This window comes from Novosphingobium sp. BL-S-33, from assembly GCF_056857025.1.
This window is the reverse complement of sequence record NZ_CM166475.1, coordinates 1655001-1770343: the sequence shown is the minus strand read 5'-3', so window position 1 is coordinate 1770343 and position 115343 is coordinate 1655001. Positions and strand designations below refer to the sequence as shown.

General features: G+C 65.2%; 89 protein-coding genes (2 of these 89 cut by a window edge). 29 read left to right on the top strand and 60 right to left on the bottom strand.

All coding sequences use genetic code 11. The annotated features are described in order from the left end of the window. Together AC1VVM_RS24325 and AC1VVM_RS24320 are read left to right on the top strand one after the other, a co-directional pair. Positions 1-752: the end of a hypothetical protein gene (locus tag AC1VVM_RS24325; RefSeq protein WP_482956789.1), read on the top strand. Its footprint begins 784 nt before the window's first position; only the last 752 of its 1536 coding nucleotides appear in the window; its start codon lies off the left edge, out of view; its stop codon occupies positions 750-752. 250 nt (positions 753-1002) lie between these two features. Then, the gene (locus AC1VVM_RS24320; RefSeq protein WP_132391555.1) at positions 1003-1653 is read left to right on the top strand and encodes a response regulator; all 651 of its coding nucleotides are present in this window, start codon (positions 1003-1005) and stop codon (positions 1651-1653) included. Here AC1VVM_RS24320 and AC1VVM_RS24315 read toward each other — a convergent pair. Next, a complete protein-coding gene (locus tag AC1VVM_RS24315; protein WP_482956788.1) occupies positions 1595-2800 on the bottom strand; it encodes a sensor histidine kinase in 1206 nt (401 codons plus the stop codon). The two genes, AC1VVM_RS24320 and AC1VVM_RS24315, sit on opposite strands and share 59 nt — an antisense overlap. A gap of 183 nt (positions 2801-2983) precedes the next feature. Beyond that, positions 2984-4051: a DUF2252 family protein gene (locus AC1VVM_RS24310; protein WP_482956787.1), complete on the bottom strand. Its 1068-nt coding sequence runs from the start codon at positions 4049-4051 to the stop codon at positions 2984-2986. A gap of 214 nt (positions 4052-4265) precedes the next feature. Here AC1VVM_RS24310 and AC1VVM_RS24305 point away from each other — a divergent pair, with 214 nt between their 5' ends. After that, positions 4266-5789 (top strand): DHA2 family efflux MFS transporter permease subunit, encoded by a 1524-nt coding sequence (locus AC1VVM_RS24305; RefSeq protein WP_482906247.1) that lies wholly within the window; start codon positions 4266-4268, stop codon positions 5787-5789. 17 nt (positions 5790-5806) lie between these two features. On the opposite strand, the gene AC1VVM_RS24300 is transcribed toward AC1VVM_RS24305, so the two are convergent. The 3 genes from AC1VVM_RS24300 to AC1VVM_RS24290 form a co-directional block, all read right to left on the bottom strand. Continuing rightward, on the bottom strand, positions 5807-7069 hold the full coding sequence (locus AC1VVM_RS24300) for an RNA polymerase sigma factor (RefSeq protein ID WP_482956786.1): 1263 nt from the start codon (positions 7067-7069) through the stop codon (positions 5807-5809). A 10-nt stretch (positions 7070-7079) separates the two neighbouring features. Further along, positions 7080-7478, bottom strand: coding sequence for a YciI family protein (locus AC1VVM_RS24295; RefSeq protein WP_482906245.1), 399 nt, complete (start codon positions 7476-7478; stop codon positions 7080-7082). A 107-nt stretch (positions 7479-7585) separates the two neighbouring features. Next, the gene (locus tag AC1VVM_RS24290) at positions 7586-7996 is read right to left on the bottom strand and encodes a low affinity iron permease family protein (RefSeq protein ID WP_482906244.1); all 411 of its coding nucleotides are present in this window, start codon (positions 7994-7996) and stop codon (positions 7586-7588) included. A 162-nt stretch (positions 7997-8158) separates the two neighbouring features. On the opposite strand from AC1VVM_RS24290, the gene AC1VVM_RS24285 reads away from it, so the two are divergent. Beyond that, on the top strand, positions 8159-8803 hold the full coding sequence (locus tag AC1VVM_RS24285; RefSeq protein ID WP_482906243.1) for a hypothetical protein: 645 nt from the start codon (positions 8159-8161) through the stop codon (positions 8801-8803). Positions 8804-8903: 100 nt separating this feature from the next. Then, positions 8904-10922, top strand: coding sequence for an SPFH domain-containing protein (locus AC1VVM_RS24280; RefSeq protein WP_482956785.1), 2019 nt, complete (start codon positions 8904-8906; stop codon positions 10920-10922). A 53-nt stretch (positions 10923-10975) separates the two neighbouring features. Here the strand turns inward: AC1VVM_RS24280 and AC1VVM_RS24275 are convergent, their stop codons facing one another. From AC1VVM_RS24275 to cpaB, 15 genes are all read right to left on the bottom strand, one after another. Continuing rightward, entirely contained in the window at positions 10976-12058 is a 1083-nt protein-coding gene (locus tag AC1VVM_RS24275) for a tyrosine-type recombinase/integrase (protein WP_482956784.1), read from the bottom strand. A gap of 89 nt (positions 12059-12147) precedes the next feature. Continuing rightward, the gene (locus AC1VVM_RS24270) at positions 12148-13299 is read right to left on the bottom strand and encodes an MlaA family lipoprotein (RefSeq protein ID WP_482956783.1); all 1152 of its coding nucleotides are present in this window, start codon (positions 13297-13299) and stop codon (positions 12148-12150) included. Between the two features lie 175 nt (positions 13300-13474). Continuing rightward, positions 13475-14827: a hypothetical protein gene (locus AC1VVM_RS24265; RefSeq protein WP_482956782.1), complete on the bottom strand. Its 1353-nt coding sequence runs from the start codon at positions 14825-14827 to the stop codon at positions 13475-13477. A 107-nt stretch (positions 14828-14934) separates the two neighbouring features. After that, positions 14935-15942: a response regulator gene (locus tag AC1VVM_RS24260; protein WP_482906238.1), complete on the bottom strand. Its 1008-nt coding sequence runs from the start codon at positions 15940-15942 to the stop codon at positions 14935-14937. 27 nt (positions 15943-15969) lie between these two features. After that, the gene (locus AC1VVM_RS24255; protein WP_132391577.1) at positions 15970-16431 is read right to left on the bottom strand and encodes a hypothetical protein; all 462 of its coding nucleotides are present in this window, start codon (positions 16429-16431) and stop codon (positions 15970-15972) included. A 1-nt stretch (position 16432) separates the two neighbouring features. Further along, positions 16433-16870, bottom strand: a complete 438-nt coding sequence (locus AC1VVM_RS24250) for a TadE/TadG family type IV pilus assembly protein (RefSeq protein WP_482957371.1) — start codon at positions 16868-16870, stop codon at positions 16433-16435. Between the two features lie 16 nt (positions 16871-16886). Next, complete coding sequence (locus AC1VVM_RS24245) at positions 16887-17057, bottom strand: Flp family type IVb pilin (protein ID WP_482956781.1); 171 nt, start codon at positions 17055-17057, stop codon at positions 16887-16889. 74 nt (positions 17058-17131) lie between these two features. After that, on the bottom strand, positions 17132-19006 hold the full coding sequence (locus tag AC1VVM_RS24240; protein WP_482956780.1) for a pilus assembly protein TadG-related protein: 1875 nt from the start codon (positions 19004-19006) through the stop codon (positions 17132-17134). Continuing rightward, the gene (locus AC1VVM_RS24235) at positions 18999-19730 is read right to left on the bottom strand and encodes a tetratricopeptide repeat protein (protein WP_482956779.1); all 732 of its coding nucleotides are present in this window, start codon (positions 19728-19730) and stop codon (positions 18999-19001) included. The genes AC1VVM_RS24240 and AC1VVM_RS24235 overlap by 8 nt, the downstream gene beginning before the upstream one ends. After that, positions 19727-20620, bottom strand: a complete 894-nt coding sequence (locus tag AC1VVM_RS24230; protein WP_482956778.1) for a type II secretion system F family protein — start codon at positions 20618-20620, stop codon at positions 19727-19729. The genes AC1VVM_RS24235 and AC1VVM_RS24230 overlap by 4 nt, the downstream gene beginning before the upstream one ends. After that, positions 20620-21522 (bottom strand): type II secretion system F family protein, encoded by a 903-nt coding sequence (locus tag AC1VVM_RS24225; RefSeq protein ID WP_482956777.1) that lies wholly within the window; start codon positions 21520-21522, stop codon positions 20620-20622. The genes AC1VVM_RS24230 and AC1VVM_RS24225 overlap by 1 nt, the downstream gene beginning before the upstream one ends. Beyond that, entirely contained in the window at positions 21516-22889 is a 1374-nt protein-coding gene (locus AC1VVM_RS24220) for a TadA family conjugal transfer-associated ATPase (protein WP_482956776.1), read from the bottom strand. Before AC1VVM_RS24220 ends, AC1VVM_RS24225 begins: the two co-directional genes overlap by 7 nt. Next, a complete protein-coding gene (locus AC1VVM_RS24215; RefSeq protein ID WP_482906229.1) occupies positions 22886-24052 on the bottom strand; it encodes a CpaE/TadZ family protein in 1167 nt (388 codons plus the stop codon). Before AC1VVM_RS24215 ends, AC1VVM_RS24220 begins: the two co-directional genes overlap by 4 nt. A gap of 1 nt (position 24053) precedes the next feature. Further along, entirely contained in the window at positions 24054-25280 is a 1227-nt protein-coding gene (locus tag AC1VVM_RS24210; protein ID WP_482956775.1) for a type II and III secretion system protein family protein, read from the bottom strand. Beyond that, positions 25277-26209, bottom strand: a complete 933-nt coding sequence (cpaB, locus tag AC1VVM_RS24205; protein ID WP_482956774.1) for a Flp pilus assembly protein CpaB — start codon at positions 26207-26209, stop codon at positions 25277-25279. The genes AC1VVM_RS24210 and cpaB overlap by 4 nt, the downstream gene beginning before the upstream one ends. 600 nt (positions 26210-26809) lie before the next feature. Here cpaB and AC1VVM_RS24200 point away from each other — a divergent pair. After that, positions 26810-28120 (top strand): sensor histidine kinase, encoded by a 1311-nt coding sequence (locus AC1VVM_RS24200; RefSeq protein WP_482906226.1) that lies wholly within the window; start codon positions 26810-26812, stop codon positions 28118-28120. On the opposite strand, the gene AC1VVM_RS24195 is transcribed toward AC1VVM_RS24200, so the two are convergent. From AC1VVM_RS24195 to AC1VVM_RS24175, 5 genes are all read right to left on the bottom strand, one after another. Next, positions 28100-29167 (bottom strand): sensor histidine kinase, encoded by a 1068-nt coding sequence (locus AC1VVM_RS24195; protein WP_482956773.1) that lies wholly within the window; start codon positions 29165-29167, stop codon positions 28100-28102. The genes AC1VVM_RS24200 and AC1VVM_RS24195 overlap by 21 nt on opposite strands. Further along, the gene (locus AC1VVM_RS24190) at positions 29160-29609 is read right to left on the bottom strand and encodes a response regulator (RefSeq protein WP_482956772.1); all 450 of its coding nucleotides are present in this window, start codon (positions 29607-29609) and stop codon (positions 29160-29162) included. Before AC1VVM_RS24190 ends, AC1VVM_RS24195 begins: the two co-directional genes overlap by 8 nt. 139 nt (positions 29610-29748) lie before the next feature. After that, positions 29749-29955, bottom strand: a complete 207-nt coding sequence (locus AC1VVM_RS24185; protein WP_132391603.1) for a hypothetical protein — start codon at positions 29953-29955, stop codon at positions 29749-29751. Positions 29956-29999: 44 nt separating this feature from the next. Beyond that, positions 30000-31313 (bottom strand): EAL domain-containing protein, encoded by a 1314-nt coding sequence (locus AC1VVM_RS24180; protein ID WP_482956771.1) that lies wholly within the window; start codon positions 31311-31313, stop codon positions 30000-30002. A 70-nt stretch (positions 31314-31383) separates the two neighbouring features. Further along, complete coding sequence (locus tag AC1VVM_RS24175) at positions 31384-32688, bottom strand: hypothetical protein (RefSeq protein WP_482956770.1); 1305 nt, start codon at positions 32686-32688, stop codon at positions 31384-31386. 17 nt (positions 32689-32705) lie between these two features. Between AC1VVM_RS24175 and AC1VVM_RS24170 the strand changes: the two genes are divergently transcribed. Further along, positions 32706-32957, top strand: a complete 252-nt coding sequence (locus AC1VVM_RS24170; protein ID WP_482956769.1) for a hypothetical protein — start codon at positions 32706-32708, stop codon at positions 32955-32957. Positions 32958-33562: 605 nt separating this feature from the next. Here AC1VVM_RS24170 and AC1VVM_RS24165 read toward each other — a convergent pair. Then, the gene (locus AC1VVM_RS24165; protein WP_482956768.1) at positions 33563-35086 is read right to left on the bottom strand and encodes a hypothetical protein; all 1524 of its coding nucleotides are present in this window, start codon (positions 35084-35086) and stop codon (positions 33563-33565) included. Positions 35087-35103: 17 nt separating this feature from the next. Between AC1VVM_RS24165 and AC1VVM_RS24160 the strand changes: the two genes are divergently transcribed. Next, positions 35104-35553 carry a hypothetical protein gene (locus AC1VVM_RS24160; RefSeq protein ID WP_482956767.1) on the top strand — a complete coding sequence of 150 codons (450 nt, stop codon included), beginning with the start codon at positions 35104-35106 and terminating at the stop codon, positions 35551-35553. A gap of 784 nt (positions 35554-36337) precedes the next feature. Here the strand turns inward: AC1VVM_RS24160 and AC1VVM_RS24155 are convergent. From AC1VVM_RS24155 to AC1VVM_RS24135, 5 genes are all read right to left on the bottom strand, one after another. Beyond that, positions 36338-37363 (bottom strand): ParB/RepB/Spo0J family partition protein, encoded by a 1026-nt coding sequence (locus AC1VVM_RS24155; protein WP_482906220.1) that lies wholly within the window; start codon positions 37361-37363, stop codon positions 36338-36340. Positions 37364-37470: 107 nt separating this feature from the next. Beyond that, on the bottom strand, positions 37471-38631 hold the full coding sequence (locus AC1VVM_RS24150; RefSeq protein WP_482906219.1) for an autotransporter outer membrane beta-barrel domain-containing protein: 1161 nt from the start codon (positions 38629-38631) through the stop codon (positions 37471-37473). A gap of 388 nt (positions 38632-39019) precedes the next feature. Further along, the gene (locus AC1VVM_RS24145) at positions 39020-39559 is read right to left on the bottom strand and encodes a prepilin peptidase (RefSeq protein ID WP_482956766.1); all 540 of its coding nucleotides are present in this window, start codon (positions 39557-39559) and stop codon (positions 39020-39022) included. 12 nt (positions 39560-39571) lie between these two features. Further along, positions 39572-40132, bottom strand: coding sequence for a 2OG-Fe(II) oxygenase (locus tag AC1VVM_RS24140; RefSeq protein WP_482906217.1), 561 nt, complete (start codon positions 40130-40132; stop codon positions 39572-39574). An 80-nt stretch (positions 40133-40212) separates the two neighbouring features. Further along, entirely contained in the window at positions 40213-41919 is a 1707-nt protein-coding gene (locus AC1VVM_RS24135) for a ShlB/FhaC/HecB family hemolysin secretion/activation protein (RefSeq protein WP_482956765.1), read from the bottom strand. Positions 41920-42626: 707 nt separating this feature from the next. Between AC1VVM_RS24135 and AC1VVM_RS24130 the strand changes: the two genes are divergently transcribed. The 4 genes from AC1VVM_RS24130 (at position 42627) to AC1VVM_RS24115 (ending at position 50691) form a co-directional block, all read left to right on the top strand. Further along, a complete protein-coding gene (locus AC1VVM_RS24130) occupies positions 42627-45494 on the top strand; it encodes a TonB-dependent receptor domain-containing protein (RefSeq protein ID WP_482956764.1) in 2868 nt (955 codons plus the stop codon). A gap of 10 nt (positions 45495-45504) precedes the next feature. Further along, complete coding sequence (locus AC1VVM_RS24125; RefSeq protein ID WP_482956763.1) at positions 45505-46902, top strand: alpha/beta hydrolase family protein; 1398 nt, start codon at positions 45505-45507, stop codon at positions 46900-46902. A gap of 47 nt (positions 46903-46949) precedes the next feature. Then, entirely contained in the window at positions 46950-49196 is a 2247-nt protein-coding gene (locus AC1VVM_RS24120) for a carboxylesterase family protein (protein ID WP_482956762.1), read from the top strand. 172 nt (positions 49197-49368) lie between these two features. Continuing rightward, a complete protein-coding gene (locus tag AC1VVM_RS24115; RefSeq protein ID WP_482956761.1) occupies positions 49369-50691 on the top strand; it encodes a DUF1214 domain-containing protein in 1323 nt (440 codons plus the stop codon). 35 nt (positions 50692-50726) lie between these two features. Here the strand turns inward: AC1VVM_RS24115 and AC1VVM_RS24110 are convergent, their stop codons facing one another. After that, positions 50727-52064 (bottom strand): twin-arginine translocation signal domain-containing protein, encoded by a 1338-nt coding sequence (locus AC1VVM_RS24110; protein ID WP_482956760.1) that lies wholly within the window; start codon positions 52062-52064, stop codon positions 50727-50729. Between the two features lie 150 nt (positions 52065-52214). Here AC1VVM_RS24110 and AC1VVM_RS24105 point away from each other — a divergent pair, with 150 nt between their 5' ends. Both AC1VVM_RS24105 and AC1VVM_RS24100 read left to right on the top strand, forming a co-directional pair. Next, a complete protein-coding gene (locus AC1VVM_RS24105; RefSeq protein WP_482956759.1) occupies positions 52215-53270 on the top strand; it encodes a serine hydrolase domain-containing protein in 1056 nt (351 codons plus the stop codon). 180 nt (positions 53271-53450) lie between these two features. Continuing rightward, positions 53451-54635, top strand: a complete 1185-nt coding sequence (locus AC1VVM_RS24100) for a hypothetical protein (RefSeq protein WP_482956758.1) — start codon at positions 53451-53453, stop codon at positions 54633-54635. 1419 nt (positions 54636-56054) lie between these two features. On the opposite strand, the gene AC1VVM_RS24095 is transcribed toward AC1VVM_RS24100, so the two are convergent. From AC1VVM_RS24095 to AC1VVM_RS24060, 8 genes are all read right to left on the bottom strand, one after another. Beyond that, positions 56055-57335 carry a replication initiator protein A gene (locus tag AC1VVM_RS24095; protein ID WP_482906208.1) on the bottom strand — a complete coding sequence of 427 codons (1281 nt, stop codon included), beginning with the start codon at positions 57333-57335 and terminating at the stop codon, positions 56055-56057. A 583-nt stretch (positions 57336-57918) separates the two neighbouring features. Beyond that, entirely contained in the window at positions 57919-58983 is a 1065-nt protein-coding gene (locus AC1VVM_RS24090; RefSeq protein ID WP_482906207.1) for a ParB/RepB/Spo0J family partition protein, read from the bottom strand. A 125-nt stretch (positions 58984-59108) separates the two neighbouring features. Beyond that, positions 59109-60251, bottom strand: a complete 1143-nt coding sequence (locus AC1VVM_RS24085) for an AAA family ATPase (RefSeq protein WP_243652783.1) — start codon at positions 60249-60251, stop codon at positions 59109-59111. Positions 60252-60893: 642 nt separating this feature from the next. Further along, positions 60894-61595: a GntR family transcriptional regulator gene (locus tag AC1VVM_RS24080; RefSeq protein ID WP_482956757.1), complete on the bottom strand. Its 702-nt coding sequence runs from the start codon at positions 61593-61595 to the stop codon at positions 60894-60896. Continuing rightward, the gene (locus tag AC1VVM_RS24075; protein WP_482956756.1) at positions 61595-62785 is read right to left on the bottom strand and encodes an alpha-hydroxy acid oxidase; all 1191 of its coding nucleotides are present in this window, start codon (positions 62783-62785) and stop codon (positions 61595-61597) included. The genes AC1VVM_RS24080 and AC1VVM_RS24075 overlap by 1 nt, the downstream gene beginning before the upstream one ends. Then, positions 62785-64095 carry an NtaA/DmoA family FMN-dependent monooxygenase gene (locus AC1VVM_RS24070; RefSeq protein ID WP_243652777.1) on the bottom strand — a complete coding sequence of 437 codons (1311 nt, stop codon included), beginning with the start codon at positions 64093-64095 and terminating at the stop codon, positions 62785-62787. Before AC1VVM_RS24070 ends, AC1VVM_RS24075 begins: the two co-directional genes overlap by 1 nt. 170 nt (positions 64096-64265) lie before the next feature. Beyond that, positions 64266-64991 carry a 4-carboxy-4-hydroxy-2-oxoadipate aldolase/oxaloacetate decarboxylase gene (locus AC1VVM_RS24065; protein ID WP_482906204.1) on the bottom strand — a complete coding sequence of 242 codons (726 nt, stop codon included), beginning with the start codon at positions 64989-64991 and terminating at the stop codon, positions 64266-64268. Beyond that, positions 64988-65944: a hydroxyacid dehydrogenase gene (locus tag AC1VVM_RS24060; protein ID WP_482956755.1), complete on the bottom strand. Its 957-nt coding sequence runs from the start codon at positions 65942-65944 to the stop codon at positions 64988-64990. Before AC1VVM_RS24060 ends, AC1VVM_RS24065 begins: the two co-directional genes overlap by 4 nt. A gap of 162 nt (positions 65945-66106) precedes the next feature. On the opposite strand from AC1VVM_RS24060, the gene AC1VVM_RS24055 reads away from it, so the two are divergent. Beyond that, positions 66107-67030 (top strand): SMP-30/gluconolactonase/LRE family protein, encoded by a 924-nt coding sequence (locus tag AC1VVM_RS24055; RefSeq protein ID WP_482906202.1) that lies wholly within the window; start codon positions 66107-66109, stop codon positions 67028-67030. Between the two features lie 4 nt (positions 67031-67034). Here AC1VVM_RS24055 and AC1VVM_RS24050 read toward each other — a convergent pair whose 3' ends face one another. Continuing rightward, the gene (locus AC1VVM_RS24050) at positions 67035-68033 is read right to left on the bottom strand and encodes a GSU2403 family nucleotidyltransferase fold protein (protein WP_482956754.1); all 999 of its coding nucleotides are present in this window, start codon (positions 68031-68033) and stop codon (positions 67035-67037) included. Between the two features lie 158 nt (positions 68034-68191). Here AC1VVM_RS24050 and AC1VVM_RS24045 point away from each other — a divergent pair, with 158 nt between their 5' ends. The 6 genes from AC1VVM_RS24045 to AC1VVM_RS24020 all read left to right on the top strand — a co-directional run bounded on the left by AC1VVM_RS24045 (position 68192) and on the right by AC1VVM_RS24020 (position 74147). Next, positions 68192-69580: a hypothetical protein gene (locus AC1VVM_RS24045; RefSeq protein ID WP_482906200.1), complete on the top strand. Its 1389-nt coding sequence runs from the start codon at positions 68192-68194 to the stop codon at positions 69578-69580. An 11-nt stretch (positions 69581-69591) separates the two neighbouring features. Then, positions 69592-71070 carry an acyl-CoA reductase gene (locus tag AC1VVM_RS24040; protein ID WP_482956753.1) on the top strand — a complete coding sequence of 493 codons (1479 nt, stop codon included), beginning with the start codon at positions 69592-69594 and terminating at the stop codon, positions 71068-71070. 11 nt (positions 71071-71081) lie between these two features. Continuing rightward, positions 71082-72008, top strand: a complete 927-nt coding sequence (locus tag AC1VVM_RS24035) for a LysR family transcriptional regulator (RefSeq protein ID WP_482906198.1) — start codon at positions 71082-71084, stop codon at positions 72006-72008. A gap of 13 nt (positions 72009-72021) precedes the next feature. Then, positions 72022-72768: an SDR family NAD(P)-dependent oxidoreductase gene (locus AC1VVM_RS24030; RefSeq protein ID WP_482956752.1), complete on the top strand. Its 747-nt coding sequence runs from the start codon at positions 72022-72024 to the stop codon at positions 72766-72768. 49 nt (positions 72769-72817) lie between these two features. Then, positions 72818-73450 (top strand): TetR/AcrR family transcriptional regulator, encoded by a 633-nt coding sequence (locus tag AC1VVM_RS24025; protein WP_482906196.1) that lies wholly within the window; start codon positions 72818-72820, stop codon positions 73448-73450. A gap of 160 nt (positions 73451-73610) precedes the next feature. After that, on the top strand, positions 73611-74147 hold the full coding sequence (locus AC1VVM_RS24020) for a hypothetical protein (protein WP_482956751.1): 537 nt from the start codon (positions 73611-73613) through the stop codon (positions 74145-74147). Positions 74148-74166: 19 nt separating this feature from the next. On the opposite strand, the gene AC1VVM_RS24015 is transcribed toward AC1VVM_RS24020, so the two are convergent. Both AC1VVM_RS24015 and AC1VVM_RS24010 read right to left on the bottom strand, forming a co-directional pair. Next, complete coding sequence (locus tag AC1VVM_RS24015) at positions 74167-75879, bottom strand: M61 family metallopeptidase (protein ID WP_482956750.1); 1713 nt, start codon at positions 75877-75879, stop codon at positions 74167-74169. Positions 75880-76002: 123 nt separating this feature from the next. Next, positions 76003-76482 carry an Lrp/AsnC family transcriptional regulator gene (locus AC1VVM_RS24010; protein WP_482956749.1) on the bottom strand — a complete coding sequence of 160 codons (480 nt, stop codon included), beginning with the start codon at positions 76480-76482 and terminating at the stop codon, positions 76003-76005. Positions 76483-76620: 138 nt separating this feature from the next. Between AC1VVM_RS24010 and AC1VVM_RS24005 the strand changes: the two genes are divergently transcribed. Both AC1VVM_RS24005 and AC1VVM_RS24000 read left to right on the top strand, forming a co-directional pair. Beyond that, on the top strand, positions 76621-77586 hold the full coding sequence (locus AC1VVM_RS24005) for an ornithine cyclodeaminase family protein (protein WP_482956748.1): 966 nt from the start codon (positions 76621-76623) through the stop codon (positions 77584-77586). After that, complete coding sequence (locus tag AC1VVM_RS24000; protein WP_482956747.1) at positions 77586-79670, top strand: amidohydrolase family protein; 2085 nt, start codon at positions 77586-77588, stop codon at positions 79668-79670. Before AC1VVM_RS24005 ends, AC1VVM_RS24000 begins: the two co-directional genes overlap by 1 nt. A gap of 21 nt (positions 79671-79691) precedes the next feature. Here the strand turns inward: AC1VVM_RS24000 and AC1VVM_RS23995 are convergent, their stop codons facing one another. The 5 genes from AC1VVM_RS23995 to AC1VVM_RS23975 all read right to left on the bottom strand — a co-directional run bounded on the left by AC1VVM_RS23995 (position 79692) and on the right by AC1VVM_RS23975 (position 88455). Continuing rightward, positions 79692-80996: an APC family permease gene (locus tag AC1VVM_RS23995; RefSeq protein WP_482906191.1), complete on the bottom strand. Its 1305-nt coding sequence runs from the start codon at positions 80994-80996 to the stop codon at positions 79692-79694. Further along, on the bottom strand, positions 80993-82495 hold the full coding sequence (locus tag AC1VVM_RS23990) for a S10 family serine carboxypeptidase-like protein (protein ID WP_482956746.1): 1503 nt from the start codon (positions 82493-82495) through the stop codon (positions 80993-80995). Before AC1VVM_RS23990 ends, AC1VVM_RS23995 begins: the two co-directional genes overlap by 4 nt. 53 nt (positions 82496-82548) lie before the next feature. Continuing rightward, positions 82549-83715 (bottom strand): pyridoxal phosphate-dependent aminotransferase, encoded by a 1167-nt coding sequence (locus AC1VVM_RS23985; RefSeq protein WP_482956745.1) that lies wholly within the window; start codon positions 83713-83715, stop codon positions 82549-82551. A gap of 82 nt (positions 83716-83797) precedes the next feature. Then, a complete protein-coding gene (locus AC1VVM_RS23980; RefSeq protein WP_482956744.1) occupies positions 83798-86821 on the bottom strand; it encodes a TonB-dependent receptor domain-containing protein in 3024 nt (1007 codons plus the stop codon). 143 nt (positions 86822-86964) lie between these two features. After that, positions 86965-88455, bottom strand: a complete 1491-nt coding sequence (locus AC1VVM_RS23975) for a S10 family serine carboxypeptidase-like protein (protein ID WP_482956743.1) — start codon at positions 88453-88455, stop codon at positions 86965-86967. Positions 88456-88630: 175 nt separating this feature from the next. Between AC1VVM_RS23975 and AC1VVM_RS23970 the strand changes: the two genes are divergently transcribed. Together AC1VVM_RS23970 and AC1VVM_RS23965 are read left to right on the top strand one after the other, a co-directional pair. After that, a complete protein-coding gene (locus AC1VVM_RS23970) occupies positions 88631-89905 on the top strand; it encodes an aminotransferase class V-fold PLP-dependent enzyme (protein WP_482956742.1) in 1275 nt (424 codons plus the stop codon). Between the two features lie 17 nt (positions 89906-89922). Beyond that, positions 89923-91443: a S10 family serine carboxypeptidase-like protein gene (locus AC1VVM_RS23965; RefSeq protein ID WP_482956741.1), complete on the top strand. Its 1521-nt coding sequence runs from the start codon at positions 89923-89925 to the stop codon at positions 91441-91443. A 61-nt stretch (positions 91444-91504) separates the two neighbouring features. Here the strand turns inward: AC1VVM_RS23965 and AC1VVM_RS23960 are convergent, their stop codons facing one another. From AC1VVM_RS23960 to AC1VVM_RS23950, 3 genes are read right to left on the bottom strand one after another with little or no spacing between them, the layout of a single operon-like run. Further along, the gene (locus AC1VVM_RS23960) at positions 91505-92434 is read right to left on the bottom strand and encodes an ornithine cyclodeaminase family protein (protein WP_482956740.1); all 930 of its coding nucleotides are present in this window, start codon (positions 92432-92434) and stop codon (positions 91505-91507) included. A gap of 2 nt (positions 92435-92436) precedes the next feature. Then, positions 92437-93576, bottom strand: a complete 1140-nt coding sequence (locus AC1VVM_RS23955; protein ID WP_482957370.1) for a dipeptidase — start codon at positions 93574-93576, stop codon at positions 92437-92439. After that, on the bottom strand, positions 93566-94936 hold the full coding sequence (locus tag AC1VVM_RS23950) for an amidohydrolase family protein (RefSeq protein ID WP_482956739.1): 1371 nt from the start codon (positions 94934-94936) through the stop codon (positions 93566-93568). Before AC1VVM_RS23950 ends, AC1VVM_RS23955 begins: the two co-directional genes overlap by 11 nt. A 163-nt stretch (positions 94937-95099) precedes the next feature. Between AC1VVM_RS23950 and AC1VVM_RS23945 the strand changes: the two genes are divergently transcribed. After that, on the top strand, positions 95100-96635 hold the full coding sequence (locus AC1VVM_RS23945; protein WP_482956738.1) for a bifunctional aminoglycoside phosphotransferase/ATP-binding protein: 1536 nt from the start codon (positions 95100-95102) through the stop codon (positions 96633-96635). 119 nt (positions 96636-96754) lie between these two features. Continuing rightward, complete coding sequence (locus AC1VVM_RS23940; protein ID WP_482906181.1) at positions 96755-97537, top strand: IclR family transcriptional regulator; 783 nt, start codon at positions 96755-96757, stop codon at positions 97535-97537. A 186-nt stretch (positions 97538-97723) separates the two neighbouring features. Here the strand turns inward: AC1VVM_RS23940 and AC1VVM_RS23935 are convergent, their stop codons facing one another. The 8 genes from AC1VVM_RS23935 to AC1VVM_RS23900 all read right to left on the bottom strand — a co-directional run bounded on the left by AC1VVM_RS23935 (position 97724) and on the right by AC1VVM_RS23900 (position 110388). Next, on the bottom strand, positions 97724-99283 hold the full coding sequence (locus AC1VVM_RS23935; protein WP_482956737.1) for an MFS transporter: 1560 nt from the start codon (positions 99281-99283) through the stop codon (positions 97724-97726). Between the two features lie 70 nt (positions 99284-99353). Beyond that, the gene (locus AC1VVM_RS23930) at positions 99354-101813 is read right to left on the bottom strand and encodes a glycosyl hydrolase 115 family protein (protein ID WP_482956736.1); all 2460 of its coding nucleotides are present in this window, start codon (positions 101811-101813) and stop codon (positions 99354-99356) included. 2 nt (positions 101814-101815) lie between these two features. Beyond that, positions 101816-102931, bottom strand: a complete 1116-nt coding sequence (bglB, locus tag AC1VVM_RS23925; RefSeq protein ID WP_482906178.1) for a beta-galactosidase BglB — start codon at positions 102929-102931, stop codon at positions 101816-101818. A 44-nt stretch (positions 102932-102975) separates the two neighbouring features. Further along, on the bottom strand, positions 102976-104199 hold the full coding sequence (locus tag AC1VVM_RS23920) for a glycosyl hydrolase 53 family protein (protein ID WP_482956735.1): 1224 nt from the start codon (positions 104197-104199) through the stop codon (positions 102976-102978). Then, the gene (locus tag AC1VVM_RS23915; protein WP_482956734.1) at positions 104196-107210 is read right to left on the bottom strand and encodes a glycoside hydrolase family 35 protein; all 3015 of its coding nucleotides are present in this window, start codon (positions 107208-107210) and stop codon (positions 104196-104198) included. The genes AC1VVM_RS23920 and AC1VVM_RS23915 overlap by 4 nt, the downstream gene beginning before the upstream one ends. A gap of 5 nt (positions 107211-107215) precedes the next feature. Then, a complete protein-coding gene (locus tag AC1VVM_RS23910) occupies positions 107216-107509 on the bottom strand; it encodes an L-rhamnose mutarotase (protein ID WP_482906734.1) in 294 nt (97 codons plus the stop codon). A gap of 109 nt (positions 107510-107618) precedes the next feature. After that, complete coding sequence (locus AC1VVM_RS23905; RefSeq protein ID WP_482956733.1) at positions 107619-109157, bottom strand: rhamnogalacturonidase; 1539 nt, start codon at positions 109155-109157, stop codon at positions 107619-107621. A 4-nt stretch (positions 109158-109161) separates the two neighbouring features. Beyond that, positions 109162-110388 carry a rhamnogalacturonan acetylesterase gene (locus tag AC1VVM_RS23900; protein WP_482956732.1) on the bottom strand — a complete coding sequence of 409 codons (1227 nt, stop codon included), beginning with the start codon at positions 110386-110388 and terminating at the stop codon, positions 109162-109164. Positions 110389-110653: 265 nt separating this feature from the next. Here AC1VVM_RS23900 and AC1VVM_RS23895 point away from each other — a divergent pair, with 265 nt between their 5' ends. Next, positions 110654-113608 carry a TonB-dependent receptor gene (locus tag AC1VVM_RS23895; RefSeq protein ID WP_482956731.1) on the top strand — a complete coding sequence of 985 codons (2955 nt, stop codon included), beginning with the start codon at positions 110654-110656 and terminating at the stop codon, positions 113606-113608. Between the two features lie 73 nt (positions 113609-113681). On the opposite strand, the gene AC1VVM_RS23890 is transcribed toward AC1VVM_RS23895, so the two are convergent. Beyond that, on the bottom strand, positions 113682-114674 hold the full coding sequence (locus AC1VVM_RS23890; RefSeq protein WP_482956730.1) for a glycoside hydrolase family 43 protein: 993 nt from the start codon (positions 114672-114674) through the stop codon (positions 113682-113684). A 409-nt stretch (positions 114675-115083) separates the two neighbouring features. Between AC1VVM_RS23890 and AC1VVM_RS23885 the strand changes: the two genes are divergently transcribed. After that, on the top strand, positions 115084-115343 hold the 5' portion of the coding sequence (locus tag AC1VVM_RS23885) for an alpha-N-arabinofuranosidase (protein ID WP_482956729.1). 1168 nt of this gene lie beyond the right edge of the window; only the first 260 of its 1428 coding nucleotides appear in the window; the start codon lies at positions 115084-115086; its stop codon lies off the right edge, out of view.

Here is a 115343-nt window from a genome sequence, read left to right as displayed (position 1 = left end):
AGGAAAGCCCGAATACGCTCGATGCCGTTTCCTATCACTTCTATGGCGACGTCTCGCAGCGCTGCGCCAAAATGCGTCCCAAAACGGCGGACAAGGACGCGGCGCTGACGCCGGCTTGGCTCGATCGCACGCTGCGCGATTGGCGCTATTATTCCGGCCTGCGGGACAAATACGAGCCGGACGATCCGATGTGGCTGACCGAAACGTCGCAGGCGGCCTGCGGCGGCAGCCCTTGGGCGGCGACGTTCACCGACACGTTTCGCTACATAAACCAGTTGGGCCTGCTGGCGCAGAAGGGCGTTCAGGTGGTCATGCACAACACGCTGGCAGCATCCGACTATGCCCTGATCGATCAGGACACCCTTGCGCCCCGGCCGAACTATTGGGCGGCCGTATTGTGGCGCCGCACGATGGACACGACGGTGCTGCAAAGCCCTGCATCCCCCTTCCCCGACTTGCGGATCTATGCGCATTGCCTGCGCGGGCATGCCGGAGGTGTCGGGCTGGCCGCCATGAACCTAGGCGATGCGCCCCTTTCCCTGACGACCGGCACGAACGCGACAGCTTGGATAATGCAGGCAAAATCGCTCGACGACCGCGCGGTGACGATCAACGGAAAGACGCCGGAACTCGGCGGAAACAACCAGCTTTCGGGGCTTGAGGGCAAGCCGGTGTCCGGATCGCTGATGATCCCGGCAAAATCCATCGCCTTCGTTGCGCTGCCCCGCGAGGGCAATCTCGTTTGCCGGTAAAGTGCGGCGCGTTCTGCGAGACTTCGCTCTCTAGCGACACCTGCGGCGCGGCAATCGATTGCTAATTCGGAAAATAATCGCTTTGCGAACGCCGGCGACCGGGGCATCACCACGCGGATGGTGCCTCCTCTCTTCGATGCGATTGCGCGAACCGCTAGGGTAATCCCCGATTGAACGCGTGAATTGTGCGGCGATGATGGTCGCCCGAACTCATCGAACCTGAGAACGGACCAGGAGCAAAGGAGTTCGCATGCGGCCGCCCACAAGCAGAATCCTGATCGCCGACGACCACCAGGCCATGCGCAAGGGCGTGCGGACATTGCTTGAATCTCATTCCTCTTTCGAAGTCGTGGCCGAAGCGGCCGACGGGCGCGAGGCTCTGGGCCTTGCCCTCGAGACTCAGCCCGACATCGCCATTCTCGACTACTCGCTACCGCTGATGAACGGACTCGAGCTTACACGGTCAATCAAGCACGCCCTGCCACGCACTGAGATTCTGATCTACACGATGCACGACCGGGAAAGCCTGCTAATCGACGTACTGCGCGCCGGAGCCCGGGGATACGTGCTAAAATCGGACAGCGGCACCCATCTGGTGGCGGCGGTCAAGGCCCTGTCAAAGCGGAAGCCCTATTTCTCGGGCGCCATTTCGGAAACGCTGCTCGAACATTTCATCGAAAGCGATCACACCTCCGAAAAGAATACCACCCTCACCGCGCGAGAGCGGGAAATCGTCCAGCTGATCGCGGAGGGCAAGCTCAACAAGCAGATCGCTCACATCCTCGAAATCAGCGTGAAGACGGTGGAGACCCACCGCGCCGCGGCAATGCACAAGCTGAAGATCAGGACGACGGCGGAACTCGTGCTTTACGCGGTTCGGAACAATATCGTCGAGCCGTAACGATCTCGGCTCCGGCCCCGCGCCCGGGTGCCACATCCTCGGCCCGTCGCTGCGGAAAACGCGCGCTGATCTTCGTGCCCTTCAACCCCCGCTCCACGCAGAACACGCCGCCCAGCCCCTCGACGCGTTCGCGCATGCCGACAAGGCCGACGCCAACCGCCTCGCGCATGCAGCCTTCCAGAATATCGGTAGAGATACCGATGCCGTCGTCCTCCATCTCAAGCACAAGGTACCCGCCGATATGACGGAGCCGCACGTCAACCGTGCTGGCAAAAGCATGCCTGCCGACATTGACCAGCGCTTCCTGCGCCACCCGGTACAAGGCGATCTCAAGATCGGCCGATGGCCTGATGTAACCGGCAAGGTTGCGGAAGCGCACGCGGAGCCCGGTACGGCGCGCAAAACCCTTCAGGAACGATGCCAGTGCCTCGACGATGCCGCCTGCTTCCAGTTCGGGCGGGTGGAGGACGTAGCTGAGCGTCCGCATCTGGTGCTGTGCGGTACTCAGGGCGGATTCGATATCGGCGCAGGCATCTTCCATGGCATCAACCGTGCGAGCCTTGCGCACGGCTTCCAGCATGACTTGCGCCAGCGCCAGATATTGCGCGGTACCATCATGCAGATCGCGGGCGATCCGTCTGCGTTCCTCGTCCTGCGCCCGCAGGAACTGGGCCTGATACGCCCTGCGGCCGCACCGCTCGGACACCGTGCTGCGCTCCGGCTGCAGCACGACCAGCATCTGGCCCGCGCGCCCGGACATGCGGGTTGCCTGAACCGTCAAGATATCGGGATCGGACGCCAGCAGGCGATAGCAGCGACGCGCCGTCAGCACCGTGCCGCGCAGCACGGCGTTCAGCTGAACGCTAATTTCCCGGCGGCTCTCGTCGTCGATGGGCAGGCGACCCAGCGCATTCTCGAACGGGGCGCCGATGACCGACCGGCATTGCTCCAGGCCTGCCGGCGATCGGATCGTGTGCGACAGATTGGCGTTCAGCACCGTGCCGTCATGGGCGACCGTGAACACGTCCATAGGCAGGGCAAGCACGAATTCCTGGACCAGACCCACCATGTCCAGGTCATCTTTCGAATTTCTGGCAAGATGCAGATCTATGACAACGGCATCAAGATCCGTTTTCGCGTTCGTCATGCCAAAACCCTCAGATCTCATCCCGGCCGGATAGCCGCATCAATTACCAAAATCCCCTAGATAACTCTACAACCATTATTCACTTGACAATATTTTATATGAACAGGATTCGACATATTGCGTAATTAATCTCAATTTATCATAAATTACTACTGACTGCTTGAAATTAACCAACCTCACCGGTCATCCGCCGCTCGATGCAAAATCATTCTGATCTTTCGCCACCACCTTCGCCATGGTCCGGGCATCGGGCTCCAGCCAATCGCCGGATCTGGTCATCACTTCGGCCCGCACAGCAGCCGCACGCGCGATGTCACCGGCATGGCAGTTGGCGATTTCCTGCCCCATCATGCGCATCATCCGCGGCCGCAGAAGCAGCCGCCCCTTGTCTTCCGCCTCGATTTTCCGGCTGTTCGGGGAAAGCCGGCGGACGAGGATATCTCCATGGATCTGAAGACAGGGATCGGGCGAACGAAATGCGCCTTGCGCGATCTCCATTACGCCCGGCGCTTCTGTGCCGCCGTGGAAAAGCGTCCACGCGGAGGGGAGCATCCCCTTGGCTTCCCGCAGCACCGGCCCTCCGCGCCAGTTGGCAAGACTGGCCACGAAACGCGGCTTGCCAAGGCTGCCCGTGCCCGCCTGCCGTGCGAAGCAGACCGGATCCCCGCCGTCGGAGGGAAGCGATGCCTTGAGAGCCGACAGATAACTTGCGGGAATGACGCTGGCCGGTTGATCGAAATCCTCCCAGAATTCCTTACGCTCTTCATCGCCCAGCACGAGGTCGGTTCGCAGCCACCCCCGGTCGCGGTCCAGAATGATCGGCGAAGGCGCGGCAATACCCTCGCGGTACCCTTCCCAAATGGCCGCGCAAATCCCCGCGATGTCGGCATCCTCGCCGGCCGCCAGCACCGCGCTTGTCGCGAGGCGGACAAGATCGAGCGACCAGGGCATCACGCAGGCATCGTCGAAATCGTTGGCGCCCCAGACAAGGCGCCCTTCGGCATCGCGCCAAGTACCGAAGTTTTCGAGATGGGTGTCGCCGATCGCCAGCACCTGGCTCGCATCGCGCCAATGCGGGAGCATATCGAGGACGATTTCCGACCACCGCCAGTACGTGGCCCGCAGGAACGGAAACACGCCCTTGCGCATCTTGTTATGCTTGCGTTCCAGATCCTTCTCGACAAATAGCGCCCCCAACCGGGTGCGCTGCCACTGCTCGAACGCATGTGCGGAAGCTTCGATACCGGTCACGCAGCTCTCCCTGCCCTTTGTCCATCGCAGCCGTAGTTACGCCTGAAAGCGTTCGAGTGCACTTTCGCATTTTTTCGAAGAACCTTGCCCGGAGGAATTCAGCGATAACGCGCGCAAATTGAAACGCTCGCGCACAAATTGATGGATGCATGGATGACCGACCCGGCTATGGTCCGGACATCATGCAGATTCGATATTCCGAAGCCGCAACCCGATGCTGAGGCCCCGCAGGCGCGGCATCGCTTCCGTCAATGCCGAAGTACGCGACGGCATCGTGCCCGCCGCAGGCTCGATCGCCATGACGCCCGACATGGGCGCCCCGGCCGCCAGCAGGAACTACCGGCTGGTCGCGCTGATCATCGCTTCGGCCCTGTTTATGGAATTCGTCGACGCGACCGTGCTGGCCACCGCGCTGCCGACGATGGCGCGCGACTTCGGCGTACGCGCGCAGGACATGAGCGTGGCGCTCACGTCCTACCTGCTGGCGCTCGCCATCTTCATTCCCGCCTCGGGCACGCTGGCGGACCGGTTCGGCTCACGCACCGTGTTCCGCACCGCGATCGTGCTGTTCACGCTGGGCAGCCTTGCCTGCGGCCAGTCACCGACGCTGGAAATGATCGTCGTCTCGCGCTTCGTGCAAGGGATCGGCGGCGCCATGATGATCCCGGTCGGGCGCCTTGTACTGCTGCGCTCGGTCGCCAAGCAGGACATGGTGAGCGCCATGTCGTGGCTGCTGGTGCCGGCGCTGATCGGCCCGATCATCGGTCCGCCGCTGGGCGGCTTCATCGTCACCTATCTAGACTGGCGATGGATTTTCTACATCAACCTGCCGATGGGCGTTCTGGGCCTCTGGCTGACCGGGCGCTTCATCGCCAATGTCCGCGAAGAGCGGCCCAATCGCTTTGACGTGCTGGGCTTCGTGCTGAGCGGCATTGCGCTCGGCTGCCTGCTGTTCGGCTTCGAAATGGCCAGCCGACCGGGCCGCGAATGGATCTCGGCCGGCCTCGTCGCCATCGGCATCGTCGCGGGCCTCAGCTACATTACCCACGCCAAGCGGCGCGAGGGCGCCATCCTCGACCTCACGCTGCTGAAGGACGACACGTTCCGCCTTTCCGTGATTGCCGGTTCGCTGACGCGCATCACGCAAGGCGCGCAGCCCTTCTTGCTGCCCTTGATGATGCAGGTGGGCTTCGGCTTCACGGCTGCGCGCAGCGGCACCATCACCGTGGCGACCGCCATCGGCTCGCTGGCGATGAAAAGCTTCGCGCCCCGGATTCTGCGCCGCTTCGGCTTTCGCAGAGCGTTGATCGCAAACGGCTTCGTGGCAACGGCAGGCTATGCCGTCTGCGGCCTGTTCCGGCCGGACTGGCCGACCTGGGCGATGTTCGGCGTGCTGATGCTGGCCGGGTTCTTCATGTCGTTCCAGTTCACCGCCTACAACACGATCGCCTACGACGGCATCGACAAGCGCCAGATGAGCAGCGCCACGGCCTTTTACTCCACCTTCCAGCAGCTTATGCTCTCGCTCGGCATCTGCATCGCGGCGGTGGCCTTGCACCTTGCCACGCTGGCCCATGGGCATGAGACGCCGACCATCAGCGACTTCTCCTCGGCATTCTGGGTCGTGACCGCCATCTCGTTGTCGGCAACGATCTGGAACCTGCGATTTGCCCCGCACGCCGGTACCGAAATCAGCGGACACTCCGGACAAGCTATTCCGGCGCGTCAGGCAAAGTGATCCGCATTCCGCTTGCTTCAGGACATGCAGGACCGGGCGCGTGACAGCAGGAACGACTTCTCCACCGCGTTGCGCGTAAGCCCGGCGGCGGTTTCGAAGGCGACGCGCGCCTCGCCGAGGCGCCCGGCGCGGAACAGGAAATCGCCTTTCGCGGCCGGCAACGGCGCGTAGTCGCGCAGTACGGCGGCGTCCGCGATCTCGTCTATCAGCCTGAGCCCGGCCTCCGGTCCGAAGGCCATGCTGTGCGCCACTGCACGGTTCAGGTCGACGACCGGCGACGGCACGACGGCGCGCAGCCGGTCGTAGAGCGCCGCGATGCGCGGCCAGTCGGTATCTTCCGCCTTGAGGGCGCGGGCGTGACAGGCGGCAATCGCGGCTTGCAGAGCATAGGCGCCGCCGCTGCCACCCAGTGCCTCCGCCCGTTCCAGCGCAGCCAGCCCGTGCCGGATCAAGAGCCGGTCCCAGCGCGCGCGGTTCTGCGCGGTCAGGGGCACGAAGGCGCCATCCGGCGCCACCCGCGCCGCAAAGCGCGAGGCCTGAATCTCCATCAGCGCCAGCAGGCTTAGCACTTCCGGCTCCTCCGGCATCAGCCCCGCCAATATCCGGCCGAGCCGCTGCGCCTCGGCGCAAAGCGAGGTCCGGATCAGATCCTCGCCTCGGGTTGCCGCATAGCCTTCGTTGAAGATCAGATAGATGACCTCCAATACCGAGGCGAGGCGCACGGCGCGTTCGGCGCCGCGCGGGACTTCGAAAGCCAGCCCGGCCTTGGCGATGGCGCGTTTAGCGCGGACGACGCGCTGGGCGATGGTGGCCTCGGCGGACAGGAAGGCGCGGGCAATTTCCTCGGTCGTCAGCCCGCCGATCAGCCGCAAGGTGAGCGCCGCGCGCGCCTCGGCCGAAAGAACCGGGTGGCAGGCAGTGAAGATCAGGCTGAGCAGGTCGTCGCCGATATCGTTGTCGATGGCAGCGGCGATCCGTTCGGCAGCCGCCCCTTCATCATCGTCGCGTTCGCGGGCAAGTTCGGCATGCTTGCGCTCGCGCATCAGGTCGCGCCGCATCCTGTCCAGCGCACGGCGCTTGGCAGTCGTCATGAGCCACGCGCCCGGCTTTTCGGGAACGCCGGATTTCGGCCAGTCAGCCAGCGCGGCGAGCAGCGCTTCCTGCGCCAGCTCCTCGGCGCTGTCGACATCGCGAACCATGCGGGCCAGACCGGCAATGAGTCCGGCCCGCTCGATCCGAAACACCGCTTCGATCGCCCGGCGCGATTCCTCGCCCACCATTTGCGCTTATTCAGCCATCGGACTGCGGCTCCCCCGCGCTGTCGAAGATTTCAGCGAAGTCCTCCAGGCAGTAGACGGGGCGGATTTCCAGATCGCTCGGCCCCGGCATGGGATTGGGGCAGCGCTTGGCCCAGGCGATAGCCTCGTCCATGTCCTTGACTTCCCAGATCCAGAAGCCGGCGACCAGTTCGCGTGTTTCGGCAAAGGGACCGTCGATGACCGTGCGGGAGGGGCCATCGAACGCGATCCGCTTGCCCGCCGACGATGGCTTGAGCCCGTCGGCAACCACCAAGACACCGGCGTTGACCAGTTCCTCATTGAACTTGCCCATCGCCTCGAACATCTCTTTCGCGGGCAGTGTGCCGCGTTCGCTGTCCTCGGTCGCCTTCACGAATACCATTACACGCATGATCTCACTCCTTCGTGACCGGAGGCTTTTATCAGCCTCTCGATCTCTCGACGAACGGGACGACCGGAAATCGACACGAGACCGAAAATTTTTCCGGTCCGCGCATTTCAAAACCGGTCGAGCAGGCGGCCCACACTGGCCTTGGCAGCGTGATGCGGATCCTCGCACTGGCCGGTTTCCTCTTCGAGCCGGGTGCGCAGGCGGTCGATCTCCTCGGCGCTGCGGTGCTCTATGCCGATGAAGCCGTTGCGGGCATTTTCCAGCGCGCGCAGCAATTCGTCGAGCTTGGCCTGAAAGGCGGCGGCGTCGCGGTTCTGGCTATTCTGGATTAGGAACACCATCAGGAATGTCACGATCGTCGTCCCGGTGTTGATGACGAGTTGCCAGGTGTCGGACCACTTGAAGATCGGTCCCGAGATCGCCCAGACCACCACGACCAGAAGCGCGACGATGAAGGTCTGTGCCTTGCCGGCCGCCCCGGCCACGAAGTTGGCGAATGCGGTGAAACTCTTGTGCATGGGCGTCACTCTCCGGTTCGCGGCGCTGTCCCCCGCCTTGGCTGGGACGGACACGCCTCGTGCAGCCTAAAACGGTCCGATCGGCCCGGCGTTCCGCCGCAGTCGCCTGTGGCGCCCGCCGCGCCGGTATGGCACAATAGGCGCGTGCCGAACGATGCCGTTTTGAAAGAGAAAGAGCACACTGCTCCCGTCCTCCCATGGCAACTGGTGGGCGGGGCATTCCTCCACTTTGTCCTGCCGTTCTATCTTCTGGCGATGCTCGTCGCGGTGGTGCGCGATGCGCCGGGCGATGCCGAGGGCGTCCTGCATCTCGCCCTGCATCTCAGCCCGGCGCTGCTGAGCGGATATGCGGTGCTGGCCGTGGCCGCCACGACTGCCGCTGCGCTCATCGATCCCCTGCTACGTGCGCGGCAAAGGCGCCGTCAGGCGCGCGATCCCCGGGCAGCAGCAAAGCGGTCGGAGCGCCTGCTGCGCCATGCCATCGACCAGGCCCGCACATTGCCCGGTCCGCGCGCCGAGGCAGCGCTGGCGCGGCTGACATCGGCGCGCTGGAATCACGATGACCCGGCCTACCAGGCCCTCGCCCGCGATGTCGCGGAAGCAGTCGAGACCTCCGTCCGGGCGCTGGGCTCCGCCGCGCCGGAAAAGCGCGCGGTTCTGGCCGACATGGCCGCAGCCACGATCGAGCGCATAGTCGCCGCCGAGGCGGAACTTGCCGAGGCCGGGGCACAGGAAGACGAGAAGCAGGCCCGCATCATCGCGGGCTATGTAGAGGCGCGGTACGGCCCCTCACATTTTCAGGGTTAATTTATTGTATTTCACTGGCGAGCCGCTTGGAACAGGCGTAAATATCGCTCCGAGCGCAATTGGTGCGCTCGTTTCTTAGGTCCCAAGGACACCTCCCCAGATGACAAACATGTTTGTGCTCGGCGCTTCGGCGGTCGTGGCTCTCGTCGTCGTCTTTCTATTTACGCTGTCGCGCTGCGTTCGGTACGTTGGCAACAACCGTGTGGCCATCGTCGAGAAGCTATGGAGCCGCAACGGCTCGATCTCCGGCGGCCTGATCGCGCTGAACCGCGAGGCGGGTTACCAGCCCGACGTACTGCGCGGCGGCTATCACTTCTTCGTGCCGTTCCAGTATCGCGTCCACAGCCAGCCGCTGGTGACGATCCCGCAGGGCCAGATCGGCTACGTCTTCGCGCGTGACGGCGCTCCGCTGGGCCCCACCCAGACGCTGGCCAGCAATGCCTCCACGGCCGATTTCTTGGACGTGCGAGCCTTCCTGTCGAACGGCGGCCAGAAGGGCCCGCAGCGCACGATCCTGCGCGAGGGTACTTATGCCATCAACCTCTCGCAGTTCGTGATCATCACGCGCGACCAGATCTACGGACTGATCCTCGAGCGCAACGATGCCGACCTCTTTGCGCAGATGCAGGGCGAGATCGCCCGGCGCGACGGCTTCGACGCCGTGGTCATCAGGGACTCGTCCGACCAGATCGGCATCGTCACCGTGCATGACGGTCCGGCGCTCACTGCCGACCAGATCATCGCGCCCGAAGTCGGCACCGATCAGGCCAACCATATCACCTTCCACAACAGCTTCCAGGACCCCGAGAAGTTCATCGCCGCCGGCGGGCGCCGCGGCCGTCAGCTTCAGGTTCTGGTTGAGGGCAGCTACTTCATCAACCGCCTCTTCGCGACCGTGGAGATGGTCTCCAAGACCGTGATCGAGGTCGGCCATGTCGGCGTGGTGATCAGCTATACCGGCGCCAGCGGGAAAGACACCTCGGGCGAGGATTACCGCCACGGAGAGCTGGTGGCGCGCGGCACGCGCGGCGTTTGGAGCGAACCGCTGCTGCCCGGCAAATATGCGTTCAACACTTACGCTGGCAAGATCGTGATCGTGCCGACCACCAACTTCATCCTGAAGTGGGACCAGGACACGACCGGCCAGCACAAGCTGGACGAGAACCTGTCCGAAGTCTCGCTGATCACCAAGGATGCGTTCGAACCGACGCTGCCGCTCTCGGTGGTCGTGCATATCGACTATCGCAAGGCGCCGCTGGTGATCCAGCGCTTCGGTGACATCAAGAAGCTGGTCGAACAGACGCTCGATCCGATGGTCTCGGCCTATTTCAAGAACGTCGCGCAGCGCAAGACGCTGATCGAGCTACTTCAGGAACGCTCCGACATTCAGGAGCAGGCGGGCGATGAAATGCGCGCCAAGTTCGGCGGCTACAACCTCGAATTGCAGGAAGTGCTGATCGGCACCCCGCGCGCGGCGGCAGGCAACGACCAGATCGAAAAGGTGCTCCAGCAACTTCGCGAACGACAGGTCGCCGAGGAACGCGTCACCACTTACGAAAAGCAGCGCATCGCCGCCGAGAGCGAGAAGGCCTTGCGCGAAGCCGAAGCGCGCGCGCATCAGCAGACCTCGATCACCGAGTCCGAACTGTCGATCACGGTGCAGGAGAACCAGGGCAAGGCCGCGCTCAAGCGCGCCACGCAGGATGCCGAGCAGACCCGCACGCTGGCCAAGGCGGAGGCTGACCGCATCCGCCTGCTGGGTGAGGGCGAGGCAGCCAAGGTCGTGGCGCTCGCCGGTGCCGATGCCGAGAGGATCACGCGCACCGGTCTGGCCACGGCCGAAACGATCGAGAAGCAGGCCGCTGCTTCGGGCGGCGCGCAGTTCCAGCTGACCCGTCAGGTCATCGAACGGCTCGCCGATGCGCTGGAGAAGTCGGGCGTGGACATCGTGCCGCGGGTGCAGATCAACACCGGCGGCTCCTCGGGCGCGGAAGGCGGCGGCGCGCTGCAGGCGCTCATCGGCATGCTGCTCTCTGAAAAAGGCATGGGCATGATCGGCAGCCCGTTGGCGTCAGCGGCCAATGACGAAAAGGACCAGCCGGCGATCGCGGCGGAATAAGCGATAACCGTGCATGATAGGGGGCGGCCATGGGATGGCTGCCCCCTTTTCGGTCAGGTCGCTGGCGGCCAGCGCAGCGTGCCCCGGCCGAGCACGGAGATGGCCGCGTCGAGATCGCGGCCTTGAAGAGTCACGAACCCCTGCTCCGCCGCGCGTCTGGCAGCGCGTTTGACGATCAGCCGGATCGCCGCTTGCGTCATCGCGTTTTCGCCGATCGCATAGTCGCTTGTCGCAGGACGGGTGCGGCGTCCGCCAAGATTGCCCTCGCCCTGACGGTGGTTCCAGCCCAGCTTTGCCAATGGCACCGCTTCCCGCCCCTCGCGCGCCTTGGTGCGTACTACCGATACGCGGCGCAATAGCGGCCCCCGGTCGAGCCCGGCCACTTCGCGCCAGAGATCGATGCGGCGCACGGTTTCCGGCGTGAGGCGGACCCGGCGTCCCTTCCCTGCCCCGTCATTTCGGGCGGGCAGGATTTCGAGATCGACGAAGCCGTCATCGTGAAGCACCAGATGCGCGACGGTGACGCCAACGAGTTCGGAAACACGCAATCCCGCATCGTGGCCAAGCGACAACATCGCCGCATCGCGAAGGCCCGCAGGCGTGGTGGGACAGGCAGCGAGCAGCGCCTCCAACGTAAAGGCGTCGATTGCCCGCCCTGCATCGCGCCCGCGCGGTTCGCCACGGCGGCGCATCGCGCGACAGGCATCTCGTACACCGCCTTTCCGCGCAGGCCCGGGAAGTCCCAGCAGGTCGTGAACCGCCGTCAGCGAGGCGAGCCGCCGCTGCACGGTCGCGGGGCTGAGGCCGCGCCTGTCGCAATCGTTGACATAGGCCGCCACCCGCTCTTCCCGAGCCGGGAGGCCAGTCCCGCCATGGCGCGCATCGAAGGCAGCATAGTCGTCGAGATCACTGGCCAGGGCTTTCACGCCCGCCGGAGCCCGCGCCTCCAGCGCCCTGCGCAACGCGGGCTCGTCGAAGTCCGGCTTTGCCGAAACCAGCGAGCGCACAAGCCTCGTAAGTTGCTCGGTCCTGTCGATGGCCCCGCCGCTGCGGCGCTGCGGCAGCACCGCCTCACCCGGCAGGAACACTGTGACGACTTCGGCCGCGGCAAGTTCGAGTGATGATCTTCGCGTCATGGCCGGCAATTTCGTTGTGGCTTTGGGGATCGGCGGATCAGATTAACCGATCGCCCGCATTCAACCAACCCTTGCCGCCTGATGCCGGTTCAGCGCGGATCGCTGCCCTTGTCGTCCTTCTGCACCGGTTCCTGTGTCACTGGAGCGGACACCGGCGCCTGCTTCTCGGCCGGATCCGGCACGGCATTCTGCTCGCCCTTCTTGCCACCGGCAGTACGCATACCGGGACCGTAGACCGGCACAACAGGCTCCGTGACGCGCCCATGGAGAGCGTCGATCTCGGCCTTGCGCTGCCTCAGGTAAAGTTCGCGATAGGTCGCATAGGGGTTGTCCGACTTGCGGATCTTGCGGATCTCTTCATCGAATGCCGCCCGCTCGCCCAGTTCGCTGACGACCGTCATGGGCGCGGCCACTTCCGGTTTGGAGAACGGCTTGCCCAATACCGCCGGGCCCCAAAGATTGTCGACGGAATCGCCGATCACGTCGCGAACCGTCGTCGGGCCGATGAGCGGCAGATACATGTACGGGCCGGGCCCGACACCGTAATAGCCCAGCACATCGGCAAGGCCATTGGGGCGATACGGCAGGTTGAAGGGCTTACGCTTGGCGATGTCGACGATTCCGCCTATGCCCAGCGTCGTATTGATGGCGAAACGTCCGGCCGTTTCCATCGCCTTGCCGGGCTTTAGCTCAAGGAGATAGGCGGCGAAGATCACTGGCTCGTCGAGGTTGGTGAAGAAGTTGCGCAGGCCCTGCCGTACCGGGCGGGGCAGCCCCTTGTTGTACACCGTGGCAACCGGCTCCAGCACGGCTTTGTCGACAGCCTGCACAGCCTTGAACGACTGCTCGTTGACGCGCTCCATCGGATCGCCCGGCGGCGGCCGTTTGCGATGCGTAACGAGGATTTCCGAACCCTGCGTGTGCGGGCCAGACGCGGCATCGGGCGCGGCAGCAGGGGCGGAAACGTCGGGCGCGGCCGCCGATACTGGTGCAGCCGCATCCACCGGCGGTTCGGTTGCCGTTGCTGTTGCTGTTGTGGCGGCTTGATTGGAAGCAAGCGAGACTGGCGGAGCCACAGTCGCATCCGTGGCCTGCGGCACCGGAGTTACCTGCGCCAATACGGTTGCCTGCGGCGGCATAGCTATCTGCGGCGCGGCGACGGGATCGATGGCCGCGACGGTTCCAGCTTCGGGAGCCGTGGAACCTAGCATCAATGCGACAGCTGCGGCCGTCAGACTCATTCGATCGTCCTCGTCGGGCGGCCCGCGTCGTTCGCGCGCCTGTCATCTGCCATCTTCGGCAGACGCGGCTCTTTTGTGGGGGGAAGAATCCGCATTTGCGCGGCTAAGCGGGACGGACGCATTCGTCAATTGCGCCTTTCGACGAATGAGTTGCACTTACGACGAGCAGCGCAAACTATTTCCCGGCCGTTTGCCCCTGCGGCGCGGGATGGGTCTGAGTCCGCTGGGCAGCCTGTTGCCTTGCCCTTTGCGCAAACTGCTGCTGTTGCACCTCCTGATCGGCCAGCGAGGGGACATTCAGCGCCTCACGCAAGCTATCCGAGGCGAAAGTGCGGTCATAGGGGTCCTGCGTCATTGGCCCGTCTGCTACCGACTGGAATTGCGTACCCAGCACTTGGGGGAGCCCGCTTCTCTCCAGATAGCGGTCCAGCGTTGCCGAGACGATCCACACCGCACCCGGCCTTCCGCGCGCCACCGCAGTCGTGGCCAACAGATGCGCCTTCAGAAAATCGTCGGGAGCATCGCCATGCTGGAAGACGAAAGCCGCGCCCTCGAAATCCTCGCCGGAGTTGAGCGCACCGGCGTCGAGAAGCTCCTGCGTCCGCGACCGGCGCCGCTCATCTGCTTTGCTCAAGACAGTCCAGTCAATGGACGCAGCCTTGCGTTCCGACTGGTCCGCCTCAAAGATCGCCGTCATCTCCGGATTGCTTGCTCTTGCGATATCGCCCGAAGCGCTGCGCCCCGCACTCGCCCACCGGGACCCAGTGCTCGGCGCATCCGCGTGACCGATTTTCGCCAGATAGCGGTCCAGCGATTCCAAAGCGATTGTCAGAGCACTCGGCCTCCCGCGCGCCACCGCGACTATCGCCAGCAGATGTGCCTTCAGGTAATCGCCCGGCGCCTCGCCATGCTGGAAGACTGCGGCCGCGTGCTCGAAATCCTCGCCCGAGTCGAGCGCGCCGGCATCGAGAAGCTGCTGCGTCCGCGCCCTGCGACCATCCACCGCACGTACAGCGGTCCCGTCGGATGCGTGCTTGCGGTCCGACAGGTCCGCCTTGAAGATGCGCGTCATCTCCGGATTGGTCGTCCGTGTAACATCGATCGGATAGGTCCGCGCCGAGTCCCACGGCCCCATCGGGCCGCCGGTCGAACGAGACAGGCGCAGCGTCATTCCGCCGTCCAGCACCACTTTTGCATGTGCCGGATCGATCAGCCGAAATCGCACCCGATCCGGTCTTGAATGCGGATGCGGATCGTCGAACTGCAATGCGACGTCCCCGTTGGCCTGGGCCTCCCCCGACCCATCGCTCGTAATTGCGGGCCCGGTGATCTTCGAGAAGCTGAAGCCCTCCGTCCGGTAATGGTCCGGCCTCTGCCAGGTACCCTTCCAGCCCTCGGGGGTAGGGTGCAGTTCGAAGCGCAGCATCGCCACGCCGCCTGCACGCAGCTCCCACTGGCCGGAAAGATCGTCGGCCAGAGCCGGGCCGGCCACGAGCAAAGCCAGAATGGCAACGATGCGCGCAAGCATGGGACCTCCGCAGCCCGAATCCGGCCGCACCATCAACGGCGCGGACGACGATACCTAGGGCAGACCGTCATGGCGGAAAAGAGAGATCCCCGCCAAACCGGATTAACTTATTGATTTGCGATCGCCTTCCGAGCCCGCAACTGTTCGGAAAGATAGCCGATCATCGGCTGTTCCAGCTTCGGATTGATGGCCAGAAAGTGCCGTCGCCGGTCATGTTCGTCGGGAAGGCGGAACAGCACGCCTTCAGCGACCAGGCGACGCACGAGGCGCAGGGCCGTGCTCATCGGCGCGCCGGATGCGATGCAGGCGCTGGAGACGGCCACGAGGCGGCCCTCGATCTTGGCGAGCAGCAGATCAAGCAGCATTTCCCAAGCCGGATCGCCGAACAGCTCGCCGCCGCCGATCTCGCGCCGCTTGCTCTCCTTGCGCAGGATTTCGCGGATATAGGCGGCAAGTTCGCCGGGCTCGTGGTCCCGCTCCAGCCGGTCGGCAGTTTCCGCCTGCGCGGGGCCGATAGGGCCTTCGCTGCCGCTGCCCCGCGCCGTGGGCTCGTCGAGCAATTGCGCCAGACTGCGCAGTTCGAGGCTCAGGTTGCTGATCTTGCCGAGCAGGTCCCCGCGCGCGGCAGGCGTATCGCGCAGCCCTTTGGTACGCTGCAACGCCCGGCGCAAATCGGCCTGCTGAACCGGCTTTTCCAGAAAATCGACCGCCGAGGCCCGCATGGCGTCGATCGCGACATCCTTGCTGGCATAGCCGGTCACCATGATGAACTGAAGGCGCTGCCCGCGGAGCTCCGCGCTCTGCGAAAGGTCGTAGATCAGCGATATCCCGTCCTGACCGGGCATGTTGAAATCGACGATCGCGATGGAAACGTCGTGGTTGGCGTAGAGCCTTTCCGCCTCATGCGCGCTGTTTGCAACAAGCGGGGCATAGCCCATCGTCCGCAGGCTGAAGGCGCACTCCTCGCACCAATCCACATCGTCATCGACGATCAGAACGGTTTCTACCGGAGTATTGTCCACGATCTCTTCTTGGGCAGGCAGTGCAGTGGGCGTACCGGAAGGATTGAGGATCGCCCCTAGTCTAGTCCGCCAGTTCGGTACCATTTCGTTCATGTTCGGCGAAGACCTCCGAAGCTTGACCTAAGCAAGAATCATCAGTTGTCCAAATCCAACGCAAAGTATCGCGGCGGCGGCGATAGCACCTGTATCGGGACGACGAGCGAATCTGTCCGATCTATAAATTGCTCCGAGACCGAATAGAACAGTCCCGGTTAACACTATCATAGCCAATGCTCCTGCCGCGCCGAGCCAGATGGCGCCCGATGACAGAAGTTTAATCTGGCCTCCGGTCAATATGATTCGGCCCGTCCCGGAACGGAGCGCCGCGATTACTGCCGATATCAGGATAAGGCAAATCGTTCCCGACGCAGCGGCCAAGATTGCACCTTCTATCCCATTGCGAAAGAAGGCAAAAGCGATACCCCCAAACGCAATGGCCGCATAAAGAATGCCGGGCGGCCTGCGCCCCTCCCATGGAAGCACGACGACCGGCAGCACCAGCAGAATCAGGGCCGCCAGACGCAGGTATTCATAGCCGCCCATTTCAATAGCCTCCGTTGGTGACCGAAGCGCTCGCCGTCAGGTTCGGCGAAGGCAGCGGCACCATGTTGCCGTAGCGCATGATCGGGCTCTTGCTCATGTCGTAGCTCACCTGAACCTTGAAGACGCCGGTACCGTCGGCACCGGCGGAGATCACGGGATCGCTTCCTCCGCCCAGGATCGCGCTGTAGTTTTTCATCACGGCTGCCGCGCGCGCCTGAGCAAGGCTCGTGCGCTCACCGGTCGAAAGACCGGCAACGGCAGCCCGCGCGCCTTCCGACGCGGCCTGGCTGACACCGATCATGGCGCTGAAATAGATCGAGTAAATGATGATCCCGAAGGCCAGGAGCAGCAGCGCCGGAGCAATGAATACAAACTCCAGCGCCGCCATCCCGCTCGTGCATCTCAGCAGTCGTCCAAGAGTTCCGGCTGACATGCGCATCACGCGGGTCTCCTGATCAGGAAGGGAACAGGGCTGTGAAAGCCGCGCTGAGGCTGGATTTAAAAGACGTGCCTACTCCTGTGATGGCAGCAACGACAATTGCGCCCAGAACGGCATACTCGACAGCAGTGAGCCCTTGTTCGTCGGTCTTGAGACGGATCAGGAACTTGAGAACAGCATCCTTCATTGGATTACTCCCCTTGTCCTCCTTGAAAATTCCGGCGCCGCATGGAGGCAAGCGCGGCGCCGGCTCGGTGAAAATCAGACGAGCACAGGAACTCCACAGCGTGCGCCAGTGGTCCAGACCGTGGCCGTGCCGAGCTGAACGCCCAGTACCGCCAGCACATTGGTAAGCAGCGGATCGACCGTGTTTCCGATCAGTTGGGTTACAGGCTTCACGACAGTCGGCAGGACCGAGCCGGTGATATTCGACAGGCCCAGGAGTTGAAGAAGAGACCCCAGTGGACCGATCTGAATGTCGAGTCCGTCCGACCCGAGCAGGCTGGTGGTGAGGTCGCTCACGGTCTGGCCGATCTGCACTTTATTGCCGATCGTCCGCGGGCTCGCAGGCTGCGTGGGACTGCCGACTCCCGGCCCGAATGTCAGCGTTGCATCCGATGCCCCGGAGCCGGTGACCGGCTGCGCGATGGCCCGGCCCTTCACACTGATGGGAATGGGACTACCAAGCAGGGAAATGCTTACGATATTCGTCTGTTGAATATCCGCCGCGCGCATTACGGGCATCGATTTCGCCATCGGATCATAAGCCGAGACATCGCCGATATAGGCATTGACCAGCCCCGACCTTGCATGGACGGTAACGGTCGTGTCGCGCGCCTGCTCGGCCGTGTTGGCACAGTTTATCCCGGTCACTTCCGCCTGCGCCGCCGCCACGTCGAGGATGACCGGAAGGTGGACCTGAATCGAGGCCAAGCCGGCGAGGACCGGGGGAACGCCAAGGTTGATCTGGATCCCGATCCGCAAGGCAGACGTGCCGACCTGCGTTTCGCCCGCAGGTCCGAAGGCGAACCGGGGTCGGTCGGCCGAACCGCTCGACACCATCCCGATCTTCACCGTGCTGTCAGGCAGCAACTGGTTTATCGCCGTGGAAAGATCGATGGCAGTCGGTCCCGATTGGACCGCATAAGTGATGAGCTGGTAGGCGTTCATGCCCGCCCGCAGTGTCGGCGGTTCGTCGGCGCCGCCCACGGGCATGTTCTTCCACACGCCAAGGCCGAACAGGCCGCTGAAAGGCACGCTGTAGTTATTGCTGACTTGCCCCGCGAAAGCGTTCAGGGCGGCTTTCGTCTCCGGTGTCGAGGCGGCGTCGGCCGCCGCTGAGGCAATGTCCTTCAGCCCGTGAGACTTGCTCACCAGTTCGCCGTATGTGCCGGTGAAGCCCTCCTTGCTGGCGAGGCTGTCGAAGAACAGGCCCGCACTGACATTGCCTTGCATCAGGCTCTGAATGTCCGTCTTGCCCAGCGATATCGGAATGCCCAGCAAGGAGCCTAGCACGCCGTTGAGCGTCGAGATAAGCGGCGTGGTGATGGGAGTCAGCAGCGGTGAAACCACATCGGTCAGCACGTCCGATGTGACGCCAATGCCGGCTTCGTCGATCCGCGCGGCGGTGGCCGTGGCGGCAAGGTCGGGGATCGGGCTGGCAGAGCCGAGCACGCCGGTCAGGAAGCGCCGGCTTGCCTTGCCCGTGACGATCCGCACAGCGGTGGCCTGGCCGTTGCCGGGGCAGCGATTGAAGCTGGGATCGAAGCGATCGTCGCTGCCGAGCGCCGCGTCCGCGCAGTACCGGCCGACCGTTACCGACTTGAGGACGGAGGCATCGTATCCGTTGCGCGTCAGGTAATCGCGGGCACGCGCCTCGCCCTGGAGAGGGTTCATGGCCGCCGCAAGCGCGGCCGCTTCGGTCGCGGTGCGAAGGTCGCGGTTACCGAGGTAATAGAGCCCGGTATCGAGCGCGAGCCCGGCCGCCCCCAGCAGCATCACGCCCATCGCCGCGACGGCCGGGCCGATCATGCCGGACTGGTCCTTCGCGAGCGCACGCACAAAGCGACGGCAAGCCTTTCCGGTGGCCTCGGGCCCTGACCGTTCGCGCGCCCGGCGGAGACGAAGACTAGCCATGATCGCTCCCCGTTTCGGTTGCGGAACCTGCCGAAGCGGGAACCGCCAGCCGCGCCGCCTCGCTGGCGATCTGGCTGCGGATCTCTCCCCGCGACCGCACGTCGCGCACGGCGGAAAGCAGGGTTTCCGCCTCCGCTCCGCGCCCCGCCACCGTCAGCGCAAGGGCAAGGTTGTTGCGGATCACCGTTTCGTTCGGCGCCAGATCGTGGGCAGCCTTCAGCGCTTCCACGGCCCGCTGCGGTTGGCCGGACCGCAGCCGCGCATAGCCCAGTGCATTGCCGACAAACGGGTTGGCGGGGCTGGCATCGAGCGCGGCACCGTAGTCGCGCGACGCCTGCGCCCAATCGCCCAGCGCAGCAGAAACGTGGCCGCGAATTTCCAGCACCTGTCCGTCGCGGTCGTTCGGCGGAATGCGCTTCAGCGCAGTACGCGCCTCTTCGGTCTGGCCAAGATCGAGCAGGCAATTGATCCGCAGCACCAGCGCCTCGCGGTCTCGGGGATACTGGCGGTCGAAATCGTCGAGATAGGCCAGCGCGGCGCGCGACCGCCCGTCGACCCGTGCCTGCCGGATCAACGAGAGATAGAGCGTGCGGGTGGAACCCTGGTCGCCCGGATCGGCCAACGCTTCGGCCGGGTTGCCGTGCTCCGCGGCGGATGCGGGATGGGCGATACTCGCAAGAAGGATCGGCGCCAGAACCCTGGCTGCAAGTCTACTGCGCATCATGGGACCGAACTCCGCAAGGTATCGAGGATCGCCGCAACCGGTGGCCCTGCCAGCACGATGAAAAGCGCGGGCATGAAGAACACCAGCATCAGAATGACCATCCGCACGGTCACGGCGCCAATCGCCTCGCGCGCGCGGGCGACGCGCCGCTGCGAAAATTCGCGCACGAATTCGCGGAGCGAAGGCACCAGTTCCATGCCGTGGAACAGCGACTGGCGGAACACCGTGGCCAGTTCGCGCGCGCCGTTCACCGCCACGCGCGTGGCCCAGCGGTCGAACGCGACCTGATAGTCCTGCCCGCGATCGAGATCGTCGACCAGCATGCCCACAAGGCGGGCATGGTTGGGGACCGCCACCTGCTCATCGCGCGCGATCGCCCGGAAGCACTGGTCGAGCGAGACGCCGCTCTCCAGCATCATCAGCATGAGATCGAGCAGGAAGGGAAATTCGGCGGTAAGGATCCGCTCACGGGCGTTGGCCCGCATTTGCAGGACATATTTGGCGCCGATATAGGTCGCGCCGGCGGCGGCGAACGTCGGGAAGATGGGTGTGAACGGGTTGCCGGTGGCGGCCATGCAGGCCGCCATGCTGACCAGCGCGGCGGCAAGGGCAGCAGCCACGCGCAGCCATGCGAAAACCTCGATCGCGGACGGATCGAAATAGCCCGCCTTGCGCAGACGCTTCTCGACTTCGTCGCGGTCCCGCCCACGGATGTTGAACAGGCGCGGCAGGCGAAACGGCAGCCGGCCGGCCGGTGTCTGGCGCAGTCCATTGCCGTGCACCCGCTCCCGCAGCCGCGCGTCGATCCGCAGCAGCCGGTAGCCGACGCAAGCGACCACCACGCCGCCAAGCGACAGCGAAAATAGGATGAGCGGGAGCAGCGCGGCCATCAGAACGCAAGCCTCATCATCCGGCTCACCACGACGATCCCGATCAGTTCCAAACCGATCGCCATCACCGACAGCTTCTGTCCGCGCGCATCGTGAATGAAGAAGTCGATATAGGCAGGGTTCGTCGCCACAAGCAGGATCATGGCAAGCAGGGGCATCGCGATCAGCACCCGCGAGCTGATCCGCGCCTCGGAAGTCGCGGCGGCCAGTTCGCGGCGGATCCGCACGCGTTCACGCAGGATGGCGGCAAGATTGGTCAATGTCGCGCCGAGCGAGCCGCCGAACCGCAGATTGGTGCGGATCGCAGCGGCCAGCATGGAAACTTCCGGAATGCGCAGGCGATCAGCAAGCTGCTGCATGGTTTCACCGACCGGCGCGCCCATTTCCAGCCGCCGCGCGGTGCCGGCGAAGTAGCTGCGCACGATCTCAGGCGCATCGGCCAAGGCCCGTTCGAGCGCTTGCGAAAGCGAATTGCCGATGGCCTGAAGCTGGCGCACGCCGTCAAGGTAGAGCGGCAAAGCCTCGGTCAGCGCCTCGGTGCGCTTGCGGGCGCGGGCCTGAAGCCAGGACCAGGCGCAGAACGGAATCCCCGCGAGCAGCGCCAGCGCCGCTACCGGCCCGGCAAGAAACAGCACGACGCCGACTATCGCCAATCCCGCCAGAGCCAGATTGCGTAGACCTTGAAAAGTCATTTCGACTTGCGCCTGCGCCAGCAGCGGCGCGACGCGTTCGGGAACGGAAATCGGCACGATCGTCCGGACCGTGCCAAGGTGCGGCCCCGCCATCTGTCCCAGCCGGCGATCGATGGCGGCGAGCCCGCGCGCCCGCTCGACCAGGAGGTAAAAGGCGATGATTCCCAGAACCACCAGCGCCAGCGCGAGATAGGCGGCGGCCCTCACCATGCGGCGATCCCGGACGCTTCGCCGCCGCGCTTCGATCCTGCCGCAGTGGGCATCACGAAATCGCGCAGGCGTGCGGCATGATAGGGACGCGGAGAGAGCGTCTGGAATGCGCCCTCGCCCGACATTGGCGGCTGCTCGTCGAAGCGGAACAGTTCGTTGAGCGAATAGGCGTCGCCTTCCACCCCTGTCACTTCCGTCACCGACGTCACCCGACGCGCGCCAGTGGCCAGCCGCTGGATGTTGACGATGACGTGGACGCTGTTGGCCACGAAGCGGCGCAGCGCGCGGATGTCGCTTTGCTGACCCGCAAAGCCCAGCAGCATCTCCAGTCGGGCAAGTGCGTCGCGCGGAGAATTGCCGTGAAGCGTTGCCATCGACCCGTCGTGCCCGGTGGACATGGCTTGCAGCATTTCCACGACCTCGGTGCCGCGCACCTCGCCCAGAATGATACGGTCGGGGCGCATACGCAGCGCGTTGCGCAGGAGATCGCGCGCGCTAACTTCGCGGCTGCCGTCCACGCTGGGCGGCCGCGTTTCGAGGCGCACGACATGGTTCTGGCGCAATTGCAGCTCGGCGGCATCCTCGATGGTGACCAGCCGCTCGCGGTCGCCGATGCAGCCCGACAGGACGTTGAGCAGCGTGGACTTGCCCGCACCCGTTCCGCCGCAAATGAGGATATTGAGCCGCGAGCGCACCGCGCTCGAAATATAGGCCGCCATCGGCACACTCATTACGCCGCTGTTGACGCAGTCCTCGACCGTCAGCGCCTGAAGGCGAAACTTGCGGATCGAAACGAGCGGGCCATCGAGCGCGATGGGAGGAATGACGATATTGACGCGCGACCCATCGGCCAGACGCGCATCGACAAACGGCGTCGCCTCATCCACGCGGCGACCGATCGGGCCGACGATCCGCTGGATGATGTTCATGAGATGGCCGTCGTCGCGAAAGCGCGTCTCGACCTGTTCGAGCATCCCCGCCCGTTCGACGTAAATCGTGTGCGGGCCATTGACGATGATGTCGTCGATGGCGGGATCGCGCAGGAGCGGCGCCAGCGGCCCGAGGCCGACTACTTCGTCCTCGACATCCTCGATCAGCACGAGCCGCTCGGCGCTGTTGAGCGCAAGCTGGCCGCGCCGGCTGCGGCTGCTGATGACCTGTTCGATCTCCTGCCGAAGCACCCGCTGGTCGAGCGCCTCGGCCGTCACGCCCTGCGCTTCGAGCTGGTCGATCACTTGCTGGCAAGTGAGCGCCTTGACCGCCTGATAGGAGTCGCTCATCCGCTGGGCCGTTGGCTGGGCCACCGCCGCGCGGCCTTGTCCGCCTGCATGGCGCAGGATTGCGTCGTCGGCAGTAAGCAGGCTCATGCGGACTTCTCCACCAGACGCAGAACCGCGCGGCGCATCCGGTCGATGCCGACCCGCGCGCCCTTTACCGGCGCTGCGATGTTGCAGGCCCGGCGGATCGCCTGCGCATAGCCGCCGCCGTCGCGATCAAGCATCATCGGCTTGCCGGCATTGAGCGCATTGCGCGCGCGAACGCGGTCGGTCTGGATGCCCATCACCGCATCGATCCCCAGCACATCAGCCATCCGGCGCCCGTCCAACAAGATCCGGGGATCGTGGTCCCAGACGATCAACCGCACACGCGTCGCCGTCGCGGTGTCGAGCGACACCTTTTCCAGCAAGCGGCGGCAGGCATCGAGTTCGCGGATCGACTGGCTGCAGACGACTTCCACGGCCGAGGCCTGCGAAGCGAGTTCGCGCAGGAGCCCGGCATGCTTCAGACTGCCCGCGCCAAGCACCACATGCTCGAAATTGGCCCGCAGCAACTGAATGAGCCCGACGATGTCGTTCGGACCGATGCCGGCCGGTTCGGCACCGGTGCCGCCGTCGAACGTCAGCAGCGACAGTCCGCTCGCCTCATGGCGCGCCAGCGCGTCGGACAGCAGGCTCGTATCCATTCGGTCGATGTCGGAAACGGCGGCGGCCAGACCGTAATCGACCTTGAGATCGAGATAGGCCTCAGCCGTGCTCGACGGCAGCGTACAGTCGACCAGCAGGCTGGCGGCGTCGCTCAGGCTGTAGGCCAGCGCCATGTCGGTAGCCAGCATCGCCATGGCTTCCTGATCTGTGCCGAGGACCAGTGTGAGACGCCCGAGCCGGCCCTGCGCCGTCATCGAATTGTTGAGCAGGCGCGTCACCACTTCCGCGATGTGCTTGCTTTCGGAATTGCGTGCGAAGACGTCGGCCGCGCCCGCCCGGATCGCCTGCAGCACCTGATCGGCGTACATGTCGTCCGTCGCCACGACCACGCCGCGCCCGGGCGCGGCGTGCAGGACGTGACCGATCGAGGATGCCAGCGAACGGTCGGCGGGCACCGATGTATGATCGATCACGACGATGCCCGGGCCGGAGAGATCGGCCAGCTCCATCGACTGGATCATCTCGACGTCGACATGTTCGCCCACGGCTTCGGCAAGGCGGCGTTCGAGCGTGCGATCGACGGAGAGAAGATTGATCGTCGGCATGTCAGCGCCTCACTACCCCAAAGGAACCCACGGCCTGATCGACGCCGTCATTGCCCACGATCATCTGGCCCATCGTCGGATCGACCGGCGTAATGGATGCTGGAAGCGGCGCCGGGACGGCGTCCGGCTCGACCAGTCGCGGCGTCGCGACGATAATCAGCTCCTGCCGCTCCCGCTGGTTCTGCTGCCGCTTGAAGAAGGCACCGAGCACGGGAATGTCGCCCAGCAGCGGCAGTTTGTCCTTCGAGATCGAGCTGTTGCTGTAGTTGAGCCCGGCGATAACGAAGCTCTGGCCGCTGCCCAGTTCCACCGTGGTCTCCGCCGACCGGCGACGGATGCCCGGCACGGTGTAGCCCTGAAGCTGGACGCCATTGTTGTAGTCCAGCTCACTGACTTCGGGCGCCAGCTTGAGAACGATATGGTCTTTCGAGAGCACGAAAGGCGTCACTGTCAGCCGCACCCCGAATTCCTTGTACTGGATCGAGATGGTATTGCCCGAACCGCCGTAGGACTGCGGCACCGGCACCGGAAACTCGCCGCCCGCCAGGAAGCTGGCCTGCTCGCCCGAACGCACCAGCAACGTGGGCTGGGCCAAAAGCTGCGACAGCCCGTTGGAGGACAGCGCGCTGAGTACCGCCCCGATCCCGCGATTGGGCGCCGACAGGAAAAGGTTGAACGCGCTCTGGAGCGGCGCTGTAGCATCGATGCTGAGGCCAGTGCTGGTAAAGCTAGAACTGACCAGGCTGCTGGGCGAAATCACCGCGCCCTGAAGATCGCCGGCCAGCTTCGAAAAGCTGAAGCCAAGCGCCCGGAGCGTGGAACTGGACACCGCGGCAAACTGGACATCCACGGCTACGACCTTCTCGCCGGGCCGGAAGCCCGCAGGCCCAGCCCCGCCGCCGGATGCTGCCGTCTGCGCGGCCTCCACATTCACCAGCGTTTGGCCGAGCACGCTGCCGTCGGCGGCATAGACCGTAAGCTGCGCCTCGCCTCCGCCGACCCCGGTCACTTTCAGCGAACGGGATGTCGGGGCCGAAACTGCGATCACGCCTTCGCGGCTGACCTCGATGCGGCCAATGTCATCCGCGAACGAAAGCGTGCGCTTCTCGTCGACCTGGAGCGTTTCGCGCCTGGATCCAGCCTCCTGCGCGCGCGCGGGGGAAACGGGAAGCGAGACCGACAAGGATGCCGCCGCAACGGCAAGACAGGAGGCCACGAAGGGTTTCAATGCGGCGCACTCCCTGAGTAGATAGTTTGGCTGTTACCGCCGACCACCAGTTCGATGGCGTGAGGTTTGGACGCCGGACGGGGAGCGGGCCGCACGGCCGTTCTCTGGACAATTTTCGGTGCCGCTCTGACGGGCGCGATGGAACGCAGCGCCGATGGCGCCAGCGATCGCGGCGTTTCTTCTGCCGCCAGCTCGACCTGAGCCTGATCGCTGGGATTGCGCAGCGAGAGGTAAAGCGCACCGGTGTTCTTCGCGAGCGAGAGCCTGGACACTTGCTCCGGCGAAAGTGCCAGCGTGACGGTCCGCGCGGGCGGGGGCGGCGCGCTCACGTCAGACGCGATGCCTGCGTGCGGCGGCGTGCCCACCACGACATCCCCCACGGCGAGCACCGGCACCATCTGGAGCAGAGTCCGCGCCTCGCTGCGGCCGCTGCCCCGTGCACCGCTTATCGCATCCTCGCCGGGGTAGACGACTTGCACGTCCACGCGGTCGCCCGGGCGAACCAGACCGGCCACGGCGATTTCCGCCGTCGTATCGATGCTGATCGCGCGCATCCCCATGGGCACGCGAATGGCCAGCTTGGTCTCCTGATCGATCACGCTGCGCGGGATGAGTGAGTTGGCCGGAATATCATGCGTGGCGACTTTGCCGAGCACTTCGACGGAAGATGCTGCGGTCGGAAACTTCGCAAGGTCGGCCGTCGCGTTGCGGATCATATCCGCGCGGATCGTTTCGCCGGTCGTGATCGTCCTTGTCGTTGCGACCAGCAGGGGCCGGGCAGGCGCCACATTCTGCGCGGCAGCATGCGCGGCAAGATCGGGCACGGTCTGACTGGACCTGCCAAGTTCGCGAAGCCCCATGACGGCGAAGCTGCACGCCGCCACGAGTCCGACGCCTATCGTCAGCTTCGCTTTAGAACCCAAGCGCATGCAATCACCCCCAGAACACCTTGCGCTTACGCAAATCGATCGGCGGCGTGGCATCCAAAACGGATCATTTTCCCACTTTGCGCGATCGGAATGCGATGTTGCGTGCCTACAATATCCATTCTCGGATTCCGCAGCGTGTGGAGAAGAAGCCGATGCGAGGGCATCGAGGGGGACTACCGGATTTGCGTTTTGGCACGCCGCATTCGGCTGCGGGCCGTCCGCACCGCAAACCCGCGGGTCTCGACCGCGCGCGATGAGGCAAAAGTACTTCCGATCATGTCCGTATTGGTTCTTTTACCTGGTTTTCCTGGTCTCAATGATGGGGAAGAATAATGTTGCGTCGCACAATTAACGGCGATTCCGGCGCGCAAAGATGAATTGTCTTTAACCAATTCCGCATTTCTCGCGCGCCAATGCAGAAAAGAACAGCGCCTGATCCTTATGTTCGTTCGGCGGAAAATCGAAATGGCAGACGATGCTTGTTCCATGCCGCCGCAAATGCCCCATAAATCTTGACCAAGAGAGATCCTTGCAAATGAGGCTTAAGCGGCAAATGATGCCCATTGGGGGTCCGCGTCGACTTGGGGGAGCGCACGCAATATGAGAAACATCGACAATACGGTGGTCGAACTCGCGTCCTTTGCGGCGAAGCGGGAGAAAGACATTGCGCCGCCCGAGCTCGACGATCCGCTGCCACAGGAAGGCGGCAAGGCCCGGCGATTTCTGACGCCGCTGTCCTTGCGCATGCGCGCCTGGGAGGACGGAACCCAGCTGTTTCCCACGGTCATCGGCTTCGGTGCGGTGATTTTCGCACTGACGGTCCATCGTGCACCCTTCGCCGCCATGCCCGCCGCCGCCGCGCTGGGCGCGTTGCTGGTGCTGACCAACCGTTTCAAGCTCTCGCTCATCGCCGCTGTGTTCGGCCTCAACCTCCTGCTGAACGAAAGCGCGCGTCACGCGCTCGAATGCTGGATACTGCTCGGGCTGGCGATCCTTGCAATCGCCATTCCCCGGCGGCTGCTACCCACGATGCTTCAACCCCCACGCTGGACATGGGTGCTGACACTCGCGCTGGTGATTGCCTGCCGTGCCACGGGATTTCTGCTTGCGGGTTCCGGTGGCGCAATGATTTCGATCATCGGCATTCCTTGCGCGGCGTACCTTGGCTGCGGGGCCGCGCGGCATCTGGCGATGGGGGACGCACGCCTGCTGACCTGGGGCGACGCCGGTCTCGTGCCAGTGGCGCGCGACTTGCTATTGGGTCGGATCACCAGCGGGATGCTTCATGATCTGGCGCAGCCGCTCAATGTGATCTCGATGGCCAACGGCAATCTGGGCTATATTGTCGAACAGCTCGACATCGATCCGGCACGCAAGGCCGATCTTGCCGATCGCGTCGCCAGAATTGCAACCCATACCGAGACGGCGGCCTATATTCTGGGGCTGTTCCGCGGTTTCGGCCGCGACGGCAACCGTGAATTGACCACGCTCAACGTGCGCAGTGCGCTGGAACGCGCGGTCGCCGCCACCAAGTCCAATGTGCGCCATCATGGCGTTTCCATCGACCTTGCCGGAGACGGGCTGGAGCATTTGATCCCCACCCAGCACGGCGCGCTGGAAATGATGACGGTTGCCGCGCTTCTCAACGCATTTGCCAGCTTCACCGCGCCCGACGGCGCCAAGCGCAAAGGTAAAGTGCGCTTGATGGCCCGGCTGAGCCCCGCATTCGTGGTGATTTCCGTGCAATGCTTTGGCGAGGACGGGGAAAGGGTGCCAGGGCCGATGCTCGATCATGCCACGCATTGGCTGGTCGAACATGTGGCCCTTGCCGCGTCCGGAGACTTTCGCTGCCAGTATTGGGGCAACACGGGAACGCGCTTTCTTATTCGTCTAGGTCGTGACGATATCTGAGGCTTTGGCGCCATCGACAATCGGGACGGTTATTTCGACGATAGCCCCCTCGCCGCCGCCCGCCGCCAGCCGCACGGTGCCGTTCACCGGGGCGAGAATGTCGCGGCAGATCGACAGGCCTAGGCCGGAGCCGCGCCGGCCCCTCTCGGTACGATGGCCGGGGCGCGTGATGGAAGCGGGATCGTTCGAAAGACCGGCGCCGTTATCCGTCACTGTGGCCCGCGCCGTGCCGCCCTCGCGCGCGACCTCCACCGTGATGCGGCCGCGCTCGCCCCATCCCTGATAGCGGCGGCGTTCGATTGACTCGATGGCATTGCGCACCACGTTCACGAAAACCTGTTCCAGCGCCACGTCATCGAGATTGACGCGGGCCGGACGGCCATCGGTGCGAAACTCGACCGAGATGTCCGCCGGTGCGAACATGCCTTCCAGAAAACCGACCGCGCTCCTGGCCGTCGCTGTCAAATCCGCCGGCCCCCGCGTGCCCACCGCTTCGAGCGGGTCGCCCTGTCCCAGCGTTCGCGCAATAATGATTTGCGCCCGCTCGACTTGCCCCGCGATCCGTTCCAGCGCCGAATTTGCTTCCGTTTCCGGCACGCCGGCCCGTGCCAGCAGATAGCGCAGCCGCTCTCCCGCAATCGAAATCGTGAAGAGGGGCTGGCGCAGCTCGTGAGCGATGGTGTGCGCCGCTTCGCGTGTCCGAACCGGGCCGCCGCGCAGGATAACCGCCCTTCCCCAATGCGCGCCGCCGCGATTGTCGGCCACGAGAACTTCCAAATTCCCTCCATCCGCCCCAAGCGGGTGCAAGATCGCGCTGGTTCCGCCGGAAGCGGCAAGCGCCTCCAGATCGCGCCCCTCACCGGGAGCGATCCGAATGGCCTCGTCGACATGGGTTTCAGGATAGCCGCGCCGGAAACGGATCGTCGAACTGGCTGTGTCCAGCCGGAAGTCATGAACCAGTTCCCCCGCCGTTCGCGCGCTCAATTCCGAAAGCAGCGCGCGCAGCGCGTGGGGATTGTCGAGCTGATTGGACGGGCAGTCAGACACGAGGAGACGCGCCCATGCTTTGCGCGCCCTGCGCGTCGCGATCATTCCCGAATTCCGGATCGGCATCCGGGCCGAGCATCGACGTGATCGCCCGCATAAGCGCCCGGGGCTGGACCGGCTTGGTGAGGATGTAGTGCTCTGAGGCCGCTGGAAAATGTTGAACCTGCATGGGATCACCACTCATGAAAAGGAAGCGGAACGGCCGGCGTCGCAATTCGGGGTGCTCAAGAATGCGCGGTATGATGTCCAGTCCGGATTCCCTGTCGAGCCGCACGTCGCACGCGACGACCTTGATCTCGGGACAGTCCGTCAGGACTTCGAGGGCATCTGTGAGATTGGTCGCGCCATGCGCGCCAACCTCATGCCACGACAACAGGGTTACCAGTTCCTCGACGATCGCAATCACATCGTCGATGACCAGCACTTCGCCGCGCCGCTGCATTTCAGTCCCCCAAAGCCGCCACTGGTGGCCAACATATCCGCAGGACTGCACATCCCATACCGCAACTATATCCGGCTTGCCTCCGACCGCAGCCTATCTGGCTGTACTTTTTTTCCGGGCGCGCGAACCGCGCCCGAAATCAGGCGCAGCTGCGCAGCGATGGCAGCGGCAGACGCCGGGGCATGCGGGCGCGCTGGGTCCGGCGTTCCCTTTCGAATTTCTCGAAATCGAGCGCGTCGATGGCGCTCGTCACCAGCGAAGCAGTGACCGTGGCCTCGCTCTCATCGAGGATATCGAGGGCGATGGAAAGCAGGTCGCTCGCACGCTTGAGGGATTCGATATTCATGTCCCAATCCTTTCCTGAGCAGTGTCTCTATTCGTTGGTGTGACTTAGTGGCGGCGTGTCCCGGCCGCCCGGCGAACCGGTTCCATGTTCAGGGCCGGCGGTTCGAGCAGGTCGTCCGCCGCCAGCCGGTCGTAGACGGGATTAAACCAGATTCTCCGGGTGCTGGCCCGGTTGCGCCGCGCACCGACGATCCATTGGACGCCCAGCTCGGCAACGATGTCCCACTGGTCCGGCGTCTCCACCCCGTCGGCGACGACGATGGCGGTCAGCGAGCGCGCCAGATCGACAAGATCCGCAAAACGCGCGCGGCTCAGCCCCGAACTGAACGCCGTGCGGATGAAGGCGCTGTCCAGCTTCAGCGTGTCGGGCCGCAGCCGCGCCACCTCGCGGATCGAGGCGCTGCAGGAACCGAACCCTGCCACTGAAAGACGGCCTCCCAGCGCCCGGAACACGCCAAGGAACGTGAAGGTGTCGTCGCGCGGCGAATGGGCTGTGGCTTCGTGGACCTCCAGAACGAGACGGCGCGCCAGTTCGGGCTTCTGCTCCAGCCGGGCCATCAGCTCGGTCCAGGCGCTGTCCTGGCCGCACAAGTCGAACGACAGGCTCTGAAGCGCAATCTCGATCGAGAGTTCCGCTTCCGGATCGGCTTCCAACTCGTCAAGAACCCGAATGACCAGCAACCGGTCCAGCAAGTGGGCAAGGCCGATCCGCACCAGCGCACGATAGGGCCGTGCGCAATCGAACTGCTCGCCGCGCTCCCCCGGATAGCGCAGCAGGGCCTCGTGCCGCAGTACGATCGAGGGATCCTCCGGGCTGAAGATCGGCCGCCATGCGAAGAAGGTCTCGCACGCGACATGGCGCATGATGAGCGGCGCAGCGATAGCCATGTCGGCCCGGTAGCGCATTTCCTCATGCTCGTTGCACGGGACCACCGCCAGCGCAGGTGCCACTGCCCCCTTGAGGCGGCGGAGCGCCATCCACTTCGCTTCGGTGCTGTGGCGGTCGACGCCGTCTTCGTTGGGATCGCTGTATCCGGCGGAAATCGACAGCAGGATATCCGCCTCGCCATAATGCAGCGGCGAAGTGCTGAGTGCCAGGCACAGCTCGTCAACCTGGGTGCGCACGAAGTCCGTCGCGATCACGGCGGCGTGTGCCAGCACGGTAAGACCGCGCGTGGTCACATCGACCACTTCGGCGGGCTCAAGGCACTGCTCGACGCCCTGCCGGATATGCTCGACCGCGGCGCAGAGCACATCGCTTCCGTAAGCGGCCTCAAGCGCGCGGGCATTGTCGATCCGCAGGACGACGAGATAGTTGCTGCGACGATCGGGTGGACTGATGCGATCCAGGTCAATCATGTTTGGGGCCCCCCAGCTGTGAAGAATTGATCGTGTTTCGGACTTGCGGGTTCGCGCTCACGGCGGCGGGCTACTGCCCGCCACCATGAAGCCCGCTGAGAAGCCCCGTTACCGGCGCAAGAATGGAACCGGTGCTTCCCGAACCGGAACTGACGCCGCCCAGGACGCCGCTCACAAGCGCTGTTACCGGCGCGGTAACGGCGGTCAGCACGGTGACGGTTCCGCCGGTGCCGGCCGCAGTGGAGCCTGTCAGGGTCGCGACCGTGCTGGTCACCGGTGCAAGGATCGAGCCGGTGCCGCTCGAACCCGAGCCGACGCCGCCGAGCACGCCGCTTACAAGCGTGGTAACGGGGGCCAGTACGCCGGCGGTACCGCCGGTGCCGGCCGCGGCAGAGCCCGTCAGCGTCGCAACCGTGCTGGTCACGGGCGCGAGGATCGAACCGGCGCCGCTGGAACCGGTACCGACGCTGCCCAGCACGCCGCTCACCAATCCGGTTACCGGCGCAAGGGCCGACGTGCCCTCACCCGTGCCGAGCTTGCCGACAACTTGCCCAAGCGAACCGTTCACCGCATCGAGAATGGGCGAGGTAACGGCCGAGACAACCGCCGTGACCGGCGCGACCACGGGCGCCAGTCCGGTCGTCACCTGATCCACGGCGCCGCCGACCTGACTGCCCAGCAGCGAACCGGCAAGATTGCCCACCGGCGCAAGCCCCACGGCCACCGCCTCGCTCGTCGTGGGCAAGGCAACATCGAGCACTTTGCCGTTCGACAACACATCGGCCGTCACCAGTTGCCCCGAGGCGAGGCCCGGATTGTTCGACAGCACGTTGACCCCGGCGAGCGTGTCCGTGGTGCTTGCACCGGTCAGCGCATTGTTGCCGGCATCCAGTCCGATCAGCGGACCATTGTACGTCCGTGCCGGATCGCCGTTCCCGCCGAGCGCACCGGTCACCCCATCGACCAGCCCGCCAAGCTGGCCGGTGACGGGCGCCAGCACACCGCTCTTGCCCACGACCGGAGACAGCAGACTGTCCACCGTGCCGAGCAGCGGCGAAGTGACACCGTTGACCGTGGAGGTCACCACAGTGACCACGGGCGAGAGCCCATCGGTGACTTGCGTCACGGTCCCGCCGACCTGGCTGCCGAGCAGCGCCCCGGCCAGTGAGCCGACCGGCGCCAGCGCGGCCTGAGTCTGCTCGTTCGTAGTGGGCAGGACGACCTGAACGACTTTGCCGTCACCCGTCAGCACATCGACCGCGAGGCCGCCCTTGCTGGGATCGGTCGCCGTTTCGGGAGCGACGTTGACGTTGATCAGCGTGCCCGAGCCGCTCGGCCCCAACAGGGATGTGCCGCCGACACCCACGCCTGCCACCGGGCCGGTATAGCTCGATGTCGTCGAGCCGGTCGGGCCGGTCGGGCCTGTTGGACCACTGGGGCCAGTCGGACCGCTTGGGTCGCTGGGGCCGCTTGGGCCGCTTGGGCCGCTGGGACCAGTCGGACCGCTCGGGCTGCTCGGGCCACTGGGACCGCTTGGTCCACTGGGACCGCTCGGTCCGCTCGGTCCACTCGGGCTGCTTGGCCCGCTCGGGCTGGTGGGAGCAACATGCAGCCCCGAACTGCCCGAACATGCCCCCAGCATGACAACGGGCAGAATTGCAGTACCCAGCAGCGCGTGCTTGCGAAGGGCAGATAAGTGACGAATTGGCATCGACAGTCTCCGGCTTGGCGGTGGCCCTGAGCAGGCCTTGTCTGTCGCAGTGCATACGGCGGCTGCGGGCGGGGACCGCATCCAGAAGGAGCCATCCCGGCCATGTCGCTTCCCGGCGCCCAAAGCCCCCGACGCCGCCAGTAACAAACACTGCGCGTGGCTACGCAAATCGGGAAACCGGCAGCGCAAAGCCCATGATCCGGCGGCAGAAGCACGCAAATTGGCGGGAGAAGCGGCGCAATTCCCTGCTTCGCCTGCGCAAACCGGCAAGTTTGGTTAAGTACTCAGTCTGGCTCAATTTTACGCACCGGATTGAATATCAATCGGTGCCTCCCGCCTGCGCGGAGCTACCGGCTCCGAAAACAAAGCGGCCCGGGCGAAGATCCACCCCGCCCGGGCCAACACGTTGTCTCGTTATTGAAAGAAAATGAGGGAGCGGCCGGAGACATTCAGCCGCCCCCTCACCCCACCTCGTTTAACAACGAGGTGCAGCGTGCTCGGCCATGGGGGGTCCTTGGGGCACCGAGCACGCCAGAGGCTATTTGTTCACGTGACCGCCCAGCAGCCCGGTGAGAGGGGCAAGCAATCCCCCCGTCGACGAGGTACCGGTGGTGCCGCCGAGCAACGAACTGACGACATTCGTGACCGGCGCAAGCACCGATCCCGTCGCAGTCGAGCCAGAACCGACGCCGCCGACCACAGTGCCCACCACGGCCGTTACGGTGCTGGTCACCGGCGCGAGCACCGAGCCCGCGCTGCTTGAGCCGGAACCGACACTCCCCGTCACACCGCTCACCAACGCCGTGACGGGCGCCGTAACGGCACTCAGTACGTTCCCGGTACTGCCAGTCCCGGTCAGAGTGCCGACCGTGCTGGTCACGGGCGCGAGGATCGAGCCGGTGCCGCTCGAACCCGAGCCGACGCTTCCGACCACACCGTTCACCAGAGCGGTGACAGTGCCGGTAACCGGTGCAAGGATCGAGCCGGTTGCACCCGAACCGGTACCGACGCCGCCGAGCACACCGCTCACAAGCGTGGTGACCGGGGCCAGTACGTTGGCAGTGCTGCCCGAGCCCGTGGAGCCCGTCAGTGCTGCCACTGTGCTGGTCACGGGCGCGAGGATCGAACCGGCGCCGCTGGAACCGGTACCGACGCTGCCCAGCACGCCGCTCACCAATCCGGTTACCGGCGCAAGGGCCGACGTGCCCTCACCCGTGCCGAGCTTGCCGACAACTTGCCCAAGCGAACCGTTCACCGCATCGAGAATGGGCGAGGTAACGGCCGAGACAACCGCCGTGACCGGCGCGACCACGGGCGCCAGTCCGGTCGTCACCTGATCCACGGCGCCGCCGACCTGACTGCCCAGCAGCGAACCGGCAAGATTGCCCACCGGCGCAAGCCCCACGGCCACCGCCTCGCTCGTCGTCGGCAAGGCAACATCGAGCACTTTGCCGTTCGACAGCACATCGGCCGTCACCAGTTGACCCGAGGCGAGGCCCGGATTGTTCGACAGCACGTTGACCCCGGCGAGCGTGTCCGTGGTGCTTGCACCGGTCAGCGCATTGTTGCCGGCATCCAGTCCGATCAGCGGACCATTGTACGTCCGTGCCGGATCGCCGTTCCCGCCGAGCGCGCCGGTCACCCCGTCGACCAGACCGCCAAGCTGGCCCGTGACGGGCGCCAGCACACCGCTGTTGCCCACGACCGGAGACAGCAGACTGTCCACCGTGCCGAGCAGCGGCGAGGTGACGCTATTCACCGTCGAGGTGACTGCCGTAACCACGGGGGCGAGCCCATCGGTGACTTGCGTCACGGTCCCGCCGACCTGGCTGCCGAGCAGCGCCCCGGCCAGCGAGCCGATCGGCGCCAGTGCGGCCTGCGTCTGCTCGTTGGTGGTGGGCAGCACGACCTGGACGACCTTGCCGTCCCCCGTCAGCACATCGACCGCGAGGCCGCCCGTGCTGGGATCGGTTGCCGTTTCGGGAGCGACGTTGACGTTGATCAGCGTGCCTGAGCCGCTCGGCCCCAAAAGGGACGTGCCGCCGACACCCACGCCTGCCACCGGACCGGTATAGCTCGATGTCGTCGGGCCGGTCGGGCCTGTGGGACCACTGGGACCAGTCGGACCACTGGGACCAGTCGGACCGCTGGGACCGGTCGGGCCGCTGGGGCCGGTCGGACCACTGGGGCCAGTCGGACCACTGGGGCCAGTCGGACCACTGGGGCCAGTCGGACCACTGGGGCCAGTCGGACCACTGGGGCCAGTCGGACCACTGGGGCCAGTCGGACCACTGGGGCCAGTCGGACCACTGGGGCCAGTCGGACCACTGGGGCCAGTCGGACCGCTGGGGCCGGTTGGACCACTGGGATCACTCGGACCGCTGGGGCCGGTTGGACCGCTGGGGCCACTCGGACCGCTGGGGCCACTCGGACCGCTGGGGCCACTCGGACCGCTGGGACCGGTCGGGCCGCTGGGACCGGTCGGGCCGCTGGGACCGGTCGGGCCGCTGGGATCGCTCGGACCACTAGGGCCTGTCGGACCGCTGGGGCCAGTCGGACCGCTGGGGTCGCTAGGACCACTTGGTCCGCTAGGTCCGCTAGGTCCGCTGGGACCGCTGGGACCGCTAGGTCCGCTGGGGCCAGTCGGACTGCTTGGTCCACTCGGCCCGCTCGGGCTGGTGGGGCCCGACGGTGATCCGCCAGCGCCTACCTTGAAACCAACGCCGTCCGCGCAGCCGGCAAGCAAAAGTGCAGGTATCGCCGTTGCACACAGCAGCGCATATCTGATGCCGCCCCTGTTCGCGTTTTTTGCGCGCCCGGCTTTTGTTGGCCCGGCTTTTGTTAGATCGTGTCTCATAGTCGACCTCCATGGAATTTGCCCAGTTCGCAGGAACCTAGGGCCTCCAATCGGTCCGATCGTGGGTAGAAGAAGCCGCCATGAGGGCAGTCGCGAGAGGTGGCTATTGGTGCCTCGCGCGCAGATTCGAAAACCCCTCGCAGGCCTACGCAAAACCACGCCGCAGCCCGCGAATTTGCGGACCATACGCTTTCAAGACGCGCGCAATCTTGCGAAAAAACCGGCAATATCCCGCAAAATCGGGAGCACCGCAGCGATTGTCGATTAGCGCCGGTGCGAGTGCAATTGGCGCCCGCCGGGGATCATCCCCCGGGCAGACCGTAACGGCGCGGTCAGCACCTCTTTCCAAAGGATCATCATGGCGGTCCGGCCTGGCACGGCAGGCCGAACCCCATCCGGGAGACGAGGGATTCAGAGTCCGCGAAATTCGCGTGTCGCGAATTTCCAAACGGTCACTCAGTCCTCGATATCCAGTTCGTCGTCCTGGCTTTCAACTTGCGCGCGCGCATCCAGGATCGCGGCCTCCAGAGCGCTGCAAAGGTCCCGGACCGACAAGCCCTCCGACACCAGAAGCTCGACGGAAAGCCCCTCGCGAACATTGCGCATCCGCCCGATCCGGGCACCGTTAAGCTCGATTACGCCTTCGACCTCCCGGACGCCGGACGCGGTTTTGCCTGCAGCCTTGAGACGGGCAAGCACTGCTGCGGCCGGGATCATCCGTTCGCCTGTCGCGGAAAGCCTCTGCTGCTCCTCGCCGATCACACGCGCCGTGGCCAGCACGCGCTCACATTGCTGCGGGCGGCGCAACAGCGGTGTCAGCACTTCGGAATGGCGAACGCGTAACTCGTCGCGCGTGGCGAAAGCATCGACCACTTCATCGGGCATCTGCGCCAACGACAGCAAACGGCTGAGCTGGCTGTTCGACAGCCCAAGCGCTTCGGCCATGCGCGACTGCACGCCGCCGTAGAACTGGTCCACCGCCTTCTGGTAACTGCGCGCCCGGTCCAGCTCGGTAATATCCTGACGTTCGCGGTTTTCGATGTCCGCAAGACGAAAGGCTTCTTCGTCGGAAAGCTCGACAATCAGCGCATTCAGCCGGATTTCCGGCCGCCCGTTATGGTTGAGCCAATCGACCGCGAACCGCCTGCGGCTGCCCACGAGAAGCTGATAGGGCAGGTCCGATCCGGTCGGGTTATGGCGCACCAGAACCGGTATCCGGTTCCCGTCTTCCAACGCGATGGAATCGATGAGCGAGCGGCAGCTCTCCGCCGAAAGACCGGGAACGTCGCGGGGATTTCCGTCCCAGACGCTACAGTCGGAGGGGCGAATGGATATCGCCCCGCGCGATCGGACATTGCCCTGGACGAACCCGGAAAGCCGCTCATCCAGCCGCGACAGCGCCTCGGCATCGGACGCAAGCAACTCGGCGGGCGCGGGCTCGTATGCCAGGGTTGCGAGGATGTCCCTTATGAAACCTGCCATCGATAACTCCGATCGTGCGACCTTGTGATGTCATGATAGCGGGCCGGCACGATCCCACCGTGCGGAATTAGGTTCGATCCGACTTCTTTGACATTTGAAGACCGTGCTCAGAAGCGCCGGCTTGCCGTCACGGCAAAGCCATGGACATGACGATCCGAGGCAAATTCGCCGGAGTAGGAAAGGCGAATGGTCAGCCGGTCTCCGCGCACCGCGGACAGGCCTGCGCCAACCACGGCAACGCTTCGGGAATAGTGGGATTCGGGAAGCGTGAATATCGGCGTCCCGCCATTCGCGAACGTCGCCTCGATGCGGCTGTCGGGATTGGAGCGCAGCTCGCGCTGCCATTGTGCCTCGACGGTCGGCCTGATTGTCCATAGACCTGTTCGGGCCGTCGTCGAGGCACGCAGACCGATGCTGCTGCGCACGGATTCCGTCTTGAACTGCGCCACGGCCAGGGAGGCCGCACCGCCGCGCTCGACGAAACCGCTTACATCAGCATAGCGGTATTGCAGCCCGGCGAAGGGTTGCGCCCGAAGGGCACCGAGCTGCAGGATGCTACCAGCCTCGACCGTGGCAGCGGCATTGTCACCGTCTCCACCGGTTCGTAGCTGGTCCGAAAATCCGCTCCAACTGATCTGACGGCGGAGCTTGTAACTGCTGCGATTGTAGAGCGCCGTTGCATCAACATAGAACTTGCCGGTCGAGTAGCTCGCATAGGGCCCGATATCGACGTTGAACTGGGTGATGCGCGGCTGCTGGCTGCGATCGAGATTGGCATCGATCCCGTCGATGCCCAGCGTGGTGCCCAGAATCAGGCCCTTGATCGGCGTGAAATCGATGCCGGCACGCAGCGAACGGCTATCGGAATTCGCCTGCGGCCGGTCCGTGCGGGCCTCGTATCCGGCTTGTTTGAGGCCGAAGCTCAACATGAAGTTGATGCTCTGGTCTCCCAGCTTGGGCGCGTCCCCGCTTGCTGCGGTTTCCCGCCGTTCGACCAGATAACCGCGAATTTCGCGGTCGCTGGCATCCATGGACTGGATCGCAAGCCGGGGCAGCAGGCGGTAGTTCTGCGGCGAAAGCTGGCCCAGCGCATTTGCGCGCGCGGCCGAGTCCGGCAGTGCGTCGATCGATTGCAGCATGTTGCCATAGGGCGTCGTTCCAGGTGACGCGATGGAATCGAGAGCATCGGCCACAGCCTGCTGGCCCGGAGTCGTGGCATCCGGACCATATGGCGCGGCATGGGCGCTTACCGAAAGAGCAGTCGCCAAAGGCAACGCCGTCAAAGACAGGCCCAAAGCTGCGTGGCGATAGAAGAGTTTTATATTAAAGCGCAAATTACACCCCCGAGGAGCGTCGAGACCCGATAACGCCTCTGACTACGCATTAATAAAAATACCAATTTTACGACTTACTCAAATCGAATAGAATTCCGATTGGTGCTTTATCGAAGTCTGTTTAGCGGCATATTTTTCGCTTCACGCCGACGAAACCGGCCGTTTTTGTCTTTCTGATCCGCATTTTTCGTAAATATCCGCCAAATCCCGAAAATATCGCTTCAGCCAGAGCCCGTGTTGCGAGAGCACCTCACACACCGGACGGGAATGGTTTCAATCCGGCTCTATTTCTCGTCAGTCTGGCGGCCCAACGGACGAGGATCTAACGAGCGATCCCGCAACTTGCGGCCAGCGCCAGACGAATGGCCGGGCCGAGCACGGCGATCGCGCCTGCCGCGATCGCAAGTCCATAAGGCACACTGTCCGTTTTCACGCGCCAGAACACCAGATGGAGCACCTGCATTCCTCCGCCCAGCAGGCCGCCGGCAAGGGCAACCGCCATGCAGAACGCGGGAAGATCCTGCGGAGGGACCCACAAGGCCATCGCCAGGATCAGCTTGACGTCGCCGCCACCAAAAAGGCGCAGCCAGAACAGTAAGACCAAAGGGATCGCCAGAAGTCCGATCGGCAGCACGTGAAGGAGCAGCGCCAGCAATCCCCACGCTCCCGCCCAGCCTAGCCAGTAAGGAACTGCCAGAAACGCGACTGCCAGTGAAAGCGCATTGGGAATGCGGCGCCCGGTCACATCGGTACAGGCGACCGCACCGCACAGCACCAGAAGTGCAAGGAAGCAGGCGATCACCATGTCCGGATGAAGCGGAGCGGCGGGAATGCGGTCCGAAGAGATCAGCACCTTCCACATGCGAGGTCGCCTTCAGCGCCAGTTGGGCCCTTCGATCCAGGTCACCAGACTCTTCCGGTTCCCCTCGCTCACCGGAAGGACGCGGTGTTGCAGGAAGGATGGGAAGATCAGCATGCTACCGCGATCGAGGAAAGTGGTGCCGGGGTTTGGAACGCCGAAGAACTCGAACTCGCCGCCCCGGTAGTCTGCCGACGGCGAGAGTTGCACAACAACTGAAAGCTTTCTGGCGAAGGGCCTATCCGATTCCAGCCAGACATCCTGATGCCAATCGTAGTGCCCTTTGTTCGTGGCCTGATACTCGGTGAACTGGACCTCGTAAGGCGCGACGATATCGGCGCCGAAGTTCGATCGGTTCGAGGCGTGAACGAATGACATGATGCGCGAGACGATGTCCTTCTCACGCCCGGCGTCGAGCCAGCGGATGGTCGAGCTGCGCTGGATGACATCGCTGCGCAAGTCTGCCGAAAATCCCACCGTCGCTTCCTGCGGCGCGTAATGCGCCGCGCGCTTGACGATCGCATCGCATTCCGCATCGGTCAGCGCCTTGGGCCAGACTTCCCAAATATTCTTCATATTCTCTCCACGTAATGCAGGTCACCTGAATTGGGCGCGGGCACCGCTCTTCCCGTTTTGCGTATACGCAAAGGACGCAATCAGACGGTCCGCGTCAGGCTGAACAGAAATCTCGCCTTGTTATCGTAATTGGGAGATAAATACTTGACAGGAACCGCGATTTGTGCAGACGCGACCCACCCCTTGATGGGCATCACGCGCACCCCGCCTCCGGCCGTTGCCAGCGAATAATTGGTCGCGGGCAAGAGATAAGCCGGTCGGGCAAAGCTGCGAGCCACTGCGCCGTCCGCATAAGTGAACAGTGTCAGGGCGTGCTTCCCCTTCTCCTTGCCGGCAACCTGCCAGGAAAGTTCGACTTGTGCGGCCACGCCCTTGTCGGCCGTGGCCACTCCGGCGGGATAGGCAATGCCCGCACCGTCACCGCCGAGCGAGAACCGCTCGGTCGTGGCCAGCAGGTCCTGCGTGTATTGTCCGCGCACGGTCGCCTGGATCGAAACCGACTTGGCAAGTTGCTTGACCGCAGTCCCTTGCAAGTTGGCCTTGCGGAAGCCGGTTTCCGAATAGCTCTCCAACGGCCGCGCACCCAAAGCGTCCAGCCCCTGGCTCAGGCTCAGCGACACGGCATAGCCGCCGGTCTTGTCGATCTCCGACCACGATGCCCCCAGCCGCAGTGCGCGGGTGCGGAATTGGCCGAAGGGCGTATCGAGATAATAGTTGTCGCTGTCGGTACCATCGAGCGCGGCCTGAACGGTCAGGTTCTTCCGATAGGAACGGATCAGCGGGTGCGAGATGGCGATCCCCAATTGCTTGGCCTCACCCAGGATGTCGGTGCCCTTCGTGCGCGTGCGGACATAGGCGCCGCTGACGCCAAGCGTCGTACCGTTGCTGCCGATCGGGGTGGCGTGGCTCAGCGTGTAGAACTGATAGTGGTCCGGCTGAAACGGAAGGTATCCGGAAACCCGTGTGACGTCCCCTTCGCGCAGGAGCCCGTTGACCGTGACGCCCACTTGCGCCTGAACGCCGGACACCACGTTGACCACGCCGCCATTGTTGATGTTGAGCGCGACTTCGACCTGCTTGCGCTTGACCTCAAGATCGAGCGCGACCTCGTCAGGCTTGGCCGTCGTCTTCAGCTTCGCCTCGACCGTCTGGCCGGGAATGTCGCGCAGCAGCGACAGCGTCCGTTCGAGCGAGGACTTGCGCGTCGGCGTCTCGGCCATCAGGCGCGCGAGGTGCTTGCCGATCAGACGGGTCGGCGTGCTCGACGATTGTCCGTTCAGCGCATAGCTGACGATCCGACCTTCGACCGCGCGGATGATCAGCACACCGCCGGTCGGCACTTGCGGCGGAATGGTCACTGCATAGAACGCGATGTCGCTGCGGGCATATGCGGCGCTCACGGCGTCCGCGATTTTTTGCAGGGTGTCTTTGTCCAGCTTCGATCCGGCGAACGGCGCGACCGAGGTTTGCAGGACACGCGGAGGCAGGGTGCTGCCTTCGAACCGGACCCGCCTCAGCGCCACCGCCGTCAAAGCGGGGGCGCCTTTCACTTCGACCGTCGGTGCCGGCGTTGCGGTGCGGACAGGTGCGCCTTGCGGAACGATCGGTTCGACCCGGTCGATACGCCCGCGGTCGATCGTCGGGACCGGGTTGGGCTGTCCGGGGATCTGGGCCCGCGAGGGCTGGGCCGGCAATGCACCCAGCGTCAGCGCGGCGAGCAGGAGCCAGACCGCACAGTGCCTCCGGATGCGGAGCGACGAGACCATATGGCAAGCTGAGCTGAACATGCGAAATGTCATTCCTGAGGGTTCGGCCGGGGCGAGCGAGCAGCGTCTGAAACACGCCGCGACGACCGCCCTGGTCTGCTTTTCCGCATCAGAATGAGATCGTTAGGTTCGTTGTGCACTTCGAAGTGAAGTCGTTCCGAGGGTAACGCCGCATGGCACCCCCGCAGCGCTTCCCGGAAGGGCGATCCGGGAACGGGCCAATGTCCGCACGGCACGCAAAGGGGGTCTGGAAACGCGGAAACCCGCACAAATGCCTACGCAAGGCGTCTTTCCGCCCCGAAGGGAAACGCACTTCCAGTAATGGGAGTAGCGGCGACGCCCGACATGCGAACATGCGTAATTCAGCCATTTTTCCGGGCGGCGGAACCAGATCAGGTCAATATGGCACCGAACATTCGCCGCGAGGGGCGCTGCGCAAAGGCCCCTCGATCGGTGCGCGCGAATTGCTTTCGCAAACGGACCCAGATGATGGAGGCTTCGGGCAAGGCGGTGCCTGAACGGCTTCAACTCGTCCGGGTTCATCTCGCCACGGGTCCGGTCGGAGGCACGCAAGGCGGGATTACAATCCTGCAATGCGGTTCTTATTCACGGCCGACCAAAACTGATATCCGGACAGGTCCGCTCCCATGCAATTACCGGCCCGAACGTTTGGGTGACAACGCGCCGGTTCGGCGCGCGCCGCGAATGATATTCGGGAGGATCTAGAAATGAAGTCCAGGTATCTGGTTTGCAACCTGCTGCTCGGTGCGAGCGCCCTTGGCCTGGCGGCGCCTGCCATGGCCCAATCCGCCGATGCACCCGCTGCTGCCGACACCGCACCGCAGGCCGCCAACCCCGCGCCTTCGGTTCCCGATATCATCGTTACCGGTTCCCGCGTGATCCGCAGCGGCGCGGCGAGCCCGACCCCGCTGACCACGATTTCCACTGACTCCCTCATGGTCGCCTCGCCCTCGGGCTCGATCTCGGACGCGCTGAACACGCTTCCGGTGTTCTCCGGCTCGCGCAATTCATTCAGCAACCCCGGCTCGAACGCGACCGGCGTGCAAGGCGGCAACGGCGCCGCCAACGTGCTCAATCTGCGCAACCTTGGCGCCACGCGTACGCTGGTGCTGTTCGACGGCCACCGTATTCCGCCCACGCTCTACAACTCGTCGGTCGACGTCGACCTGATCCCGCAAGAGCTGATCCGCAGCGTCGATATCGTCACCGGCGGCGTCTCGGCAGTCTATGGCTCCGACGCGGTTTCGGGCGTGGTGAACTACGTCCTCAACCGCAACTTCAACGGCTTCCAGGCCCATGCCGAAGTCGGCATCTCGCAGGAAGGCGACGCGGCCAACCGCGACATTGGCGGCGCGTTCGGCTTCAAGGTCGGATCGCGCGGCCATTTCGAGGCCAGCGTCCAGCACCGTGAAAACGACGGCATCCTCAACCGCGCCTATGACCGTGACTGGGACAATCTGGCTGCCGTCCAGGGCGGCGGGACGACTGCCAATCCCTATTACCTTGCGACCAATGTTCGCCTCAGCAACTACGCATTCGGCGGCTACATCTCCTCGAAGGGCGTGCTGTCGGGCCAGCACTTCGCCTCGAACGGCGTGCTCAGCGCGTTCGACCGGGGCACGCCGACCGGATCGTCATGCTGCCAGATCGGCGGCGACGGCGCCTATCAGAACAGCTCGATGATCTCGCCTTTCCGGGGCACGCAGATCTTCGGCCGCTTCGATTATGACCTGACGGACGACATCCACGTCTACGTGCAGGGCGCGGCCAACCTGAAGAAGAACACGTCCTACACCGGGTGGAACCAGCTTGCGGGCCTGACCTACAGCACATCCAACGCCTTCCTTCCGGAGGCTTATCAGGACCAGTTCGCCGCTGCCGGGCAATCCACTTTCACGATGAACCAGATCTGGTCCGGCGCGCCGCGTATCGAAGCGCTTTCGAAGACCCGACAGATCTACATGAATGCCGGAATCGAAGGCTCGCTGGGGGGCTGGAAGTGGGATGCCACCTATACCCACGGCACGTCGCGCCTGAAGACGACGATCAGCAACCTGCCGAACGCCCAGCGCCTTGCCGCCGCACTCGATGCCGTCGTCGATCCGGCGACCGGCAATGTGGTCTGCCAGGCCAGCCTGACCAATCCCACGCAGTATGGCGACTGCGTGCCGCTCAACATGTTCGGCCCCACCGCCAGCAGCCAGGACGCGCTGAACTATGCGCTCGGCAGCGTCGAATTCCTGACGCACACGAACATGGATGCCGCCGACGCAGCGATCAGCGGTTCGGCGTTCGATACCTGGGCGGGCCCGGTCAACGTCGCGCTCTCGGCCGAATGGCGCAAGCTGTCGTTCGATGCCTCCAGCACGGCGACCGCGAACGACCTCGCCGATTGCACCGGCCTGCGTTACAACTGCACGGCCACGACCACGCTTTATCCGACCACCTTCCCCAACAGCGACACGGTTTCGCAGAGCGTGAAGGAAGCCGCGATCGAAGTGGAGATCCCGCTGCTGAAGGACGTGGCCTTCGCCAAGTCGCTCGCGCTCAACGGCGCCGCGCGTTACACCGATTACAGCACCAGCGGCAGCTACGCGACGTGGAAGGTCGGCGGAGTCTGGGAGGTCAACAACGACCTCAAGTTCCGCGGCACGATCTCGCGCGATATCCGCGCACCTACGCTTTATGACCTGTTCCAGCCGGAAACCGTGGTGACCGGATCCTTCGTCGACACCAAGGATCCCAACCATCCGGTGACTGTCTATGTCCCCTCGATCAACAACGGCAATCCGGACCTGAAGGCGGAAGTCGGCCGCACCTACACTTTCGGTGCCGTCTACAAGCCGCACTTCATCCCGGGCCTGACGCTGACCGCCGACTACTACCACACGGTGGTAAGCGATGCGATCACCACGGTTCAGGGCTTCAACGCCGCGATCCAGCAGGCCTGCTATGACAGCAATGGCACTTCGCCCTATTGCTCGCTGATCCAGCGCGACGATAACGGCAATGTCACGGCCTTCTATATCAAGCCGCAGAACATCTCGAAGGTGCGTACCTGGGGCATCGACGGCGAGCTGGACTACAACACCTCGCTGGCGGGCCGCGCGCTCGGTCTGCGCGTACTGGTGAACTACCAGCCGCATATCTACTATGAACAGCCGGGTGTGGCGACGATCGATCAGGGCGGTGCCGGTTGGGGCCAGAACGGCCTGATGCCGAGCCCAAGCGTGCAAGTTGCCGGCTTCCTGAGCTATCAGGTGAGCGACGGCGTCAAGGTTGACCTCTTCGAGCATTACCGCAACGGTTTCCGACGCAGCGGCGTCGAGAGCCAGGTCTGGCTCGATCCTCACGTGAAGAGCTATGCGACGACCAACCTGACGGTGACGTTCGACACCGGTTCGGCGCTGAAGATCGCCAACAGCTCGTTCTACGTCAGCGTTTCGAACCTCTTCAACGCGACGCCGCCGCTCAGCGGTTATTACAGCGGCACCACCTCTGCCGGTCAGGCCTACGAATTCTCGGACGATCCGACCGGCCGCGCCTTCCTTGTCGGCTTCCGGATCAAGGGCTGAGACGGCCCTCATGGCGAGACGTCACAAAGTCGCGCTTCTTGGCGGGCTGGCTCTGCTGGGTTTCCAGCAGGTGCCGGCCCGCGCGGAAACGCCGGAACCTTCGGGGCAGGCGGCCGGAGACGCCGCGACCAGGACCACGTTCGTGCACCTCGCCAAGGGTGTTCCCGGCGTGCTCTACGAACCGGCATCGCCCGGCCCCAAGGCCGAGACGGCGATTTTCGTCATGCATTCCTCGGCCGATTACCTCAGCTTTTCGGCATGCACGGAACTGTCGCGCCGGGGCTACCGCGTGCTCTGCGCCAACAACAGCACCAGCAAGTCAGGCGCATCGAATGACGGCATTCTCGATTCTGTCCTGATCGAGGCCAAGGCCGGGGTCGCATGGCTGCGCCAGCGTCCCGGCGTGAAGCACGTCGTGCTGCTGGGCCATAGCGGCGGCGGTACGGTGATGAGCGCATACCAGTTCGTGGCAGAGGGCGGGCTAAAGGCCTGCCAATCCGCCGAAAAGATCTGGAAATGCCCGGATTCGCTGGCGAACCTGCCCCCGGCGGACGGCCTCATGCTGATCGATTCCAACTGGGGTCTGGCGGCGATGACGCTGTTCAGCATCGATCCCGCCGTCCGGAACGAGACCAGCGGCCTCGCGCTCGATCCCAGGCTCGACATGTACAACCCGGCCAACGGGTTCAACGCATCCGGATCGCATTACGGCGCGGCGTTTACCGCCGCCTTCCTCAAGGCCGAGGGTGCGCGCAGCACCGCGTTGACCCGGCAGGCCGAGACCCGCCTCGCCGCGATCGAAGCGGGCAAGGGCAGCTATTCTGACGACGAGCCTTTCGTCGTGCCGGGCGCAATCCTGCTGGGCAGTAACAACCGATTGTTCTCGCAGGACACCCGCCTGATGTCGCACACGCAGAAGGCATGGCCGCTGCTCCACGCCGACGGCAGCGTGACCACGCAGGTCATCCCCAGCGTGCGCGTGCCGCAGAACACCCGCAACCAGAGTCCCTCGCTGATGCAGGGCGCGCTCAAGACCTCGGTGCGCAGCTACCTCAATTCCTACGCCATCCGCACCGGGCCGGACTTCGGCTATGACGAGACGTCGGTCCGCGGCGTGGACTGGACTTCGACGTACGCCAGCCCTCCCGGCAACGTGCAGGGCGTGTCCGTGCCGCTGCTGGTCATGGGTATGACCGGGCACTGGGAATACCTCGCCAGCGAAACGATCTACGAACTGGCACATAGCCGCGACAAGTCGATCGCTTTCGTCGAAGGGGCGACGCACATGTACGACACCTGCAAGGCGTGCGAGCGCCATCCCGGCGAATTCGGCGACACCCAGAAGACGACGTACGACTACATCGACACCTGGCTGAGCAAACCCGGCCGCTTTGCAGCGGCACATTAATGAGAGCCGCTTTGCGGTCGCGAAGTGAACGACGAGAAGGATTGAAGATGCGCTTGAAGCTCGGCCGCTGGGCCTGTCTCGCCACGGGGGCCGCGCTCATTGCTATGGCCGGTGCGGCCTCGTCCCAAGCCCTGCCCGCCAACACTATGCCGACCAGCATCGGCCATGACCGCCAATTGCTGATCGCAGCCCTGCCCGCGAAGGACAAGGCGCACGGCCTGACGGTCACCAGTCCGGCCTTCCCGGCGGGCGGCGACATTCCGCTGGCCAGCACGCAATATGGCGACAACCGCTTCCCCGGCCTCGCGTGGTCGAAGGGCCCCGCAGGCACGCGCTCCTATGTGGTCGTGGTGCAGGGCATGCTGGCGGCGGACGGCGCTCCGGAAGCGGGAACCAGCATCCACCTCGTACTCTACAACCTGCCCGCCGGGACGACCGCCCTCCCCGCCGGAATGACCGAGGCGCCCGGCGGCGCGGCTTTCGGGCCCAACGTCCACGGCGCGGGCGCCGCCTATGCCGGACCGCACACGCATGACGCCGCCCGCCACGCCTATCACGTGCAGGTCTTCGCGCTCGATACCGTGCTGTCCGGCGATCTTGGCGGTAATTTCGATGCGCTGAAGCAGGCGATGGCAGGTCATGTCCTTGCCTCGGGCGATCTTGTCGGCTTCGCCTCGAAGCCAGTCTTGCAGAGCGCAGGCACACTGGCCGCGACCACGCCGATCAAGGTCGAATCCGGCCAACTCACCGGCGCCGCGGGCCGGGATCCCGATATCGCCGTCTACAAGGGCATCCCCTATGCGGCGCCGCCGGTGGGGCCGCTGCGCTGGCGCGCGCCTGCCGCCCCGCTCGCATGGAACGGCGTGCGCAAAGCCGATACCTTCGGCCCCGCCTGCCCCCAGCCCGGCGGCGAAATGGCGCGCGGATTGCCGCAGAGCGAGGATTGCCTTGATCTCAATGTCTGGACCGGCGCCGCGCCCGGAAGCGGTGAAAAGCGCCCGGTCTACGTCTGGATCTACGGCGGCGGCTTCATCGGCGGCACCGGGGCCAGCCCCGAATTCGACGGCGAGGGCCTTGCGAAGAAGGGCGTCGTCGTCGTCACGTTCAACTACCGCGTCGGCGTGCTCGGCTTTTTGGCGACGCCCGAACTGAGCAAGGAATCCGGCCACGCAGCTTCCGGCAATTACGGCCTGCTCGACGATGTCGCCGCCCTGCAATGGGTCCAGCGCAACATTGCCGCGTTTGGCGGCGATCCTGCCAAAGTGACCATCGGCGGCCAATCGGCGGGCGCGGGATCGGTGGGTTTCCTGTCGATGTCTCCGCTCGCGAAAGGCCTGTTCCGCGCCGGCATCGCCGAAAGCCACGCTCGCTATCCGCGCGATACCGAACTGCGCTATCTCTCGGTCTCATGGCGCCCGCTCGCCACGGCCGAGAAGGCGGGCGAGAAATATGCCGCCCAGCACGGTGCCAGATCGCTGGCCGAACTGCGCGCCCTGCCCTGGCAGAAGCTGATCGAAGGCAGCTCCACGATCGACGCCGATGTCGAAACCGGCAGCGACGGCAAGCCGCCTCTGTTCCGTCCGGTGGTGGATGGCTGGGTCATCCCGCAGTCCTACTGGGACACCTACCAGTCGGGCGGTCAGAACCAGGTTGCCTATGTCGCGGGCAACAACAAGGACGAGACCGGCGCCGTGCCGGAAACCGCCTTCGCCGCCCTGCGCGCCAGCAAGGCTCCGCCGCGCGCCGGCATGCCGCAGACCAATGTCACCGTGGCCCTGTTCGAGGCCTCCGCCCGGCGCAAATTCGGCCCGCTGGCAGGCGAGTTCCTGCGCCTCTACCCGGCCACCACGGACGAGGAGGCCGCGCTCCAGAACAACGCTGCCGCGCGCGACAACTCGCGGATTTCCACGTGGCTGTGGGGCACGTTGTGGCGTAAGGCTAACACGCTGCCACTGCACACCTACTTCTGGACGCATGCCCAGCCCGGCCCCTCGCACGATACGCGCGGCGCCTTCCACGGCTCGGAAATTCCCTATGCGTTCAACAGTCTGGACGCGGTGAACCTGCCGTGGACCGATGAGGACCGCCAGATCGCGGAACGCATGTCGTCCTATTGGGCGAACATCATCAAGACCGGCAACCCCAACGGCCCCGGCCTGCCCGATTGGCCTGCCTATAGCGCACAAGTCCCGCAAGTGATGGAGCTGGGCGACCACTTCGCCCCGATCCCGGTCGCCAGTCCAGAGAAGATCGACTTCTGGAAGCGCTTCTACGCGACACAGCCAGCCTGGTAATACGCTGACAGGCCGTCCGAAATCGCCCTCACCGGCATTTCGGACGGCCGGTCTGTTTTGCGCGGTTCATGTCCCCATGGCCAAGATAAGGCCCGATCGCGACGCCCGATCCGCTGGCGTCGCCCCGCCCGCCCCATAGACTGCCCGGAACAGATTTTGCCGGGAATCCATCATGCGCGTACTCCCTGTAATGCGAACCGTAGCCTTGATCGCCCTGGGCGGCGCCCTGCTCTCGGCCGGATCGAAGTCGATGGCGGAAAAGCCCTCTGCCCCGCCGCCGCCCCCCCCACCTTCGCCCGCCGGTGAAGCCGTTCCCGGATGGAATGAATTCCTCGACGGTCTGCGCGACTTGCCCGACCGGATACTGGCGCGCCTGCCCGCCGAGCAGCGATCCGATCCGCAAATCCGGCAGGAGGCGGCGCGGCTTGCCCTCTCCGCCGTCACGGCGGCGGGGATAGATGCGCTGGCCTCCGATCCGGACCGCCCGACTTTCGTGCCGCAGCTCAACAATTACCTGACCACCGGACAGCCCAACGCCGACACCAATTACCGCTCCGCCAAGATCGCCCCGGGCGGCGTCTACCGGCTGCGCGGCCAGCGCGGCTCGATGAATCAGGCCCGCATTGCCGAGGCCGGCCCTCGACCGCCGCAGACGCCCGGCACCGTCAACCTCGGTGCGCCAAGGCCGGTGCATGACATCGAACTGCTCAAGGTCGATGCCGCAGGCCGCTACGACGTGATCCTGAGCCCAACGCGTCCGGAAGGCTACACGGGGGACTGGTGGCAGTCCGATCCCACCACCAACATGCTGCTGGTCCGGATGGTCGCATCGGACTGGAGCGCCGAGAAGGAACCGACTCTCTCGATCGAGCGTCTGGACGTCCCCGCGCCGCGCCCTCGCCCCTCGGCCGAAGTCCTGGCCGCACGGCTGCGCGCCATCCCGCAGGCCGCAGGCTTCATCGCCCCGCTGCTGGTCGACCGGCCCCAGAAGCTTCGTGCCGAAGGCTTTGTGAACAAGCTGAAAGCGGTGGACATGAGCCAGATGGGCGGCCTTGCCGGGCAGTTCTATTTCGAAGGCGCCTACGATCTGAAGAGCGATGAGGCGCTTCTGATCGAAACCACGCAGCCGGAAAAGTGCCAGTACCAATCGCTAATCCTGACCAACGATCTCTACGAAACCACCGATTGGTACAACAACCAGAGCAGCCTGAACGGATCGCAGCTCCACAAGGACAGCGATGGCATGGTCCGCATCGTCGTCTCCGAGAAGGACCCCGGCGTGCCCAACTGGCTCGATACGGCGGGCTTTGCCACGGGCGTAGTGCAGGGCCGCTGGATGGAGTGCTCCAGCCAGCCCGTCCCGACCGTTCGCAAGGTGACGCTGACGGATCTCGCCAAGCTCCTGCCCGCAGGCACGCCCAAGGTCACACCTGCGGAGCGGGACAAGATCGTGCGGACCCGGCGCTCACAGCTTCAGGAGCGCCCGCTCTGGTAGTCTGAACGGAAGCGCGGGCACGAGACCCGCGCTTCTCACGCCGCCGAGCCGGACGGATCGCCGCGCAGCACGCGTTCCAGAAACAGCTGGAATCCCGCTGCCGTCACCGCAACATTATGCGCATCCACGCAGCGCGCGTCGTCCTGTGCCACGTGATGGAAGCGGTGAATGCCGAAGACCCCGGCGACCGCTTGATATCCCGCGCCGATCACTTCGTTCAGCTCGCCCGCCGACAGGACATCGCTCGGGTACGGGGTTTCCAGCCCCACGTGCCCCGCGAAACTGCTGCGCGCCAGTGGCAGCAGCGATCGGCTGACCGACAGGAACCGCTGCGGATCGATGCTGGGAAGCGGCTGCATCGGCCCCGCCGCGTCGTGCCAGTCCCTTCCCGCGACGTTGGCGCCGAGATGAAGCCAGAAATGCGTTTCGGCAGGTTTCGGCGCCGTCGCCTTCAGCGTTTCGGCAGCGCCAAGGTTTTCGTACTCGTGGCCGCTGTTGCAGATGAAGGCGAGGTTGTGGTCCTGCGCCGCCTTGCTCGCCCACCGGGCGAGCCATAGCCATGTCGCGATCCCCGGCCCGCGCTCTGCCGCGCATCCATACCATCCCGATCGCGGTGTCGAGACGGCGAGCCAGCGGTCCTTGCCGCGATCGATCCGTCCCACGAAATTGAACGCCGGGCGGCGACCGCCGGTGCCGACGAGATGAAGCGTCGCCGCTTCCCGCTGTGCCGCCGCTGCCAGAAACGGCTGCGCATCCTCGGGCGCGAGCACGGCGACGGGCCCCGGGAACATCGCTTTGCGGCCATCGGCATTGAGCGCGATGACTTTGCCCGTCGGCCCGTTGGTGACGATGATCGCCGCCTTCGCGCCGGCGGCAAACGCGGCGAGAACCGGCTCCCTGATCGGCTTGGCCAGCGCGGTGGACCAGCGTCCGAATGGCAGATCGATGAGGGCGATGGCGCTCTCCAGCGGAAAATCGGACCGCCCGGCGGGATCGACCCGCACCACTGTCCCGGTAACGCCGTCCGGGCCCGTCGGGGTAACGATGGGCTGCGGCCAGACGGGCGCCTTGGCCGTGCCGGAGGTCAGTTCACAGCGCTCTGCGCCGAAAAAAGGCGTCGACACGTCCTGCCGCTCTACCGCAAACCCCAATCGCTGGAGTTCGGAGGAAAGCCAGTTTCCGCAGGCAATGTCGCCCGGGCCGCCGGCTTGCTTGCCGCCGAAGCCGATATATCGGGCAAGATCGGCCGCGACCGTGTCGGTGGCCGCCCTGATCTCGGTCATTGGCACGAGTGACGGGATGCCCGGCAATGCCGCCGCTGCCGGAAGGGCCGCGCTGCCCGCCAGAAAGCTGCGCCTGCTCGTCTCATGCATCGTGCGATCCTCTTGTTCGTCCCCTTCCGCTCTCCGGTGAGGTGGCACCGGTCATTCTACAGGGCCTTTTCAATGTCAACCATATCAGTAGACAATGTATCGGATCGCCCCTTATAAGCCGGACGCGAGAGAAATGTGCCGGAGGCGAGAATGCGAATTCGTTCAGGTATCAAGGTATTGCTTGCAGCATCCTCGATAGCAGCACTGATGCCTGTGGGTGCCGCGCCGGCATGGGCAAAGGGCGCCGACATACCCGAGGCGGCAGCCCCATCCGCCGCCATGACCCGGGTTCTCGACTATGTGCAGAGCCAGAACAGCACCGGATTTCTGGTAATCCAGGACGGCCGGGTTCTGGCCGAAAAGAACTGGCCCGCGCCCGAGGGAGACGCCCAATATGCGCTCTTCGTCTACGGACACGACACGCACGGCGCCTTGCTTGAAGACGTCGCCTCGCAGCAGAAGAGCTTCGTATCCGTACTTGTTGCCATCGCCGCCGACAAAGGGCTGCTGGACGTGACCCGTCCGGTCTCGGATTACATTGGCAAAGGCTGGTCCAAAGCAACGCTCGAGCAGGAAGCTGCGATCCGCGTCATCGATGTGCTGACGATGAGTTCGGGCCTCAATGACCAGTTCGCCTACGCGGGGCCTGCCGGTACGACGTTCCACTACAACACCCCGGTCTATGCGATCACCAAGCGCGTGCTTGCAGCCGCAGCGAAGCAGCCGCTGGACATCATTACCCGCGATTGGCTGACAAGCCCGCTCGGCATGCATGATACGACCTGGCGGAAACGCCCGGCAGCGCTCGCGAGCGTCGGCAACGATACCGGCCTCGTGACATCTCCGCGCGATACGGCGCTTTTCGGCCTGATGATCCTGAATGGCGGGCTGACAAAGGAGGGGAAGCGTGTGGTCTCACAAGCCGGTCTCCAGGCGATGTTCACGCCTTCCGGGACCAATCCGGCTTACGGCAGGCTCTGGTGGCTCAACGGCAGCCCCTTCACGGTAAAGGCGCTGGCCGGCCGCAAGGATGGTCCGCTGATCCCTGCCGCGCCGTCGGATCTCGTTGGAGCTCTCGGCGCCTTCGACCGGCGGCTCTATATCGTGCCGAGCAAGAAGCTCATCGTGGTGCGAACCGGCACGACCGCTCGCGATACCGATTTCGACCAGCAATTGTGGTTGCGGCTTACGCAGGCGATCGATTGATCCGATGAGCCCCGGCTAGCCGCTGACCTTTTGCTGGAAGAAGGTTTGCTGAGAGCGGACGCGGCGCTATAGCCTCATTTTTGTTATCGATAGTGTCCCGGCAATTGACATAAGTAGGTGTATAGCTATCTTCGAATAGCTATACAGAAACCACATCCTTTTGAATAAAAAGGGATTTGTTTGGATAAAATCCCCGAAAGCACCGCAGATCGCGATGCTTTGACTCTTTCGGCTCTTTTCCTGGGTCGTATCCAGGGGGCAACCCGGTTGTTGCCGGAACCATGCTTGCGAGTGCTGGCAGCGCGCATCATTCGCGAAAGCCTCATCTCGGCCCTCCGGCAAGAGGGCCATTCCTTCACCGATCAGCGCTTCCACGAATGGTTCGCGGGTTTGAAGACGCTGAGCGATGATCCAGGACACAATTTACGCCCTGCCAGGGCCATCTGCCAAGCCATATTGACGGAATTTTCCCACAGTTCGTGGCTACATCTCGCTGAGGCGGCGCAAAATTTGACGCGCGCGTTCATGGCGCCCGCCGACTTCATCCGCAGCGGCCACGAAGCGATGCACGAAGATCTGAACGCCCTTGTAGCGGAAGCACGCCGTCTGCTCGCCGGCATGGATCCACTCGAAGACGAACTCCCGTTCAGGGCAGTCTCGGCGCTTTTCAAGGCTGTCCGGACGAATGTGTGCTTTGGGCTGCAAGAGGCGGGTCTGAAAATGATCCACGGCCCGGAGCGAAGCTTTGCCCACGAAGTCCGCGTGCCGGAGAATTCGCGCTGGGCACTCGACATCCTTGCCGGCGAGTTCCTCTCATCACCTCAGGGGCTGCCATTGGCCTTCCCGCTTCCGTCGCTGGTCCGGCTCTCTGCGCCTTGCGGCTTCCCCTATGAGGACGTGTCGGATCCCCTCACCCCTTCCCACTGTGACGACGCGCCGGCCGCTCTCCGGGATGCCTTGTGGCAGCTCGACCGTATGCTGGGCGAAGCGGCCGAGCAGGTTGATCTGATCCGCGAGCAATCCGGCGGCAGACGTTCCAGCGGACGCAGTACGCCGGTCCTGGAATTCCTCGCCGGGTTCGGCCCGCTGCGCAGTGCGCAGATTGAACAGCTTGTCGGCGCATCCCGGCTTGGCGTGCGGACCATTCTGACGGCGATTGCCGAAATGGGGCTGGTCGCTTCCGAGGCTTCGCATAATCGCACCTTCATGTATCGCTATGCCCCGTCTGCGCAGACCGTATCCGGTCAGAGTGAAGGGGCTGGCGAGTTTGCGTTCTCGCGCGATGCGCTCGATGAGTACGAGGCCTCGATGAACGCCATCGATGAACTGCTCGGCCGCACGTCCGGCTCGGCCGACAAACCTTAGGACAGAAGTGCGGTCGCCATCCGGTTTGAATGGTGGCTCCTGCCCGCGGCTCCTTCATCCAGGCCCGCTCCTCCCTACAGGCGAAGTGTCAGCCCGTAGCGCATCGGGCACAAGCGGCCGCGGTGAACAGGCGGAGGCGGAGGCCCTGCGATGAGTCATTTTGGCCTCATGTGATGCCGAAATGCCATTTTCTCTGCGTTTTTGCCCAAAAAAAAGGCTCCCTCAGAGCCTCGTACAGAGCAAAGACGGGCGTTCCCCGACCCAGAGTTCATCGCGAGCGCCACGGAGCTGTAAAGGGCCTCCAAGGGCAATTTGGCGCATTTCGGGTTTTGTTCGCACTGCTGCGCACAAAAAAAGGAGCTTGAGCGCTTTCTGCGAGTCCAAAATGCGCTCCCGGTCGTCCGAGTGGGTCTGCAGCGGCGATGGGGATCGGAAAGGACCTTTGAGGCTTCCATGACGGCATGCGATCGATGATGGCGCAAGGGCGAAGGCGTTCCAGTTCCCTCATCGCGTTGTGGGCGCGGAGGTCATGTCATGGTCCGCGTACGATCGGCAGGGCACAAGTTTCAAGACGCTCGCAATGGAACGGGCGGCAGGCGAACGTGGTGCGATGAGCAGGCGGGGGATGTGAGGCCTACTTTTTTCAAGCAGCCGGCGCAGTGACAGGTACGCTTGGTCTCGCTGGGAAAAGGCAAACACGTTTGGCCGGTTTAGCGACTGGTCCGCTTCGTCCGCCCGAAAGAGCCTGGCCGTGTTCCGGGAGTGTCGCTAGCGGCGCGCGGCCGAGCGATGCTGACAGCATAACGTGAGGTTTGATTTGCAGCCGATATCAGGGGCTGGGCCGAAGAGCTTACGTTGAAACACGCAGTGCTTGGCCCAAGGCGATCAGAACCACCCGACGTTCCGGAGTTCAGCGGCCTCACCGTCTGATTGAACCCGGGCGGCCAGCCCTATGTTTGGGCGGTTTTGCGCACGCTCGCCGTAAAGCGCCCTTCCCTCTGTCCCAAAAATACCGAAGCTTCCGGCAGTTAGAATCTCATTTAGGGATTCTGTTACAAGGTTACAGGCCCAGATTGCTCCCGAAAGCCACGGGACTCCGATGAGTCGCGAATTTGGGCTGTTCCCGAAAGGACGTGCATCCGTTCCTGGAGTGTCGAGGCAGGCGTTCCCGGAGTGTCGAAGGGGTGTTCCCGGAGTGTCGAAGGGTGGGGTTTTCCTGTTCCCGTAGTGTCGATGGACCGTGAAAAGCGCCCGGTTTGGGTGCGAGGTTGAATTACTTTGCGCGCATGCTTCGCAGAGAAGGTTCAAATCTCGGAAGCCGTCCCTTTCGAGTGAAGCGTCGCGGACATCGATCCAATCCTGACGCGACACTTCGGGAACGGCCCCCCTTCCCTCACCTGACCTGAATGCCGGGCCCGCTTATCCGCGCAGCGAGCGGCCGTTCTTTTCGTGATGGCGGCGGACCCAACCGACGAAGGCGCGCTGCCAATCGGCAGGCGTCCGTTCGGGGCTGGCCCCGATCCAGCGTTCGAAATCCGCGTGGAGTGCATGGAGATCCCAGCCCGGGCACTCGCGGCGCAGAAGCGTGATGGTCTCGTCGGTCATGAACCCGCGCGTTGCGGCATCGGACAGACCGACGATGGTGGTGCGGATGAGTTTGCGGGCATCCACCACGTCTTCGGGCGCGTTCCCGCCGGGAACGGCCTCAGCGGATGATGGCTGTGCGCGCTGGCTGTCATCAGTGCCGCTTGGCGAGGCGGCCCGTTTCCCCGGGGAAACCCGCTTGGCCGCGGCGACCTTGACCGTGGGATCGGCAGACCCTTCTTCCGCCGCGGCCTCGGGCAGCACCATTCCGGCGCCGCCCTTCCCGTCCACCCGGCGCATCCGCAGCATGGGCTCGCCGTCCTTCGCGGTCTCGACCGCAAGGGCATAGCCCGGCAGTTCGTCCTTCTCGGCGAGCTTGAGCATCTCGAACTTGAAGCGGCGATATTGCCCCTCGGCACCCGACTTTTCGAACAATACGGGCATCGAGATCGCGAAACCGGCCTCCCCTGCCCCGCCGGCGTGCTTGCGCGCGACGCGGTAGAGCCAGCGTTCGCGGCCGCCGGTGATGTCGAAATAGGCGCGGTCGATCGAGAGCACGCCGCCCTTCATCATCACGCCTTCCCAGAACCAGTTGGACAGCTCGATCGTCATCCCGCGTGAGCGTTCGGTCCGCTCGTCGACCAGCTGGGTCCAGCCATCGAGCCAGGAGAATGTTGCCTCGCGGCGGTTCTCGGCGCGGATGTTGGTCTTGATGGTTGTCGAGACGAGCCGATCGAGCGCCTGACCCAGCAGTTCGTAGGCCCGCCCGGTGGTGGGGCGGCCAATTGCGCGGAGCAGGTCGTAGGGCATGAGATGGAGTTTGCGCGGGACATCGTTGGCGCCGCGCCGCGACATGTCGGCAAGCATGCTGGCGCAGTAGATCAGGATGTCTGCATCCCAGATCGTCGCCATTCCGTAGTCCGGGTTCGCGCTGACATGGACCCAGAGCTTTCCATCCGGGCTGGTATAGTCGATCGGCTTGACGCGCTTCGATTTGGCCAAGCTGAAGAAGGGGCGTTCCATCATCTCGCGCTGATCGCGCAGCGGCATGTCTGCGACATAGGGCAGGAACATGTCGAATTGTTCTGAGGCCGTCTCCGGCTTTTGGCGGCTCATGTTCGGATTCCGACTGGCAAGTGGACGTGGCTTTGCATTCTTGAAGCTTCGCCGGTGGTCTGTTTCCCCAGGGAAACAGCGTCGCGGCGAATTTCGGTGATTCTCGCCATCATGACGGGCACGCAAAGCAAGGGCAAATCGGCGCCGCGCGTGCCTGTGAAGAACTCGGAAGGGCAAGGTGGATGTGAATGGACCGGATCCGTAGGCCGGTCACGACCGAAGACGCTAACGCGGGGGTGACGGGTGCGGGCTGCCGGTTGTGTTTCCCCGGGGAAACAGGGGCTCGTTGAGCATGCTGGCATGCTGAACGGGCGCGGCAGGGCTCACTGGAGAACAGTGGGCATCCGACTGCTTGCAGGATAGGAGAGAAGGGGGAGGGGTGGCAGAGCACAGCTGCAGCGGTGCCGCTCGTTCACGGCGGTGGCACTTACGCCGGTAGTGTTTCCCCGGGGAAACAAGGAGCAGGGCAGGGGAAACGAAAAAAGGCGGGAGCTTTCGCCCCCGCCTTGTGTGATCACCCACCCGTAAACGTTTCAGATCGCTGCGCAGCCGATGGCCATGCAGCTTCTTCCTGCCGGTCAGGTCAGGGACGCAGGCCTTTGCCTTCGCCATCGAGCAAGTCGAGTAATTCGCGCACGGCATCGAGCACTTCATCGCGCGTCGCGCCCGAACCGGCATGAAGGCGCAGCGTTACGCCCTGGCGGTTGCTCGATTGCACCGAGGCCATGTGGCGACCGTGCCGCGAAAAGACCGACTTCGGTTCCGGACGAACACGATCGGCTTCCGGCGCGGCCAGCAGCGTTTTGATGACGTCGGCGGCAGGAACCGAAGGGCGCCCGCCATTGCGGCGGCTTGTCTGTTCACGGGCAAGCCGCTGGGCCTCCTTGCGGATCGCGGGAGACTTGGCGCTGTCGTCCAGTGCCTGCGCCAACGGATAGGCAGGCTTGAGCTGAACATCGGCAGGGGAGGCGAAAGCATCGAGGATGGCGTCCGGAATGGCCGCGACCTTGAGCATCTTTGACAGCCAGCCCTTGGAGAGCTTGAGCCGCTCGGCCATGCGCGTCATGTGGTTGCCGTAGTGCTGTTTGAGTGCCTCGGCATAATTGCGAGCGCGTTCGAGATCCGAAACGTCCTTGCGGGCGCGGTTCTCAAGATCGGCAAGCCGGAAAGCGGCCTCGTCGTCGAGCTGGACGACTTGCGCAACGAAATGCATCTCCGGATAGGAATGCGCACGCAGCCAGGCCACCGACCAGTGGCGGCGGGTACCGGCGATGACTTCGAAATCGTGGTCCGGGTCGCCATCGATGCGGCGGACCACGGCCGGGACTTTCTGACCGCCTTCGGCGATCATCGAATCGATCAGCTCGCGGCACGATTCCTCGGTGAGGTGGGTATAGCTGCGTGCATTGCCCGGCCAGGGGCGGACCCTGGCAGGATCGAGCAGAAGCTGCGTGACCTGCCGGACTTCGCCGCTGGCTACGCGGGCAAGCGCGCTTTCACGGCCGAGCAGCGTGGTGCCACGCGCGCGTTCGGCCCGCGGGACCACCGGAATGGCCGCGATATCCGTGGCTTCGGCTGCCGACGCGGTCGGTTCGATCTCTTCGTCGGAGAGCAGCGCGGCGAGATAGTCGGATTGCTTGCGGGCCATGGGCTTACCTCGAAGGACGCTCTGAGAGGGCAGGGGTATCGGAATTTAAAAAGAACAAATGGAAAACGCCGAACCTCGACGGCGTTCCCGAAAGAGCGATGCCGTCGCGGTCCGGAAGGGCATGGTCAGCCATTGACCAGCAGCTCCTCGTCCACTTTCTGGCTGCGGCCCCAGCCGGCGCGAACGAGCTGTTCGATCTGGCCCAGCGCCTCGTCGAGATTGGCGCGCGAGCGCTTGTGCGTACGCGCGGTGCCGATCGGCTTTTCCAGTTCGTAGACGGTCATCATGCGCATGGCGGCATGGCTGATCTCGGCGCTTTCGAGGATCGGGACCGGGAGCAGGGCAGGGCCGAAAGTCTGCTCCATGATCGTGCGGACCATCTCGTGGCTGGGATCGTTGCCGTCGAACTTCGAGCAGATCAGGCGAACGAACGAATAGTCGACCTCGATGCCGACACCGGTCAGCTGGTCGAGCACCTGGTCCATCATCGAAAGGAACTGCACGGTCGAGCAGAAGTCCGGCGTGGTGGCGGCAAGCGGCACCAGCAGGGCATTGGCCGCCTGCATCACGGCAAGGCTGATCGTGCCGAGCGCCGGCGGCGGATCGAGAATCACCACGTCGTAATGGCGCGAAAGATCCGTAAGTCCTTGCTTCAGCTTGCGGAAGCGCGCGGCCAGTACCGATTGCCCGTCGGAACCGGCAGCGGCGAGTTCGTACTCGACGTCGAACAGTTCAAGGTTCGAGGGGATCAGGTCGACATTGGGCCAGGGCGTGCGCTTGACCGCATAGAGCAAGTCGGCCTGGGTCGGGTCGATCGAGAGATAGGGGTAGAGCGTCTCTTCCCGCGTGATGTTGAAGTGCGGGTTGAAGCCGAACAGCGTGGTCGTGGTTGCCTGGCTGTCGCAGTCGACCACCAGCACCTTGTAGCCGTGCACCGCGAAATAGTGCGCAAGATGGGTGGTGACGGTGGATTTGCCGACGCCGCCCTTGAAATTCTGCACGGCGATCATCGCCGGAACGTCAAGCGGCGCGCGGGCCGGCGAGGCGCCGAGCACTTCGCGCATGTGCAGCATGTCCTCGATCGAGTAGCCGAGCCGGCGCCCGTTTTCCCCGGCGGGGGGAGGGGGCAGGCGGCCGTCGTCCTCTGCCATGCGGATACGGTTGGTGGAGCAGCCAAGCAGCTGCGCCGCTTCGGCGATTCCGGTGCGGACATTGAGTCCCTTGCGGCTTTCCGGCAGAAACGCCTTGCGCCGCAAGCGCTCGATCATCTTCTCTCCCGCCTCGGCAAGATCGCCAATCTGGGAAATGACGGCATTCGATTCGGCCACGCGGCACTCCATTGAAGCACTTTTGCGGGCAGGATAGGCAATTTCATTCATTTCGGCAATGGGATGGCCTATATTCCTGTTTGTAGTGCCACCCACCCCCTTTGAGACGCAATATCTTGGGGGCGGGCCTGTCTGGAGCCCTTTTTTCCAAACGGGCAGCAAGCTTGTTTGGCTGCCGTTCATTTGTTTGCCGGCGAATCATCGGAGGCGATTCAGGGCGGCGATTCGAGCCGGCGTTGTGCGTGGATACCGAACCGCCTCAAGGCCGAAAGCCCCCAACTTACGCCCGATGGCCGACTGCTTGAGGCCCACGAAGGGAGTGAGGGGTTCGCACCGTGCGGCGGCGTCCGGCTGGCGTTTGCGATCCCGCCCCAGCAAGTCGTTTCGCAGGCCATATCTGCGTCGTTGGTGATCCGCGACGGCGTCGTCAGCATCGGCTTCGTTGAAGCGGCGCACGGTGCCGGCGGGCAATTGTTGAGGAAGAAAGCGCGCGGCCGCACATCGAGGCGGGCGAACTGGTGCGGATGCTGGACGACCGGACGCTGCCGCCCGATCAGACTCCAATCGTTCAGGCGCCGGTTGTCAGCTTTCGTCCGCCGCCGTCTGCACCGACTGGAAGCGGTGGGCGTGGCGTTGCAGGCCGATGCGGGTGCGGCGGATATGGAGGACGAGCGCAGCCTGTGCGGTTTCAACCTCGCCCCGGATCACGGCATCGTAAAGCAACTGGTGCTCCACGTCATGCGTGCGGCTGCCGCTGGCGAAGGCAAGCTTCAGGTAAGCGCGGCGATAGCTCTGCGTGGTGTCCCAGACGCGCTCGACGATCTGCGCGAGAAGGGGGGTCTCGTGCCGCCGATAGGTGATCCAGTGAAACTCGCGGCCCAGCGCAATGGCCTCGTCGATGTCGGTGACTTGTTCGTTGCGCTCCATCACCCGCTTGAGATCGGCGAAATCACCTTCGGTGAGGTGCGGCATGCTTTCGGCGAGCAGCAGCGGCTCGATCCGCTCGCGGATCTCGTAGGATACCTCAAGGTCGCGCAAGGACAGGCTGGCGACGCGCGCGCCGGTATTCGGGCGCATGACGACAAGGCCGCGCGCTTCCAGCATGCGCAGAGCATCGCGCACCGGGATGCGGCTCGTTTCCAGTTCGGCGGCCAGTTCGTCCTGCTTGATGCGCGCGCCGGGGGCGATCTCGCCCGCGAGAATACGCTCGGCAAGGATGTCGGCGATGCGCTGGCTGGCCGCTCCCGAGCTGGCCAAATTTGAACTGGAAGCAGGTAACGTCATCAGGTTCCTTCGAAGGCCGCTGACGGCTGCATAGCGCTCCTGCCCGAACCAAGGAAGCTTCTGTCCAGTTCATCGAGCCGGGTGATCCCCAACATGGCCATCGCCACGTCGATCTCGTTCGCGAGCAAGGCCAGCGCATGGGCCGCCCCGGCCTGTCCTGCGGCGGCGCAGCCGTAGAGCGTGGCGCGGCCGATCATCACCGCGTCAGCGCCAAGCGTGATGGCCTTGATGACATCGGCCCCGCGCCGCACGCCGCTGTCGAATAGCACGGTGGCGCGGCCGCCCACGGCGTCGACGATAGCTGGCAGGGCATCGATGGCGGGCGGCGAGGAATCGAAGTTGCGCCCCCCGTGATTGGATACGGCAATGCCGTCCACCCCGTGCTCGACCGCGCGGCGCGCGTCGTCCGGATGGAGCAGGCCCTTGACCACCAGCTTGCCCGGCCAGCGGCGGCGCAGTTCATCCACGTCCTTCCAGTCCACTGAGGCCGAATTGGTGACGCGCGCGACTTTGCCGGTGATGCGGCCGCCGACTTCGGCGGGATAGTTGGCGAACTGCGGCAGTCCGCCTTCCAGCATATAACGCCCCATGACCGAGGCGAGCCAGCCTGGGCGGCGCAGGAAATCGCTGACGAGGCGGGCGTTGGGCCGGACGGGGTTGGACATTCCGGCGCGGCGGTTGAATTCGCGCAGCGGCCAGACCGGGGTATCCACGGTCAGCACCAGCACGTCGGCGCCGTGCTTCCCGGCAGCTTCCACCACTTGCCACGAAAGCTCGCGCCGTTCCCACAAGTACATCTGCATCCAGTGGCCGGCACCGGCGACCTTGGCGATATCCGCAAAGCTGGTGGTCGAACTGGTGGTCTGGGTGAAGGGAATGCCCGCCGCGGCAGCGGCGCTGGCGATGGCGCGCTCGCCCCGGTGCCACATGAGGTCGGCAATGCCGGTCGGCGCAATCACCAGCGGCAGGGGCTGGCGGCGCCCGAACAGCACAGTTTCGGCCGAGCGCGCGGACACATCGCGCAAAGTGCGCGGCGTGAGGTGCAGCGATTGCAGGGCCGAGACATTGCGGCCGATCAGCAGGTCGTCCTCGGTTCCGCGCTCCATGAACTCCCAGATCGCGCGCGGCAGCCGGCGCCGGGCAAGGGCGCGCAGCTGAGCGATGTTGTGGGCCTTCTTCGCTATGGCCATCAGGTCAGGCCGAGGTTGGCGGCGAACGTCGTGCCTTCGTATTCGGTGCGGAAGACGCCGCGCTTTTGCAGGATCGGCACGACTTCATCGACGAAGTTGGTGACGGAAGACGCCATGACCGTGGGCGTCAGGTTGTAGCCATGGCAGCCGGTTTCGCGCCAGATCTGCTCCAGCTTGTCGGCCACTTGCTCGGGCGTGCCGACGATCTGCGGCATGCCGACCGAAAGGCCCCACTTGATCGCCACTTCGCGCAAGGTGAAGGGGCGGTCGCCCAGTACCGAGGTGAAGGCCTTCATCAGCCCCTGCGAGGCCTGCGTCGCCTGTTCCTGCATCGGCTGATCGAGTTCGATGCCGGAGAAATCGACGCCCATCGTGCCCGAAAGCCGGGCAAGGCAGCCGTCGAGCGGCAGGCGCTCGACCAGATCGTCAAGGTGGCGCTGCGCTTCCTCCTCGGTCCCGCCAAGGATCGGCTGCACGCCGAACAGCACACCGGGCGCCTTGCGGCCGAGGCCGGTCGCGGCTTCCTGCAACTGGTTCATGTAGCGCTGCATGCCGGGCAGGTTGGGCTGGATTGCGAAGACCACGTCGCCATGCTCAAGGCCGAAGCGCAGGCCGCGCCCCGACGTGCCCGCCTGGAACAGCACCGGGCGCTTCTGCGGCGAAGGCAGCACCGGGCCGACCGTCTGGCACTTGTGGAACTCGCCGTCGAAATCGACGAACTTCACCTTGGAAGGGTCGGCGTAGATCCCGGCTTCCCGGTCGGCGAGGACGGCGCCTTCCCCGATCGAATCCCACAGGCGGTAGCAGATCTCCATGTATTCGTCGGCGGCGTCGTAGCGGCGGTCGTGATCGAGCTGCTGGTGGCCGAGCGCGCGGTGCTCGCCGCGCAAGTGGCCGGTGACGATGTTCCAGCCGATGCGGCCGCCGGACAGGTAGTCCAGCGTGGAAAGCTGGCGCACGATCGACCACGGGCGGTAGGAACTGGTCGACATCGTGGTGGCAAGGCCCAGGTTCTCGGTCACGGCAGCAAGCGCGGAAAGCAGCACGACCGGATCGTGGTTGGGCCAGCAGATGCCGTACTTCACCGCGTCTTCATGGCTGTCGCGATAGCGGTCGAACACGCCGGGCGTATCGGCGAAGAACAGGCCGTCGAACTTGCCGCGCTCCAGCGTGCGGACGAGGTCCTGCCACGCCTTGAGATCGGCCATCGCGTCCAGCCGGTTGTCGCCGGGCGCGGCCCAGCTGAGCACGGTGTGATTGATCGGTGAATGGATCTGGAAGCTGACCAGATGCATCTGCTTGCCTGCCATTGTCTCTCTCCTGCTTCCTTCGCGATGCGCGGATTTCAGCCCGGCGCATGCAGTCTTTTTGTTTCCGGCCTGTTTTCAGGATGCGACCGGGCCAATGGGCGGAACTGTCGGCCCGGTCGCCCCTGCTGGACCGCCTTGCGGTCCCCTCCCCAGGTGCAGCTTTTACGTTCTTAAGACGCGGCGTCGTTGAAGGCGCCGTCGTGGATTTCGATGCCGAGGTCGGCAATGATCTTGTCCATGCCGAGGATCTCGAACAGCACTTCGCCTTCGCCGATGCGGCGGCGGAATTCGACTTCGGCGGCGGCGCGGGTCTCGGCCTTGGTGACGGTCTGTTCGATGAGTGCGCGCGGGATCACCAGCACGCCGTCGGAATCGCCGACGATGAGATCGCCGGGCTCGACCTGAACGCCGTCGGCGACGATCGGCACGTTGACGGCGGCCGGTCCGCGTTTCTTGGGATGCTCGACGGAGACGGCGGTGGACCAGACCGGGTAGCCAAGCTCGCGGATCGCATCGACATCGCGCATGGCGCCGTGGACGACGGTGCCGGCAAGGCCCTTCTGTTTCGCGTAGGTGCAGGCAACGTCACCCCAAAGTGCACCTTGGTGCCCGCCGCCATTGGTCAGGACCAGCACGTCTCCGGCCTCGGCAACCCAGAGCGCGGCATGGATGGCAAGGTTGTCGCCGGGGAAGTTCCACGCGGTGACGGCCGGGCCGCAGAGCTTCTGGCCGGGGGCGATGGGGACCATGGCGGGGCTCATCAGGCCCATGCGCCCGGCGATCTCGCCAAGGCCTTCGTGCAGGTCGGCCACACCGAACTTCGCGGCGCGGGCGACCAGCGCGGGATCGGGCCTGGGAATGCTGCGATAGATCACGGACTTGAGTGGGGCAGTCATGCGAAAATCTCCGGATTGAGCAGGGTTTCCGGCCGCTCACCACGGCTCACGAGCGCCACCACGCGGGCAACATTGAGCGCCATGTCGCGCATTCCGGCCTCGGTAACGCCGGCGACATGGGGTGAGAGCAGGCAATTGGGCAGGGCGAACAGCGGATTGTCGGGGGCGGGGGGCTCGGCCTCGAACACGTCAATTCCGGCGCCGGCGATCTGGCCCGCTCTCAGCGCGTCGGCGAGCGCGGCCTCATTGACGATGCCGCCGCGCGAACAGTTCACTAGGATCGCGTGGGGGGACATCAGGCCCAGTTCCACCGTATCGATCAGGTTGCGCGTGCCTTCGGTCAGCGGAGTGTGGATCGAGATCACGTCGCGCCGCAGGATTTCCGCCAGCGGTAGCGGTTCCACCCCGGCAGCGCGGATGTCCTCATCGGGAACCACGGGATCGAAAGCGGCCACTTCCGCGCCGAAACCGGCACCGCAGATCTGCGCCACGCAGCGGGCGATGCGGCCGAAGCCGATCAGGCCGACGCGCGCGCCGGTCAGGTCGCCAAGGCGGACGGCCCAGCGTTCGTCCCAGCGGCCATCGCGCACAAGTGTATCCATCTCGCGAGTCCGGCGCAGCAGCGCCAGCATCATCGAGACGGCTCCTTCGGCCACGGCGGTGGAATTGTTGCCGCCCGGCGTATTGGCCACCATGACCCCGCGCGCGGTGGCAGCGGCAATGTCGATATTGTCCACCCCGGCCCCGTGTTTCACGATGGCTTTCAGGCGCGGCATCGCGCCGAAAACCTCGGGCCCCAGCGGGCTGGTGCGGATGACGATCACACTGGTTTCGGCAAGGCGCGGGTCCTCCCGCCAGTTCGCCGGAGCGATGATATCGTGCGCCTGCTCCATCCGTTCGACGCCGAGCGGATGAATCGGATCGATAATGCATACGAGTTCACGGGAACTCATGGGGTTTTCGCCTCTCCAAGCCAGTTATGTATACTTTTTTGTCTGATGGCTTGGTGAAGCCTCTTTTCAGAACGGTCAATGGGCAATAGGTCTTTCGCCAAGCAGGAGGCGTGCCCATCGGCGCAATGCCGTGGGAGCGATGCCCCGAAACAGGAGAGAGAGATGTTCGCTGCACCGCCCGCCGTCATGGCGGAATTGTTCTGCCGCATTCCCGACAAGTTCCGCCGTTTCGGCGAAAGCACCGAATGGGCGCGGGTGCAGCTGCACGGCGCGCCGGCCCCGGTATTCCTCGAAGGTCCGGTGTTCGACGCCGAGGGCAACCTGTGGGTGACGGACATCCCCTGGGGCCGCCTGTTCCGCATCTCGCCCGACGGCACTTGCGAACTGGGCTTCGAGTACGACGGCCAGCCCAACGGCATGAAGTTCCTGGCGGACGGGCGCCTGCTGGTGGCGGACCACCACAAGGGCATGGTGATCTGCGATCCTGCCACCGGCAAAGTGGAGACGTGGTTCGACCGCTATCTGCTGGAGCCGTTCCTCGGCTGCAACGATCTCACGATCGCCAGCAACGGCGATATCTACTTCACCGATCAGGGCCAGTCGGGCTGGCAGAATCCCAATGGCCGCCTGTTTCGCGTGCGCGCCGGAACGGACCGGCTCGAACTGCTGCTGAGCGGCATCCCCAGTCCCAACGGCCTCGTGCTTAACAAGGCGGAGACCGCGCTGTTCCTGGCCGTCACCCGCGCCAATGCGGTCTGGCGCTGCCCGCTTGTCGAAGACGGCGAGGTCGTGAGCAAGGTGGGGACCTATATCCAGATGTCCGGCGGCTCGGGTCCGGACGGCCTGACCATCGACGAGGATGACAATCTGGTCGTGTGCCACGTCGGCTTCGGCGCGGTCTGGCTGTTCAGCAACCGGGGCGAGCCGATGCTGCGGATCGACGTGCCCGAAGGCCGCCACACCACCAACGCGGCCTATGGCGGCCCGGACAACCGCTGGCTCTATTTCACCGAATCGAGCACCGGGACGGTCTATCGCACCGAGATGCCGGTTCCCGGCCGGCCGATCTATTCGGCCAGCATCTGAGACCTTACCAGTCCGGCGGGGCAGCTTGCGAGAGGCCCCGCCATTCTTCGAAGAACGGCGCCAGTTCGCCCGGAAGCGCGGCAACGAAGGCCTCGTCCAGCGGATAGTGCGGCATCGCTTCCGCCACCGCGTCGAGCAGGGCAAGGCCCTGCACGCGGTCCTTCGGCCGCTTGAGCGGATTGCGCTTGGCCTGCGCCGCCATCCAGAGCTTGTGGAGCGCAAACCAGCGCGGATCGGGCGCAACGATACGTGCCGGCGAGCCGTCGCGGCAACCGATCACCTGATCCACCGGGCGCCCCAGCAGCAGCCATTCTTGCTCGGGCAGCGGCACCGGGCGCGGCTGATCGCGCCCGCCCAATGTCGCCGCGCGCGACGGGGCCACCAGCAGTTCCACTTCGTAGGCCTTGGCATTGCGCGCCTGAAAATCGCGCTCGGCATTAACGGTGAACGTGGAATCGACCGCTTTCAGCATGTCCCACACGCGCCGCTCGTGCTCCTCGGCTTCCAGCGCGATCCATGCGAGGTCGAAGTCCTCGGTCTCGTCGGGCAGATCGATACGGCCATTGGCCTCGATCATGTAGGCGGCAATCGCATTGGTGCCGACGACCAGCAGGTGCGAACCCAGCAGGTCGCGCCGGTCACATTCGCGCAGGATCGGCCCGGCGTCGGAGGACAGCAGCGGCAGCCGCAGCGCGCGGTAGAGCGCCGCCGCTTCGGCAAGGCCCGGGCGCAGCGCGCGCACACGCTCTTTCAGCGCCGCTTTTGCTTCGTGATAGTCTGTAAACTGCGCTTCCCGTTCCGGCGTCATCGGCCCGAGGCTCTTGCCGTTGCCGCCTCGGTCGAAGATGCGGTAAAGGTATTCGTGGCCGTTCACCGTCTTGCGCCGCAGGTCGTAGGGCAGGGCGGCAAGGTCGCGCTCCGCCTCGATCCAAGTCTCGTAGCGCTGGCGCAAGTTGACCAGCAGGCGGGACTGCTCATCGGAGAAGGGGCGGACGCGGGCCATCCCCGTTTATCCCACAATTTCTACATTTCGTCAATTTGTGGGATAATGTCGCCCAGCCATTCGAAAATCCTCTGGCTGCCAGAAAGGTTCGGCAGGTTCCGGCGCGCAAGAGGCTTGCATAAGCTGCGGGCAAAGAAAAACCGGAAGAGGATTTGCCAATGTCGATCAGCCTGCTGCCGGACAATCCGGCCTCCTGGACCTATCGCCGTTTCGAGGACCTCTATGCGATCCCGCGCGAGGAGCGCGAGAAGCTGCAACTGGAAGCCGTGCGGATCAATTTTGCAAAATTGCGCAATCGGATCCCGGCCCTGAAGAAGCTCGCGGACCGGCAGGGCGTGGAGGCGATCGATCGGATCGAGGATATCCTGCCGGTCTGCTTCGATCACCGCGTGCTCAAGAACTATCCGATCCAGATCATCGAGAACCGCGATTTTGCAAAACTCACCGGCTGGCTGGACAAGCTGACCGCGCATGACCTCACCCGCGTCGATCTTACGGGCGTGACCACCATCGAGCAGTGGCTCGCCCGCCTCGAAGCCTATGGCATGCTGGTGACCTATTCGAGCGGGACGACCGGCAAGCTCTCTTTCGTGCCGCGTTCCTATGACGAGCTTGGCCCGTGGAAATTCCACTTCTTCAACGTCAACCGTGCGTCGAGCGGCGTCGATCCCTGGACCACCAAGCTGCCGACCTTCTTTCCCGGCTATCGCGGCGGCTATCAGACGATGCTCAAGATGATGAGCCTGTTCAATGTCGAGATGGCGGGCGGCGAGGCCAACTACCACACGCTTTACGACACCCACATCCCGGCCGACCTGATGGCGCTTTCCGGACGCCTGCAGGCCGCCGAAGACCGGGGCGAGGTGATGAGCCTCGGCCTCGATCCGGCATTGCTCGATCAGCGCGAGGCGATGATGCGGCAGGGCCGCACGCGCGAGGCGGACATGGAGTCGTGGTTCGGCAAGCTGATCCACGACTTCCGGGGCCAGCGCGTGAAGATCGGCGGCACCTTCGCGGACCTCTACCGCGTGGCCCGCGCCGGCCTCGACAAGGGGATGACCTGTCAGTTCGCAGCGGGCTCCATCGTCGAGGGCGGCGGCGGCATGAAGGGGTACAAGGATGCCCCCGCTGACTGGGAAGAACAGGTGAAGGCCTTCTTCGGGGTCGCGCGGCTGGGCAACCAGTACGGCTTTTCCGAATGCATCGGCAATGCGCCGATGTGTTCGCACGGATACTTCCACTTCCTGCCATACACCGTGCCCTTGCTGATGGACGGCGAAGGGCGCGCGCTGCCACGCGAAGGTGTCCAGAAGGGCCGGCTCGCGCTCGTCGACCCGATCCCCACGTCCTATTGGGGCGGCTTCACGTCGGGCGATGAAGTGACGATCCATTGGGAGGAGGACTGCCCCTGCGGTTGGGGCGGTCCGCGCGCCGCCAAGACGATCCGCCGCTTTGCCGAGAACGAGGGCGGGGATGACAAGATCACCTGCGCCGGATCGCAGGCGGCCTACAACGAGTTCATGGAATTCGTGGCGGGAGAGGCGTGATGGAACCGTTCATGGCTGACGCTCTCGACATCCCGATCATCGCGCGGGGCCGGGTCATCATGCCGGGCGAGGACGCGGTGCTGTTCAAAGGGCGGGGAGGCGCGGATTTCCGGCAGGCCGATCCGCATAGGCACATCCACGACCTTGTGCTTGGCGATACGGCGCGGCTGCGCGACCTGCACGATACGCCGATCCGTGAGATCATCGACCTCTTGGCAGAACTGGGCAAGCGCCTGCGGCTGGAGGACAACGAACTGCTCCAGCAGAGTTTTGCCCTCGCCCTGAAAGCAGGCGGGCTGGCCGAACCGATCCTGCGCGGCGTTTATGATGCGCTGCCTGCGATGTTCGATGCGGCGATGATGACGGGGCTCGCGGACAAGACCATCGGGCTCGATCATCTCGACGGCTGGGTGCCGGGGCAGGGCGACTATGCCAATGTCAGCATCCGCGCGGTGGGCACGCGGCAATTGCACATCACGGCGGGAAACGTGCCGGTGGTGGCAGCGATGACGGTGGCGCGCGCGGGGCTCACCAAGTCCGACATTCTCATCAAGTCGCCGTCCAACGATCCGCTCACGGCCAATGCCATCGCCCGCACGCTGATCGGTCTGGCGCCCGATCATCCGGTGACGAAGCATATCGCCGTCGCCTACTGGAAGGGCGGAGACGAATTCATGGACTCGCAGATCGTGCGCACCAGCCGTATCGACAAGATCACCGCCTGGGGCGGGATGAGTTCGGTGCGCCACATCCAGAAGTTTCTCCAGCCCGGCATCGACCTGACCGCGCTCAATCCGAAATATTCGATGTCGATGGTGGGCCGCGAGACGTTCCAGAGCGATGCCGCGATGGACGAGGCGGCGGTGGGGCTGGCGACTTTGGCGGGGTTCTACAACCAAACCGCATGCGCCAATACGCGCATCGTCTATGTCGAAAGCGATTGCGATGAGGCGTCGCTGGAGAGGGTGATCGATCTCGGCCGCCGCATGGTCGCGGCCTATGACCGGCTGCCGCCGCTGCTTTCGGTGCCGTTCACGGTGCCGAACCGCGAACTGGAAGCCGAATTGGCGGCCGCCGCGCTGGAGGACGATTTCTACCACGTGGAGGGCGACACGCTGAAAGGCGGCTTCGTCGTTTCGAAGTTCAACGACCGCGTCGAATTCTACGACAAGCTCTCCAATCGCGTGGTCAACTTCGTGCCGGTCGACGACCTTACGGACGTGCTCAAGTGGTGCGACGATACTACCCAGACCGTCGGCATTTACCCCGAGACCATCCGTTCGCGCCTGCTGGATCTGTTCGCCTTGGCGGGCGTGCAGCGGCTGGTTTCGCTGTCGGGCGGCGATCCGATGACGGTCTATGCCAATTCGCACCACATGCCGCCCGGCTCGCCGCACGACGGGATCGAGCCGATGCGCCGATCGGTGCGCTGGGTGGTGGACATGCGACCTGCTCCGGACGGTGTAGCGCTCGGCCTCGCGGCGGAATAGCATCCGCGTTCATGGACACCGCACACCTCAAGGCCTTCCTCAAGATCGCGGAAAGCGCATCGATCAGCCGCGCCGCGGAATCGCTGGGCATTGCGCAGCCCTCGCTCAGCCAGCAGCTTCTGCGGCTGGAGGATGAGATCGGCTTTTCCCTGTTCGAGCGCACCGCGCGCGGAGTGACGCTGACCGAGGCGGGTCATGTCTTTCGCGAACGCGCGCGACAGATCCTCCATGCGACCGAGCAGGCTGTTGCCGATGCCCGCCATTTGCGCGCCGATGCGCGCGGCCAGGTGGTTCTGGCGATGCCGCCCTCGCTGATGCGCGTGGTGGGTGCGCGCCTCGTTGAGGAACTGGCGCGACAGGCGCCCTCGGTTCGGCTGCGGCTGGTGGAGGCCTATTCCGGCGCGGCGCGCGGCTGGCTGGAAACGGAGAAGGTCGACCTGGGCGTTCTCTACGAGGTCCATCCGCTGCGCCACCTCGCCACCCGCACTTTGGCGAGCGAGGAACTGGTTCTGGCGGGGCCATCCGGCCGTTTTGCGGCCGATGCGAAAGTCGAAATTGCTGCACTGGCCGCCGAGCCACTGGTACTGCCCGGGCCGCAGCATGGCTTGCGGCAATTGCTCGATCGCGACGCGGCGCGGCTGGGTCTGACATTGCAGATCGCGCATGAGATCGACTCTCTTGATACGACGATCTCGCTGGTGGAGCACGCGGCGGCGCTGACCGTCCTGCCGCTTTGTGCTGCGGCGGGCGCGAGAGAGAAGGGCCGGATCAGCACCGCGTCCATCGGCGATCCGCCCTTGCGCCGGACGCTGACGCTCGCCCGCAACCCCTCGCATGTGCTCACCCATGCCTCGATCATGGTCGAGGGCTTGTTGTGCCGCGTGATGGCCGATTGCGCGGCGGCGGGGCTTTGGCGAACCGATGTGAACGGTGAATGATAGGGAGTGAATGATGGGTGAGGGCGTTCTGGCCGGCAAAGTTGCGCTGGTCACGGGAGCGGGACGCGGCATCGGCCGCGCCATCGCGCTGCGGCTGGCACAGGACGGCGCCCGGCTGGTCGTCCATTATAGCGGCAGCGAGCAGGGCGCACTGGAGACTGCAAAGATGATCCGCGATGCCGGCAGCGAGGCCATGACTGTCCGCGCCGACATTGCGCGGCGCGATGAGGTGCGGGCGCTGTTCGCGGCGATCGATGAGGGGTTCGGACGGCTCGACGTGGTGGTCAACAGCGCGGGCGTGAGCGGCGGCGGTTCGCTGGCGGATCTCGATGACGAACAGCTTGAATGGATGCTGGGCGTCAATCTGCGCGGGCCGCTCTACGTCGCCTCGGAAGCGGCGCGGCGGCTGGGCGAGGGCGGCCGTATCGTCAATCTCTCCTCCAGTCTCGGTGAGTTTCCCATGGCGGGATCAGGCGTCTATTCGGCCACCAAGGTCGCGATCAAGAGTCTGACCGAAAGCTGGGCAAAGGAACTCGGCCGCAAGGGCGTGACGGTGAACACTGTGATCCCCGGCGCCACCGCGCCGGGCATGATGGACAAGGCGCCCGAGGCCACGCGCGCCTTCTTCGAGAAGGCCTCTCCCTTCGGCCGGATCGGTACGGCGGGCGAGATCGCAGACGTGGTGGCGTTCCTTGCCAGCCCTCAGGCAAGCTGGGTTTCGGGGGCGCATATCATGGCGAACGGGGCCGCGAACACCTGACGTGATTTAACAATTAGACGCTGTTAAATTGGCGCGGTATATCGCCGCCATGGGCAGACGATCGGACCACACCCGCGACGAACTGGAAGCGCTGATCCTCGATGCGGCGCAGCAGTTGATGGAGGAAGTCGGCTTTGCCCGCTTCTCCGCGCGCGAGGTGGCCAAGCGCATCGGTTATTCGGTGGGCACGGTGATGCACGTCTTCGGCAGCGTCGATGCGCTGGTGCTGGAGATCAATACGCGCACGTTCATCCTCTGGGCGCAGTGGCTGGAGGAGCGGCTCGCGGCCGCGCAGGGGAGCGAGCGCATTCGCGCGCTGGTCGAAGGCTATTTCGATTTCGCCTCGCAGCGCCGTAATCTCTGGTCGGCGATCTACGAGCACCGCCTGCCCGAGACGATGGTCATGCCCGAGGATCTGGCGCGGCGGCGCAGTGGGCTGATGGCTATCGTCGAGCGCGAAGTCGCCATTGTCCTGCCGGAAGTGCAGCACGGAGAGGCGGCCCGCCTTTCGCGCTCGCTGGTGGCGACGGTCCACGGTCATTGCAGTTTCGCGCTTGGCGGGAGCTTCGCGCTGATGGGCGAGACGGAGCCGCTGGCCATGGCGATGGCGCGCGTCGTCGAAGTCCTGCGCGCACATGGCGCTGATCTCGACAGCGAGGATGCAGGCGGTCTCGCAGCCTGAATTTCATCCGGATCCGAAGTTCCAGAAGTGGTGATTGCCACCCATGTCACTTTACCAGAGGCTTTGGGTAAAGTGACACAGATGGAAAAAGTGACGGAAATTCGCGCTCTCATGCAGATTGTGGATTCCCACGGATTCGCACTTGTGCTTGATTCGTTCCATGTTGGAACTCCCGCTCAGCCGCCCGCCCGCCCCTGAACGCGGGCTCGACATGCCGGGGATCATGCGCACGATCGCCGTTCACTCGGCGCGGCCGCGCTATACCTTCATGGTGCTGGACCTCATCGCCCGCGTCGCTGGCCGGGGCGGAGCGGCCGGGCCGCTCGTGCGCGACGGCGAACAGCTGGTGCCGATCCGCGAATGGTTGTCGGCCGCCATCGCGCCGAGTGCCGCGCGCCACCATTACCGCAAGGCAACTGTCGAGGCCGTGCGGCGCGACATGGCCGAGCGCGGCCTGCTGCCCCCGGATGCGGCGCAGGCTCAGCAACTCGTCGACATGGAAGTTGCCGACCGCGTGCGCGTCTCGGGCATGACCGCCGTCAGCCGCGCGGTTTCCGAACTTGTGAAGGCCGGTCTCGTGACCCGCCACTATCAGGGCTTCCGCGTCGACCATCACAATCGCGGCGCCCAGCGCCACGCCGTCTATACCGTGCCGGCGCAGGTCCTTGCTGCGCTGGCACGGGGACAAGTGGCCTGAGGTATCCGGCGGCCGTCTATCACTCGGCCGGCCCGGCTGGCTGCGTCCGCGCTTGCCATTGATAAGCCGGGACCGTTTCGCCGCGCGGACGGTATGTCAGGCTGAAACGACGGCCTTCGCGTTCGACCTGAAGGGTAAGGGTGGCATCCTGTTTCCCCTGAAGGGCGTCCTGCGGAAAGCGGTTGAGGATCCGGTCGCCGTTTTGCAGGCCCGCCTGTGCGGCGGCGGAGCCGGGTTCAAGGCCTTTGACCACGCGGTCGGGTGACACCAGCACGAGTGGATCGAAGCCAAGGTCGAACCGCTGCAGCGGCTTGACCACTCGCTCGAAGCCCGGCCCGAAGGCATCGGACGGGGGAAGCACGGTTTCACCTGCGAGCATTCGGTCGAAATCGGCCAGTCCTTGCGCGCCCAGTTCCTCGCCCAGAAGCCGCTTCCAGAGCGCAAGGTCCATCGGCTTTCCGGCGCGCCGCTCGGCGAGCATCTTGCGCACGACATCGTCGAGCGAGCGCTTCCCCTGCGAGGCATGGCGAATATCCGCGTCGACCTTCGCGAAATAGAGCGAGCCCCGGTCATAGGGCAGCACGCGGATACGCGTATCCTTCCAGAACCCGTCCGCGATCCGGTCATTGGGCATGGCGATAAGCGCATTCGTGTAATAGCGCGCAGCGGTCGAATTGAGGTCGTCCAGGAAAGCCTGCTGCGAGATCAGCCCGGCGCGCCAGGGCAGCAAGCGCTGGTAGTGAACGGCAAGCCCTTCGCCGAACCACGAGAGGTTGAGCCCGCCCGGAGCATCCATCGAACCGCTCAGCGAATTGATCCAGGCATGGACCATCTCGTGCGCGAGCAGGCTCTGGAGATCGGTGATCGGGGTCGTATCGCTGAACGTGAAGGCGAAACTGTCGGTCAGCCCGATGCCGCTGCCGGGATTGAGCCTGTTGGTCCGGGCAAAGACGCCGAAGCTGGCAGGGCGCTGGTCGAAGAAGGCGCCGTAGAAGCCCTGAAGCCGCGCAGCCCAGCTCATCAACTCGGGTGCCTCGAAGCCGAAGCGGCCTTGCCAGGCGCCAAAGAAAGTACCCTTGGAATAAGAGCCGATCTGCCCGGCCATGTAATAGGTGTCGGCCAGCTCGGCGGATCCCAAGGGATGGCTGCTCACGGCATCGCCGGTGCCCAGACTGGAGATTCCGCGCGCAGCGGCGCCGGCGTGCGAAAGGTCCCAATGCACCGAGACATTGCGGAGCCTGTCGTCGGCGGGAAGCACGAGGAAGGCCTTGCCCGATCCCGAGATTCCGCCGTCCGCCGCGCGCAGCTCGTACTGCGGCTTGGCGAGTTCGGGCTGATGCGGGTCGATGGCGACGCGATAGGCGAGGGTCACGGGGCCTTCGACGGGACGCTGCGGCGTCCACTTGCGTTCGACGTTGTCACCGTCCTGCTGCGCGTCATGCATCGCAACCGGGATCACGCCTTTTGCGTCGGTGAAGACAAGCCCTTCCATGGTTGCGGCCGAGGTTTCGACCGTATTGGCCGTCAAGGCGATGGCGGCCAGCGCGCCGTCGTGCAGGGGATCCTCGAAGCGGATGACGACGTTCATCCGCGTCAGCGCGCCGCTCGGATCGGCGAGCGGGGCCAGCGTAACGGTCAGATCGGGCGTTTCAGGCGTGGATGCGGCGGCCAGCGGTGTGGAAGCCAGCAGGGCGGCGCCAAGGGCGATGCGAAACGAACGAGGGCGTGTCATGGTTCAAGGCTAACAGTCTGCGCCGGTGGGATTTGTGCAAAGGTCGCAGGCCGTGCGCGTCCGCGTGCATGAATTATGCACCCGAAACACTTTTGCCGGGCCTCACCTGGGGGAGTTCTACGATCAGGTGGCGGCCGAGGGCAGCGGCAGCCGGTGCGTCCACTTGAGTTCGGAAAGCGTTGCCGTGGAGCGCACATCCTCAACGCCGGGAAGGCGCAGCAGAGTCCGGAACGTAAAGTTCTGGTACCAGGCAATGTTCGGAGCCAGGACCTTGAGCATCACGTCCATCTCTCCGAACAGCGTATAGGCTTCCAGGATTTCCGGCGTGGCGTTGACCGCGCTGATGAAGCGTTCGCGTTCGGTGTCGGACAGGCGCGACATCTTGAGCTGCGCGAAAATGAACATGCTCTCCCCGAACTTTTCGCGATCGAGGATGGCCACAGTCTCCCGCACATAGCCATCTTCCTTGAGCCTCTGGATCCGCCGCCAGCAAGGCGACTGGGAAAGGCCGACGCGTTCGGCAATCTCGTTCGAGGATTCAGTGGCGTCTATCTGCAGGCGATCGAGGATCTTGAGATCGAGCCGGTCGAGTTCGGCAGGCAAATTTATGCTCCCTGACGTGTTCTGTTGGTTTGATCATGCCATGATCTGTCATCCTGACGCAACAAAGCGTGAGAAATTTCCAAACGCCGCGCTAAGGTTGATGCTGAACGCATGAGGTATCGAGGGCGGGGCGATAAGATGAAACGGAGCGAACTGGCAGTCTTCGATGCCGAAGACGTGCGGGCCTTGCTGGACTATCCGTCCTGCATCGCGGTCGTGCGCGAGGCCATGAAGGCGCTCTCGCGCGGAGAGACGCGGCAGCTGCTGCGCACGATGATCCACATGGGTGAAGGGCGGACGTTCGCGCAGATGCCCGGCGCGCTATCGGACAGCGGCATGTTCGGCGCCAAGATGATCAGCGTCTTCGCCGAAGCGGGCAATCCCGGCGTGCGCCGCCATCGCGGGCTCGTGACGATGTTCGAACCCTCGGAAGGGCGGCCGGTCTGCGTCGCCGATGCCGAGGAGATCACGCATATCCGCACGGCTGCCGCCACAGCCGTCGCCACCGACGCGCTAGCGCGCGCGGATTCCCGGATCCTTCTGCTGGTGGGCACCGGCGCGCAGGTTCATTCGCACCTGGAAGCCTTGCCGCTGGTGCGGGACTTCGACCGCATCCTGATCTGGGGGCGCGACCTCTCGCGGGCGCAAGCCGTGGTCGACCGCTGGAGCGGCCGGCTGCCGGTCGAAGTGGGCGCCGACCTTGAAGCGGCGGCGGGCGCGGCGGACGTGATCTGCACGCTGACCGGCGCGCGCGAGCCGATCCTGTTCGGCAAGTGGATCAAGCCCGGCACCCACATCAATATCGTGGGATCGAGCGGCCCGGGGCCGGTCGAGATCGATGGCGAACTCGTCGCCGCCAGCCGCTATATTGCCGACAGCCGGGCTTCCGCGCTCGATGCGGCGGCCGAGTTTCTCAGCGCCAGATCGGCGGGACTGGTCACCGACGCGCACATCGTCGCCGAGATCGGCGAAGTGCTGCTGGGCCGTATCGCCGGCCGCGAGAACGGCGAACAAATCACGCTCTACAAGTCGCTCGGTCATGCGGTGCAGGACCTTGCCGCCGCCGCCCACATCTACGCCAAGCACCAATCCGGGAACGCCTGATGCCTTCGAAGAATGCCGCTGCGCTGCGCTGGCTCGCCTGCTCCACGCTCGCCCTTTCCGCCGCCGCGCTCCATGCCGAGAGCGAGCGCTTCGCCGTGATCGACAATGGCGAGAACGTCGGCCACGTCTATGCCGAGATCGACGGCAACCACGTCACGATCGATCACGACGTCAAGAGCAACGGTCGCGGACCGACCATGCACGAGGACATCGTGCTGGGGGTCGGAGGCGTGCCCATTAGCTGGACGCTGACCGGCACGTCGACCTTTGGCAATGCCGTCGACGAGCGTTTCACGGCCAAGGGCGGGGCACTGTCCTGGGCCGACACGACGGGCAAGGGGGCTCTGAAAGCGAAGACATCCACGCTCTATGTTGCGCAGGAAGGCAGCCCGTTCTCGCTCGGCATCTATGCGCGCGCACTGCTGGCCGATGCCCACCATGCGCTGCCCGCCGCGCCCGGCGGCGCGCTCTCGCTGGAGGAAGAAGCGCCGGTCACGCTGGGCGGCACCGCCTACAAGGCCTATCTCGTCAAGGGCATCGGGCTGACGCCAAGCGCGATCCTGCTCGACGATGCGGGCCGCCTCGTCGCCGCCTATTCGCCGACGAACGCCACGCTGCGCGAGGATCTGGCGACGTATGCGGGCGAACTGGGCCGCATCGCCGCAACCCGTTCGGCCGAGCGCTTCGCGGCGATCCAGAAGAACGTCGCGCACAGCTACGACGCGCCGATCCGCATCCGCGATGTCCGCGTATTCGATCCCGCAAGCGGCAAGCTTGGCGATCCGGTTTCCGTGGTGGTCTTCGGCGATCGGATCGCTGCGATTGAACCGCTTGGCAGCCCGGCCTCGCCCGGCGAAGTGACTGTGGAGGGCGCCGGCCGGGTGGTGATCCCCGGCCTCCACGACATGCACGCGCACGTTTCGCTGCAATCCGCGCTGCTCTACATCGCCTCCGGCGTGACCAGCGTGCGCGACATGGGCAACGACAACGCGTTCCTGATCGACCTCACGCGCCGCATCGAGGACGGTGAGGTTGCCGGTCCGCGCATCGTGCGCAACGGGTTCCTCGAAGGGCGCAGCCCCTATTCCTCACGCAATGGGTTCATCGTCGATAGCGAGGCGGAAGCGCTGGACGCGGTGCGCTGGTACGGCGCGCGCGGCTACTGGCAGGTGAAGATCTACAACAGCTTCCATCCCGAATGGGTGCCCGCCGTCGCCGCCGAGGCGAAGCGGCTGGGCATGGGCGTCACCGGGCATATCCCGGCTTTCACCAATGCCGACGCGATGATCGCGGCGGGCTACGACGAAGTTACCCATATCAACCAGCTGATGCTGGGATGGGTCCTCGATCCCAAGGAGGACACGCGCACGCCGCTGCGCCTCACCGCCATGCGCCGCACCGCGGGGCTGGATCTGAACTCGCCGCGCGTCACTGCGACGCTCGATACCATGCAGGCAAAGCACATCGCGCTCGATCCCACGGCGGTCACGCTCGAACTGCTGATGTTGAGCCGCAATGGTACGATCAGCCCGGCGGTGGCGGGCTATTTCGATCACTTGCCCGTGGGCGTTCAGCGCAACCGCCGACAGGGGATTGCGCCGATTGCCTCCCCCGCCGATGCCGCTGCCTATGATGGGTCGTTCGTGACCATCAAGGCGTTGCTGCGCGACATGTATGGCCGGGGGATCACGCTCTTGCCCGGGACCGACGACCAGACCGGGCTCTCGCTCCACCGTGAGTTGCAGATCTATGCCGAGGCGGGCATCCCGACTGCCGATGTGCTGCGCATCGGTACGCTCGGCCCCGAGCGCTATATGCACCGCGATCAATCCTACGGCTCGGTCGAGAAGGGCAAGTATGCCGACTTCGTGCTGCTGGACGGCAACCCGCTGGAGGACATGTCGGCGCTGCACCGCATGGCCATGGTGGTGAAGGGCGGGACGGTCTATTTCCCGTCGGAGATCTGGAGCGAAGTGGGCGTGAAGCCCTTTGCCGCCGCGCCGAAAATCAGCGTGCCGCCGTCAGCGCCCAAGCAGGCGGCGCTGACCAATGGCGACGATGTGCACGAGGACTTTGCGTTCTGATCGGGAGGAACGGCAGGGAAGTCAGACTTCCCTGCCGTTCCTCCTGGCGAAGTACCAGACCGCGCCCAGCATGCCCCAGATCAAAAGCAGGACATAGGGCCGCCAGTCGGTCTCAAGCCCGACGAAGATCAGTCCCATCGCGCAGAGGGTTCCGGTGCCGCCAAGCATCATCATCTGGCGGCGGGCGGGGCGGAAGCTGGCGCTTGCGTGAAGGTCCGGCCGGTCGCGCGCGACGCGCAGGGCGCAGAAGCAGATGCTCGCATATTTGGCGAGATTGGGGATGTTCACGGCGAGAAACAGGAACGTCAGTTCCATCGGCATCAGCAGGCCTGCGCAGCCGATCGCGAAGACCGCCAGCAGCGCCATGTGCGGCACGTGCCAGCGCGGGTGAACCTGCGAAAGCACGCGCGGCAGCACGCCCGCCTCGGCCATGGCAAAGAGGCTGCGGCTGAACATCGTGAAGATCGAATTGAGGCTGGTACCAATGGCGACGATGGCCGCCAGAACGATCACCGGAACGGCAAGCGGGCCCATGAAAGCCTGTGCCGTCTCCAGGATCGGTGCCTTGCTTCCCGCCAGTGCTTCCGGGCCAAGAACCCCGAGCGCGACGAACGCGACGGCGGTGTAGAGCACGGTCGCCGAACCGATGGCAAGGGCAATGCCCAACGGGATATTGCGCCGGCTTTCGGCCACTTCCGAACCGGCCTCGGTCGCCGCCTCGATGCCGAAGAAGAGGCCCATCAGCAGCGGCGCGGCGGCGATTGCGCCATGGATGCCGTGCGGCAGGAAGGGTTCAAGGCGGGCCGGTTCGGCCGCGCCGAACCCGCCCCAGATCGCGAAGAGGCCGAACAGCACAATAAGCGCGCCGATCATCAGCGTCTGCGCCCGCGCGGCGACATGAACGCCGAAGATATTGGCCAGCAGCGCAAGCACGAGCACCGCAAACATCGTGGGCTTTACCGGAAGCGGCACAAGCAGCGAGACATAGCGCACGAGCACCAGTGCCAGGACGACCATTGCGCCCATGTTGGCGATGATCCGCATCCAGGCGATGAAGAAGCCGAGCGTCGGGCTGAGATAGCGCGATGGCCAGACGAAACTCGCGCCCGACACCGGATCGGCCGAACCGAGATAGGCATAGCTCACGGCGATGAGATACATCGGCAGCGCGGCTATCAGCACCGAGAGCAGCATCCCCGGCCCTGCGAGCGCGGTCGCGGGCGAGACCGCCGAGAAGATCGACACGCCGACGGCCGTGCCGAGACCCATCGAGACGACCCCCCACAGGCCGATGCCCTTGCGCAGGCTGCTGGTATGGTCACTCATGTGCAGGGATCCGCCTTGATGAACTGGACGAGGTCGGCCTGGAACCGCGCGCGGCTGGTATCGTCCGAATAGAAAACGTGCCCGCCGACGTAGTGCGCGTTGCGGTAGCGCGCCGTGGGCAGGCTGGACTGCGCGAAGAGATAGTCCGCCGCGCCGATCGTGGTGGTGGTGTCGTAGAGGCCGGTGCCGACGAAGAGGCGAAGGCAGGTGTTTGACTGCGCGTGTCGTTCCACCGTGGCCATGAAAGGCCAGTCCGCGAAAGGCGAATCCGCGCCGCCATAACGCCACTCGTCCTCGAAGCGGGCGAGCACCTTGTAGCTTGCGGCATCCGGCACTTTCAGCGTCGATGCCAAGTAATCGGTCATCGCCTTCCCGTAGATGTCCGAGATCGGCGACGAGGGATCGCCGGGCATCATCGTCGTCACTGTCGCCGGACGCGCCGCAAGGTAGCGCGCATCGTAGCGGCCCATGACCTTGCTTTCCCCGCGCAGCAGTTCGACGCGGAAGCGCTCCTTGGAAATGCGCAAGTCGTTGGCGAGGTAGAAGGCGGCGGGAATGCCGGTCAATTCCTCCAGCCGCGCGGCAATGCGCGCGCGTTCCTCCTGCGGGAGGTCGCGGCCCCGATAGAGCGCGGGCAGGTAGACGTCGCGGGCGAAACGGGCCGCCTCTGCCGTGACCGCCTCGGCGGTGCAGGGGGCCTTGAGCTTGCCATGGTAGCAGGCGATGGCCGCGAGCGTGGGCAGCGAGACCGTGTACGTCACCACGTTATCGGGCCTCTGCGAGGTCTCGATCATGTTGAGCGCCTGCCCGAGCAGGACGACGCCGCGCACGTTGCCGCCAAGGCCCATCTCGTCCAGCGCGTCCAGCATGGCAACGGCGCGGATCGTGCCGTAGCTCTCGCCAAGGATGTAGACCGGGGCTTTCTGGCGGTCATGGGCATAGAGCCACTGGCGCACGAGGTCCGCGGCGGCGTGGGCATCGCCGGAGACGGTGCTGTACGGCGCGGCGGCCGCGCCCTTGGGACGCTGGGAAAATCCGGTGCCCGGCGGGTCGATGAAGACCACATCGGCAAGGCCGTAGAGGGCAGATGCGCCGGGGATGTTTCCGGTCGAGGTCTGGCCGGGCGCCGCCGGGTCCTGCGGAACATGGGCGAGTGCGGGGCCCAGCAGGCCCATTTGCAGATAGGCCGAAGATGCGCCGGGGCCGCCGTTGAAGGCGAATATGACGGGACGTTCGTGCCCGGAGGCTTTCCGCGCGGAACTCTTGCGGGCGGGCGGCTGCGAATAGGACAGGAACCCGGCGGTGGCGGGCGTGGTGTCCGCGCCGGCTGAGACAGGGACAGTTCCCAGCTCGACGCGGACATGCTGGCCCAGATCAGGGGGACTGATCTCGGCAGCAATCTTCAATGCGATGGGAACCTGTCCCGGCGCCGGCTCTTGAGCCAGTACCGGGACAGGTCCCTGCAATGCCCCCAGCAGCGCAATCGCGGCGAATTTCATCGCTCGTCCTTGCGCGCTTTCGGTGCGACCCGAGGGCTTCGGCGAAGTGGGCATCATCGTGTGTCCGTATTTCGGTGGGTTTCGCGGTAGGTCAGCAGGCTGTCGGTCAGCGCCTGAAGCCCGTAATCCAGCCGCGATGGCTCCATTGCGAAACCAAGCCGGATATGGCCGGGCGCGCCGAAGTAGTCGCCCGGAGCCACCAGTACCCCGCAGCGATCGGAAAGCCAGCCCGAGAAGTGCAGCGTGTCCCGGATGCCAACAAGGCGGGGAAACGCAATGCAGCCGTGCTCGGGCAGGTCGCCCTCGGCAAGGCCCTGCGCGCGCCAGTGGTCGTGGTAGGATTCGATGATCGGCCGCGCCCGGCCAAGGACGGAAAAGGTGTTCTCGCGGAACCGCGCCGGGTTTTCGACGACCAGCGCGGCGATCCCGTGCGCCAGGTTGGAAATGGCGAATTCGACTTCGCGCGCCATGTCGCGGATCGGGCCGAGCGTGGCCTCGTCGCCGACGATCCAGCCGCAGCGCAGGGTGGAAAGGCCGTAAAGCTTGGTCACGCTGCTGATGGAGAGGAAATGCGACGAGATTCCGCGCGCGGCCGCCGGACGCGCGGCTTCCCCGGCATAGCCGCCGTAGACTTCGTCGAAGACGAAGGTGACGCCGCGCCGGTTGGCGATTTCTCCCAGCGCGCAGAAGGTCTCGTCATCGAGCGCCATGCCCGAGGGATTGTGCAAGTTGCTGAGCACGACGAGACGGGTTTTCGGCCCGATCGCCGCCTCAAGTTCGACGGGATCGATCTGGAACCGCGCGCCGCGCCGTTCGAAACGATCCACGCCATTACCGGTGGCATGGGCGAGATTGGCGAACAGATCGAAGCCCGGGTTTTCGATCAGGATACGTTCGCCCGGAGCCAGCAGCGCGCGGTAGACCAGCGACAGCGCGCCCGTCGCCCCGGTGGTCGTCAGCACCTGGCCTTCGCCAACGCCGTATTCCCGCGCCAGCGCGGCCACGAGGTACGGGTTTCCGCGAACGAATGTGCTCGTGTAGCGCGAGGTCACGCCCTTGCCGAAGCCTTCGAGCAGGACCTCGCGCAGCAGTTCGGTCGGTTCCGGCACCGAGCTTTCGAACAGGCCGACGAGCAGGTCGCGCGACGAACTGTTCCTGAGGATCGAGCGCCTGACCCAATCGGCATAAGAGGTCGTGGTCAGGGGGGGGCTTTCGGCCATGGGTCTGTAATCTACCGGAAAGTTCGGAAGGAACGTGAAGAGCTGCGGCGGTGCCGTTGAAACGTCACCGCCGCAGCCTCGATCACATCTTGACCTTGGCGCCGATCCAGAAGCGGCGGCCGAGGATGTCGCCGTAGGCGATCTGCGGGTAGGAGGGGCCTTCGTCGGTGAAGTTGTCGATACCGGCACGCAGCGAGAAGCCGCCGAGGTCGACTTGCGCCGAGATCGAGTGGGTCAGGTTGCTGTCGAGCATCGGATTGGGATTGTTCTCGATCGTCGCGTCGTATGCGGCTTTGGTCTTGTCGAGATAATAGGCCTGATAGCTCACCCGCACCTTGCCGCGGCTCCAGTCGAGGTTGAGACGGCCTTCCCAGGTCGGCTTCTCGTACGTGTTGTCGGTGCGCGTGAAGGTCTCGCCGGTGACCGAGGTGGTCAGCAGCGAATTGTGCGTTGCGCTCACGCCGAGGTGGAAGGTCCCGATGTCACCCGGCGCGAAGGTGTAGTCGAGCGCGTAGACTTCGCCGCGATACTTGACGACGCCCGCATTGAACGTGGTCGTCGTGCCGGTGACGATGGTGCCGCCCGGGCTCACGCCGTCCGAAGCGGCAAGACGCGTGAAAGCGTTGCAGACGGTCGGGTCGGGGGTCGTGTTGTCGTAGCAGGCGGAGGTGAAGTCCTCCGTGGTGAAGGCCGAGAGGCCGTCCTTCAGATCGATCTCGATGCGGTCGGCACTGATCGTCAGGCCCGGCACGAAGGCGGGCTGGAGAACGACGCCGTAAGTGAACGTATCCGAGATCTCGTTGCGCAAGTTCGGATTGCCGCCGGTGGTGATCGTGGCGCGCTCGAAGTTCTCCGACGGGTCCTGGAAGGCGGCGAGGCGCTCGGCCGCGCTCTTCCCGGCGTTGGTGCCGTCGGCTTCTACGCCGTAATTCGGGTTGGCCTGGAAGGCGGCCAGGCAGTTGGCCTGACGGACCGACGGGTTGGACCCGCTGCTGATACGGTCGGCATCGCAAGGGTCGAACCCGACCGAGCCCAGTGCGGTTGTCGAGGGCGCGAACAGCATGGCCAGCGTCGGCGCGCGGAAATTGCGGCTGCGCGATACGCGCAGCGTAATCCCGTCAACCGGCTGCCAGCGCAGGCCGAGATCCCAGACCTGTTCCTTGCCCGCGATCGAATTGTCGACAAGCCGCCCGGCCGCGCTTGCCTCCAGCAGGCGCACGATCGGCACGTTCATGGCCTGATCCACCAGCGGAATCAGAAGTTCGCCCGAAAGCTCGTCGGTGTTGTAACCGGCCTTCTGCGCCACTTCCATGGTGCCGCCTTCGAACAGGCCGAGCTGGTTCGCTTCGAGCGGGGTGTACGACACCTGCTCGTCGCGGTGTTCGTAGGCGAGGCTGAACTTGACCGTTCCGCCCGGCAGGCGAACCACGTCGCCGCCGATGGTGGCGAGCAGGTCGGTCTGTTCGTTGGTGTAGTCCTGACCGGTGCGCACGCTCACATAGTTGCGCGCTGCGGACGAGACATTGCCGTTGCCGAAGGGGTTGATCGGTGCGCAGGCGGGATCGTCGTTGGTGGTGTCGGCGTCGGCATTGATGCCGCAGACGATCTTGCCGCCCGATAGCACCGAGTCGATGGCATTGGCGTATTTCGTGTTGTCGACGTTCCAGCCGCGCGTCTTGCCGTTGACGCGGGCGTAGCTGCCCGAGACACTCCAGTAGAAATTGCGCTCACCGGCCGAGAAATCGCCGTCGAGAGCGAGCAGGGCGCGATAGGTGTCCGTCTTGTAGGTCTGCGTGTTGTCGGGCGTGAGGTCGTTGAAGTACTTCGAGAGGAACAGCGGCGCGCCCGCGGCGAACGCCGGGCGCGCGGCCGAAAGTGCGGCCTTGGCCTGGTCCGTCAGGTAGGGATTGTCGATCGTGAAGATCACCGGGCCGGCGTAAGTGCCGAAGTTCAGGATCGTGCGGCTCTGGCCCTGCGGGATCTCGGTGCCTTCGGTGCGCGCATAGAGCAATTCGGTGCGCAGCTTGATCGCATCGGTCACGTCATAGTGCGCGATAAGGTTGCCGGTGAACCGCTCTACCCCGGTGCGCAGGCCCGCAAGGTCGCGGTAGGCATAGCCGTCGCCGCCGCTCGAGAACGGAATGCCGACCTCGGTGCCTGGGTTGTAGGGAACGACGTTGCCGCTGGAATCGAATTGCAGCGGCGTGCCGTTCGACTGGGTGAGAAAGCGCGTGAACGGCGCGGGCGTGTTGAACAGCACGCCGTTGGAATTGAATTCCCAGAAGTGCGCGTCGAACAGTTCCTTGACCGACGGAATGCCGTCGCTCGGGCCCGTATCATCGGGATTGCTGACGGTCAGACGGCCGAGCGCGGAAAGCGGCCGGGCCGAGAACATCAGCGTTGGCGATTTCGCATAGCTTACATCGATTGCCACGTTGCCGCGGCCGCCGGCGAAGTTGGTGCCGGCCGTGCCGCGCAGGCTGTAGGTATGGAAGTCGCCGCGCGAGGCGATGCCGTTCTGGGCGTCGAGTTCGATGCCTTCGAACTTGTCCTTGAGGACGTAGTTGACCACGCCGGCAATGGCGTCGGAACCGTAGACGGCCGCGCCGCCGCCCTGGACCACTTCGACCCGGTCGAGCAGGCCCAGCGGAATGATGTTGGCGTCAACTTGCGCGTCGCCAAGGCCGGACGAACTGGTCACCATGCGGCGGCCGTTGACCAGCGTCAGCGTGCGTCCGGCGCCAAGGCCGAAGAGGTTGGGGAATTGCTGTCCCGAGCCGCTGCCATTGCCGCTGCCGTCGGCCTGATTGAGCATCGGGCTGTTCGAGGTAAGCTGGTTCAGTGCCTGCGCCGCGCTGGTGAAGCCGCGATCGGTGATCGTCTGGGCATCCACCACGTCGAGAGGTGCGCTCTCGGCGGCACGGTCGCGGCGGATGCGCGAGCCGGTGACGACGATGTCGTGCGCGGGTTCCTCGGTGGTCGAAGCCGCCGTGTCCTGCGCATATGCTGGCGTGGCGGCGAAGATCGCGACGAAGGCGGTGGAAACCATGAGGCCTGCCAGGCCCCCGCTCCTGCCCATTCGCTGCTGCTGCTCCCTGTTTGTCATCGAACTACCCCTCATGTTCTGTCTGAATTTCACCTGTTGGCGACGACCCTAGCCCAAGGCGTGCGGCAGGTTTTTGCGAAGTGCATGCGCGGCGGGGGGCTCCACGCATTGAAATTATCGCGCCAATGGCGCGTGAGAAATTTTTAGTCCTGCTTTGCGCGCTTTTGTGGATTGGAAATGAACGCCGACAGGTCTTGCACAAATTGACGGCTGGCGGCGGGGTCCTCGTACATCATGTGCCCGCCGGGATAGCAGTGCGCGGCGATCCGCGCGGCCAGCGCAGCGGGAAAATCGCCCGCCGCCTGCCGGTTGGCGGCGCAGCCGTTGAGCGAATCGTATAGCCCGGTCGCCACGAAAATCCGGCTCTCGGGCGCCTTTTCGAGCACGTGCTGCACCCACGGCTGCGAGGCGCTCGGCGGACCTTCGCCTGCCATGGCGCGCGCCAGCGATTCCTTCGTGATCGGGGACTGGTCGTATTGCCAATGCTCGCCCACCGGCAGCGCGGGCACGTCGATACCGGCGTACTGGCCGCCGGCGTAGCCGAGCTGGCGCCGGTAGAAATCCAGGATGGCGGCGCTGCCCTGCTTCTCGTCCTCGGCGGCATCGGTGCGGCGCATGTCGAAGATGCCCAGCGTCTTGCCCTCTCCGGCCATGAGGCCGCGCCGGAAATCGCGGGGCGAAACCCAAAGCGTCTTCGCATCGATCCGGGCGGGCGCAAGGCCGGTGTAGCGCGCCAGATCCGCGACCACTTTCGCACGCGCGGCGTCGTCCACTGCTTCGGGATGGGCAAGGGCGGGGTACCAGACCCGGCGCGCCCAGTCCTCGGACGCGGCAAGGGCAGCGGCAGGATCGGCCGCAAATACGGCGTCGAGCTTGCCCAGCGCGAGCGCGGTGGCGGTGCGATTGGGCAGGGTCAGCGCCCGCAACAGCGCCCGGTCGCGCTCCTCGCCCATCGGAATGCCGCCCGAAATGAGCGCGATCCCGGCGACCGGCTGCCCCTGGTCGATCAGCGCTTCCGCCACGCCTGAAGCGCGCCAGGTGCCGAAGCTCTCACCGACGAGATAGACCGGCGAACCCTCGCGGTGCTGTGCCTTCAGGAAGGTGCGAATGAACCGGGCGGTCGCTGCGAAGTCGCCGGTGGTCGAGTAGAGCCGCTCGGCCGCCTTGTCGGATGCGGCGCGGCTGAAGCCGGTACCGGCAGGATCGACGAACACGAGATCGGCGACGGCGAGCGGGCTGTCCGGATTGTCGGAGAGCGTCTCGCCTTTGAGAGTCCGGGGCCCGAGTGCGTGGAATTGCAGCAGGCGCGAATCCGCGCCGGGGCCGCCGTTCCATACGAATGCGATCGGGCGCGGCGTCGCGCCCTGCGGGGCGGCAAGATAGGCGGTGTAGAACAGGTCCGCGGCCTTGGCGCCGGTCTCGTCGGCAATGGCGATCGTGCCTGCGCAAGCGCGGTAGGCGAAGGCTCCGCGTTCGGCCGAAAGACTGCCCTGCGTGCCGCTCGCTCCTGCCGGGCAGGCGGGCGGGTTCGCTCCATGAGTGACAGCGCGCGTGTCAGCATGGGCCTGCGCAATATGCGGCGCGGCGATGGCGGCGAGCAGGGCGCCGAGGATGGAAAGCGGCTTGGCAGGCATGGACGGCCTTTCGGGATCGGACTGGCGCGGAGCAAGCTAGCGCAGCCTGCGCGGCAATTTTATGCACGAATGGGTGGTGCACCCGTTCGTCATGCACCGAGTTCTGGGGGCGCTATCTTGTCGCTCGGGTCAAATGCGCAATTCTTATGCGCAAGCCTTTGCCTAGGATGCGTAAATGATCCAGCGAACCGATTCGCCTCGAATGCCGATACTCTCGCGCCGGACCGTGCTTCGCGGATCGGCGCTCGTGCCTCTGGCGCCTGCCATGGCAGGAAGTGCACTTGCTGCGCCTGCTGCCGGTTCGCTGGCCCGGCCCGGCGATTTCGCGACCTTGAGCAAGGTCTACCTCGATTCCGGCACCATGCACCCGGTGCCGCTGCCCGCGAAGGCTTCGCTCGACGCCTATCTTCAGGCCCGCGCGGAAGGGCGTTCGTGGTCGAGCCACGATGTCGAGACCCGGATCAAGGCCGCCTTCGGCCGCCTGGTCAATGTCGCGCCCTCCGATCTCGCTTTCGTGCAGAGCACCACGGCGGGTGAGCAACTGGTGGTCGACGCGCTCGACCTTCCGGCCCGCAAGGGCAGCGTCGTTACCGACACATTGCACTTCTTCGGCTCCTTCTGGCTCTACGAACAACTGGGGAGGCAAGGTGTCGAGGTGCGCTGGATCCGCCCGGTGGACGGGCGCATCGATCCGGCCGCCTACGAAAAGGCGATCGGTCCCGATACCCGGCTCGTCAGCCTTTCCGTGGTCTCGACCTACAACGGCTTCGAGCACGACCTGAAGCGCATCTGCGAGATCGCCCACGCGCGCGGGGCGATGGTCTATGCGGACATCATCCACGCTGCCGGCACCGTCCCGCTCGACCTGACTGCGAGCGGCGTCGATTTCGCCGCGACCGCCTCGTACAAGTGGCTGATGGGCGATTTCGGGCTCGGCTTCCTCTATGTCCGGCCCGACCGGCTCGCCGGGCTCAAGCGGCCGCAATACGGCTATTACCAGCTCGATGGCTTCACGCCGCACGTCTATCCTTTCGATACGCCGGGAGACACGATCGCCGACGTGACGCCGCGCGCCGATGCCGAGGGCATGTTCGCGATGGGCACGCATTCGCACGGCGTGATGGCGCAGCTCGACTGGTCGCTGGCGCGGCTGCTCGAACTGGGTGTCGACAACATCACGGCGCATCGCCAGCCGATGCTGCGGCGCCTGCACGAAGCGCTGCCTGCGAAAGGCTATACCGTGGTGACGCCCCCGGAATGCCGCAGCCCGCTGCTTACTTGCGTGTTGCCCGATGCCTACAAGCGGCTGTCAGAGCCGCTGGAAAAGGCGGGGATCGCCATCACACTCAGCCGCAACCGTTTCCGGGTCTGCCCTTCGTGGTTCAACACGATGGATGACATCGAACGCCTGATCGATGCCCTCCCGGTCCAATCTCCCGCCGTTTCCTGACAGGACAGAACCACCCGATGACCCAGACGATCCTGCGCGCCCCTCTTCTTGCGCTCGCGCTTGCCGCGCTTCCGGCCACGGCCATCCAGGCACAGGACGAGAGCCTGCCGATGCCGCCGGTGTTCCTCAAGGCGATGGAGCCGATGGCGGAGCGCGATGCAGCGACCGAGCGGGTGATCGTGACCCATCACAAGGGCGCCATCGGCGGACGCACGATGGCCTACGACGCCATCGTCACCGAGACGCCCGTCTCCAACGACAAGGGCAAGCCGGCCGCCGTCGTTGTGACTTATGCCTATGTTGCGCCGGCCGCCAAGGGCGGAGCGAAACGCCCGGTGCTGTTCGTGTTCAACGGCGGCCCCGGCGCCTCGTCCTCGCCGCTGCATTTCTCGGCCTTCGGGCCGGTACGGATCGCGGACCGAAAGGGCACGACGCCGCACCTGGAGGCCAACCCGCATAGTCTGCTCGACGTGGCCGATCTTGTCTTCATCGACCCGCCGGGCACCGGGGTGAGCATGCCGGTCAAGGGCGCCGATGCCACCAGCCTCTTTTCGGTAGAGGGCGATGCCCGTGCGGTTGCACAAGTGGTGCAGCATTGGCGCGAGGCGAACCACCGGACCGACGCGCCCTTTGCGCTCGTGGGCGAGAGCTACGGCACGGCCCGCGCGCTGGCGATGCTGGGCGCAGAGAGCAAGGACAAGCTACCGCTGCCCGATGGCGTGGCCCTGCTCTCGCTGGCGATCGGCGACAACGATGGTCCGGTGATCTCGGACGTCTCGCTCCTGCCGACGCTCGCGGCGGTCGCGTGGTACCATCAGGCCGTCGACCGCAAGGGCCTGACGGTGGAGCAATACTTCGCCGAGGCGCGCACTTTTGCCGAGAACGACTACGCCCGCGCCCTGATCGCCGGGGCCTCGCTGGCGCCGGCCGAACGCGCGCGCGTGGCCGCGCGGCTGTCCGAACTGGTCGGCCTGCCCGCAGCGCAGTTTGAGAAGGACGGACTGCAACTCGACCGGCATGCATTCATGCTCGGACTGCTGGGCGCCAAGGGGCTGCGGACCGGCCAGCTCGATGGGCGCGTGACGCGCGCCATCAGCGAATCGAACATGCACCCGCCCTTCGACGATCCCTCGATGACGCTGGGCGCGGAAACCGGCACGCTGCTGGCGGACTATATCGGCAAGGAGCTCGGCTATCCGCTGCCGAGCGCTTACAGAACGCTCAATCTCGGTATCAACTTCAAGTGGAACTGGGGCAAGGGAGAGCTTTACAGCACGCTTCGGTTCGCGCCTTACCTTGCCGATGCGATAGCGGCGAAGCCTTCGCTCAAGGTCATGACCGTGGGCGGCTACTATGACATCACCACCCCGCTCGCGGCCGGGCAGTTTGCGCTGAACCGCGTGGGGATCGGGCCCGAACGGCGGACATCGCTAAGCTACGCTGCCGGTCACTCGGTGTTCGAGGACGAGGGCGAACTCACGCGTTTCGCCTCCGATATGCGGAGCTGGGCCAAGGCGCTGGGGGGCGCCGCCCACTGATCCTGCATGTCCGGGGCCGGTGTGCCGATCTGCACGGGCAGGTCGGTCGCCGGCTCCGGGCTTAGTGTGCGAGAAAGGCCGCGCAGGCGAGGTCCTGAACGATCGAGCCCAGCGACTTGTAGACCGTGACTTGCGAAGCGGCCTCGCGCCCGGCGTCGAGGCCGGCGAGAATCCTGCCGATTTCGGGACCGACATCGTCCTCGGCCGCAAGGCCGAGTTCGACCGCGCGCAGATACTCGGCCCCCTGTGCCAGCACGCCCACGCGGTGGTCGGGAATGAAGCGCGTGCGGCGGACCAGCGCGGGATCGATCTCGACCGGCCCGGCACGGCTTGAACCGACGGCATTGACGTGAACGCCATCGGCGACTTGCTCCGAAAGCAGGATCGGTTCGGCGGCGGCGCTGACCGCGCAGATCACGTCCGCATCCTTGACCGCTTCGTCCACGCTACTGGCCGTGCGGGTGGCAAGGCCGAAGTCCCGCTCGATCCGCGTCGCCATGGCGCGCGTCTTGGCGGGATCGCGGCCCCAGATGGAGACGGCCTCGAAGGGGCGGACATGGCGCAGTGCGGCGGCGTGGTGCCAGGCCTGCTCGCCGGTGCCGAGGATCGCGAGGCGCTTGGCATCCGCCCGCGCCAGCGCGTCAGTGGCGACGGCGGTCGCGCAGCCGGTGCGGATCGCGGTGACCTCACCGGCATCGACGACGGCGGCGGGCGCGCCGGTCACGGGATCGAACGTCACGATCACGCCCTGATGCGATCGGCCCTGCGCCGCCGCGCCCGGAAAGACGCTCACGATCTTGGCGCCGAAGCCCGATCCGGTGAGCGCGCCGGGCATGACGCCGAAGGCATTGCCCTCATCGAGGTCGATGATTCCGCGCAGCAATTGCTTGCTGCCGCCGGTCGAGAGCGCGATCATCGCCTCGCGCACCAGCGCGATGCCGGTCCGGTGGTCCAGCCGCTGCGCCACTTCCGCCGCATCGATCAGCCGCATGGTCACGCGCCCCAGATGGTTTCGGCGTAGCGCAGGAAATTCAGGCCGAGGATCTTGTCGATCCGCGCCTGCGAATAGCCCTTCGCCTCCAGCAACCGCGCGAGTTTGCGGAACTGGTCGGGGCCGCGCAGGTCGACCACGAAGGGGTAGGTATCCGGCCGTTCGCCTGCCGCGCTGATCCCGGCGGCGCGGCGCTCGGCGATCTCCTTGGCGAGTGCGGCGCGATAGGCGACGAGATCGTCGATCTGCGTCACCGTGCCGTCGGTGCCGATGCCCACGTGGTCCTCGCCGCACAGGTTCACGGCATAGTCGATGTGGCGCACCACGTCCTCGGCCGTCGCATGGCCGGAGAGGTTGAGGAACGGCATCGAGTAGATCCCCACGAACCCGCCCCTTTCGGCCACCAGCCGCAGTTCCGCGTCGGTCTTGTTGCGCGGCAGGTTGGTGACGGAGCGGCAGCCCGTGTGGTTGATCGAGATCGGTGCCTTGGAAATACGCGCCGCCTCCAGGCAGGTCTGCTCGCCGCTGTGCGACAGGTCGACCATGACTTTCGCCGCGTTCAGCCGCTCGACCACTTCGCGGCCGAAGGGCGTGAGCCCCCGGTTTTCCGGGGCCATCGAGCCATCGCCAAGCTGGTTGGCCGGGTTGTAGGTGAGCTGGATCACCTTGACGCCAAGGTTCGCGAAGATGTCCACGCGCGAGGCATCATTGCCCATCATCGCGCCGTTCTGGAAGCCGTAGATGACCCCCACTTTGCCTTCCGCCTTGGCCTTGCGGATATCGGCAGCGGTCAGGATTTTCAGCAGGCGGTCGGGATGGGCACGCATGGCCGCATCGGTTTCGGCAATGGAGCGCACGCTGAATTCGAACGGGTCCTGCGGGCCCGAAACGTACCCGAGCGTGACATTGACGGCCGTAAGCCCCGAAGCGCGCGCCTCTTCCAGCACGCGCGGGCTGAACAGGACCGCGTCGCCGCCTTCCGGACTGTTCGGGTCACCCAGGCCGCCCAGCGCGTTGATGACGATGCGCCCCGCGACCGGATCGCTTGCTCCCACGGCGGCCGCCATGGCACGCGGGCCCAGCGCGGCACCGGCCATCGCGACCGAGCCCCCTGCGATCAATGCGCGCCGATCAATCTTCATCGTCATTCCCCATTTCCTCGACCGTCACCGGCCGGTAGTCGGCGCGGGCGAATTCCTTGCCGCGCTTCACTGTCATGGCGATGCTGCGCACGTTGCCGATGTCCTTCACGGGATCGGCGGCGAGCACCACGAAATTGGCAAGCTTGCCCGCCGCGATGGAGCCGGTGTCCTTCGCCTGCCCGGCCGCTTCGGCGCCGACCAGCGTGGCGGCATGGATCACCTCCAGCGGCGGCATGCCGACATCGTGGGCAAGGAAGTCCAGCTCGTCATAGAGGGCGGGCCAGGGGCTGGCGACATCGGCCTCGAAATCCGTGCCTGCCGAAACCGGCACTCCGGCCTTCCATGCCTGTCGCACCAGCCGCGCGGTCGTCGCGCCGGTGCAGCGCAGCGGCCGGATTTCCGGGTGCGTCTTGCGCAGCTTGTCGTAGCGCACGAAAAGGCTGCCGGTGGCATCGACGATGGTGCCTTTCGCCAGCATCGCCTTGTAGAGCCCGGCGATCACCGGATCGTCACCCGTCTTCGCCAGCAGGCTCTCATTGACCGGGGTGTGATCCTCGTACGAGGCCAGCATGACCGGCTCGACCTGATAGGCGAGATAACAGGCGTGGCTGACGACATCGACGCCCGCCGCGATCACGTCCGCCGGGCGCGTCGGGAAGACCGCGCTGTGCGCCCAGACCAGCATGCCCTGCCGGTGCGCCTCGGCCGTCAGCTTGGCGATGAGGTCGGCCGGCAGGTCGGCATAGATCTTGATCGCGGCAGCGCCAGTGCCGCGCGCCAGCGTGATCGCCGTGGGAATGTCGGTGCTCTCGTCGATCGCCTGCGCCCAGGGGGCGGTGCCCGCCTTGTAGCCCATGCTGACCGCGCCGATGCGCGGGTCGTTGAAGAACGGCGGTCCGGCGGTGACGGCGGCGGCGCGGATGTCGGGCCCCGGGATTTCGCTGACCAGCGTCTGGCGGGACAGTTCGCTGACCGAGCGCAAGTCGTCCGCCATATCGCGGACCGTGGTGACGCCGCCGTAGAGCAGGCGCCGCAACATCGCCTGCGCCCGCTTTGGGTTGGGCGGGGTGGCCATGTGGACATGCGTGTCGATCAGACCGGGGATCACCCAGCGCCCCGCGAGGTCGACGCTGCGCGCCTGTCCGGCGGGCAGCGAGCCATGCGGCCCTACCGCGACGATGCGCTCGCCCTCGACGAGAATGTCCTGACCGGCGCGGGCCGGGGCCCCGGTCCCGTCGATCACGGTTGCGCCCGAATAGAGCACCCGCTGCGGCGGAGCTTCGGCGGCTTTGGCACCGGCAGTTACAGCAAGGGCGGCCAGCCCGGCGAGGAGCGTGAATTTACGGAAACGTGCGACCATCCGCCGTCGCTAGGACAGGTTTGACCGCCTTCGCAAGCGCCTCGCCGCAAGCGGGTGGGAAAATTCGAAAGTTTTTGCGCAGCGGCAGGCGGCCCGAGATTTCTCGACCGCCGCGCGCGGTTCGGCTAGGCCGATGCAGGCCGCAACCGGAGACGAACGAGGCATGCGCGATTGCGACGATCAGGCCGAGACAATCGCCTTCCTTTCGCAAGCCCATAGCTACGGCCTCGATACGCCCGTCGAGCGGATCGATACCCACGCCGCCCTGATCTTCCTCGCCGGTGAGCGCGTCTACAAACTCAAGCGCGCGGTGCGCTTTCCCTATCTCGATTTCTCCACTCTCGCGCAGCGCCGCAAGGTCTGCGAGGCCGAACTTGCACTCAATCGTCGCACCGCGCCGGACCTCTATCTCGCGGTCGAGCCGGTGGGCCGTCTGCCGGACGGTTCGCTTGCAATCGGGCAGGGCGAGCCGGTCGATTGGCTGGTGGTCATGCGCCGCTTCGCGCCTGAATGCCTGCTCGATACGATGGCGCATCAAGGCCCGCTCGATCCGCTCCTGATCCGCGAACTGGCCAATGCCATTGCCGCGTTCCACCAGAGCGCGGAAATCGTGATCGGGCCGGGCGCCGCACGGGTGCGCTCGGTAATCGAGGGCAACCGCACGAGCATGGCCGCGCTTCCCGATGGCCTGCTGCCTGCCGAGACCTGCGACGACCTCTGCCGCCGCAGCCTTGCCGAACTGGACCGGATCGCGCCCTTGCTGGACCGCCGGGCCTCGGACGGCCACGTAAGACACTGCCACGGCGACTTGCATCTTGCGAATATCTGCCTGTGGAACGGACGGCCGACGCCGTTCGATTGCCTTGAATTCGATCCCGAACTGGCGACATCGGACGTGCTCTACGATCTCGCCTTCGTACTCATGGACCTGTGGCGCCGCGGCCTCCACGGCGAGGCGTCGCTGCTGTTCAATCGCTATTGCGACATGTCCGGCGAAAGCGAGGGGCTGGAAACGCTGCCGCTGTTCCTGTCGATGCGCGCGGCGGTCCGCGCCCATGTCAGCGCGAGCATGGCCGCGCGTCAGACCGACCCCGCAGCGGGCGAACGGCGCCGGGTTGCCGCGCGCGGATATCTGTCGGCGGCGCTCACTTTTCTCGACCGACCGGTGCCGCGCCTCGTCGCGGTCGGCGGGCTGAGCGGCACCGGCAAATCGACGCTCGCGGGCGGGCTGGCCCCACATGTCGGAAGCGCGCCCGGCGCGCGGTGGCTGCGGACCGACGTGCTGCGCAAGCGCATGGCCGGCGTGCCGCCGGAAACGCGGCTGCCGCCTTCCGCCTACACGCGCGAGCAGAGCCGCGAGGTCTATGCCCGGCTGATGACGGAAGTGCAGGCGGCCCTGTGGGCGGGCCGCAGTGTGATCGTCGATGGCGTTCTGGCCGATCCGTCCGAGCGCGATGCTCTGGCGGAGGTGGCGCGCGCTTGCGAAGTCCCTTTCACCGGTCTGTGGCTGGAAGCGCCGGGCGATGTCCTGCGCGCCCGCGTCGATGCGCGCCGGGGCGATGCTTCGGATGCCGACGCCAGTGTCGTCGACCGTCAGCTCGGCTATTCGCTGGGCGATCTTGGCGGATGGGCGCGGATCGCGGCGCTGGGCGAGCCTGACGATGTGCTGGCCAGGGCGCTCGACATGCTCTCCGCGTGATGGATTGGCGCCGACGCGCTTCATGCAATTGAGTTGACCTTGCCCGTGCAGGGTATAGATCGGTGGGACAGGTGGACATGCGTCCCTATAAGTGGACCGCAACAGCGAGATTCTGACCAATGGCGACACTGCGCGAGGACAAGCCCGATGTCGAAGTGAAGGGCACGCAGACATTGATGCGTGCACTCGACATCATGGACGAAGTGATCGACGGCCCCATCCGCGCGGCGGATCTCGCGCGCAAGCTGGACATGAGCAAGACCACCGCGCACCGCCTTGCGCAGGCGCTTCGCTCGCGCGGCTATCTTTCGGTCACGAACGACGGGTTCGGACTGGGGCCCAAGCTGCTCGAACTGGGCGTGATGGCTACCGAACAGATCGACTTCGTGCGCGTCGCCCGTCCGTTCATGGAAAAGCTGTCAGACGAGACCGGCTTCTGCGTCTTCGTCGGCAAGCGCGAAGGCAACTGGTCGCGCCACCTTGATCGCGTGACCGGCCGCCAGCGTCTGCGCGTGGCGACCGCGCCGGGCGATCGCCGCCCTATCGCCGAAACCGGCCTGGGCAAGGCGCTGCTGCTCGACGAGGACGAGGCGGTATGGGAAGACCTCTACCGCGAGGCCAATGGCGGCAAGGTTCCGGCCAAGGCGATGAAGGAATACATCGCGCTGATGCGCGAGCACAAGGCACGCGGCTATGTGCTGCATGACAGCGAACTGGGCGACGGTGTGCGGTCGATTGCGGTGCCGATCCGCGATGCGCGCCGCCAGATCTGCATCGCCATCTCCATCGCGAGCGCCGCGCATTATCTGACCGACGATATCGTGCCTGAGCTTGTTGCCGCGATCGTGGCGGCGGCTGGCCGCATCGGCGAGGCCGTCGGCTACCGCGCGCCGAGGCGGTGAGGGAGGCGCGTGCGGGGTGCAGGGCGCCGGATAAGGCAACCATGACATCTCAATTCCGCTCAGGCTGAGCTTGTCGAAGCCCCCTGCGGGCGTGGCGCGAGGCCTCGCATCCTTCGACAGGCTTCGGATGAACGGGGTGGGTGGAAGTGGCGGAGCGCATTCACGCGCCCCGCGCCCGCCACTGGATCAGTTCCCCGCGTTCACCGGCTCGCCGAGATCACCGTTCGCGGTGTCCTGCTCCACCAGCGGATTGCGGCCCCAGAGCTGGTCGTAGCGCCAGCCCGAAAAGTCTTCCACCACCGCCTGCGCCTCGGGGCTGGTGGGCGTGCGGGCACCGCTGCGCAAGTGCTCGATCTCGGTCATGAGCACCGCGTGGGTCGCGGGCGAGAGGCGGAAGCGCATCGAGACGGCAACGCCGAACACCAGCATGCCCACCGTACCCAAGCCCAGCAGCAATGCGATGGTGTGAATGGCGCCGTCGCTCTGCCGCGCCGCGCCAGAGACGAAGCCGCCCGCCTGCATCACGAAGCCCACGCCCGCCACGGCTGCCGCCTGGGTGGCCTTGCGCACGAACGTCATCACGCCCGCGAAGCTGCCCTCGCGGCGGCGGCCGGTGACGATCTCGTCCACGTCGGCCATGTAGTTGTAGGTGGCCCAGGGAATGTAGTTGAGCGCGCCGCGTCCGAGGCCTGCGAGCACGATGGGGATCCAGACCATGTGGCTCGTGGCCGTAACGCCGCCGATCCACAGGCCTACCAGTGTGATCGCCCCTGCCGCGAAGCTGGCGGCGGCCATCTGGTAGGCGGTGCTGGGCGAGGCGCGCAGGGCCATGTTGATGGCGATCACCACTGCCACGAACTGCACGATGTACATCGTGCCGAGCAGGCCCGAGGCAATTGCGGTGGTGCCTGCCATCGCGAAGATCACGAAGAAGATGAAGGCCGCGTTGAAGATGTCCTGGCTGATATAGCCGCCGAGGTAGATGCCCAGATGCAGGCGGAAGGCGCGGATGCGCATGGTGGAAAAGAGATTGCGGTAAAGCGCCTTCAGCGCGTCCACCGGCCCGGCCGCCGTCTTGCGGTGGTCTGCGGGCAGCGGCGTGCCGCCGGGCATGTGACGCTCCCAGCTGAACAGGTAGAGCAGCCCTGCCGTCACCATGAACAGGCCCGAGAAGATCAGGCCCATGTAGAAGAAGGTATCCGCGCTGTCGCGCCCCAGCGTATTGATCAGCCAGAGCGGCAGGAAGCCCGCGAGGATCGCGGCGGCCTGTCCGAACAGGATGCGCGAACCGGCGAACTTGGCTTTCACGCGGTAGTCGCTGGCCATTTCCGCCGCGAGCGTTTCGAACGGGATGATCTCCATCGCGTAGACCAGCTCGAACAGTACGTAAGTGACGAGGTAGTACCAGAAATGCTGCCCCGGCAGCCACATCAGCGCGAAGCTGGGGAGCAACGGGATCGCGGCGAGAATGAAGAAGCGCCGCCGCCCGAACCGGCGGCCCAGTGCGGTGGTGCCGAAGTGGTCGGAGATATAGCCGATCATCGGCGAGGCGAAGGCGTCCAGCACCCGCGCCACCGCGAAGATCGTCGCTGCCTGTGCCGCCGAAAGCCCGCAAAACTGGGTGTAGAAGATCAGCACCCAGCCGGAGATGACCGCCATCGATCCGGCCCCGAGCACGTCGTTGGAGCCATAGGCGAGGTAGTTTCTCAGGCGCACGGGACGCACGGCCGCTTGGCTTTGGGGCACTACAGGATCCTTCACCGTATTGTTCTTTTACAGGGGCCGCCTTCGTGGGCGGACCGATTGGCGGCTGTTATTATGTCGGAGTAATCGTTTTGTCAGCAGGGACGAAGCGGATCGCCTCGATCATCACAGCGGGGTCGCCGCTTTCGATCGAAACCCTGTGCTGCCCCGCGCCGAGCGCGGCGGAGAGCGGCAGGGAAATGCGGTTGTCGAGCACGGCGCGGGCCCAGTCGTGGTCTCCGGTATGGCGCGGCACGTTCAGCGTTTGCGCGGTACCGTCGATGCGGACAGTGAGCCGCAGCATGTCGCCGTTGTCGGAAGGGTAGGTGGGCAGCAGATCGACCACCGCGCGCCAGTTTCCGGCGGGCAGGACGATGGATGCATTTGTCGGGGCTGAAGGTGCTTCCGCGGCCAGTACCGCGCCGTTGCGGCCGAGGCCGTCGACTAGACGCCAGCCCTTTGCGCGTGCGAATTGCGCGGGCGTCAGCATGGGCAGAACGGGAGCGGCCGGGACGGGCGCGGCATCGCCAACGGCGGGCATTTCGGCGACAGCGGGCACGACCGGCGGCGTCAGGCGGAAGCCGCGCCATTGGCCGTCGGCGGGCTCCACGGCCATGATCCCGCGCCACTTGCCGCCCGCGATCTCGCGGTTGTAGCGGCGGGTGAGGGCAGTCAGTTCCGCGTCGGCATCAGCGGCGATCCGTGCGCGGCGCCAGCTTTCCGCAGGGTCCGCGTCCCGCAGCGCGTCATGCGCCTCGGCGGCGAAGAAGCGGCGGTTGGCGGCGGCCGAGGCGGAGACCGGATAGTCCAGCAGTTCGAAGAACGCATCGGCCCGGTCGGCCGGGATCAGCGGGCGCAGCGCGGCAAGGCGCTGCTCCATCGCCGCGAACCCGGCGAGGCGCGCGTCGGCCTCGGCGATGCTCAGAGGACTGGCATGCGGCTTCTCGCCCGGCAGATACCACTGGAGATGCTCGGGACGGCGCGCGAAGTTGAGGCGGTAGTAATCGCCCAGCACGTCGGCGGCCTGCGCGCCGGTGCCCTGGCCCAAAGCGCGCTCGGCCCATTGGCCCACCCAGGTCCCGATCGGCTGGGTGCGTGTGCCCTCGATATCCCAGGCAAGGCTCAGGAAATAGTCGATGTCCAGTTCGGCGGGCTTGATGTCGCCGACATTGGCGATCCACATCTTGCGTGCGCCGTTGTCCCACGCGCGGCCCATTTCCTCTCGGATCAGTGCGGGCGGCGTGGTCGAAAGCCAGATGTAGGAGAGCGGCGCGCCGAGGTAGGAGAGGTGGTAGTAGACGCCGTTGCCGCCGCCGCGCGCCTGCTCGGCATCGTCGGGAAAGTGGCGCAGATAGCCGAAGTTGTCGTCCGTCCACATCAGCGTCACGTCGCCCGGCACCTTCAGCCCGGCGCGGTAGATGTCGAGCACTTCCTTGTAGGGCGTGAAGACTTGCGGCGCGCCGGCAATCCCGGCCTCGTCCAGCATCTGGCGCTGGTCGGCGAAGACCTGTTCCAGCGCGGCGCGGCGTTCCTCGTCGGTCTTCGGGCCGATCATGCCGCTATCATGGATACCGCGCAGGCCGAGCGTCCAGATCGTCTCGTAGGCAGCATTGCTGCGGACCCGCTGGCGCCAGTAATCGCGGATGGCATCGCGGTTGGTCAGGTAGTTGAAGTCGTCCGCCTTGCCCGTCCATTCGCCCACATTGTTGCGCAGCATCGGTTCGGCATGGCTGGTGCCCATGACCACGCCGTAGCGCTCGGCCAGCGCAGCATTGGCGGGATCGGCGTTGAAGGCGCGGCTGGCTTTGTGCATCGCGGGCCAGAGCGTGTTGGCGCGCAGCCGCAGCAGCAGATCGAAGACTTTCGCATAGGTCTTCGGCCCCGGTGCGGGTTCGTTCGGGGCGAAAGTACCCTGCGCCCAGGGCACGAGGCCCCAGTCCTCATCGTTGATGAAGATCCCGCGATACTGCACCGAAGGCGGCCCGAAGCGCCGCGTTCCGGCGGAGACGTAGAGCGCGTCATGATGTTCGGGCGGAACGTCCGCCCACCAGTGCCACGGCGAGACGCCGATGGCGCGCGAGAGTTCGTAAGCCCCGTAGGCCGTCCCGCGCCGGTCGCTGCCGATCACCACCAGCGCCTGCTTCACGCCGGGCGCCGGGTCGGGCACGGCGGCGATGACGAAGCTTTCCCATGCGCCGCGCAGCTTGGCAGCATCGATCCGGCCCGCCGCGACAAGCCGGTCGATGCCCGGGTTGCGGCCCAAAGTGCCGATCCAGACCTCAGTGCCCGATGCCGCTTTGACGCCGGTGACGGCGGTCAGGTCACCGCGCAAGTCCTCGGCGGCGATGCGGACCACGTCGTAGTCTTCCGGCGCCGTGACAACTTGCGCGACCCGGCCGTCCTTCGCGAGAGCAAAATCCCCGCGCGCAGGCTCGAAATGCACCCAGTCCTCATGAGGCGGCGTGGCGGCCGCCTGCGCCGGACCGGCGAGCGCGAAGCCCGCCGCCAGCAACAGGGAAGCCGCCCCGCGCATCGTCAGATATAGGTCCGCAGGAACTCGGCCAGCGCGCAGATGGCAAGGCTCTGTCCATAAGGCATCGAGGTGAGCGCGATGTCTTTGTAGAACTGGAGCGTGTCGCCCATCGCCGTGCCGAAGCTGACCTGCTGAAGCTCGCCCGTCTCGTCGATATTGGCGAGCACGCCGCGCACCGCCTTGATGCCCACAGCTTCGTATTCGCGGGGCAGGTAGCCCTTGCGCACGGCCTTCAGGATGCCATAGGCGAAGCCCGCCGTTGCGGAGGCTTCAAGGTAGCTCGTCGGATCGTCGATCAGCGTGTGCCACAGGCCGGTTTCCGCGTCCTGCGCACCAGCCAGCGTGCGGACCTGCGCGGCCAGCGCATCGATCAGGAATGTGCGGAAGGCATCGCCGGGTTCGAGATCGAGCAGGTCGATGATCTCGGGAATGGCGATCGTCACCCAGCAGTTGCCGCGCGCCCAAAGCGCCTCGGCAAAGTTGTGGCGGCCGTTGAAATCCCAGCCGTGGAACCACAGGCCGGTCTTCTTGTCGGCCAGGTACTTGATGTGGATCAGGAACTGGCGCTTGGCTTCTTCGATATAGTGCGGGCGGCCCAGCAGCAGGCCGATCTTGGCCAGCGGCAGCACGCTCATCATCAGCGTGTCGTCCCACAGCTCGCCGGGGTTCTCGTCGTTGTAGACGATGTGCTGGAAGCCGCCTTCCTCGGTCTTGGGCAAGCCATCGGGCGCCATCAGCCACTCGGCCCAGGTGTCCAGATAGGGAATATAGCGCGGATCGCCGTCCAGCTCGTAGAGGTAGGCCAGCGTGATGAAGGGCGCCATCGTGTTGATGTTCTTGGTGGGCGTGCCCTCCGCGAAGCGGTCCTCGAACCACTGGCGGATGATGTCCAGCGCCTTCTCGTCGCCGGTCTGCTCGAAATAGCGCCACATGCCGAACAGGCCGACACCGTGGGTCCATTCCCAGCCGGCCCAGCCCTTGGTGTCGATTACGCGGCCGTCTTCGAGGTGCAGCAGGAATTCGCCGGTCTCGTCCTTGATGTTGACGAGGTTATGCATCAGCAGGTCGATCGCCGCGGTGACCTGCTGGCGGGGGATGTCATGGGTTAGGGCGGCCACTCAAGTTCTCCTGTGGGCGTAGCTGCGGCGGGGCGCGGACCGGGTCATTTCAGGACTCCGTAATCGCGCGCCATTTGGCGATAGAGTTGGAGGAAGGCGGGATCGGCATCGTACCGGCCGCCATGGTTTTCGGATTTCGCTGCGCTGGCGACGGGCCCCGAAGGGGGCGTTGCACCGGGCGCTTCGGCTGCGTTCAGGCCCTGCGACAGCAGATCGGGGCGCGGGCCTTCCCCGGCATTGCGGCCGTCCTTTAGGAAGATCGCCTCCTGATGGCGGGTCGGCTCCCAGATGAAGCTGCCCCACCCGTTCGGATGGGCATGGATCAGGTCATTGAGGTAGCGCTTGCGCGAGGAGTACTCGATCGCGAAGAAACCCTTGTCCGGGTAGCGGCGGCTGAATTCGGTGAACGTCCGCTCCCAGTCGCCCTGCGCCGCCTGCTGGTAGCAGGAGAAGCCGAGCGCATCGAAATCGACGCCGCGCGACATGAGATTGTCGGTCCAGTACTGGACGATCGGCCAGTGGCGGCCGAGGTGATTGTGGAGCGCGATCGGCGTTCCGGGAAGCTGTGCACGGGTGGCGGCGATCCCGGCCTTCAACAGCGCGGCGAACTGGTCGTAGCCGCCCGCGCCCGGCACGTTCATGTGCACTTTGTCGGTCACCGGATTGCCGGTGGGAATGGTCAGCGGCACGCGGCCGTCGGGCCAGAGCATGCCGAAAGTCGTCTCGTTGCCCAGGATCGCCAGATCGGGGGCGACACCGGCGGCTTTCATCGCCGCGAACGTCTCGGCGGTATGGCGATGGATGGCTTCGACCAGCTTGGGGAAGGGCAGGTTCGCCCATGCCGCGGGCTTGTCCTGATGCTGCGGATCGGCCCAGGTGTCCGAATAGTGGAGCGTCACCGAGAGGTGGAAACCGGCGGCCTTGATGCGCTGCGCGAAATCGATGGTGTGGGGCAGGTCGCACCACGGGCCGCCGGGCTTGCCTTTCGAATAGCCGTTCGCGGGATCGACGAAGAGGCGCAGCTTGATCGCGTTGAAACCGGCGTCGCGGAAGATGGCGAGCGGGTCCTTGCGCTTTGCGCCCTCGTAATAAGTCGCGCCTGCCGCTTCGTCCTCGGGGATCCACGAGACGTCCGCGCCAATCAGATAGGGCCATGGGCGTGCACCTGCCTTCGGCGCGGCGCTGGCCATGCCGGGCAGCGCGGCAAGGCAGAGCGCGCCGGCGCTGCCGATGCCCAGCTGGCGGCGGGTGAGCGCGTCCAAGGTCACTTCAGCTGATCCGGGCGGGTGGGCGCAGGGACCATCTGCACGGGGATTCCGCCCCGGACGTTGCGCAGCGTGACGAGCTTAACCGCTTCCAATGCGTCGCCGGGGGCGCCGTCGCTCGTCACTGCAAGGGCGACATGGTTGGTGCCGTGATGGTTGAGAATGCCCTCGGGGATCGGGAAGACCCGCTGCGGGCCGATGTGGGCGACGAACTGCCCCATGTTCCAGCCGTTGATGAAGATCAGCACCCGGTATTTCGCGGCCGAGCGCGGGCTCTCGGTGTCACCGAAGGCAAGCGCGATAGTGGCGTCCTGCCCCTTGGGCACGGCGAGGTCGAACGCGGTGCGATACCATGTCGTACCGGGCGCGGCGCTGGTCGCGGGAACTTGGGCGGCGGTCCACTGACGGTCGTCGAACAAGGGCAGGTGCCAGCCCATGCGCTCGCCGTAGAGGCCGCCGCTGTTGGCGGGGCCGCGCACGGGATCGGCAAGGTCTTCGCCGCCGCGCTGACCCTGGATCTTCCATGCAATCGGCACGGCGAAGCTGCGCCCGCCGGGCTGCGAGATCGAGGCCGAGATCAGCCCGCGCGCTTCCTTGTGGAAGTCGTCGGAATCGAGGTCCCAGTTGTGGCCGTTGTTGCGGACCATGACCGAAAGGACATGGCTGCCGCCTGCTTGCGCCTCGGGCGGAAGGTCGAGCGTGACAGTGCCCGTGGTGATGGGGCGGGGGAGGCCGCTGGGCGTCTCGGCCTGACCGATGAACTTGCCGTCGAGCCACGCCTGAAGGAGACCGGAACCGCCCGCGCCGTAGAACAGCGAGACGGTCTTGGCGCCGGGATTGCCCTCGAAACGGCCGCGATACCAGACGTCGCCTTCGTGGAAGCCGTAGGCATCCATGGCGAGGTTCGGCTGGCCGTCGGGGCGCTGGGTGATGGTGGTGTTGGGGCGGTTGCCGCCTGCGGCCTGCCATGTGCTGTCATCGAACGCGGGATCGGCTTCGGGCGAGCCCTTGGCCATGCGCCAGCCGGTGAGCGTGGGAAGCGCAATTGGCGCGGGGCCGGGCAGCGGCGCGATGGAGGTGAGACTGCCGATGGCGCTGGGCTTGACCGCAATGCGGGCGCCGTCCCACGAAAGGGTGCGGAGGCTGCCGGGCGCCCAGACTTCGATCGGACCGGCCGCGCCGGTGTCGCCGGTGAGGGTCAGGGAGCCGCCCCTGAGCGCGGCGCTGCGGACGAGTTCGGGGCCGCGCACCAGAACGGGTCCGGCGGCGGTCTCGGCGCGGGTGTAATGGGTGCCTTCCGCCTCGTCGGCGAGGATCAGCGTGAGGTCTTCGCGCCCGCCTCCCGTCACGCGCAGGACCGTGCGGCTTTGATGCGCGTAGGTGAGTTTCAGGTCACCCTTGGTGTCGTTAAAGGCGCTTTGTGCGGAGCCCTCCAAAACCTCGACTTTCGGGGCGGAGGCATAGCGCAGAACGGTCTCGCCGGTCTCGCCCGCGCGGCCGTAGAGCAGCAGGAGATCGCTGGTTCCGGCTTTCGATACCGACTGCAGTTCCGAGGTCGAATAGACCAGCCGCTGACCGCCGAGATTTACGCCCGCGACCAGCCACTTGGCGTCGAAGCCATTGAGTTGAATCGGGAAACTGTAGCGCCCGTCCGGCAGCATGGCGGTCACGGTGAAGGCCGCGCTACCCTGTCCGTTCGACGGCTTGTGCGTCACCAGCAGGAAGCGCGCGCCGGTCTCCGGGCTCTTGTTGTGGTAGACTTGGATGTCGGGTGAGGAAACATCGACCGCCCCCGCCGGGACCATGCTCGCAAGATCGGGCACTGAGGCGATCAGCCCGCCAAGCTGCTTCATCTCCAGCGCCTTTTCGCGCAGGTTCCGCGCCTCGGAGATGGCCGCTCCGTAGTCGTAGCTGGTGAACACCACCGGGGCGGGCAACCAGCCCCAGCTGGTGCCGCCATAAGTCATGTAGAAGCTCTGGATACCGATGCCGTTGGCCAGATTGGTGCCGTAAAACACCCGCTGGAACCGCTTGCCGCGCTGGACCGCGTTGCACTCGTAACCGCCGTTGGATCCCCAGTAATCGAACCAGCCTCCGCCGAATTCGGCAAGGAAACCGGGAGTTTTCGGTGAGGCAGAGGCACCGCCCTTGGCGCCGCCGGGGCCGTAGAAGCCCCAGTCGGGCGCGGCCACGCCGCGCGTCGGCTTGCCGTCCACGGTGCAGGTGCCGCCGGGGTAGCCGTCAAAGGCGTACATGTCATTGGGGCCGTGGACGACTTTGTCCACCAGCGATCCCTCCGGCACCCAGTAGCCGTTGCGGCCCTGATCGTTGTGGAAGATCGGCACGGTAATGCCGTCGGCGCGCGCCTTGGCGTAGAGGTGATCCATGTAGCGGCGCTGGGCGGGCGTGGTCAGCGCCAGTTCGTTCTCGATCTGGTGGAGGATCACCGATCCCTTATGCCCTTTGCCGTCGCCGTTGATCTGGTGGCGGGCAATGATCGCGTTGATCTGCGTCAGCCACTCATCGGCGGCGGCCATGTATTCGGGATCGTCGGTCCGGGCGCGCGCCTTCTGGTTGACCAGCCAACCGGGGAATCCGCCGCGCGACAGTTCTGCGTTTACGTAAGGCCCGGCGCGGGTGATGACCCAGAGGCCCTCTTCATCCGCCATCGTCAGCAGCCGGTCGAGATCGCGGATACCGCTGAAATCGTAGACGCCCTGCTTGGGCGAGTGGTAGCCCCAGTCGAAATAGAGCGCGACGGTGTTGAACCCGCTGGCCTTCATCTTCTGCAGCACGTCGCGCCACAGGTCCGGGCTGGGCAGGCGGAACGGGTGGAACTCGCCCGACCAGATCACCTGCCGCTTGCCGTCGATCATCAGCGAGCGCGCGTCGAACGAGACGCGGCCGAATTTCTGGACCGGCGCCGAAAGATCGGCCGTGGGCTTCGCCTCCTGCGCGATTGCGGGAAGCGGGACAGCCGTCAGCAGCAGGGCGGTGAGCAGCGCGCGTTTCATGCTGCTCAATCCATGTGGAACATGAGCGGGAGCGGCCATTCCTTCGGCCGATTGTCGGGTTCCACTTCCATCAGAGGGGCCATATGGTCCCACCAGCGGCGCATCACCGGGTGATCGGGCAGAGTATCGCGGGTATTGCCGGGCGCGGCGCGCAGCACGGCGAAGAGCGCCAGGCTCTCCTCGTCGAGGAAGATCGAATAGTCGTAAATCCCCGCTTCGGTCAGCAGGGCGGAGAGTTCGGGCCAGATCGCGTCATGGCGGCGGCGATATTCCGCAACCGTGCCAGGCTTCAATTGCATCCTGAAGGCGTGGATCGACCCCGTCCCGGTATCCGGCACCCCTATTCTCCCGTTGTTCCATTATGTGGATATCAATACCGATATTTGGTAACCGATCCACAAGCCCCGGTCAATCGTCATTTGGCCGGAGCGGCGTGCGCGAAAAGCGCGGAAATGCGACGTTTTCGAGATGGATGGGCGGTCGCGCCTCGTTTGCCAGTGTTTCGGCGCTGAACCGATCCACGGAAAGCTGTTCCACATGGCGGGCCCAGAGCGCCCATGCCGGAAGCACGCCGAACATGCTGGGTTCCGGGTAGGCATTCGCGTGATCGGGCACGGCGCGCGCGGCATCTTCGGCGGTTCCGCCCGCCATTCCGCGCGCCCCATAGACGAGATGGACATCGCGCAGGACAATCGATTCGATGGGCCGCTCGGCCAGGCCTGCGAAAGCGACAGGGAAGCGCGGATCGATTCCCCGCGCGTCGATCTCCGAAAAGACCACGCGGCGCACCGCGCCGATTCCAGTCCCCTCCGGCCCGCGCCTGCGGTCGCCGAGGCGCACGAACAGCGGCGCGGTGGTGACGTCGCGCAGGACGAGGCGGCTGGCGACGACGTTTTCCATGACGCCGCCGTCCACCGTCTCCAGCGCGAGGCCCCGGCAATGGGTGAAGGTGCAATCCTGCACCACGACATTGCGGTAGCCGCCATTGCTTTCGGTGCCGAGCTTGATGCGGCCGGTCACGCGGTCGCGATCAGGCGCGAATTGCTGCGTCTTGCGCCGGGTGCCGTCGATCAGCGTGCCAAGATCGTAGCCCGAGACCGCGCAGTCGCGGATCATCACGTTTTCAGCCGCGATAGATTCGCCCAGCGCAAGGCTGGACTTGAGCACGATGCCATCGTCGTTCGGCGAATTGACCTTGCAGCCGCGCACCAAAGTATCGCGCACGCTGTCGAGGTCGATGCCGTCGCGGTCGGTGTCGATGGTCAGGTTCTCGATCAGCAGCGCGCTGGTGCCGGTGGCGAGAATGGCAAAGTGCCCGCCCTTGAGAATGGAGAAGCCGGATAGGCGGATATTGCGGCCACGCTTCAGCGCGATGGCCTTGTTGCCGAGGCCCTGCATCGCCGCCACGGCGGGTTCAAGATCGGCGATCTGCCGCTCGCTCATGCCCTGCATCGAAAGCGGACGCTCGCCAGTCTGCGCCTTCCAGCGCGCGCCGGGGCCATCGCGCGTGAGGCCAAGGCCGTGGATCAGACCGGGGCCCTCGATGCTCACGTCTTCAAGGTCCTCACCCCAGATCAGGCTGTTGCGCCAGTGGCTATGACCGAAGTCCTGATAGAGGCCGGGGGCGGGCTCGGGCAGGTCGTAGCTGCCGCCGTGGAGCGCCGGATCAGCCGCGACGATCACCGCGCCGCGATCGAACACCAGCCTGATCCGGCTCTGGAGGCGGATCGAGAAGCAGAGATAGCGACCGGCTGGAACCACCACCGTACCGCCGACGCGCGCGGCTTCGGCAATCGCGGCGTTGAAGGCCGGGCTGTCGATCGCCGTGCCGTCGCCCTTTCCGCCGAAGTGGCGGACATCGAAACGGCCCTCGGCCGCGAGCAGGGATTGCGGCATCAGGGCTCCCGTCAGGCAGAGGCCGGAGAACAGGCGGCGAGGCATGTCCATCCGCTTAGCTCCCTTCCGGCTTGCTTTCGTCGAGCGGAATGCTGGGCGCGATCGGCATTGCATCGGGCAGCGGCGGATGGGCGGGATCGAAGTCCCCAAGCGTGACGTAAGGCGCGAGTTCGGGGATCTTTTCGCGCACCTGCCGGGCGATGGCGGCGGCGAAGAGCCAGGCGCCGTAGTTGCTGTTATGCGTCTTGTCCTTGCCGTCCTCCGCAAAGGCGCGCGGCGAGACTTCGGGGCCGAGCGCCTGCATGATCGCGACGCTGTCGCGGTTGAGGTCGATCAGCGGCACGTTCTCTTCCGCCGCCACCTTGCGGACCGCGGCGGCATAGGCGCCGAGCGTGTCCTTGATCTTGCCGGCCGCGTCGAAATTGCGCCGCTCGGGCGAGGTCACCAGCACGGGATGGACGCCGCGGCGGCGCGCCTCGGCAATGTAGCTGCGTAGGTAAGCCGGATAGGTCAGTTCGGGATCGAGGTAGGTCATCGGCCATTCGGCCTTCTGGTCGTTGTGGCCGAACTGGATGAACAGCCAGTCCCCCGCGCGCACTTGCGTCAGCACCTTGGTAAAGCGCAACTGCGCGATGAAGGACTTGAGCGTCGCACCGGACTTGGCGTGGTTGGCCACGGCGATGTGGTCGTCCAGCATCGCCGGCAGCATCTGGCCCCAGCTTGTGAACGGCTCGGTGTACTGGTCCGCCACGGTGGAGTCCCCGGCAAGGAACAGGCGCGGGGCCTGCGCGGGCTCGATGTGGATGGCAGACACGCGCGGCTGGCCGAGGAATTCGAACGTCAGCTTGTCGTCCCAGCTGAAGCTGGCGAGATCGCGCTCGTCCAGCAGCACCGTCTGGCCGAAGCGCGGCGCGCCTGCGGGCTGGGCGGGAAGGTGGGCATCGCGCACGTCGACAAGAAAGCTGCGGGTAACCGTCTGTCCGCGCCGGGTGGCGACATCGCGCAGAAACAGGCGGCGGCTCTCGGCCTTCACGGTAGTATTCCCGGCGCTGCGCTTGTCTCCCAATGTCAGCGTCACGCGGTAGATGCCTTCGGGCAGCGCCACCGAATAGAGGAACCCGCCGGAGGGATCGCGGCGCTCCACGCCGCTGCCGCCGGGGCGGAAGGCGGGCATCTGCTCGGGCGTCTTGCCGGCAAGATCGATCTGGATCGCGGGCACGTCGGAAGCGGCACCACCGGTGACGGAGGCAAGGGCCAGAGCAAGCGCCGTGGTCAGGGACATGTCGATCCTCTCCAGATCATTTCATCATGGGCCGCATTGGGATTATGTCCCATATGACGGTTTATGATCGCATATATCGGGAGCAGCGAAAGTCAATCCGCGCGGGCCGGATCCGGTGCGGCAAGCCGTTCCCGTCATGCGTGGAATTAAGGGGTATGGATCGTTTGGAAGCGATTTTGACTGGAAATGATCGAAAGTGCCATATATGGTAACACGTGATCCCACATAATGGGACTAACAACAGAGCCATATTGGGAGTGAGATAATGGGTAGGGCGACCTCCAAGTCCGTCATGTGCAGCCGCGTATCGGCCCCGGCGCTGGCTCTTGCCGCGCTGATGTCTCTGTCTTCACATGCTTTTGCGCAGGATGCCGCGCCTCAGGATGCGAGCGCGGATCCGGCACCCAGCCCCGAGGACATCATTGTTACGGGCTTCCGCGCCTCGCTCAACGCCGCACTGGCCGACAAGCGCGACCAGACGGCCGCGATCGACACCATCAAGGCCGAAGACCTTGGCAAGTTCCCCGATTCCAACCTTGCGGAATCGATGCAGCGCATTCCCGGCGTGGCGCTCCAGCGCGGTGACGGCGGCGAGGGCAAGAACATCTCGGTGCGCGGCCTGGGTGCCGATTTCACCCGCGTGCGCATCAATGGCATGGAAGCCGCCGCGCAGACGGGCGGCTCGGACATCTACGGCGCGGGCAACAACGGCCGCAGCTTCGACTTCAACGTCTTTCCGACCGAAATCTTCTCGGCGCTGACCGTGCGCAAGACGCCCTCGGCCGATGTCGAGGAAGGCTCGCTGGGCGCGACGGTGGACCTTTCCGCGCCCCGGCCGATGGATCAGGCGCAGGACTTCGTGTTCTCCGCCACCGGGCGCGGCGTGTGGAACGCGCTGTCCAAGAAGGTCGATCCGCGCGCTTCGGCATTGGTCTCCAAGAAGTTCGGGGACAGCGGCTTCGGCATCCTGGGCTCGCTCGCCTACCAGAAGCGCACCACGCGCGAGGTGGGCTATTCGGCGGTGGATATTCTTTCGGCCAACCAGAACGGCATGTTCTGTTCGCCGATCGGCTTCGCGCCGCAGAATCCTGGCAACAGTGCCGTGACTGGAGCGGACGCGAACAACTGCTCTACTGGCAATCCGCGCACCAGCACCACCGATGCCTACCAGACCATCTACGATGCCCGCCGCGAGGATATGCCGAATACCGCCGGCAGCGGCGCGTTCTTCCCGCGCATCCCGCGTTACCTGAATTCCGACCAGACCCAGGAACGCATCGGCGGCACGCTGTCGCTTCAGTATAAGCCGGACGACGATACCGATATCTCGCTCGACTTCCTCTATTCGCGCCTGAACGTCACGCGTGACGACAACTATATCGAGGCGATCTCGTTCGGCCGTTCGGCGTCGAACCAGGGCTACCCGATGATGTCGATCAAGGATGCCCAGCTTTCCGATCTTGGGTCGGTGCAATATGCGCTGCTGGACGGCGTGGACGTGCGCTCGGAGGGCCTGCACTCCAAGTATTCCACCACGTTTAAGCAGATGAACCTGAACTTCATGCACCGCTTTACGGATCGACTGACGATTGACGCCAAGTTCGGCCTCAACCAGTCGGTCTGGAAAGACAAGGTGCGCATGCAATACTTCATGGACGCGCTGGATACCGACAATTTCTCGATCGACTATACCGGCGGCGGGCGTACTCCGGTGCTGGGCTTCGGCTTCGACGTGTCCGATCCGAACAACTTCCTCTACGGCCCGACGCCGGGCGCAGGCATCGTTACCGGTGGGTTCAGCCTGCAAGGAAAGCCCGCCAGCAACACCACCGATGGCGTGCTGGGCGAGTTCAACGCGCACTATGACGTCTCGGACGCGTTCAAGATCCACGCCGGCGGCCAGTTCCGCTCCAGCGACTTCAAGCAGCGGCTGACCACCTATTACACTGCCGATACGCTGGTGCAGGCGCTGCCCTCGGGCGTCTCACTGGCGGATATCACTACACAGATCACGGGGATGGACAAAGTCTGGGGCCATGGCGCTCCGTCGAGCTGGGCAACGCTGGACTGGCAGAAGCTCGCGGACACCTACAACCTGTTCGACGCGCGCACTTGCACCGGCTGCGGCGAAACCAACCCGGGCGTGAAGGAAGAGCAGAGCAGTGCCTACCTGATGGGCACGTTCGACTTCTCCGATGCGGTGGGTTTCGGCCTGCGCGGTGACGTGGGCGTGCGCTACATCCACACCTGGCAGCGTTCGACCGGCTACATCAACCTGTCGGACCCTACTTCGCCCACCGGCCTCACCGGCCAGTTCCGTGCCGTTTCGCGCAGTTACGACGACTGGCTGCCTTCGGCCAACATCGTGTTCGAGCCGGTGAAAGACCTGCTGCTGCGCCTTTCCGCCGCCAAGGTCATGTCGCGCCCGGCACTGACTTCGCTGGCGCCCACGGTGACTATCAATCCCACCACGCGTTCCGGCTCGCTGGGCAATCCATTGCTCGAACCGATCCGCGCCAATACGTTCGACGCGGCGGTGGAATGGTACTTCCGTCCCGGCTCGCTGCTCTCTGCCGCGTTCTTCTACAAGGACATCAAGACGTACGTGCAGAGCGTGAACTCGCTGGTGCCGTTCAGCTCGCTGGGCCTGCCGAACGAACTGCTGATCGGCAGCAACACTACACCGGATGAGCTGTTCAACATCTCCACGCCCACCAATACACCGGGCGGCCCGCTCAAGGGCGTGGAACTGAACGCGCAGATTCCCTTCAACTTCGTCTCGGGCTTCATCAGCCACTTCGGCGTGCTGGCGAACTACACGCACGTGATGTCGAAGATCAATTACTGCCTCTCCAGCTCGGGCGGCGTCTGCACGGTAACGACGCGCGACGATCTGGTCGGCCTGTCGAAGGATACCGCGTCGGGCACGCTGTATTGGGAGAACGCCAAGTTCTCGATTCGCGGCACGATCAACTATCGCGGGCCGTTCATTCGCGGCATCCCGGCCTCGCCCGGCAGCGATCTCGTGGGCAACCACGCGACCACGTATGTCGATGCCTCGGCCTCGTACAACCTGACGGACAATGTGAAGCTGATCCTCGAAGGCACCAACCTCACCGACGAGCAGAACAGCCTCTACACCGACAGCGAGCGCCAGGACACGCTGTTCCAGACGCGTGTCGGCCGCACGATCTCGGCAGGCGTCAACGTGAAATTCTGATTTCGAAGATCCCGGCGGGGCCCTCCCGCGCCGGCACTGACGGCTCCCGGACCTCCATCCGGGAGCCGCTTTTTCAGGTACCGCCCATTCCGCCTTCGAGCGCGGCGAGAAGCCTGCGGTCGATCCGCACCAGCGAACCGTGGCGCGCGCCCGGCGGCATGACGAGACGGTCGCTCACATCCTGCCAGTGGATCATGTCGCGCGTGGCCATCGCGCCCCAGTGGCCGTCGCGGTAGACATCGTAATAGCAGATGAGCTCGGCGCCGATCCGGGTTGTCATCGGGCCTTCCACCCACGAGGGGGTGAACGGCTCGCCAAGCGGTGCGAAGGGCCCCAGTGGACTTCCTGCCGAAGCGGCACGCAGCCACTTGCGCGGCGGGTTCACGGTCTCGTCCTTCACCACCAGCCAGAGGCCGCCGTCCGGCGCGTGCGCAAACGTGCCGTCGATCACGCTGAAGCCGGGATCGTAGAGCACTTGCGGCGGGGCGAAAGTCTCGAAATCGGCGGTGGTCGTGTACCAGAGCCGGTGATTGTAGCCGCTCTCGGAGGTGCCTGCCGTTTCGGGGAACCGGCCCTCGACAGTGCTCGACCAGAAAATCACCGTGCGCCGCGTGGCCGGGTCGTAGATCGCCTCGGGCGCCCAGCAATTGCGGGTTCCCGGCACCGAGGCCATGACCGGCACCGCGCGCTGGGGCGTCCAGTTCACGAAATCGCGCGTGGTGGCATGGCCGATCGTCACGCCTTCCCACGCTGTGGTCCAGACGCAGTGCCATGGCGCATCGGGCCCTTCGCCGCGCCAGAGGAAAGGATCGCGCAGCAGCTTCTTCTCGCCGACTTCGGGCACGAGGAACGGCTTGCCGCCGCCCCCTACGCCACCGAGCGTGCGGAAGGTGAAACCGTCCTCGCTGACGGCCAGTTTCAGTCCGTCCGCCTCGCCCTTGCCGGTACTGAAATAGGCGAAGAGCAGCGGACCTTCGGGCTCGGCAGCGCGGACGCGCGCGGTCGCGCAGCCTGCGAGCGCCGCCGCGCCAAGGCAGAGCGAGCGCCGGTCGAATGCAAGGCTCATCGCCGTACCTCCTTTCGCGGAGTGACTTCCATGATGGCGGGGCAGCCGCGGTCCTTCTCCTTGGGTTCCGCGCGGCGCGCTCCACTCGCATCAAAATTCGGCGGCATAATTTTGTTCCGATATATGGAATTCCATTCCTTAATATGATTGACTGGCCGGGTTTCGCAAGCCATCGATATGCCGGCGGCAGAGAGGAGTAGTGAAGGTGCGGATATCCTGGGGAAAGGGAAAACGAACACTCGGATTCATCACCTTAGCCAGTGTTGCAGTTCCGGTCAGCGGGTCGGCTGCCGAAACGGGCAAGGCAGCAGCTGAGCTTCGTTCGCACATTGCCATCTCGGCAACCGCAAGCGGCCCGACGATCGATCCGAACATCTATGGTCAGTTTGTCGAGCACCTCGGGCGCGGTGTGTACGAGGGCATCTGGGTTGGCCCCGATTCTACGATTCCGAATGTTCGCGGTATTCGATCGGATGTTGTCGCTGCGCTCCGCCGCATCAAGGTCCCCGTCATTCGTTGGCCGGGCGGCTGTTTCGCGGACGGATATCATTGGCGAGACGGCATCGGTCCGGCCGACAAGAGACCGCGCGGGCTCAACGCGGCCTGGGGCAAGACGCCCGAGACCAATGCCTTCGGCACGCACGAATTCATGGATTTCCTCGACCAGAT

Excerpts from the sequence above, each read along its gene's own strand:
- AC1VVM_RS24030 (WP_482956752.1), top strand. The coding sequence starts at position 72,022 with ATGGGTGAGGGCGTTCTGGCCGGCAAAGTTGCGCTGGTCACGGGAGCG.
- AC1VVM_RS24275 (WP_482956784.1), bottom strand. The coding sequence starts at position 12,058 with ATGACGCGAAGATCATCACTCGAACTTGCCGCGGCCGAAGTCGTCACA.
- AC1VVM_RS24025 (WP_482906196.1), top strand. The coding sequence starts at position 72,818 with ATGGGCAGACGATCGGACCACACCCGCGACGAACTGGAAGCGCTGATC.
- AC1VVM_RS24060 (WP_482956755.1), bottom strand. The coding sequence starts at position 65,944 with ATGAGTTCCCGTGAACTCGTATGCATTATCGATCCGATTCATCCGCTC.
- AC1VVM_RS24125 (WP_482956763.1), top strand. The coding sequence starts at position 45,505 with ATGGCGAGACGTCACAAAGTCGCGCTTCTTGGCGGGCTGGCTCTGCTG.
- AC1VVM_RS24110 (WP_482956760.1), bottom strand. The coding sequence starts at position 52,064 with ATGCATGAGACGAGCAGGCGCAGCTTTCTGGCGGGCAGCGCGGCCCTT.
- AC1VVM_RS23940 (WP_482906181.1), top strand. The coding sequence starts at position 96,755 with ATGGCGACACTGCGCGAGGACAAGCCCGATGTCGAAGTGAAGGGCACG.
- AC1VVM_RS23905 (WP_482956733.1), bottom strand. The coding sequence starts at position 109,157 with ATGGACATGCCTCGCCGCCTGTTCTCCGGCCTCTGCCTGACGGGAGCC.
- AC1VVM_RS24215 (WP_482906229.1), bottom strand. The coding sequence starts at position 24,052 with ATGCCGACGATCAATCTTCTCTCCGTCGATCGCACGCTCGAACGCCGC.
- AC1VVM_RS24260 (WP_482906238.1), bottom strand. The coding sequence starts at position 15,942 with ATGAACGAAATGGTACCGAACTGGCGGACTAGACTAGGGGCGATCCTC.
- AC1VVM_RS24005 (WP_482956748.1), top strand. The coding sequence starts at position 76,621 with ATGAAACGGAGCGAACTGGCAGTCTTCGATGCCGAAGACGTGCGGGCC.
- AC1VVM_RS24040 (WP_482956753.1), top strand. The coding sequence starts at position 69,592 with ATGGCTGACGCTCTCGACATCCCGATCATCGCGCGGGGCCGGGTCATC.
- AC1VVM_RS24050 (WP_482956754.1), bottom strand. The coding sequence starts at position 68,033 with ATGGCCCGCGTCCGCCCCTTCTCCGATGAGCAGTCCCGCCTGCTGGTC.
- AC1VVM_RS24145 (WP_482956766.1), bottom strand. The coding sequence starts at position 39,559 with ATGTGGAAGGTGCTGATCTCTTCGGACCGCATTCCCGCCGCTCCGCTT.
- AC1VVM_RS23910 (WP_482906734.1), bottom strand. The coding sequence starts at position 107,509 with ATGCAATTGAAGCCTGGCACGGTTGCGGAATATCGCCGCCGCCATGAC.
- AC1VVM_RS24160 (WP_482956767.1), top strand. The coding sequence starts at position 35,104 with ATGTCGTCGGGCCGGTCGGGCCTGTGGGACCACTGGGACCAGTCGGAC.
- AC1VVM_RS24000 (WP_482956747.1), top strand. The coding sequence starts at position 77,586 with ATGCCTTCGAAGAATGCCGCTGCGCTGCGCTGGCTCGCCTGCTCCACG.
- AC1VVM_RS23980 (WP_482956744.1), bottom strand. The coding sequence starts at position 86,821 with ATGACAAACAGGGAGCAGCAGCAGCGAATGGGCAGGAGCGGGGGCCTG.
- cpaB (WP_482956774.1), bottom strand. The coding sequence starts at position 26,209 with ATGCGCTTGGGTTCTAAAGCGAAGCTGACGATAGGCGTCGGACTCGTG.
- AC1VVM_RS24235 (WP_482956779.1), bottom strand. The coding sequence starts at position 19,730 with ATGATGCGCAGTAGACTTGCAGCCAGGGTTCTGGCGCCGATCCTTCTT.
- AC1VVM_RS23945 (WP_482956738.1), top strand. The coding sequence starts at position 95,100 with ATGCGCGATTGCGACGATCAGGCCGAGACAATCGCCTTCCTTTCGCAA.
- AC1VVM_RS24140 (WP_482906217.1), bottom strand. The coding sequence starts at position 40,132 with ATGAAGAATATTTGGGAAGTCTGGCCCAAGGCGCTGACCGATGCGGAA.
- AC1VVM_RS24185 (WP_132391603.1), bottom strand. The coding sequence starts at position 29,955 with ATGAATATCGAATCCCTCAAGCGTGCGAGCGACCTGCTTTCCATCGCC.
- AC1VVM_RS24080 (WP_482956757.1), bottom strand. The coding sequence starts at position 61,595 with ATGACGTTACCTGCTTCCAGTTCAAATTTGGCCAGCTCGGGAGCGGCC.
- AC1VVM_RS23975 (WP_482956743.1), bottom strand. The coding sequence starts at position 88,455 with ATGCCTGCCAAGCCGCTTTCCATCCTCGGCGCCCTGCTCGCCGCCATC.
- AC1VVM_RS24250 (WP_482957371.1), bottom strand. The coding sequence starts at position 16,870 with ATGCGCATGTCAGCCGGAACTCTTGGACGACTGCTGAGATGCACGAGC.
- AC1VVM_RS24305 (WP_482906247.1), top strand. The coding sequence starts at position 4,266 with ATGCTGAGGCCCCGCAGGCGCGGCATCGCTTCCGTCAATGCCGAAGTA.
- AC1VVM_RS24270 (WP_482956783.1), bottom strand. The coding sequence starts at position 13,299 with ATGAGTCTGACGGCCGCAGCTGTCGCATTGATGCTAGGTTCCACGGCT.
- AC1VVM_RS24055 (WP_482906202.1), top strand. The coding sequence starts at position 66,107 with ATGTTCGCTGCACCGCCCGCCGTCATGGCGGAATTGTTCTGCCGCATT.
- AC1VVM_RS24240 (WP_482956780.1), bottom strand. The coding sequence starts at position 19,006 with ATGGCTAGTCTTCGTCTCCGCCGGGCGCGCGAACGGTCAGGGCCCGAG.
- AC1VVM_RS24245 (WP_482956781.1), bottom strand. The coding sequence starts at position 17,057 with ATGAAGGATGCTGTTCTCAAGTTCCTGATCCGTCTCAAGACCGACGAA.
- AC1VVM_RS24315 (WP_482956788.1), bottom strand. The coding sequence starts at position 2,800 with ATGACGAACGCGAAAACGGATCTTGATGCCGTTGTCATAGATCTGCAT.
- AC1VVM_RS24135 (WP_482956765.1), bottom strand. The coding sequence starts at position 41,919 with ATGTTCAGCTCAGCTTGCCATATGGTCTCGTCGCTCCGCATCCGGAGG.
- AC1VVM_RS24105 (WP_482956759.1), top strand. The coding sequence starts at position 52,215 with ATGCGAATTCGTTCAGGTATCAAGGTATTGCTTGCAGCATCCTCGATA.
- AC1VVM_RS24300 (WP_482956786.1), bottom strand. The coding sequence starts at position 7,069 with ATGGTGGGCGAGGAATCGCGCCGGGCGATCGAAGCGGTGTTTCGGATC.
- AC1VVM_RS24035 (WP_482906198.1), top strand. The coding sequence starts at position 71,082 with ATGGACACCGCACACCTCAAGGCCTTCCTCAAGATCGCGGAAAGCGCA.
- AC1VVM_RS24115 (WP_482956761.1), top strand. The coding sequence starts at position 49,369 with ATGCGCGTACTCCCTGTAATGCGAACCGTAGCCTTGATCGCCCTGGGC.
- AC1VVM_RS23890 (WP_482956730.1), bottom strand. The coding sequence starts at position 114,674 with ATGAGCCTTGCATTCGACCGGCGCTCGCTCTGCCTTGGCGCGGCGGCG.
- AC1VVM_RS24015 (WP_482956750.1), bottom strand. The coding sequence starts at position 75,879 with ATGACACGCCCTCGTTCGTTTCGCATCGCCCTTGGCGCCGCCCTGCTG.
- AC1VVM_RS23970 (WP_482956742.1), top strand. The coding sequence starts at position 88,631 with ATGATCCAGCGAACCGATTCGCCTCGAATGCCGATACTCTCGCGCCGG.
- AC1VVM_RS24295 (WP_482906245.1), bottom strand. The coding sequence starts at position 7,478 with ATGCGTGTAATGGTATTCGTGAAGGCGACCGAGGACAGCGAACGCGGC.
- AC1VVM_RS24155 (WP_482906220.1), bottom strand. The coding sequence starts at position 37,363 with ATGGCAGGTTTCATAAGGGACATCCTCGCAACCCTGGCATACGAGCCC.
- AC1VVM_RS24170 (WP_482956769.1), top strand. The coding sequence starts at position 32,706 with ATGTCGTCGAGCCGGTCGGGCCGGTCGGGCCTGTTGGACCACTGGGGC.
- AC1VVM_RS24220 (WP_482956776.1), bottom strand. The coding sequence starts at position 22,889 with ATGAGCCTGCTTACTGCCGACGACGCAATCCTGCGCCATGCAGGCGGA.
- AC1VVM_RS24255 (WP_132391577.1), bottom strand. The coding sequence starts at position 16,431 with ATGGGCGGCTATGAATACCTGCGTCTGGCGGCCCTGATTCTGCTGGTG.
- AC1VVM_RS24075 (WP_482956756.1), bottom strand. The coding sequence starts at position 62,785 with ATGGCCATAGCGAAGAAGGCCCACAACATCGCTCAGCTGCGCGCCCTT.
- AC1VVM_RS24070 (WP_243652777.1), bottom strand. The coding sequence starts at position 64,095 with ATGGCAGGCAAGCAGATGCATCTGGTCAGCTTCCAGATCCATTCACCG.
- AC1VVM_RS23955 (WP_482957370.1), bottom strand. The coding sequence starts at position 93,576 with ATGAAGATTGATCGGCGCGCATTGATCGCAGGGGGCTCGGTCGCGATG.
- AC1VVM_RS24045 (WP_482906200.1), top strand. The coding sequence starts at position 68,192 with ATGTCGATCAGCCTGCTGCCGGACAATCCGGCCTCCTGGACCTATCGC.
- AC1VVM_RS23965 (WP_482956741.1), top strand. The coding sequence starts at position 89,923 with ATGACCCAGACGATCCTGCGCGCCCCTCTTCTTGCGCTCGCGCTTGCC.
- AC1VVM_RS24095 (WP_482906208.1), bottom strand. The coding sequence starts at position 57,335 with ATGAGCCGCCAAAAGCCGGAGACGGCCTCAGAACAATTCGACATGTTC.
- AC1VVM_RS23930 (WP_482956736.1), bottom strand. The coding sequence starts at position 101,813 with ATGCGCGGGGCGGCTTCCCTGTTGCTGGCGGCGGGCTTCGCGCTCGCC.
- AC1VVM_RS24090 (WP_482906207.1), bottom strand. The coding sequence starts at position 58,983 with ATGGCCCGCAAGCAATCCGACTATCTCGCCGCGCTGCTCTCCGACGAA.
- AC1VVM_RS23990 (WP_482956746.1), bottom strand. The coding sequence starts at position 82,495 with ATGAAATTCGCCGCGATTGCGCTGCTGGGGGCATTGCAGGGACCTGTC.
- AC1VVM_RS24020 (WP_482956751.1), top strand. The coding sequence starts at position 73,611 with ATGTTGGAACTCCCGCTCAGCCGCCCGCCCGCCCCTGAACGCGGGCTC.
- AC1VVM_RS24180 (WP_482956771.1), bottom strand. The coding sequence starts at position 31,313 with ATGATTGACCTGGATCGCATCAGTCCACCCGATCGTCGCAGCAACTAT.
- AC1VVM_RS24230 (WP_482956778.1), bottom strand. The coding sequence starts at position 20,620 with ATGGCCGCGCTGCTCCCGCTCATCCTATTTTCGCTGTCGCTTGGCGGC.
- AC1VVM_RS23985 (WP_482956745.1), bottom strand. The coding sequence starts at position 83,715 with ATGGCCGAAAGCCCCCCCCTGACCACGACCTCTTATGCCGATTGGGTC.
- AC1VVM_RS24265 (WP_482956782.1), bottom strand. The coding sequence starts at position 14,827 with ATGCTTGCGCGCATCGTTGCCATTCTGGCTTTGCTCGTGGCCGGCCCG.
- AC1VVM_RS24280 (WP_482956785.1), top strand. The coding sequence starts at position 8,904 with ATGACAAACATGTTTGTGCTCGGCGCTTCGGCGGTCGTGGCTCTCGTC.
- AC1VVM_RS24065 (WP_482906204.1), bottom strand. The coding sequence starts at position 64,991 with ATGACTGCCCCACTCAAGTCCGTGATCTATCGCAGCATTCCCAGGCCC.
- AC1VVM_RS24320 (WP_132391555.1), top strand. The coding sequence starts at position 1,003 with ATGCGGCCGCCCACAAGCAGAATCCTGATCGCCGACGACCACCAGGCC.
- AC1VVM_RS24130 (WP_482956764.1), top strand. The coding sequence starts at position 42,627 with ATGAAGTCCAGGTATCTGGTTTGCAACCTGCTGCTCGGTGCGAGCGCC.
- AC1VVM_RS24190 (WP_482956772.1), bottom strand. The coding sequence starts at position 29,609 with ATGCAGCGGCGCGGCGAAGTGCTGGTCATCGACGATGTGATTGCGATC.
- AC1VVM_RS24200 (WP_482906226.1), top strand. The coding sequence starts at position 26,810 with ATGAGAAACATCGACAATACGGTGGTCGAACTCGCGTCCTTTGCGGCG.
- AC1VVM_RS23960 (WP_482956740.1), bottom strand. The coding sequence starts at position 92,434 with ATGCGGCTGATCGATGCGGCGGAAGTGGCGCAGCGGCTGGACCACCGG.
- AC1VVM_RS24085 (WP_243652783.1), bottom strand. The coding sequence starts at position 60,251 with ATGATCGAGCGCTTGCGGCGCAAGGCGTTTCTGCCGGAAAGCCGCAAG.
- AC1VVM_RS23915 (WP_482956734.1), bottom strand. The coding sequence starts at position 107,210 with ATGAAACGCGCGCTGCTCACCGCCCTGCTGCTGACGGCTGTCCCGCTT.
- AC1VVM_RS23995 (WP_482906191.1), bottom strand. The coding sequence starts at position 80,996 with ATGAGTGACCATACCAGCAGCCTGCGCAAGGGCATCGGCCTGTGGGGG.
- AC1VVM_RS23895 (WP_482956731.1), top strand. The coding sequence starts at position 110,654 with ATGGGTAGGGCGACCTCCAAGTCCGTCATGTGCAGCCGCGTATCGGCC.
- AC1VVM_RS23950 (WP_482956739.1), bottom strand. The coding sequence starts at position 94,936 with ATGGTCGCACGTTTCCGTAAATTCACGCTCCTCGCCGGGCTGGCCGCC.
- AC1VVM_RS23900 (WP_482956732.1), bottom strand. The coding sequence starts at position 110,388 with ATGTCCCTGACCACGGCGCTTGCTCTGGCCCTTGCCTCCGTCACCGGT.
- AC1VVM_RS24290 (WP_482906244.1), bottom strand. The coding sequence starts at position 7,996 with ATGCACAAGAGTTTCACCGCATTCGCCAACTTCGTGGCCGGGGCGGCC.
- AC1VVM_RS24225 (WP_482956777.1), bottom strand. The coding sequence starts at position 21,522 with ATGGTGAGGGCCGCCGCCTATCTCGCGCTGGCGCTGGTGGTTCTGGGA.
- AC1VVM_RS24120 (WP_482956762.1), top strand. The coding sequence starts at position 46,950 with ATGCGCTTGAAGCTCGGCCGCTGGGCCTGTCTCGCCACGGGGGCCGCG.